The organism is Dechloromonas hankyongensis, assembly GCF_022012295.1.
Taxonomy (GTDB): Bacteria; Pseudomonadota; Gammaproteobacteria; order Burkholderiales; family Rhodocyclaceae; genus Azonexus; species Azonexus hankyongensis.
The window spans coordinates 616,744-732,086 of the sequence record NZ_JAKLTN010000001.1 but is presented as its reverse complement, the minus strand read 5'-3'; the positions used below and the strand labels follow the sequence as shown (position 1 = coordinate 732,086).

The following is a 115,343-nucleotide window of genomic DNA, read 5'->3' as shown; positions in this document are numbered from 1 at the left end:
GTCGGCTGGACATACTTCGAAACGGATGAAATCTGGACACTCGCCAGATCATCCAGGCTCAGCTCGATCGGACTGACATGCTGCCCGAAAGCAAGGCTGGAAAAAAGCAAAAGCCCCAGCCCAAGCTGATCGGCTGACACGCAGCGCGACAGCATAGATTTCTTATGCACTTAGTCCTTAGTGGCCACAAAGCAAGACGGGGAATTGCGCATCTGACCACCGGCGGTGCCTTTGGCCCGACATCTGCCGGGCAAGCCATACATTCTTTTGCCGACGCCCGACGATGTACGCAGATTTACCTCATGGGCCAAACGGCCTGTTCATCGTTTAATTTGGTCATCATTGAGCATACAGGCACATGCATAATTCATGAATACCTGAATACCGGTAGCGCAATCGGGACAAAGGAGACCGGAATCCCGCATCCGGCCTATCCTCCACAAAAGAGCGCGAAGCGTCCAGCGGCTTGCCATTTCGCAATTCGGCTTTTTTCTTCCTGAACAACAAGGCCGCCTTCCCCGGCAAGACCCGATAGACCCAAAAAAAAGGGAGCCCGAAGGCTCCCGAAAGGAACGAGACGACGGTTGCTGTTCTCCGTAGTCTCACCCGCAGAGTCGATCAGTGCGCGTGCGCACCGGCGGCGCCGAGACCGGTCTGGGCGCGGATGTACTGCTCCTCGTAGGCTTCGGCTTCCTTGGCGGCACGGGCGCTCTTGTCGGTGACCGAACCGAGCCAGGTGACGACGAAGGCCAGGGTCATCGAAATGATGGCCGGATGGTCGTACGGGAAGACGGCCTGGGCGTTGCCCAGCACCTTGACCCAGACGGCCGGCGACAGGATGACCAGGCCGACGGCTGAAACCAGGCCGGCGATGCCGCCCAGCAGCGCGCCGCGGGTGGTCAGCCCCTTCCAGTACATGGACAGGATGAGCACCGGGAAATTGACCGAGGCGGCGACGCCGAAGGTCAATGCCACCAGGAAGGCGATGTTCTGGTCCTTGAACAGGATGCCCAGCGCGATGGCGGTAAGGCCGATGCCGACCGAGGCGATCTTGGTGACCTTCATTTCCTGCTCGCTGGTCGCTTCGCCCTTCTTGATGACGCGGGCGTAGAGGTCGTGGGCGATGGCCGAAGCACCGGCCAGGGCCAGGCCGGACACGACGGCGAGGATGGTGGCGAAGGCGACGGCCGACAGGAAGCCGAGGAAGATGTCGCCGCCAACCGCCTTGGCCAGGTGCATGACCGGCATGTTGCCACCACCGATCAGCTTGCCGCCGACCTGGCCGCCTTCGAAGAAGGCCGGGTTCTGGCCAACGATGACGATGGCCGAGATGCCGAGGATGATCACCACCAGGAAGAAGAAGCCGATGAAGCCGGTGGCGTAGAACACCGACTTGCGGGCTTCCTTGGCGTTGGGCACGGTGAAGAAGCGCATCATGATGTGCGGCAGGCCGGCCGTGCCGAAGAGCAGCGCGAAGGACAGCGACACGGCGGAGATCGGATCGGCCATCAACGAACCCGGGGCCATGATCTTGATGCCGGTCTTGTGCGCGGCGATCGCCTGACCGAACAGGTTGTCGAAGGAGAAGCCGAACTGGCTGAAGGCGAGCAGCATCAACACGGTGCCGCCGCCGAGCAGCAGGCAGGCCTTGATGATCTGCACCCAGGTGGTGGCGACCATGCCACCGAAGGTGACATAGACCATCATCAGGATGCCGACGCAGACCACGGCCATGTTGTACTCCAGGCCGAACAGCAGCTGGATCAGCTGGCCGGCACCGACCATCTGCACGATCAGGTAGAAGCAGACGACGGTCAGCGAACCGAAGGCGGCAAAGGTCCGGATGCGGCTCTGGTCGAGGCGGTAGGACGCGATGTCGGCGAAGGTGAACTTGCCGAGGTTGCGCAGGCGCTCCGCCATCAGGAACAGGATGATCGGCCAGCCGATGAAGAAACTCACCGTGTAGATGAAGCCGTCGAAGCCCTTGGCGTAGACCAGCGAGGTCAGGCCGAGCAGCGTGGCGGCCGACATGTAGTCGCCGGCGATGGCCAGGCCGTTCTGGAAGCCGGTGATGCCGCCACCGGCGGTGTAGAAATCGGCCGTCGACTTGGTGCGGGCGGCGGCCCACTTGGTGATGCCGAGGGTGGCCAGCACGAAGACCATGAACATGGCGATGGCACTGACGTTGATCGGCTGCTTCTGGACGCCTTCAATGGCGCCCGGCGCGGCGATGGCGAGGCCGGCGACCAGCAGGCCGGCGCTCAGGGCGAGCAGGGAGCGCTTCATTTGCGTGCCTCCTGCAGGATCTGCTGGTTCAGGTCGTCGAATTCGCCGTTGGCACGACGGATGTAGATGCCGGTCAGCAGCCAGCCGCCGACGACCAGCACGGCAGCAACCGGCCAGCCGACAGTCATCACACCGCCTTCGGCCAGCGGCTGGGCGAGCAGGGACGGATGGAAAGCGGTAATCATCATGAAGGCGTAGTACGGCACCAGCACGACGAGCGACAGGATGATGGCGAAGCGGGTGCGCTTGCCGACCATCTCGGCGAATTTCGGATTGCTCCGGATCTTCGCGTGAATATTTTGTTGAGACATGAATCCTCCTCGAAACTCCGATGAATGGAAAGGAATGCTGCTTGCTGTTCTCTTGGTTTTATTGGTTTTGACGGGACGCCCCGGCCAGACCGGAAGCGCCCTGTCGGGTCCTACATGTTTGGATAGTTCGGCCCACCGCCACCTTCCGGCACCGTCCACGTGATGTTCTGGGTCGGGTCCTTGATGTCGCAGGTCTTGCAGTGCAGGCAGTTCTGGCCGTTGATCTGCAGCCGTGGCTGGCCTTCGTCCTCGCCGAGGATTTCGTACACCCCGGCCGGGCAATAACGCGTTTCCGGCGCGCCGTACCTGGCGTAGTTGATGCTGATGGCGACGCTTTCGTCCTTCAGGCGCAGGTGCGTCTGCTGGTTTTCCTCGTGGTTGGTCGCCGACAGGAAAACGGAGGACAGGCGGTCGAAGGTCAGCTTGCCGTCCGGCTTCGGATAGTCGATTTTCGGATGGCTGTTCTTGTCGCCCAACTGCGTGTGGTCGTCGTGGTGACGCAGGGTCCACGGCGCCTTGCCGCCGAACACGTAGGTGTCGATGGCGCCGTAGGCCAGCGCGCCCCACAGGCCCCACTTGAAAGCCGGGCGGATGTTGCGCACCTTGTACAGCTCGGCCCACAGCCAGCTCTGCTTGATCTGCTCGCCGTATGCCGTGACCTCGGCCCCGGCGTTGTCCTTGAACAGGTGCTCGAACACCGCCTTGGCGGCGACGATGCCGGACTCCATGGCCATGTGCGTGCCCTTGATCTTCGGCACGTTGAGGAAGCCGGCGGTGTCGCCGACCAGCAGGCCGCCCGGGAAATGCAGCTTGGGCACCGACTGGTAGCCACCTTCGGACAGGGCGCGGGCACCGTAGGAGATGCGGCGGGCGCCTTCGAAGGTGCCGCGGATAGCCGGGTGCGTCTTGTAGCGCTGGAATTCCTCGTAGGGCGACAGCCACGGGTTCTTGTAGTCGAGGCCGACCACCATGCCGACCGCCACCAGGTTGTTCTCCAGGTGGTAGAGGAAGGAGCCGCCGTAGGTGTCGGATTGCAGCGGCCAGCCGACGGTATGCACGATCAGCCCCGGCTGGTGCTTGGCCGGATCGATTTCCCACAGCTCCTTGATGCCGATGCCGTAGGTTTGCGGATCGACACCGTCGCGCAAGTTGAATTTGGCCCACAGTTCCTTGGTCAGCGAACCGCGGCAGCCTTCGGCAAAGATGGTCTGGCGGGCGTGCAGTTCCATACCCGGCTGGAAGTTATGGCCGGGCTGGCCGTCCTTGCCGATGCCGAGGTCGCCGGTGGCGACGCCCTTGACCGAGCCGTCCTCGTGGTAGAGCACTTCGGCGGCGGCAAAGCCGGGGTAGATCTCGACGCCCAGGCCCTCGGCCTGCTCGCCCAGCCAGCGGCAGAAGTTGCCCAAGCTGATGATGTAGTTGCCGTGGTTGGCCATTTGCGGCGGCGTCGGCAGTTTATGAGCGCCCGCTTCGGTCAGGAACAGCAGCTTGTCTTCGCCGGCCGGCGTGTTGAGCGGCGCACCGCGTTCCCGCCAGTCGGGGATCAATTCCTGCAGGGCATGCGGCTCCAGCACGGCACCGGACAGGATATGGGCGCCGATTTCCGAGCCCTTCTCCAGCAGGCAGACCGAGACTTCCTTGCCGGCCTGCGCGGCCAGCTGCTTGAGCCGGATCGCCACCGACAGCCCGGACGGGCCGCCGCCGACGATCACGACGTCGTATTCCATTGCATCGCGATCAGTACGCATGTTGTCTCCTTTGTCGCCGTTGCGTCATCCCCGCGCCGGCGGGGATGACGATTGCCGGGCGTTTTTCTTAGAACAGTTTTTCTTCCAGACCCAACGCCGACGCGGCACCGCCGGTCACTTCCGCGGCATAGGCGGCGGCGAACGGCAGCTGGTGGGCGGCGAAGAAATCGGCCGTCGCCAGCTTGGCGGTGTAATAGACGTCGTCGCTGCCGTCGGCCAGGCGCTGGGCAGCGACCGCGGCGGACTTGGCCATCAGCCAGCCGCCGACGACGATGCCGGTCAACTTCAGGAAGGGCACCGACCCGGCATGCACGGCCTGCGGATCGGCTTCGTAAGTGGCGAGAATCCAGTCGGCCGCCTTGGTCAGCGCGGCGATGCCGCTCTTCAGGTTGCCGGCGATACCGGCCAGCGCGGCCTGGCCTTCCAGCGACTGGGCGGTAGCCGCCATCTCGGCGAGCAGTGCCTTCATCGCAGCGCCCGGCACCTTTTCGCGGGCCAGCTTGCGGCCGACCAGGTCGTTGGCCTGGATCGCCGTCGTGCCTTCGTAGATGGTCGTGATGCGCGAATCGCGGTAGTACTGCGCGGCGCCGGTTTCCTCGACGAAGCCGACGCCGCCGAAGACCTGCAGCGCGGTGGACGACAGTTCGACGCCCTGCTCCGTGCTCCAGCCCTTGACCACCGGCGTCAGCAGGTCGATGCGGGCCTGCGCGGCGGCATCGCCGGCGTGCGCCTTGTCGATCTGGGCGGCGGCGTAATAGGCCAGGGTGCGCATGGCTTCGGTGCGCGACTTGACGTCCATCAGCAGGCGGCGGACATCCGGATGGTGCAGGATGGTCTTCTTGTCGCTGCCGGTGTCGCCGACGATCTTACCCTGCACGCGTTCGCGGGCGTACCACAGGGCGTGCTGGTAGGCGCGCTCGGCGATGCCGACGCCTTCCAGGCCGACATTGACGCGGGCGTGGTTCATCATCGTGAACATGTAGCCGACGCCCTTGTTCTCTTCGCCGATCAGGTAGCCGATGGCGCCTTCCTTCTCGCCGTAGGACATGACCGCCGTCGGGCTGCCGTGGATACCGAGCTTGTGCTCGATGGAGGCGCAGATCAGATCGTTGCGGGCGCCGAGCGAACCGTCGTCATTGACCAGGAACTTGGGCACCAGGAACAGCGAGATGCCCTTCAGTCCCGGCGGGGCATCCGGCAGGCGGGCCAGCACGAGGTGGACGATGTTCTCGGCGCAGTCGTTCTCGCCCCAGGTGATGAAGATCTTGGTGCCGGTCACCAGATAGGTTCCGTCGCCGACCGCCTTGGCCTTGGTGCTGATCGCGGCGAGATCGGAGCCGGCGTTCGGCTCGGTCAGGTTCATGGTGCCGGTCCACGTGCCTTCGACCATCTTCGGCAGGTATTTCTGCTTCAGTTCGTCGGAGGCGTGGTGGGCGATAGCTTCGATGGCGCCGCCGGTCAGCATCGGGCACAGCGCGAAAGCCATGTTGGCCGACTTCCACATTTCATTGACCGCCATGGTGACGGCAGCGGGCAGGCCCTGGCCGCCGAATTCCGGCGAGAAGGGCATGGCGTTCCAGCCGGTTTCGCAGAACAGCTTGTAGGCGTCCTTGAAGCCCGGCGCAGTGGTCACCACGCCGTCCTTGCACACCGAACCGGTGGTGTCGCCGCCCCGGTTGATCGGGTCGAGCACGCCAGTGGCGAACTTGGACGCTTCGTCGAGGATGGATTCGACCAGTTCGACGGAGCATTCCTCGTTACCCGGCAGGGCACAGATTTCTTCGAGGCCGGCGATTTCGTTCAGGATGAAGGTCATGTCGCGCAGCGGGGCGATGTAGGTACTCATGGGGATTCCTTGTCAGAAAAAAAGGCGCCCGCACCGAAGTTCAGGTGCGAGCACGCAAGGGAAACTACTCAATGGCCAGCGTCGATTGGGCGTGCTGGCGCAACACGTATTTCTGAATCTTGCCGGTCGAGGTCTTGGGCAGGGCACCGAAGACGACCTGCTTGGGCACCTTGAAGCGGGCCAGATGACCGCGGCAGTGCTCGACGATGTCGGCCTCGCTGCAGGTGGCGCCGTCCTTCAGTTCGATGAAGGCGGCCGGCACCTCGCCCCACTTCTCGTCGGGTTTGGCGACGACGGCAGCGGCGATGACTGCCGGGTGGCGGTAGAGCACGTCCTCGACTTCCAGCGACGAAATGTTCTCGCCGCCGGAAATGATCACGTCCTTGGAGCGATCCTTGATCTTGACGTAGCCGTCGCTATGGACGACCGCCAGGTCGCCGGTATGGAACCAGCCGCCGGCGAAGGATTCCTCGGTGGCCTTGGCGTTCTTCAGGTAGCCCTTCATGACCAGGTTGCCGCGGAACATGATCTCGCCCATCGTCTCGCCGTCCCAGGGCACAGGTTCCATGGAGACCGGATCGAGCACAGCGATCGCGTCCTGCATGTGGTAGCGCACGCCTTGGCGGCCGTTGCGGGCAGCCTGCAGGTCGATCGGCAGCTTGTCCCATTCCGGCTGCTTGGCGCAGACGGAAGCCGGGCCGTAGGTCTCGGTCAGGCCGTACACATGGGTGATGTTGAAGCCCATGCGCTGGGCGCCCTCAATGATCGCGGCCGGCGGTGCAGCGCCGGCGATCAGGCCGTTGACCGTGTGGGCGATGCCGGCGCGCAGTGTTTCCGGGGCGTTGATCAGCATGCCGTACACGATGGGCGCGCCGCACATGTGGGTCACCGTGTGTTCCTTGATCAGGCCGAAAATGATGGCCGGATCGACCTTGCGCAGGCAGACGCTGGTCCCGGCATTGGCCGCCAGGGTCCAGGGGAAGCACCAGCCGTTGCAATGGAACATCGGCAGGGTCCACAGATAGACCGCATGCGGTGGCATGCCCCAGGAAATGATGTTGGAGGCCGAGTTCAGGTAGGCGCCGCGGTGATGGTAGACCACACCCTTCGGGTTGCCGGTGGTGCCCGAGGTGTAGTTCAGGGCGATGGCGTCCCACTCGTCGGCCGGCAGCTGCCAGGCGAAATCGGGCGAGCCTTCGTTCAGGAAGGCCTCGTAGTCCTTCTCGCCCAGCTTTTCACCCTCGGTGTAGTCCGGGTCGAGGCTGTCGATGACCAGCGGCTTGGGGCCGTCGAGCAGCTCCAGCGCCGCCTTGACGACCTTGGAGAACTCGAGGTCGGTGATCAGCACCTTGGCTTCGCCGTGGGCCAGCATGAAGGCGATGGCTTCGGCGTCGAGGCGGGTGTTCAGGGTATTGAGCACGGCACCGGCCATCGGCACGCCGAAGTGGCATTCGAACATGGCGGCGGTGTTGGGCAGCATCACGGCGACCGTGTCGCCCTTGCCGATGCCCCTGCCCTGCAGCGCCGAGGCCAGCTGGCGGGAGCGCTCGTAACTTTCCTTCCAGGTATATTGGCGGGCGCCCTGGATGACGGAAACGCGTTTGGGATAAACGAAAGCCGACCGTTCGATGAAGGTCAGCGGGGACAGCGCGACATAATTGGCCGGATTCCGGTCCAGCCCTACGGTATACGGGTTAACCACCTTGAATCTCCTCACATTTGCTTGCCGAGTGTGCTGTTCTCGTGATGCAAGTTATTGCCGATTCAGGCATCCATCCGTGCTGCTTGCCCATCACCGTGCTTTGGTTTTTCAGGAGAATGGCAAAACACTCTTGCGCAACTATTGGCAGAATGTAACGAATCGTTACACCCCGGAATCGCCCCCACCGCCTGCACTAGAATCGCCCGATGTCCGCTGAAAACCCGTCCGCCGATCCCGCCCAGCGCTATGCCATGCTGCAGGCCGGACTCGACCTGCTCGACCAGGGCATCACCGTGTTCGACGGCAATTTGCGGCTGGTCGCCTGGAACCGGACCTTCCTGCAATTGCTGGAATTTCCGGACGAACTGGCCTACGTCGGCGCTCCCTTCGCGAGCTTCATCCGCCACAACGCCGAGCGCGGCGAATACGGGCCGGGCGACCGCGAAACGCAGATCGCCGAACGGGTCGCCGCGGCCCGCAATTTTTCGCCGCACGTCACCGAGCGCCAGCGCCCGAACGGCCGGGTCCTGCAGTTGCGCGGCGAGCCGCTGCCGAACCGGGGCTTCGTCACGCTCTATAGCGACGTCACCGAGCAGCGCTACATCGAACACCTGACCGAGCACCAGAACATCCAGCTCGACGAGCGGGTGCGCCGGCGCACCGCCCAGCTGGAAAACGCCAACGCCAACCTGCGCGTGGCCAATGAGGAAAACGAGCGCATCGCCGCCGCGCTGGGGCGCAGCGAAGCCCGCGTGCGCCTGATCAACGACACCATTCCCATCCTGATCGGCTACGTCGACCAGAACGAGGTCTACCAGTACGCCAACAAGGGTTACTCGGACTGGTACGGCCATCCGGAAGGCGGCGTCACCGGCCGCACCGTGCCCGACGTGGTCGGCCCGGTGGTGTACGGCCAGGTCAGGGAGTCGGTGCGGCGCGCCCTGTCCGGCCAGCAGGTCACCTACGAGTACCAGATGCAGCGCCAGGGGCAGACGGTTTTTGCGCAGAGCACGCTGGTCCCGGAAATCAGCACCGCCGGCGAGACGCTAGGCTTCTTCGTCTTCTCGCACGACATCACCGCCCAGAAACGCATGCAGGCCGCCCTCGTCCAGGCCCAGAAAATGGAAGCCATCGGCCAGCTGACCGGCGGCCTGGCCCACGACTTCAACAACCTGCTCACGGTCATCATCGGCAACCTGGCCGCCCTGCAGGATCACCGCCCGGACGACGCCGGGGTCAACGAATTCGTCGAACCGGCGCTGCAGTCGGCGCGCCGCGGCGTGCAGCTGATCAAGCGCCTGCTCACCTTCTCGCGCCAGCAGCCGCTGGAACCGCAGGCGGTCGATATCGGCCAGCTGATCGCCAGCCTGGCCAAGCTGGTCCGCCGCTCGCTGCCCGAATCGATCGCCGTGTCCACCGACCTGAGCGCCGCCGCGGTGCACGCCCTGGTCGACCCCGGCCAGCTGGAAAGCGCCCTGCTCAATTTCGCACTGAATTCGCGCGACGCCATGCCGAACGGCGGCCGCCTGCACATCGCGGCGCGCGCCGTCGAATTGACTACCAACGCCGCGAGCTTCGACGTACCGCCCGGCCATTACGTACTGATCGAGGTCGCCGACAACGGCTGCGGCATGGACGCCGCCACGCTGGCCCGCGCCTGCGAGCCGCTGTTCACCACCAAGCGCCTCGGCCTGGGCAGCGGCCTCGGCCTGGCCATGGCCTACGGCTTCGCCAAGCAGTCCGGCGGCGGCATCGCCATCCACAGCCAGCCCGGCCAGGGCACCACGGTGCTGCTGGTGGTGCCGCTGACCACGCCGGAACCGGATATCGAGCCGCCCGGCGACGAGGCCGGCCTGCCGCAGGGCGGCGAACTGGTGCTGCTCGTCGAGGACGAGCCGAACGTCCGCCGCGTCGTCCGCCAGCAGTTGATCGACCTCGGCTATCCGGTCATCGAAGCCGAAAACAGCAGCCAGGCGATGGAGATGATCGAGCAGGTCATCGATATCGCCATCGTGGTCAGCGACATCATCATGCCTGGCGGCCTCAACGGCCGGCAGCTGGCCGAATCCATACTGAGCCGCCGGCCGGACATGCGCATCGTGCTGATGAGCGGCTACACCGACGAAACCGACAGTGGCGATGCTGGCGACACCGGCGGCGCCAGCGACCTGCCGGTGCTGGCCAAACCCTTCGTCCGCCAGGACCTGGCCCGCGCCCTGCTCCGCGCCACCCGAGAAAAACCATGAAAGACAACGAAACCGCCAAGCTGATCGCCATCGTCGAGGACGACCCGGACGTCGCCAAGATCATCGAGCAGGTGCTCGGCGACTTCGGCTTCCGTACCGTCTGGTGCCGCAGCGCCGGCGACCTGCTGCGCCGCCTGCGCACCCTCGCCCCCGATCTGTGCATCATCGACCTCGGCCTGCCCGACATGGACGGCATCGAGGCCATGCAGCGGGTCCGGGCGCAATCGGCCTGCGGCATCCTGATCCTGACCGGGCGCGCCCATGTCAGCGACCGGGTCATGGGCCTCGAGCTGGGCGCCGACGACTACATGCTGAAGCCCTTCGAACCGCGCGAACTGGTCGCCCGCGTGCGCAGCATCGTCCGCCGCCGCGAAAGCGTCGAGACGAGCGGCCACCAGATGGCCGAATTCGGGGGCTGGCGCTTCAACCTGAGCAACAACCGGCTGCTCGCCCCGAACGGCGAGGAACATGCGCTGAGCACGGCGGAATCGGAATTGCTCAAGGTTTTCGTCAACAACCCGAACCGCATCCTGCAGCGCGAGAAGCTGATGGGCAGCCGCGACCTGGCGCCGACCGACCGCGCCATCGACGTCCGCATCTCGCGCCTGCGCCGCAAGCTGGAACCCGATGCGCAAAGCCCGGCTTTCATCAAGACGGTGTACGGCGCCGGCTACCTGTTCCTGGCCGCCGTAACCTGGTCCGGCGAGGCCGGCTGAACCGGTCCGTCGGGAGCCGGCCTGTTAAAAACACCGGCGAAAAGTTATTATTTTAGTAATAGTGTTGATTCTGCGTCGCAGCGGTAGCGCCGCGATATCGTTCGGCGGAATCAACCGCCGACGGCTGGGGGAAACGGTTTCTCAATGCGCGACAACGGTGCGGTAACCGGTCATGAGATCGAACTTCGGGATGAGCAGATCATCATCTCGCGTACCGACGAGCAGGGGCGGATCGTCTTTGCCAATCAGGATTTCATCGACATCAGCGGCTTTACCGAAGATGAACTGATCGGCCAGCCGCAGAACATCCTGCGTCACCCGGACATGCCGGCCGAGGTATTCGCCGACCTGTGGCGCGACATCAAGGCCGGCCGGCCGTGGATAGGCCTGATCAAGAACCGCTGCAAGAACGGCGATTTCTACTGGGTGGAGGCCCACGTCTCGCCGTTCCGCAGCGGCAAGAAGCGCTCCGGCTACCTGTCCATGCGGCGCAAGCCGAGCCGCGAACAGATCACCGCGGCGGAGAGCGCCTATGCCATGCTCCGCGAACCGGCGCAGGCCAGCCATCTGTTCGTCCAGCACGGCAAAGTCCGCCGCCGCCGGCCGTGGACCGCGCTGTATGGCGCTTTCGAGAGCCGCTCGCTGGGCACCAAGCTGGTCACGGCGTCGCTGCTCGCCGCCATCCTGATCCTCGGCATCGCCAGCTATTTCCTGGCCGGCCACGTCACCCGCGTCCTCGACGACAACGCCCGCCAGCAACTCACCCACGACGTCAGCCTGCTGCGCGCCGCCGTATCGTCCCGCATCGAGAGCGCCAATATCGAGACGGTCGAGTACGCCAAGATCCTGTCCGATCGCGTGTACGAAACCCTGGGCGGCCGGGACAAGGTAAGCCGCCGCAGCTTCGAGGCCATGCTCGAACAGACCGGCAATCCCGCCAATCGGAAAATCGACGGGGTGCTGCGCGACCTGCGCGGGGTCGGCACCATTTTCCTGCTCACGCCGCAGGGCTTCGAACGGCGCATGAGCACAGCGCTCGACGAAAACGGCAAGTCGCCCATCGGCAGCTATCTCGAGGCCGGGCATCCGGCCCATCTGCCGCTGGTCAAGGGCGAGACCTACACCGGCCCGGCGCGCGTCTTCGGCCGGCAATACGTCACCCGCTACACGCCCATCGTCGACCGCGACGGCGAAGTCATCGGCGCCAGCGTCATCGGCATTGACATCAGCGAACAGCTCAAGCCGCTGAAGACGCAGATCCGTTCCATGCAGGTCGGTAACAGCGGCTACTACTACATCGTCGACGGCACGTCGGACGAGCATTACGGCGACCTTATCCTCCATCCGTACAAGGAAGGGCAGAGCGTCAGCCGCTTCCAGTTGGGCAGCGGCGAGAACCTGGTCAACGAAATGCTGAAACAGCGGCGTGGCGAGATCAGCTACCTGTGGAAAAACGAGGAGGCCGGCGACAAGGTTGCGCGCAAGAAGATGGTCATTTTCGAGGTCCTCGACAATCCGCGATGGATCGTCGCCGGCGGCACCACGGTCGAGGAATTCACCGCCCTCGCCCAGCGCATCGTATGGCTGGTCGTCGCCGGCGGCCTGATCATGGCCAGCGTCATTTTCCTCACCATCGTCCTGCTCCTGCGCAAACTGGTGCTCGAGCCGCTCAATACGCAGGTCCTGCCGACCTTCCAGGCCATTTCATCCGGCCGTTTCAATACACCGCTCAATATCCGCGGCAGCGACGAGATCGCCCAGGTCGTCCAGGGCCTGGAAACCCTGCGCAACCGGCTCGCCTTCGACAACGGCCGCGAACGCGCCCTCGCCCGCATGCGCGCCCAGGCCCAGCAGGAGGCCGAAGCACTGGCCCAGGCGCGGGCCGACTTCCTGGCCAACATGAGCCACGAGATCCGGACGCCGCTGAACGGCGTGATCGGCCTTTCCTACCTGCTGCTGCAAAGCCCGCTCAGCCCGCGCGAAATGGAATACGTGCGGCGCATCGAAGGCGCCGGCAAGCTGCTGCTGGCCATCGTCAACGACGTGCTTGACTTCTCGAAGATTGACGCCGGCGGCATGCAACTCGAAGACGCCGGCTTCCATCTCGACGATGTCCTCGACAACCTGTCGAGCCTGCTGCGCACCCGCGTCCAGGAAAAGAAGCTCGTCCTCGAGTACGTCGTTTCGCCCAATGTGCCGCAAGGCCTGCGCGGCGACGCCTTGCGCCTGTCGCAGGTGCTGATCAACCTGATCAGCAATGCCATCAAGTTCACCGCCAACGGCAGCATCACACTGTACGCCGACTGCAACGAGCGGCACGACAAGCGCGCCAACCTGTCCTTCCGCATCCAGGATACGGGAATCGGCATGTCGCCCGAGCAGCGGGCCAGCCTGTTCCAGCCCTTCACCCAGGCCGACACGTCGGTCACCCGCAAATTCGGCGGTACCGGGCTCGGCCTGGTCATCACCAAGCGGCTGATCGAAATGATGGGCGGCTCCATCCACGTCGACAGCACGCCGCAGATCGGCTCGACCTTCATCTTCAACGTGTGGCTCGGCATCGACGACGACGCGCCGGCGGCGCCGCCGCCGAGCACCGACTATCGGGTGCTGGTGGTCGACGACAACAAGCTGGCCCGCACGGTCCTCGCGCGCCTGCTGCAAAAGCACGGGTGCACGGTCGAGACCGACGATTCGGGCAACGCCGCGCTGGCTCGCCTGGACCGCGATACGCAGCCCTTCGATTGCATCATGGTCGATCTCAACATGCCCGGCATGGACGGCCTGGCCCTGGCCGAAATCCTGCGCGCCCGGCTGGGCCGGACGACCCGCCTGGTCATGATCACCGCCGACAACCCGCATTCGGCCAGGCTGCGCGGCACCCTCGGCGATTTCGACGAGGTCGCCGAAAAGCCGGTCACCGCGGCCGGCATCGGCGAAATGCTGGCCCGCCTGCGCGGTCTGCCGAGCACCGGCAGCCCCGCCCTGGCGCCGGTCGCCGCCGCCCCGCTGGCCGGGGCGCGCATTCTGGTCGCCGAGGACGTGCCGACCAACCAGCTGATCATCCGCGACCTGCTCGAATCGCTGGGCGCCACCGTCTTGCTTGCCGACAACGGCGAGGTCGCCCTGCGCGAACTGGAGCGCTCGGGGATGGAAATCGACCTCATCCTGATGGACATCCAGATGCCGGAAATGGACGGACTGGAGGCGACGCGGCGCATCCGGACCGGTTCCTTCCGGTGCGACATTCCCATCGTTGCGCTGACCGCCCATGCCCTGGAAAACGAGCGCCAGCGCGCTTCCGAAGCCGGCATGAACGACTTCCTGACCAAGCCGATCGACCCCGAACGCCTGGTCGACATGATACGCCGCCACACCGCGCCGACTGCCGGGCCAGCGACGCCGGCGGCCCAGGAACCAGCCGCCCCGCCGACCTTTGCCGGGCTACCCGGGATAGACGGGGCCGACGGCCTGCGCCGCATGATGAACAAGACCGCCCTCTACGAGAAGGTGCTGCGCGACTTCGGCATACGTTTTGCCGGCGAAGCCGGGCGCATCCGCCACGCCGTGCTGGCCGGCGACCGCGAAACGGCCAGCCGCCTGGCGCACAGCCTGAAAGGTACGGGCGGGACCATAGGCGCCAAACAACTGGCCGCCCTCGCCCTCGAACTCGAACAGGCGATCAAGGGCGACAGCGCCGAGCTGGAGGTCAAGCTGGCCGCCGTCGCGGCGGAGCTGGAACAGGTGCTGGCCGGTATCCAGGCTGCCTTTCCGCCATCCTGAACGCCGAGGCCGTCCGGCGTCGGGCTGAAAATGAAAAAGGCCGGATGAACCGGCCTTTTTAGCACCCGATCGTGATGCTCACTCGTCTTCGTCGTGCAGCTGGAACCTGCTCGCCATCTGCTGCTGGACGTTGGGCGGCACGGCGGAATAGCGGGCGAATTCGATGGTGTAGCTGCCCTGCCCGCCGGTCAGCGACTTCAGGCGCGACTGGTAGTCGTTCAGTTCGGCCAGCGGCACTTCGCCGGAAATCGCCGCCATGCCGTGACCGCGCCCGTCGGTGCCAGTGATGTGGCCGCGCCGGCCGGACAGGTCGCCGGTCAAGTCGCCGATTGCCCCTTCGGGTACGGTGATCTCGATATTGACGATGGGCTCGAGCACGATGGGCCGGGCGTTGCGGATGGCCTCGATCACCGCCTTGCGGCCGGCGATGGTGAAGGCGACCTCCTTGCCGTCGACGGCGTGCGTCTTGCCGTCGAAGACGGTGACCTTGACGTCCTCGACTTCGTAACCGGCGACCACGCCGCCTTCCAGGCCCTGACGTACGCCTTTTTCCACCGCCGCCATGAAGACGCCGGGAATGACCCCGCCCTTGACCGCATCGACGAACTCGAAGCCTTCACCGCGCTCCCGGGGCTCGATCCGCAGATGCACCTCGCCGAACTGCCCGGCGCCGCCCGACTGCTTCTTGTGGCGATACATCGCCTCGGCGTGGGCGGTGATCGTCTCGCGGTAGGGAATGCGCGGCGGCTTGGTGTCGACTTCCAGCTTGTACTGGCCGGCCATCTTGGCCAGCTTGGACTTCAGGTGGATTTCGCCGAGGCCGCGGATAACCGTTTCATTGCTGGTCGGGTGGCGCTCGACCTGGAAAGTCGGGTCTTCCATGGCCAGCTTGCCGAGGATGTCGAACAGGCGTTGCTCGTCGCCCTTCTTGCGGGTCTCGACAGCCAGGCCGGCCATCGGCTTGGGAAATTCGAGCGGGACGAGGTGGATGTGGTCCTCGTCGTGCGAATCGTGCAGCACGCTGTCGAATTCGATTTCCTCGACCTTGGCGATGGCACCGATGTCGCCCGGCAGCAGTTCATCGACTTCGACCGTATCCTTGCCCTGCAACTGGTAGAGGTGGGCGACCTTGATCGGCCGCTTGCCGTCGCCGACGAACAATTGCATGTCCTTCTTCACCGTGCCCTGATGGACGCGGAAGATGCCGATCTTGCCCATGTAGGGGTCGGCCACCACCTTGAAGACGTGGGCCAACACATGCTTGCCAGCATCCGGCACGGCGTGGAAAGCTTCGCTTGCCCCGCCCGGCTCGCCCTTGTAGAACGGCGGCGAATTGCCTTCGGCCGGGTTCGGCGCCAGCGAGGCCAGCACATGCAGCAGTTCCCGGATGCCGGCCCCGGTCTTCGCCGAGGTGAACAGGATGGGGATCAGGTGGCCTTCGCGCAGCGCCTTCTCGAACGGCGCATGCAGCGCCGCCGCGCTCGGGTCGGCACCGTCCTCGAGATACTGGGCGAGCAGGTCCTCGTCTTCCTCGACGATCTGGTCGATCAGGGCACGATGGGCGGCGGCCACCGATTCGAAATCGGCATCGCCGGCATCGTGTTCGAGCACTTCGACGACCTCGGCCGCGTGGCGCGCCGGCAGGTCGAGCAGCATGCACTGCTTGCCGAAGCGTTCGCGAATGTCGGCGACCAGTCCGGGCAGGTCGAGGTTATCGACGTCGATCTTGTTGATGACGATCATCCGGCACAGCTTGCGCTCGGCGGCATGGCGCATCATGCGTTCGGTCATCAGCTCGACGCCGGTCTGGGCGTTGATGACGACCAGCGCGGTATCGACCCCGGCCAGCGCGGCGATGGCCTGCCCGGCAAAGTCGGGATAGCCCGGGGTATCGATCAGATGGACATGGGTACCTTCGTGGCCGAAATTGACCACTGCCGAGTTCAGGGAGTGTCCGGCTTCCTTTTCCTGCGGGTCGGAATCGCCCACGGTATTGCCCTTGTCGACGCTGCCCTTGGCATTGATGGCGCCGGTAGCGAAGAGCAGGGCTTCGGTCAGGCTGGTCTTCCCGGCGGCGCCATGGCCGACCAGGGCAACGGAACGGAGGGTTTCGCTTGTGTATCTGGACATCTTGCTCTCCCTGTACGAATGAAAATCAGCGGTTTTTGGCAGCCTCTATCATCTCGGCCGCCAGTTTTTCGGCGAAATGCGGTCCCAGCCCGAGGATCAGGCCGGTCGCCACCGCCACCAGGGCCACACCTGCAATTAGCTGGATCGCCGCACGGCGGAATTCCGGACCGCGGCTCAGCGCGAACCACACCGGGCCGATCACCGGCAGCAGCAGGACCGGCAAGCCGGTCTTCAAACCGAAACTGAAGGCGGCCGGAACGGTGCCGATATAGCCGGCGAGCAGCAGCACGCCGCCGGCGGCCAGCGACAGAGTCGAGGCCACCGCGAAGGCCATGAAGCCCCAGTCCATTATTTCTTCACCTTCTGCGGCCGCGACCAGCCCGGCAGCGTCATCTGGCGGGCGCGCGACACGGTCAGCGCGTCGGGCGGCGCATCCTTGGTCAGTGTCGTCCCGGCTCCCAGCGTCGCCCCGCGGCCGACGCGCACCGGTGCCACCAGCTGGGTGTCGGAACCGATGAAGACGTCGTCCTCGATCACCGTCAGGTGCTTGTTGGCGCCGTCGTAGTTGCAGGTGATGGTGCCGGCCCCGACATTGACCCGTTCCCCAATCTCGGCGTCGCCGATGTAGGCCAGGTGGTTGGCCTTCGACTGGGCGGCGATCTTGCTCTTCTTGACCTCGACGAAGTTGCCGATATGTACTTCGCGACCCAGTTCGGTCCCCGGGCGCAGGCGGGCATAGGGGCCGAGCACGCCGTCCGGGCCGATCACCGCATCCTCGAAGTGGCAGAAGGCCGCAATGCGCGTGCCGGCGCCGACCTTGACGTTCTTCAGCACGCAGTACGGGCCGACCTCGACGGCATCGGCCAGTTCGACCAGGCCTTCGAAGACGCAGCCGACGTCGATGGCGACATCGCGACCATGGGTCAGCTGGCCGCGGATGTCGATGCGCGCCGGATCGGCCAGGCGCACGCCGGCGACCAGCAGCTGGTCAGCCAGATTGCGCTGGTGCTGGCGCTCCAGTTCGGCCAGCTGCACCTTGCTGTTTACGCCGAGCACTTCCCATTCGCCTTCCGGCTGGGCGGTGCGCACTGGCATGCCCTCGGCCACGGCCAGCGCGACGATGTCGGTCAGGTAGTACTCACCCTGGGCATTGTCGTTCTTCAGACGACCCAGCCAGTCGGCCAGGCGCGCTGTCGGGATGGCCATGATGCCGGTATTGACCTCGCGGATCGCCTTCTGCTCGGCCGTGGCATCCTTTTCCTCGACGATGCTGACCATGCGGCCCGCCGCATCGCGCACGATGCGGCCGTAGCCGGTCGGGTTGGCGAGATCGACGGTGAGCACCGACAGCCCGTCCTTGCCGGCCTGCAGCAGGCGCTTGAGGGTCGCCACGGTGGTCAGCGGCACATCGCCGTAGAGAACCAGGGTCTGCGCGGCGCTGTCCAGTTCCGGAATGGCCTGGGCGACGGCATGGCCGGTGCCCAGCTGCTGCGCCTGCTCGGCCCAGGCCAGGTCGTCGGCAGCCAGCGTGGCGCGGACGACGTCGCCGCCGTGGCCATAGACGACGATCAGTTTTTCCGGCGCCAGCTGGCGGGCGGTATCGATGACATGCTGGGCCAGCGGCTTGCCGGCGATCGGGTGCAGCACCTTGGGCAGGTTGGAATGCATGCGCTTGCCTTGGCCGGCAGCGAGGATGACGATGTTCATGTTTCGTTTCAGGTTAAGGGCCGACCGGGGTCAGCGGTTTCATGCGATCTTTTTCTGTTCCTGACCACCGATGATCTCGGCCAGCACGGCCTTGCCGCGTGCCGACACGATCCAGTGCAGGACATTCTTCTCGTTGATCCGGGTTTCGATGACGCCCAGTGTCTTCATCACGGTCAGGCGCTGGCTGACCAGTTCGCGCGCTAGGCCGGTGCTGTCGCAGATGGCGGCCAGATTGCCATAAACGAAACTCTCTTCGGACAGGGCGCGCAGGATTTCGACATCGTTGTAGGACAGCACTTCGCGCGGGTCGGGTTCGCTGGCCTTCGGCGCCTCGACTTCGGCCTTGGCCGGCGCCGGCATGACCGGCTCGTCGCGCTTTTGCTGCTTGAGATGGCCGACATCACGCCGCACCTGGTCGATCTGCCCCATCAGGCGCTGGACCATGTTCTCGAACAGGCGGCGCGAGGCGACGACGTAGAGCAGGCAGAAACCGGCGAAGACGTAATAGTCGATGGGCTTGGTGCGCGCCCCTTCGAGCAGGGTGCTGGAAATCATGTTGAGGAACATCGGCACGGTCAGCGCGGCGACCACGCCGAATACCGGGTACTTGATCCATTCATGGCGGGCCGTCTCGCCCTGGCGGTCGGCCAGGAAGTGGTTGGCCACTCCGCCCAGCATGCCCATGATGATCATGATGCCTAGGACGAGCAGCATGTGCCCGTCGAGCGCTCCGTTCGGAGCCGTTACCTGCAGGGCAGGTTGCAGTTCAGCCGACATATGTCCCCCCTTTAATTGTTCGCCATTTTCACATGATTGCGGCAAGCAGGGAAAGGCGACGGAGAAGGCTAGGCGGCGATGCCGCGCCGGCGGTCGTGCATGCGTTCGGCGAGCAGGCTTACCTCGCCCTTCTCGTTCTGCTGTTCGAGACGTACGGCAAAGCCCCACAGATAGGCCAGATGCTCGAGGACACGCTCGTAATCTGGCGCCAGGTCGCGCCGGCGATGCATGAAATGGCGCAGGGTCAGCGAGCGGTCGCCGCGCAGGTCGACATTCCACACCTGGATGTCGGGATCGTGCGTGCCCAGGTTGTATTGCTCCGACAGCTTGAGACGCAAGGCGCGGTAGCCCGGATCGTCGTGAATGGCGCTGACTTCCAGCTTTTCGCGCTCGTCGTCGTCGAGCACGGCGAAGAAGCGGAATTCGCGCATCAGGCGGGGCGACAGGTACTGGGCGATGAAACTCTCGTCCTTGAAATTGCGCATCGCGAAGTCGAAGGTTTCCCGCCAGTCGGAGCCGGCGATTTCCGGGAACCAGGCGCGATCCTCGTCGTCCGGCGCTTCGCAGATGCGGCGCAGGTCCTGCCACATGGTGAAGCCGAGGGCGTAGGGGTTGATGCCGGAATACCAGTTGCTGTTGTAAGGCGGCTGCATCACGACATTGGTGTGCGACTGCAGGAACTCGAACATGAAGCCGTCGGTCAGCCGCCCCTCGTCGTACAGCGTATTGAGCAGGGTATGGTGCCAGTACGTGGCCCACCCTTCGTTCATGACCTGCGTCTGGCGCTGCGGATAGAAATACTGGCCGATCTTGCGCACGATGCGGATCACTTCGCGCTGCCATGGCTCGAGCAAGGGCGCGTGCTTCTCGATGAAATAGAGCAGGTTTTCCTCCGGCTCCTCCGGAAAGCGCAGCTCTTCGCCACTGTGCTCGGCTTCCTTGTGATGCGGCAGGGTCCGCCACAACTCGTTCACCTGCGACTGCAAATAGGCTTCGCGCTCCCGCTGGCGCTCCTTCTCCTTTTGCAGCGACAAGGGCGGCGAACGCTTGTAACGGTCGACGCCGAGGCTGGATATCGCGTGGCAGGCGTCGATCAGCTGTTCCACGGCATCGACGCCATGGCGCTCCTCGCACTCACTGATGTAATTGCGGGCGAAAACCAGATAGTCGATGATGGCATCGGCACTGGTCCACTGCTTGAACAGGTGGTTGCCCTTGAAGAAGGAGTTGTGTCCGTAGCCGGCATGGGCAATGACCAGGGCCTGCATGGCCATGGTGTTCTCTTCCATCAGGTAGGCAATGCACGGGTCGGAATTGATCACGATCTCGTAGGCCAGCCCCATATGGCCGCGCTTGTAGCGGTTCTCAGTTTCCAGGAAGTGCTTGCCGAAAGACCAGTGATGATAATAGACCGGCATGCCGATGGCGGCGTAGGCGTCCATCATCTGCTCGGCCGTGATGATTTCGAGCTGGTGGCGGTAGCAGTCCAGGCCGTAGGCGCGGGCGACCCGGCCGATCTCGGCATCGGCTCGGTCGAGTTCCTCGAAGGTCCAGTCCGAACCTTCGGCGATTTTGCGGGGGCGTTTTCGGGTCATGCCAGTTTCTTCCTGAACAGTTCCCGGAATACCGGGTAGATGTCGCTGGCCGCCGCGATGCGCTGCTGGGCGAAAACCCCGGCATGGGCGGTGGCGAGCTGCTCGTATTCGCGCCACAGGTTCTGCGGCTCGGCTTCGGTGATCTCCACATAGGCAAAATACTGGACGACGGGCAGGATGGACTCGGACAGAAACTCGCGACAGACCGGCGAATCGGAATCCCAGTTGTCGCCGTCCGAGGCCTGGGCGCCATAGATGTTCCACATGCTGCTCGAGTATCGGGCCTGGATGATTTCGTACATCAGCTTGAGCGCCGACGAGACGATGGTGCCGCCAGTCTCGCGCGAGTGGAAGAAGGTGTCCTCGTCGACCTCCTCGGCAATGGTGTGATGGCGAATGAACACCACCTCGATGTGCTCGTAGTTGCGGTTGAGGAACAGGTAGAGCAGCATGAAGAAGCGCTTGGCCATCTGCTTGGTGGCCTCGTCCATCGAGCCGGAAACGTCCATCAGGCAGAACATCACGGCCTGCGTCGACGGCTGCGGGATGCGTACCCGGTTGGAGTAGCGCAGGTCGAACGGGTCGATGAACGGGATGGCTTCCTGCTTGGCGCGCAGGACGGCGATTTCGTGGCGCAGACGGGCCACTTCGTCGGGGTCGGGACTGGCTTCGTCAAGCAGCGATTCGAGTTCGTTCTGCAATTCGCGCAGACGCCGGCGGTACGGCCCGCCAATCGCCATGCGCCGGCCGGCAGCACTACGCATGCTGCGCACCAGGTTGATGTTGGTCGGCACCCCGCTCTGCGTGTAGCCGGCCCGTACCCGCTTGTATTCGTCGATCCGCGCCAACTGGCGCTTGATCAGGTTGGGCAGGGCCAGTTCCTCGAAAAAGATATCGAGGAATTCGTCACGAGTCAGGGTGAAGACGAAATCGTCCAGCCCTTCGCCTTCGTTGCTCGCCTTGCCCTTGCCTTGCCCGCCGCCTCCGTCTTGTGGCCGGTCCATCTGGTCGCCCTGGGAAAAGCGGTCGTTGCCGGGATGGACGATCTCGCGCCGGCCACCGCGCCCCTGCCGGAAATGCGGTTCGCCGATGTCCTTGCCCGGAATGCCGATCTTTTCGCCACTCTCGAGGTCGCGAATGCCGCGCTTGGCGATGGCGTCGGCCACCGCCTTGCGGATCTGCCCCTTGAAACGGCGTATGAAGCGGCTGCGATTGATCGAACTCTTGTTTCTGCTGTCCTGCCGACGATCGACGATGCGTACGGTCATGACGCCTCCCGTTGTTCGCTACCCGCAGGCTGGCGGCGCCCGGAAACCGGGCGCCCCGACCCCTAGCTATTTTTCCTGACGCGCAGGTACCACTCGCAAAGCAGCCGCACCTGCTTTTCCGTGTAGCCCTTGTCGCTCATGCGGTCGACGAAGTCCTGATGCTTCTTCTGCTCGTCGGCACTGGCCTTGGTGTTGAAGGAAATGACCGGCAACAGATCTTCGGTATTCGAGAACATGCGCTTCTCGATGACCGCCCGCAGCTTCTCGTAACTGGTCCACGCCGGGTTCTTGCCGTCGTTCTTGGCCCGGGCGCGCAAGACGAAATTGACCACCTCGTTGCGGAAGTCCTTCGGATTGCTGATACCGGCCGGCTTCTCGACCTTTTCCAGCTCGTCGTTGAGCGCCGCGCGATCGAGCATTTCGCCGGTGTTCGGATCGCGGAACTCCTGATCCTGGATCCAGAAATCGGCGTAGGTGACGTAGCGGTCGAAAATGTTCTGGCCGTATTCGGAATAGCTCTCCAGATAGGCGGTCTGGATTTCCTTGCCGATGAATTCGGCGTAGCGCGGACTGAGGTATTCCTTCAGGAAGCGCAGATAACGTTCCTCGACTTCCGGCGGGAACTGCTCCTGCTCGACCTGCTGTTCGAGCACGTACATCAGGTGCACCGGGTTGGCGGCAATTTCGCGGTGATCGAAATTGAAGACCTTGGACAGGATCTTGAAGGCAAAGCGGGTGGATAGCCCGGTCATGCCCTCGTCTACCCCGGCGAAATCACGGTACTCCTGATAGCTCTTGGCCTTCAGGTCGGTGTCCTTGAGATTCTCGCCGTCATAGACGCGCATCTTGCTGAACAGGCTGGAGTTTTCCGGCTCCTTGAGGCGCGACAGCACCGAGAACTGGGCCATCATGCGCAACGTGTCCGGCGCGCAGGGCGCCGCCGCCAGCGAGGAATTGGCCAGCAGCTTCTCGTAGATGTGGATTTCGTCGGTTACGCGCAGCGAGTACGGCACCTTGACGATGTAGATGCGGTCGAGGAAGGCCTCGTTGTTGCGGTTGTTCTTGAAGGCCTGCCATTCCGCCTCGTTGGAGTGGGCAAGGATCAGGCCGTCGAAGGGAATGGCCCCGAAACCTTCGGTACCCTTGTAGTTCTGTTCCTGGGTCGCCGTCAGCAAGGGGTGCAGGACCTTGATCGGCGCCTTGAACATTTCGACGAATTCGAGGATGCCGCGGTTGGCCAGGCACAGGCCGCCGGAGTAGGAGTAGGCATCCGGATCGTTCTGCGAATAGGTTTCCAGCTTGCGGATGTCGATCTTGCCGACCAGCGAGGAAATGTCCTGGTTGTTCTCGTCGCCCGGCTCGGTCTTGGCCACGGCGATCTGCGACAGCACCGATGGGCACAGGCGGACGACGCGGAAGCGGGTGATGTCGCCGCCAAATTCCTGCAGGCGCTTCACCGCCCACGGACTCATGATGCCACCCAGGTAGCGCCGGGGGATGCCGTAATCCTGCTCGAGGATGGGGCCGTCTTCATCGATGTTGAACAGGGCGAGCGGCGATTCGTGCACCGGCGACCCCTTGATCGCATAGAAGGGCACCTTCTCGATCAGCGCCTTCAGCCGTTCGGCCAGCGAGGACTTGCCGCCACCGACCGGACCAAGCAGGTAGAGGATCTGCTTCTTTTCCTCCAGTCCCTGCGCGGCATGGCGGAAGTAGGAAACGATGTGCTCGATGACCTCCTCCATGCCGTAGAACTCGCGGAAGGCGGGATAGAGCTTGAGCATTTTGTTGGCAAAGATACGCGACAGGCGAGGATCGAGGCGGGTATCGACCAGTTCCGGCTCGCCGATCGCCATCAGCATGCGCTCGGCAACGCTGGCATAGGCACTGGGATCGCTGCGGCACAAATCCAGATATTCCTGGATCGATAGTTCCTCTTCCTGGGCCGCTTCATAGCGACTCTGGTAACGCGTGAAGATCGTCATGGCTACCTCCGCTGAGTGGGTGGTCGGTACGGCTGTCGGTGGTTTCTATCTTCCTGTTCGAATAACGTCTGCGGCCGGAAAACGTTGGCTGCCAAGCAACAGGAACGATACACCTGAGCCCTGTTTTTTTGTTTGTCTATTCGACTGGCGGCAGCCGGTCGAGTTCGAAAAATGACAGATTTTCCGACCAACGGTGAAAACAAAGGCCCTGCCGGCTTTCGCACGGCAGGGCCTCGGTGTGGCGCGGCAGTCGGTCGTTTAGCGCGGCAGGGTGGTCGAACCCATCAATGCGGCATCGACCTCGCGGGCGGCCTGGCGACCTTCGCGGATCGCCCAGACAACCAGCGATTGGCCGCGACGCACGTCGCCGGCGGCATAGACGCCTTCGACATTGGTCTTGTAGCAGCCTTCGCCGTCGGTCGTCGCCTTGGCATTCTGGCGTGCATCCTTCTCGACGCCGAAGGCTTCGAGCAGGCTGCCGACCGGATTGGTGAAGCCCATGGCCAGGAAGGCGGCATCGCACGGCAGTTCAAATTCCGAACCGGCGACTTCGACCATCTTGCCACCCTGCCACTCGACGCGCACGGCCTTCAGTGCCTGGACGTTGCCCTTGCCGTCATCGACGAAGGACTTGGTAGCCACCGCGAATTCGCGGACGGTTTCACCTTCCTTGTGCGACGACGAGGTGCGCATCTTGAGCGGCCAATACGGCCAGACCAGCGGCTTGTCTTCCTGCTCCGGCGGGGCCGGCATCAGTTCGAACTGGGTCACCGACGCGGCGCCGTGGCGGTAGCTGGTGCCGACGCAGTCGGAACCGGTATCGCCGCCGCCGATCACGATGACGTGCTTGCCCTTGACGTTGATCGGGTTCTTGGTGCCCTGCTGGACTTCCTTGTTCTGCGGAATCAGGAATTCGAGGGCGGCGTAGATGCCCTTGAATTCGCGGCCCGGCACCGGCAGTTCGCGTGGCACTTCCGAACCGGCAGCGAGGATCACGGCGTCGAAATCCTTCTTCAGCTGGTCGGCGGAGACGGTTTCGGTGGCATCGTTGTTGATGCCGGCCGGGATGTTCTTGTCGCCGACGATGACCTTGGTCTTGAAGGTGACGCCTTCGGCCTGCATCTGCGAAACGCGGCGGTCAATGACCGACTTGTTCAGCTTGAAGTCCGGGATGCCGAAGCCAAGCAGGCCGCCGATACGGCTGCTCTTCTCGAACACGGTCACGTCGTGACCGACGCGCGCCAACTGCTGGGCAGCGGCCATGCCGGCCGGCCCGGAGCCGACGACGGCAATCTTCTTGCCCGTCTTGACGGCGGCCGGCTGTGGCGCGACCCAGCCCATTTCCCAGCCCTTGTCGATGATGAAATGCTCGATCGACTTGATGCCCACCGGCGCTGCGTTGATGCCGAGCGTACAGGCGGCTTCGCAGGGGGCCGGGCAGATGCGGCCGGTGAAGTCCGGGAAGTTGTTGGTCGAATGCAGCACGTCCAGGGCCTGCTTCCAGTTGCCGCGGAACACCAGGTCATTCCAGTCCGGAATGATGTTGTTCACCGGGCAGCCGTTGTTGCAGAACGGAATGCCGCAGTCCATGCAGCGTGCGCCCTGGGTCTTGGCAGCGTCGTCAGACAGGGTCTGGACGAACTCCTTGTAGTGCGTCAGGCGCTTTTCGACCGGTTCGTAGGCCTCTTCGAGGCGTTCGAACTCCATGAATCCAGTCGGCTTCCCCATTATGCGGCCTCCTTCTGTGCAGCAGCGGCCATCTCGGTGAGCGCCCGCTTGTATTCGTGCGGATAGACTTTGACGAACTTCTCGCGATAGGCATCCCAGTTGGCCAGGATGGCCTTGGCGGTCTTGCTGCCGGTGTACTCGGCGTGACGGGTCACCAGCTCCTTGAGCTGGGTTTCGTCGGCCTGACCAAGATGCAGCGGCTCGCCAGCGGCGTGACGGTTGGCCGGCAGCACCTTTTCCAGGGCGACCTGGGCCAAATTGCAGCGGCTCTTGAAGCTGCCATCTTCGTCCAGCACATAGGCGATGCCGCCCGACATGCCGGCCGCGAAGTTGCGACCTGTCATGCCCAGAACGACGACCGTACCGCCAGTCATGTATTCGCAACCGTGGTCACCCACGCCTTCGACCACCGCGGTACCGCCGGAGTTACGAACGCAGAAGCGCTCGCCGCCGACGCCGGCGAAGAAGGCATCACCTTCGGTCGCGCCGTACATGACGGTGTTGCCGACGATGATGTTCTGTTGCGTGTCGCCGCGGAAATCGGCATTCGGCTTGATGATGATGCGTCCGCCCGACAGACCCTTGCCGACGTAGTCGTTACCTTCGCCGGTCAGTTCCAGCGTCACGCCACGCGCCAGGAAGGCACCGAAGGCCTGGCCGGCGGTGCCGGTCAGCTTGATGTGGATGGTGTCGTCCGGCAGGCCGGCATTGCCATAACGCTTGGCCACTTCGCCCGACAGCATGGTGCCGCAGGTGCGGTTGACGTTGATGATGGTCGTCTCGATCTGGACCTTCTGGCCCTTTTCGAGGGCCGGCTTGGCCTGTTCGATCAGCTTGTGGTCGAGCGCCTTCTCGAGGCCGTGATCCTGGCCTTCGGTGTGGTAGCGCGGCACGTCGGCCGGCACGTTCGGCTGATAGAAGACCTTGGTGAAATCCAGGCCCTTGGCCTTCCAATGCTCGATACCGGCACGCATGTCGAGCAGGTCAGCACGACCGACCAAATCGTCGAACTTGCGGATGCCGAGCTGGGCCATGATTTCGCGGGCTTCTTCGGCGACGAAGAAGAAGAAATTCACGACGTGTTCCGGCTGGCCGGAGAAGCGCTGACGGAGCACCGGATCCTGGGTGGCGACGCCAACCGGGCAGGTGTTCAGGTGGCACTTGCGCATCATGATGCAGCCTTCGACGACCAGCGGTGCCGTGGCGAAGCCGAATTCGTCGGCGCCGAGCAGTGCACCGATGACGACGTCGCGACCGGTCTTCATCTGGCCATCGACCTGAACGCGGATACGCGAACGCAGGCGGTTAAGGACCAGGGTCTGCTGGGTTTCGGACAAGCCGAGTTCCCACGGCGTACCGGCGTGCTTGATGGAGGACTGCGGCGAAGCGCCCGTACCGCCATCGAAGCCGGCGATCACGACGTGATCGGCCTTGGCCTTGGCGACACCGGCGGCAACCGTGCCGACACCGACTTCCGACACCAGCTTGACCGAGATCGACGCCTTGGAGTTGGCGTTCTTCAGGTCATGAATGAGTTGGGCCAGATCCTCGATGGAGTAGATGTCGTGGTGCGGCGGCGGCGAAATCAGGCCGACGCCCGGTACGGAGTGCCGCAGGAAGCCGATGTACTCGGACACCTTGTGACCCGGCAACTGGCCGCCTTCACCCGGCTTGGCGCCTTGCGCCATCTTGATCTGGATCTGGTCGGCATTGACCAGATACTCGGTGGTCACGCCGAAGCGGCCGGAAGCGACCTGCTTGATGGCGGAACGCAGCGAATCGCCTTCCTTGAACACGTAGTCGCGTTCGATGCGCGAGGCACCGACCACTTCCGACAGCTTCTGGCCGGCCTTGAGCGGCTGGAAGCGCTTGGCGTCTTCGCCGCCTTCACCGGTGTTCGACTTGCCGCCGATACGGTTCATGGCGATGGCCAGCGTGGTGTGCGCCTCGGTCGAGATCGAGCCGAGCGACATGGCGCCGGTGGCGAAACGCTTAACGATTTCCTTGGCCGGTTCGACTTCGTCGAGCGGGATCGGCGCGCCTTGCGGCTTGAGTTCGAACAGGCCGCGCAGGGTCAGGTGACGCTTGGTCTGATCGTTGATCAGCTTGGCGTATTCCTTGTAGGTCTCGTACTTGCCGGAGCGGGTCGAGTGCTGCAGCTTGGCGATGGAGTCCGGGGTCCAGACGTGTTCCTCGCCGCGGACGCGATAGGCGTATTCGCCGCCGGCATCGAGCATGTTGGCGAGCACCGGGTCAGCCGAGAAGGCTTCGGTGTGCAGGCGAATGGCTTCCTCGGCCACCTCGAAGACACCGATACCCTCGATGTTGGACGGGGTGCCGGTGAAGTACTTCTCGACGAAGTCCTTCTGCAGGCCGATGGCTTCAAAAATCTGGGCGCCGGTGTAGGACATGTAGGTCGAGATGCCCATCTTGGACATGACCTTGTTCAAGCCCTTGCCGATGGCCTTGATGAAGTTCTTGGCGTACTTCTCGGCCTTTTCGGCATCGCCCTTGGCCAGGGAATCGATGGTTTCCAGCGCGAGGTACGGATGTACCGCTTCGGCACCGAAACCGCCGAGCAGCGCGAAGTGATGCGTTTCGCGAGCCGAACCGGTTTCCACGACGAGACCGGCACTGGTACGCAGGCCCTTCTTGACCAGGTGCTGGTGGATGGTCGACGTCGCCAGCAAGGCGGGAATGGCGACCTGCTCGGCGCTGACCTGGCGATCGGAGACGATCAGGATGTTGGCACCGGAACGCACGGCATCTTCGGCATCGGCGGCCAGCGAAGCCAGACGCGCTTCGATGCCGTCCTTGCCCCAGGCGACCGGATAGCAGATATCCAGTTCGAAGGAGCGGAACTTGCCGGAGGTGTACTTCTCGATATTGCGCAGCTTTTCCATGTCGGCAAAGGACAGGACCGGCTGCGACACTTCGAGACGGATCGGCGGGTTGATGTCGTTGGTGTTGAGCAGGTTCGGCTTGGGACCGATGAAGGACACCAGCGACATGACCAGTTCTTCGCGGATCGGGTCGATCGGCGGGTTGGTCACTTGGGCGAACAACTGCTTGAAGTAGGCGTACAGCGTCTTGTTCTTGGCCGACAGGACCGGCAATGCGGAGTCGGTACCCATCGAACCGGTCGCTTCTTCGCCGTTCTGGACCATCGGCTCGAGGATGACCTTGACGTCTTCCTGGGTGTAGCCGAAAGCCTGCTGGCGATCGAGCAGCGAGGCGGACGAGGCGGCGCACTTTTCGTCGGCGGCCGGCACTTCGTCGAGCTTGATGCGGATCTTCTCGATCCACTCGCGGTAGGGCTTGGCGTTGGCCAAGGAGTTCTTCAATTCCTGGTCGTCGATGATGCGGCCCTGTTCCATGTCGATCAGGAACATCTTGCCCGGCTGCAGACGCCACTTCTTGACGATCTTCTTGTCCGGAATCGGCAGCACACCGGATTCGGAAGCCATGACCACGAGGTCGTCATCGGTAACCAGATAGCGTGCCGGACGCAGGCCGTTACGGTCCAGCGTGGCGCCGATCTGGCGGCCGTCGGTGAAGGCCACGGCGGCGGGGCCGTCCCACGGCTCCATCATGGCGGCATGGTATTCGTAGAAAGCGCGACGGTTCTCGTCCATCGTCGTGTGCTTTTCCCAGGCTTCCGGGATCATCAGCATGACGGCCTGGGCCAGCGAGTAGCCGCCGCCCATGACGAGCAGTTCGAGCGCGTTGTCGAAGGATGCAGAGTCCGACTGACCGGGGTAATGCAGCGGCCAGACCTTCTTGAGGTCGTCGCCGAGGATGGGCGAGGAAATCGCCTGTTCGCGGGCCTTGAACCAGTTCACGTTGCCGCGCACGGTGTTGATTTCACCGTTGTGGGCGATGTAGCGGAACGGGTGGGCCAGATCCCAGGTCGGGAAGGTGTTGGTCGAGAAACGCTGGTGCACCAGGGCCAGGGCGGTGACGGTGCGCTTGTCCTGCAGGTCGAGGTAATACACGCCAACCTGATCGGCCAGCAGCAGACCCTTGTAGTTCACGGTACGGGCCGAGAACGACGGGACGTAGAATTCCTGGCCGTGCTTCAGCTTCAACGACTTGATGGCGTTGGCGGCGCGGCGGCGGATGATGTAGAGCTTGCGCTCGAGGGCATCGGTGACGAAAACGTCCGGACCGCGGCCGACGAAAATCTGGCGGATCACCGGCTCCTTGGCCTTGACCGTCGGCGACATCGGCATGTCGGCATTGACCGGCACATCGCGCCAGCCGAGGATGATCTGGCCTTCGGCCAGCACGGAACGCTCGATTTCCTCGATGCAGGCGTGGCGCGAAGCAGCCTCCTGCGGCAGGAAAACCATGCCGACGCCGTACTCGCCATTGGGCGGCAGCTCGACGCCCTGCTTGGCCATTTCCTCGCGATAGAACTGATCCGGAATCTGGATCAGGATACCGGCACCGTCACCCTGCAGCGGGTCGGCGCCGACGGCGCCGCGGTGGTCGATATTTTTGAGGATCAACAAACCCTGCTCGACGATATTGTGGCTCTTCTGGCCTTTGACATGGGCGACAAAGCCTACGCCGCAAGCGTCGTGCTCGTTGGCGGGGTCGTACAAACCCTGCCGATCAGGTACTGCCGGTTCCATCACACGCATTCCTTCAAAGTACTTGGCCCTCCTGCATCAGGGCCAATGATGAAAAAAGCCGAACGTCATGTTTGACGCTTCGGCCTGTACGAAAATTTGAGGCAACCATTAAATATACTGGAAAACCCCTATCGAATCAAGATGCTGCAATGCACCAAACCCGGACGTTCGTGCTCAGTTTCTCCCCGCCGCGGTGCATCGGATTTCGACCGCCGCAGCGATCTGTTCCTTGGATGCGGCGTCGGAAACCACAGCCTTGCCGATTCCTTGCAGCAGCACCAAACGCAGCTTGCCGTCCTGTACCTTCTTGTCATGGCTCATCAATTCGAGATAACGATCAACGCCAAGGGCCGGGCTTATGACCGGCAAACCGGCTCGCACGAATATCCGCTCTATCCGCGCCACCGTTGGCGCCTCGATCCAACCTAAAGCACAGGACAATTCGGCAGCAATTAGCGTGCCGGCGGCCACCGCTTCGCCATGCAGCCATTCGCCATAACCCATGCCGGTTTCGATAGCATGGCCGAAGGTATGTCCCAGATTCAGCAAAGCCCGCTCGCCGCTTTCGCGCTCGTCGGCGGCAACCACTTCCGCCTTGTTGGCACAGGAACGTTGCACCGCATAGACCAAGGCCGACTGATCGCGCGCCAGCAGCTTGTCCAGATTGACCTCCAGCCAATCGAAAAATTCCGGATCGCGTATCAGACCGTACTTGATCACTTCGGCCAGACCGGCCTTAAGCTCGCGATCCGGCAGCGTATCGAGGGTCAAAATATCGGCCAGCACCAGCTTGGGCTGATAAAACGCCCCGATCATGTTTTTGCCCATGGGATGATTGATCGCCGTCTTGCCCCCTACCGATGAATCAACCTGGGAGAGCAAGGTGGTCGGCACCTGGATAAAAGGCATGCCGCGCTGATAACAGGCCGCGGCAAATCCGCCCATGTCGCCAATGACACCACCACCCAAGGCGATTAGTATCGTGCTGCGCTCGCAGCGCTCGGCCAGCAGGCCGTCAAAAATCAGATTGAGCGTTTCCCAGGTCTTGAATTTCTCGCCATCCGGCAAGATAACCGGCAAGACTTCAATGCCACCGCTGGCCAGCGTAGCGCACAGGCGCTCCAGATACAGCGGCGCTACCGTCTCATTGGAAACCACCACCACTTTCTTCTGCTTGATGTGCGGCAGAAGCAATTCAGGCCGGGACAGCAGGCCGGAACCGATGTGAATCGGATAGGAGCGCTCGTCGAGAGCGACATTGAGCGTTTCGATCAAGCTTTGCATAAACGGTTGAATTCTCTCAATAGATGCTGAACGATACCGGCCGCCACCAGGTGCGAGCCATCGACCACGATATGGGCCGCCTCTCGGTACAGAGGATCCCGTATCGCGTGAAGTTCCTCGAGTTTAGCCAACGGATCTTCCACATGCAGCAACGGGCGATTCCGATCGTGGCGCGTCCTCTCGTACAACAGCCGCGGCGGGACGTTCAGATAGACAACCCATCCCGTCTCGTTCAAGCGGCGTCGATTTTCCGGATTGATGACGACGCCCCCCCCTGTTGCCAGTACTAGGCCCCCCCCTCCAGTTAGGTCATGGATGGTCTGCGCCTCGCGCCGACGGAAGCCGTCCTCACCCTCTATTTCAAAGATGGTAGGAATCGGAACCCCAGTTCGTTCGACGATTTCATGGTCGGAATCCAAGAATGGCCGGCCTAAACGCTTGGCCAGCATACGCCCGACAGTCGTCTTGCCAGCCCCCATCAGGCCAACCAAGTAGATATTTCGATGTTGTTCCACGCCGGAATTTTAGCCGAGTCTTGAAGGGACACAAAAAAGGCCGGCATCTGCCGGCCTTTTTGGACAAATCACATTGGCATCAATCGAAACGCGTCTTATCAGATATAACCCGTGGAGTGATAAATACCAGCAACTCACGCCGACTGCCAGTATCGTTCTTATACTTGAACAGCCAGCCAAGGAACGGGATATCTCCCAGAAGCGGCACTTTTTCTACGGTGTCCTGCGTGTTTGTAATAAACACACCACCAATCACCACCGTTCCACCATTTTCGACAACCACGTTAGTTTCGACGATAGAACTCTTAATTGGCGGATTACCCAGAACAGCCCTTGTCCAATCCGGCTCCTCTTTCTTCACAACCAAGGCCATGCGCACCGTCCCCTCCGGAGTAATCTGCGGCGTCGCTTCCAGAGAAAGTTTGGCGGGTTTGAAGCTCACAGTCTGGGTAATTGCAGTCCCAGAGGTCTGAGTTGTCACATACGGCACCTCAGTACCATCCTCGATTTTTGCCTTAACGTTGTTGGCTGTAATAACCCGCGGACTAGAAATGATCTTACCGATGCCGTCTGACTCAAGAGCGGCAATTTCGAGGTTCAGAAACTTGGTAAGGCTCGAATTGAACAACGACAACGCCAATGTACCCCCTGTAGAAGTGTATGAAGGCAGATTGACCCCAATAGTCTGAGGGGTTGTTTGTGTCGGATTTGTTACCGTAGGAGTTGTTGTTCCTGGTGTGATCCTACCGCCGGTAACGTTCCAACCACTACCACCAAGCATACTTTGCTTCTGGTTCAAGAAATTCAGTTTTGCACCAATACTCCGGTTAAAGCTATCACTCGCCTCCACCACCCGAGCTTCAATTAGTACTTGGCGTGCTCCAATATCAATCGCGCTGATAAAAGAACGAATCTCATCAAGCTTGGAAGCAATATCGTTTATAAAAATGATATTGGATTGCGGGTCTGCAACAGCACTACCGCGCTTGCTCAAAATACGTTGTGTCGCTCCAGGTGCACCTCCCGCCACCACACCAGCCAAGAGTCGGGCCACATCTGCAGCTTTCTGATAATTCAACTGAAATTGCTCAAGTTTAAGCGGCTCAAGTTCGCTAATCTGCTGCTTTGATTCAAATTCCAATTTTTCACGTGTCGCAATCTCGTCTCGTGGGGCAATCATGATGATGTTGCCCTTCTTTCGCATATCGAGACCCTTTTGCTGGAAAATGATATCAATGACCTGATCAGCAGGGACATCTTTCAAGACAAGCGTCGTAGTTCCCGAAACAGTTTCGCTAATCACGGCATTCAAACCGAGTTCCTCAGCCATCAAGCGCAACAAGGCACGTACATCGCCGTTTTGGTAATTAATACTGACTCGCGGCCCCTGGTATCCGATCTTCGCCCCCTGCACGAGTTTATTGGGATCCTCGATAATTCGCTTAACCTCAACGATAAACTGGTTGTCGCTCTGATAGGCGTTGTGCTCCCACAGGCCCTTGGGCGAAATTACCATGCGCACATTGTCACCGTTTGCTTTGGTTTCCACCGTTGTTACGGGAGTAGCAAAATCGGTAACGTCCAGCTTCCGGCGAAGTCGGTCCGGGACCGAGGTTTTCATGAAGTCGACAACCAAATTCGGTCCTTGCTGGCGGATATCAATACCCGTTCCGGAGTCACTTAAATCAACAATGACGCGACCCTCACCATCCTTGCCACGGCGAAACATTACATCGCTGACCGAATGCTTTGCTCCTATCAAGCTCTCCTCCGCAAAACGAGTAGAACGGGCGGCACCCGAATCTGCGACTCGCTCAACTGGCGTCAGTGTCACGTAGAGGGATTTACCCTCAAGCCGTGTCTTGTAGTTGAGGCTTTTAGCGAGGTTCAACACCACACGCGTGCGGTCACCAACCTGGACCACATTCATGCTCCGCAAGTCGCCTTGGTTAAAGACTTGGCTATTTTTTCCTAAGCCATTGCCGGTCAACTGAAAATCCAAGGCAATTTTGGCTGGATTTGCCACACTAAACCCTGGCGGAGGAGCCGAAAGAGGTTCCTTCATGTCTATGCGCAGCGCAATCTCGTTGCCCTGCTGCGCCACATTGACAGCCTCGATCGTGTTTGACGGCTGCACCTCCGCACGAGCAGGCGGGAATAAAGCAAGACACACCACAAAAGCGGCCACTGCTTGTTTGATGAATTTCATTTCTTGCTTCCCTCCTTGCTCTGCAGATAGAGCGAACTCTTGCGTTCACTCCAGTCACCAGCAGAATCCTGTATCAATTCCCGCAATTGCACTTCGGTATCTGAAATCTGGGTCACCATACCGAAATCAAGACCCATGTAGTCGCCAACCTTGACCTGCTTGACCTTGTCTTCAACCTGGATGACAGCCATCGGCCGTTTGTTGACATTCATGTAGCCGATCATCTTGAGTGACTCTATCGGATATTTCTCGAGCATGCTGTTTCGGATCTCCCGGGCCTCAAAATCAGGCTGGAACGCCCCGCCCTTGCCGGCAAGCTGTTTATATCGAGATTCCGGTTCTATTTTGCTCGGCTTGAAGGGATCCAGCATCCCATCCATGTCATAGGGAACCGGCTCATACGGCTTGACATCCGGCAGTTTTGGCACGTTACCCCGCATATCCTTGGTATTCTCGGCCATCCACTGTTTCATGTCTTCGTGCTCTCCGCCGGCGCAAGCTCCCAAAGCGCCGCAGAGGGCAATGAGCAATAGTCGTTTCACTTCTTCGCTCCTTGCGCTGCCTTCTTCTGCTTAGCAACCTCCTCTTCATCCAGATAACGGAAGGTTTTGGTTGTCGCATCGAGGGACAATTGTCCTCCGTCTCGTATTGGGGCAATGGAAATATTATTCAGCGTGACGATGCGAGGTAGCTTGGCAATATCGGCTGCAAATGCGCCGAAATCGTGATAACCGCCATTGATTTTCACGGTAATCGGCAACTCGGCATAGAAGTCCTTGATTTGCTCCTGGCCGGGCTTGAACAATTCGAACTGCAGCCCCCGACCCAAACCGGCTTGGTTAATCTCGATCAGAAGTGCCTCGATTTCGGACTTATCGGGCAACTGCTTTAACAGTGCTCCAAACGAACGATCAATTTCCGCCAATTGTTGAACGTAGAGATCCAGATTGACTGCTTGGCGCTTCTTGTCGAGGTATTGCTGCTTTAAGGTCTGCTCTTCCTGTCCCTTTGTTTCCAACTCGGCAAATTGATCGTTCCAGACAAACCACCAGCCAGCCGCCACGATGACGGCGAACAACCCGACCAAGATGACAATCTTGGGGATCAAGGGCCATGAACCTGGATCATTCGGGTTCATGAAGCGGAAATCATCCGCAATAGACCGGAGGTCTATCTTCGGTAAGGAGATGGACGGTGCTTTCACTTTTTCCCCTTTTCGTCTTCAGGCTTGATTCGGGTAAGCACAAAGTTCATACCGAACTCATAGACCCGGCGCCCATTGGCGACAACCGCCTTGCTTTCCAGCAGTTGCGGTTGCTCCATCCACGGCGAAGCATCTAGATTCCGCATCAAGGCCGAAATCCGTGCGTTCGACTGGGCATGGCCAACGATATTGACCTTCAGACCATCCTGTTTGACGGATTTCAGATAGATACCCTCGGGAACCTGTTTGACCAGTTCGCTCAACAGATAGACCGTCTCGCCACGGTCACGCTGCAGATTCTCGATGACCTGCTTTCGCGCCAGAAGTGCCTGGGTCTGCTCTTTAAGACGCTTGATCTGATCAAGCTGTTTGTCCAGAACGGCAATTTCCTTTTTAAGGAACTCGTTCGAACCGTCCTGATTGCTGATCGCATTGCCAATCAGCGTGTAGCCGGCAAAAACGATTAGTGCCGCAAGCACAAATACCAAGCCGGTCAGCACGAAAAACTGCTCACGCCGCGCCTTCTTGGCCTCTTCACGATGGGGGAGGAGGTTGATGCGAATCATGATGGATCGAACCTCCGCAACGCCAGACCGCACGCCACCATCAGCGAGGAAGCATCGGCCAGCAGGCTTTTCGCCCGTACGCGGTCAGACAGCACCATATTGGCAAACGGATTGGCGATCAGGGTATTGACCTGCGTTCGCGTCGCCACCACCTCGTCGATTCCGGGGATCACGGCGCAACCACCGGCGAGAACGATATGGTCGACTTGGTTGTACTGGGTCGAAGTGAAGAAGAACTGAAGCGCCCGGGACACTTCCAGCGCTAGGTTCTCCATGAACGGATTCAGCAACTCGATTTCGTAGCCCTCGGGCAGATTTCCCGCACGCTTGGCGGCTTCTGCATCTTCGATGCTCATACCGTAATGGCGGGAGATATCCTGGGTCAGCTGGCCGCCACCGAAAGCCTGTTCGCGGGCATAAACCTGTTGACCGTTGCGCAGCACGGTCAGATTCATCACATTGGCGCCGGCGTCGATCAGCGCCACGACCTGATTCTTGCCGGCTTCCGGCAACTGGCGCTCGATCAGTTCGAAAGCCGCCAGCGTCGCGAAAGATTCGACATCGACGACCGTCGCCTTCAAGCCAGCCGCATCGGCTACCGCAACGCGGTCTTCGACGCGCTCCTTCTTCGACGCGGCAATCAGCACCTCGAGTTCGTCCGGTACTGCCGGGGCAGGCCCGATCACCTGATAGTCCAGATTGACTTCGTCGATGGCGAACGGAATGTACTGGTTCGCCTCGGTTTCAACCTGAGCCTCAAGCTCATCGTCGCGCAAACCGGCCGGCACGATGATTTTTTTCGTAATGACCGCAGACCCGGGCAAGGCCATGGCGACATTGCGGGTCGACGTACCCATGCGCTTCCAGGCACGCTTGACACAATCAACGACACCATCCAGGTTCGCGATATTGCCATCGGACACCGCATCTTTGGGCAACACCTCTATGGTGTAGCGCTCAACGCGATAGCCGTCTTTCCCGTTAGCAGTCAACTCGACCATCTTGACGGCGGACGAACTGATGTCCAGGCCGAATAGGGAGTGCGCCTTAGGATTTAACAACGCCGAGATATCGAAGCCCACCAGACCCCCAAAAAGTCCTTACGGATTACGAAGTTACAAAAACAACCAATAATTCACTTCAGATGCTAGCAACAAGCTATAGGCATGTAAAGCATTTTCACGGCCGGAAAATGGCCCAGCGTATAATCGGCGCCACGCCATTTTTACCCCTGAATACTGTGCCTCCGATACCGTCCACGCTACGCCTAATCCTGTACCCTGTCATATTCCTGCTTGGACTGGTCGCCATTGGTATAGCGATGGTGTTGATCGTACTGGTACTGACCTATCCGAACCTGCCGTCCCTTGAGGTACTGACCGACTACCGCCCGAAGATACCGCTGCGCGTGTATACCGCGGATGGATTTCTGATCGGTGAATATGGCGAGGAACGCAGGGCCGTCGTGGCCATTCAGGACGTCCCACCCATCATGAAGAATGCCATCCTGGCCGCCGAGGACGATCGCTTCTACCAGCATGGCGGTATCGACTACACGGGCATTCTGCGCGCCGCCGGCGCCAACCTGATCGGTGGAGGCAAACGCCAGGGGGCGTCGACCATTACCCAGCAGGTTGCCCGCAACTTCTTCCTGACCGGCGAAAAGACCTACACCCGCAAGCTGTACGAGGCCCTGCTGTCGTTCAAGATAGAAAGCAACCTGAGCAAGGACCAGATTTTCGAGCTGTATATCAACCAGATATTCCTCGGTCAGCGCGCCTACGGATTCGCCGCGGCGGCGCAAATCTACTTCGGCAAACCGCTCAAGGACATCTCCATTGCCGAAGCCGCGATGCTGGCTGGCCTGCCCAAGGCCCCGTCGGCCTACAACCCCATCGTCAACCCGACCCGCGCCAAGATCCGCCAGCAATATGTGCTGCGCCGCATGCACGAACTGGGCTACATCTCCGCCACCCAGCATGCCGCCGCCCTCAAGGAACCGCTGGTCGTCAAGCGCGAGCTGGCCGGCTATGCGGTCCACGCTGAATACGTCGCCGAAATGGCCCGCCAGATCACGGCCGAGCGCTTCCCCGAGGAAATCTATTCGCGCGGCATGAAGGTTTACACCACGATCATCAAGGCCGAACAGGAGGCTGCCTACAACAGCCTGCGCAAGGGCGTCATGGACTATGACCGGCGGCATGGCTACCGTGGCGCCGAATCCTATCTCGACATGAGCGACATCAAGTCCGACCAGGATGAATCCATCGACGAGGCCCTGCAGGACATCGCCGACACCGGCGACCTGATCCCGGCCCTGGTCCTCGCCGCCGATGCCAAGCAGATCCGCGCCTACCGCAAGGGGGGCGAAATCGTCACCCTGACTGGCGACGCCACCAAGTTCGCCGCCAAGATGCTCGACGACAAGGCGCCCCCCAACAAGCGCCTGAAACGCGGCGCCGTCATCCGCCTGCAAAAGGATGACAAGGGCAGCTGGCAGATCAGCCAACTGCCGGAAGTCGAGTCGGCCTTCGTCGCCATCTCGCCGCAGGACGGTGCGATCCGCGCCCTGGTCGGCGGTTTCGACTTCAATCGTAACAAGTTCAACCACGTCACCCAGGCCTGGCGTCAGCCGGGTTCCAGCTTCAAGCCCTTCATCTACTCCGCCTCGCTGGAGAAGGGCTACAGCCCGAACAGCGTGATCGCCGATGAACCGATCGTCATTCCGGCTAGTCAGACCGGCGCCCAGGCGTGGGAGCCGCACAACTACGACGGCAAGTACGAAGGCCCGATGAAGATGCGCACGGCGCTCGCCAAATCCAAGAACATGGTGTCGATCCGCATCCTGCAGGCCATCGGCACCAACTACGCCCAGGATTACGCGACGCGCTTCGGTTTCGATGCCGCCAAGCACCCGCCCTACCTGACCATGGCCCTGGGCGCCGGGTCGGTCACCCCGTGGCAGATGGTGAGCGGCTATTCGGTGTTCGCCAATGGCGGCTACAAGGTGAATCCCTTCGTCGTCCGCGAAATTCGCGACGAGCGCGACCAGGTCGTGGCCCGCTCGGCCGAAATCGAGGCCGGCAACGAAGCCATCCGCGCCATCGACCCGCGCAACGCCTTCATGATGGACACCATGCTGCGCGACGTCACCATCTACGGTACCGCCGCCAAGGCCTCGGCCATCCTGAAACGCCATGATCTGGCCGGCAAGACGGGCACCACCAACGAATACGTCGATGCCTGGTTCTGCGGTTACCAGATGACCGTCGCCGGCTGCGCGTGGATCGGTTTCGACCAACCGAAGAAGCTGGGCGACAAAGAAACCGGCGGCGTCGCGGCGCTACCGATCTGGATCGGCTACATGAACCGCGCCCTGAAGGATGTGCCGATGCAATTGCCGCAGGCGCCGGAAGGCCTGGTCGCTGTTGGCGAAGGACGCGAACGGACGTATATCTACGCCGAGAACTTCAAGGAACGTCCGCCGGAGGAAGAGGCCGGCGATGCGGCTCCGTTGCCCAAGCCCGACCTCAGCACGCCGCCCAGCGACTGATCAGCGCAGATCGACCGACTCGCCGGCCTGCTGGCTGGCGAGCTGCGACAGCTTGTCGAGCAACTCGGCGTTGTCCCGCGTGTCACGCCAAACCGAGCCATCCCACCGGAAATGGAAGCCGCCGGCCCGGGCGGCAACCCAGATTTCCTGGTTCACGCCGTGTCGATTGACGATGATCTTGCTGTCGTCGGCAAATTCGATTTCCAGCACGCCGCCCGCCCCCAATTCGAAATCCAGGTCGGCGCCGCTCGCCTCGAGCCCCGCTTCTATCCTGGCGAGGGTCGTCTCGGCCAGGCGGTTGAAATCCTTGTCATCCATGGTGTGCTAACATCCCGCTCTTCGCTGACAGCGCCCCGAACATGTCCAGAATCGCTGCCCTACTGATCATTCTTGGCCTTGCCGCCTGCGGCATGCGAGGCCAGCTCGAAAGGCCGTCCGGCCCGCCGTCGGAGCCGCTGCTCGGCAGCGACAAAGCGCCTGCCAAGGATGTTAGCACGACCACTCACCCCAAGGCCCAATGACCCACTTTGCCCTGAAAAACGGCGTCCTACACGCCGAATCCGTTGCCCTGCCGACCCTTGCCGAACAGTTCGGCACGCCGGCCTATGTCTATTCCCGTGCCGCGCTGACCGAGTCGCTGCGCGAATTCAAGGATGTCCTCGGCGGCCACCCGGCCGGTAGCGGCGCCCTCGTCTGCTACGCGGTCAAGGCCAATTCCAACCTGGCCATCCTCAACCTGTTCGCCCGCCTGGGCGCCGGCTTCGACATCGTGTCGGGCGGCGAACTGCAGCGCGTGCTGGCCGCCGGCGCCGATCCGCAGAAGGTGGTCTTCTCGGGCGTCGGCAAGACCGCGGCCGAAATGAAACTGGCCCTCGACGCCGGCATCTTCTGCTTCAACATCGAATCCATACCGGAACTGGAGCGCCTCAACGAAGTCGCCGGCCAGTGCGGCAAGGCGGCGCCGATCAGCCTGCGCGTCAATCCGAACGTCGACCCGAAGACCCACCCGTACATCTCGACCGGCCTGAAGGAAGCCAAGTTCGGCGTCGCCTACGACGATGCCCTGCCGCTCTACCGGCGCGCCGCCGCCCTGCCCCACATCCAGATCGCCGGCATCGACTGCCACATCGGCTCGCAACTGCTCGATCCGTCGCCCTTCGTCGAGGCGCTCGACCGCATCCTGGCCCTGATCGACCAACTGGCCAGCGACGGCATCCGCATTCACCATCTGGACCTCGGCGGCGGCCTCGGCATCAAGTACAAGGCCGACCAGGTACAACCGACCGTCGCCTCCTACCTGACCCCGCTGCTCGACAAGCTGCAGGACCGGGGCCTGCAGGTCGTGCTCGAACCGGGCCGCCGCCTGGTCGGCAATGCCGGCCTGCTGCTGACCCGCATCGAATACCTGAAGGAAGGCGAAGGCAAGAATTTCGCCGTCATCGATGCCGCCATGAACGACCTGATGCGCCCGGCGCTGTACGAAGCCTGGCATGACATCAATCCAGTGGTGCCAAGCGCCGGCACCGCACGCGACTACGACGTGGTCGGTCCGGTATGCGAAACCGGTGACTTCCTTGGCCAGGCCCGCCCGCTCTGCGTGCAGCCGGGCGACCTGCTGGCGGTGATGTCGGCCGGTGCCTACGGCATGGCCATGGCGTCGAACTACAACACTCGGCCGCGCGCCGTCGAAATCATGGTTGATGGCGATCAGGTTCACGTCATTCGCCAGCGCGAAACGGTCGCCCAACTCTACGCCGGCGAGCAGGTCCTGCCGGCTTGAACGGCATCCGCATCGACAAGTGGCTGTGGGCCGCGCGCTTCTTCAAGACGCGCAGCTTGGCCACCGATGCGGTAGGCGGCGGCAAGGTGAAGCTGAACGGGGTGCCGACCAAGCCGTCGCGTGACGTCAAGATCGGCGACAAGCTGGATGTCTTCAATGGCGAGACCCGCTGGCAGGTCGTCGTCCGCGCCCTTTCCGAAAAACGCGGCCCGGCCAGCGAAGCCCGCCTGCTCTACGAAGAAACCCCGGATAGCATCACAGCCCGCGAAGCCGAACAGTTGCGGCGCAAATTCGAGGTCGAGCCGGCCGCCGACATCCACGGCCGGCCGACCAAGCGCGACCGTCGCCAGATGGATCGTTTCGGCCGCTAGGCCGGTTACAGCACCAGCGCCAGGGCCAGCGGTAGGAAAATCAGCGCGGCCAGATTGCCGATCAGCACGATGGAGGCGACGCGTTGCGGCTCCTGCTTGTAGCGCTCGGCGAACAGAAAGTTAAGCACGGCCGGCGGGAAGGCGCCAAAGACTAACAGCATGGCGGCGTTGCGCCCCTCGATGCCGAGCAGGGCGATGACGCCGTAGGCGATGGCCATGCCGGCCAGCGGCCGCAACAAGGCGCTGCCGACCGCCACTTTCCATTCGCTGAACGACACATCGGTCATCCGCACGCCGAGCGAAAAGAGCAGCAGTGGAACGGAAACATCGCCCAGCATCTTGATCGCCGTGATGGCCGGCGACCATATCTGGATTTTGAGCAGGGCGACCGCCAGGCCCGTGATCGCGGCAAAAACCACCGGGACGCGCCACAGGGTCAGCAAGCGGGCATGCGGATCGAGCAGGCGGGCGCCGAAGGTGAAATGCAGGGTGTTCTCGACCATGAACATGATCACCGCCGCCGGCAGGGCCTGCTCGCCCCAAGCCAGCACGGCAAGCGGCAAGCCGATATTGCCGGAGTTGTTGAACATCATCGGCGGCACCAGCGTTTTGGCCTCCATCCCGAGCAGGCGGGCGATCGGCCAGGCGAGCAGGCCGCAGGTCAGCAACACCAGCAAGGCGCCCAGCGCGAGCGGAGCATAGGCCTGCACGTCGAAGGACTTGCCGGCCATGGCGGCGAACACCACGGCCGGGACGAAAACGTCCATGTTGATGCGGTTGGCGACGGCCATTTCCGGCTTGTGCTTGCGACCGTAGAAATAACCGGCAGCAACGATCGCGAAAATCGGAAAAAGGATCGCCACCAGGCGAAAGCTCAGGCTTTGGTCGTCCAACGGGTTCTTTCAGGAAGGGAAAGCAAATCCGAACTGTGCTCGGGGCAAACGGCCGGAACCATAGGGAATAACCCGCGGCCCGGCCGTCTCCGGCTACAGCACGTAGCGCGACAGATCCTCGTCGGCGGCGACTTCGCCCAGCTTTTCATTGACGTAGGCCGCATCGACGGCGACCTTGTCGAGCCCGACCTTGCCGGCTTCGAAGGAAACTTCCTCGAGCAACTTTTCCATCACCGTATGCAGGCGGCGGGCGCCGATGTTCTCGGTCTTCTCGTTCACCTGAAAGGCGATTTCGGCCATGCGGCGGATACCGTCGTCGGCGAATTCGATGGCCACCCCTTCGGTTTCCAGCAAGGCCTGGTACTGCTTGGTCAGGCAGGCGTCGGTCTGGGTCAGGATGCGCTCGAAATCGGCTACCGACAGCGAATCCAGTTCGACGCGGATGGGGAAGCGGCCCTGCAGTTCGGGAATCAGGTCCGACGGCTTGGACAGGTGGAAGGCGCCGGAGGCGATGAACAGGATGTGGTCGGTGCGGATCATGCCGTACTTGGTCGACACCGTCGTGCCTTCGACCAGCGGCAGCAGGTCGCGCTGCACGCCCTGGCGCGACACATCGGCGCCTTGCGTATCGGAGCGGCCGGTCACCTTGTCGATTTCGTCGAGGAAGACGATGCCGTTCTGCTCGACGGCCTTGACCGCCTCCAGCTTGACGTCCTCGTCATTGACCAGTTTGGCGGCCTCCTCGTCGGTGAGCAGCTTGAGGGCTTCCTTGATTTTCAGCTTGCGCGACTTTTTCTTGCCGCCGCCCATGTTCTGGAACATGCCCTGGATCTGCTGGGTCAGTTCCTCCATGCCCGGCGGCGCGAAAATCTCGGCCTGCATGTTGGGCGCGGCGACCTCGATGTCGATTTCCTTGTCGTCCAGTTCGCCCTCACGCAGCTTTTTGCGGAATTTCTGGCGGGTCGTGTTATCCGTGGCCGACGCATCGGCATTCTCGGCGAAGAAACCGGGGCTGCGCGCCGGCGGCAGCAGCACGTCGAGGATGCGTTCCTCGGCGGCGTCCTCAGCGCGAGCGCGCATGCCCTTGATCGCCCGTTCGCGTCCCGACTTGATGGCCATCTCGACCAGGTCGCGGATGATGGTTTCGACATCGCGCCCGACGTAGCCGACCTCGGTGAATTTCGTCGCCTCGACCTTGATGAAGGGCGCATTGGCCAGGCGGGCCAGGCGGCGGGCGATTTCGGTCTTGCCGACACCGGTCGGGCCGATCATCAGGATGTTCTTGGGCGTGATCTCCTGGCGCAGCGGATCGGCGACCTGCGAACGCCGCCAGCGGTTGCGCAGGGCGATGGCGACGGCCTTCTTGGCGGCATTCTGGCCGACGATGTGCTTGTCGAGTTCGGAGACGATCTCCTTCGGCGTCATGGTCGTCATTCCAGCGTCTCCAGCGTGAAGTTGCGGTTGGTGTAGATGCACAGGTCGCCGGCGATCTCGAGCGACTTGATCACGATGTCGAGCGGCGGCAGGTCGGTATTCTCCAGCAAGGCGCGTGCCGCACTCTGCGCATAGGCACCGCCCGAACCGATGGCGACGATGCCCTGCTCCGGCTCCAGCACGTCGCCGTTGCCGGTGATGACCAGCGAGGACTCGCGGTCGGCGACCGACAGCATGGCTTCCAGGCGGCGTAACGCGCGGTCAGAACGCCAGTCCTTGGCCAGTTCGACGGCCGAGCGGACCAGGTTGCCCTGGTGCTTTTCCAGCTTGGCCTCGAAGCGCTCGAACAGCGTGAAGGCGTCGGCCGTGCCGCCGGCGAAACCGGCCAGGATGCGGCCCTGGTACAGGCGACGGACCTTCTTGGCCGTCGCCTTGATGACGATGTTGCCCAAGGTGACCTGGCCGTCGCCGCCCATGGCGACGACGTTGCCCCGGCGCACCGACAGGATGGTCGTGCCGTGATATTGCTCCATGATTCTTCCTGACTTAAGACTTGGGAACGATGATGCGCGCCTGCTTGTTGAGGCCGACGACGGCCATCAGCTCGGCAACGAGATGGTTCGGACTGCGGATGACGACATCCCGGCCGGCCGCCTTGATCGGTGTCAGACGATTGACCAGCTGACCGGCCGAAATGAAGTCCAGACGGGTCACCCGCGAAAAATCGAGGACGGGCTGCGCCTGGCTTTCGATGATCTGCGGCAGATCCTCGAAACGGCAGGCTTTCAGTTCGCCGACCAGGTAATGCGCATCGTCGCGCGCCCCGTTGGCGACGGCCGCCGCCTTGCTGCCCGACGCTTGCATCACTTCCCAGGAGGGCGGGGAAAGCTCGAAGGTGATGGCGTAATCGACCGCCCGTTCCTCGAAACGCTCCTGGGTCGCGTGGCGTTGCAGCAACTCCAGCAACAGGCGCCAGGCCGGCTCGTGTGCGGCCTCGCCGGCGACCAGACGATCATTCAGCCGGTCCATGAAAGCTTCGGCGCCGACCAGGGTCAGCGCCAGACGCTGCTTGCGGGCGCGGACGAGCAGATCGGCCAGTTGGGCCGCCACGTCGTCGTCGCAACCGATCAGTTTGGCGCAATCGACACTGATCTCGGCCTTCTGGCCGACCAGGCGGGCCAATTCGACAACCGGCAGGTCGCTTTCGCTGGTCAGCACGCCCTGCAGGAATATCTTGCTGCCGCCCGGCCCGCCAGCCACTGCGGGGACAGCCGGGACCTCCTGGCACCAGGTCGGGGGCGATGTTTCGCAGGCTTCGGCATACTCGACGCCCAGCTTCTCGAACCCTGCCCGATCGCCGCTGATCTGCAACAGGTCGAACAGGAGCATCCAGAAGCGCTTGCCTTCGACGCCGTGATAGGAGCGGACAAAGGTTTCGAGCAGTGAGCGGGCGGCACCGTCCTGCCCGTTGGCATAGAGCACGACGACCTGCTCGACGCAGGACTGCAAGGGGTCGACGTCCTGCTCGACGTCGATGCCCATCACGCTGGAATTGGTGAAGTGGGTATCGAAATCGTCGATGCTGAAATCGTCGTCGGCAACCGGCGCCACCGGCTTGGCCGCGGGCGTGGGTTCGGCCGGACGCTTCGGCTGCGTGGCAACCGGCGCCGGCTGCACCGGTTTGCCCGGCGTGAATTCGAGATCGGGCAAGGCCTCTGGCAGCGGCTTCGCCGATTCTTCGGGCTCGGCCTCGACCGGCTTGGCTTCCGGCGGCGGAGCTACCGGACGTGGCCGCGCAGCAGGCCGCTCGGGCATCTTGTTAGGCTGCTTCTTGAAAAACGAAAAAACCATGACCACTCCGCATGCAGGAATTGAGTTTTAGCATGTCGCCCGCGTTCACGCAACGACCAGCCCAAGCGCCACCAGCATCATGGCCAGGATGGGCCCGAAGGGCTGGTCGAGCCAAAGCGCCACGGCAAATGCCGCGAGATAGGCGGCAAGGCCAATAAGTAAGGAAGACAGCAAGCCGCCCCGCCAGTTCTTCGCCCGGCGGAAAGCCAGCCAGGGCGGGATGAAGACCAGCGCGAAAGCCCCCATCACACCAAGGCTCATCGTCGCCAGGGCCAGGGCCAGCGCGGCCAGCAGGTCGAAACCGATCTGCGTCGGCCAGGCGCGCAAGCCGCGGATGCGGAAGAAATCCGGATAGGTATGGGCGAGCAGGAGATGGCGCGACAACAGGCGCAGCAGGCCGAGCGCCAGAGGTACGCTGAGCGCCACCAGCCACAACTCTTCGCGGCCGGCGAAATAGAGCTGCCCGTCGAACAGGGCGTGCCCGAGACGCTCGGCCTGTGGCTGGTTGGCCGCCAGCAACACCGCCACCGACCAGCCGCCGAGGAGCAGCAAGGCGTAGGCCGCGCCGCCGGTCAGTCGGGCCGCGAACAGGCGTTTGCCGGCACCTGCCAGGGCTGCCGCCGCAATGCCGCCTGCCGCCGGCGGCAGGCCGCCGACCAGGGCGACCAGCGCCCCGGCGGCAGCCACGTGCGAATAGGCCAGCGCGGCCAGCCATTCGTCGCGCAGGCGCAGGTAGCAGCCGAGCAAGGGCAGCAGGATGGCCAGTCCGAGGCCGGTCAGGAAGGGAATCAGGAACAGTTCAGTCGACATCGTGCGCCTCCATCGCCACCACCCGGTCGCAAGCGGCAGCGACAAAAGCCGAATCGTGGCTGACCACAACGATGCCGCAACCTTCCCGTGCCCGTTCGTGCAGATGCGCCGTCAGGTGGCGCACCCCGGCGGCATCGAGGTTGTTGGTCGGCTCGTCGAGCAGGACCAGGTCGGCCGGCGCGTGCAGCACCGCCCACAGCGCCAGATAGTGGCGCTGGCCACCGGACAGGCGGTCCAGTCGCCAATCGACGCGGTCGGCCAGCCAGGGCGGCAGGCCGGCCGGGCTGGCGCCTGTCATGGCCAGCAGATCGCGGCCGGACAGCGGCAGGCCGTCCACCGGCGGCACGTCCTGGGTCTGCAGCGCGAGCCGGAGGCCCGGCTGCAGTTCGAGAGAGCCGGAAAACACCGCGGCCCGCCCGGCGAAAGCGGCCAGCAAGGTGCTTTTGCCGACGCCGTTCGGGCCGGTCAGGCCGACGATTTCGCCGGCGGCCAGCGCAAAATCGATAGCCGGCGTTGCCGGCTGCATCCAGCCGGCGACCAAGGCCGCTGCGCGCAGCATCTCAGCGCCCCGCCTTGAGCAGGCGCTGGACCGTGTCGTCGAACAGCCCGAACAAATCCTTCGCTTCCGGCGTGCCGCCCACCGTGTAGGGCAGCAGGACGGCCGGGATGCCGGCCTTGCCGGCGATCCACAGGCTAGGCCCATCCTGCTGGTAGGCGGCGCGCAGCACCATCCGGGCCGGCGTGGTCTGCTGGCGCGCCAGCAGGCCGGTCAGTTGGCCGCTGGTCGGCTCGATAGCCGGTTTCGGCTCGAGTGCGCCGACCTCCTTCAGGCCCAGCCAGTTGGACAGGTAGACGAAGGACTGGTGGTGGACAAGGACCGCCATGCCTTTCAGCGGCGCCGCCTCCTTTTCCCAACGCGCCATGGCAGCCTGCCACTTGCCGGCGAAAGCCGTGTAGCCGGCCTGGTAGGCCGCGGCGTTGGCGGCATCAAGTTCGGCCATCCGCGCTGCCAGCTTTTCACCGACCTTCAGCACATTACGCGGATCAAGGTGGGTATGCGGGTTGCCGGCGGCATGCACGTCGCCATGGGCACGATCGACCACGGCCGGCACGTCCAGCCGATTGACCAAGGCCGCCGCCTCGAAATAGCCGGGCCGCCCGGGCTGGATGGCCGGATTGCCCGAGTCGCGCAGGACCAGCGGCAGCCAACCGATTTCCAGGTCAGCGCCAGCGGCCACGACGAGATTGGCCTGCCGCGCCTGCGCCAGCAAGGACGGCTTGGCCTCGATGCGGTGCGGGTCCTGGAAGGCGGTGGTCGCGGTGTAGAGCTTGACCTTGTCGCCGCCGATCTCCTTGGCCAGCGCCCCCCATTCGGGCACCGTGGCGAAGACCTTCAGATCGGCTTGGGCGGCCACTCCATTCAGCACGAGAAAAATACCGATCACGAAACGTTTCATGTCGCCCCCTAGAACTTGTGGGCGCCGTGGGCGCCCAAGCTCATCACGTATTGCAACGTGAGCTGGTTATCGGTGATGCCGAGCATCGACTTGTCCTGCGCCAACTGCAGACGGACGCGCGAGAACTCGCTCCAGCTGTAGTCGACCATCGCGCTCGCCTTCTTCGGCCGATAGTCGGCCAGCGCCAGGTTGGCAGCATTGATGCCGAAATCGCGCTGCCCGCTGTCGAGCTGCTCGTAACGCAGGCCAGCTCGCCAGTTTGGGATGAATTGATAGACGCCCTGGGCGTACCAGCCGGACTGGCGGGTGCGATAGCCGCTGTTCACACCGCCGGAGCATGCCCCCGGGCTGGAAGCATCGGCGTCGTCGCACAGCAGGTGGCCTTGCTCGCGGCGATTGAAATACTCGGCCTGGAACTTGAAATTCCGGTATTGCGGATTGCCGTTCGGCGCCCATTTCCAGACGAAGTCCGCCAGCCACGTCGCCGAGTCGCCGGTGAATTTGCCCAGCGCCTCGACGCCGCCGATATCGTCGAAATGCCCTTCGCGCTCCTTGGCCTTGGTTTTCAGGTAAGACACACCGGCCCGCCAGTTGTTGGACATGCCGACATCGCCGCCGACATGGGCGAAAGCAGACGCCGCCCCACTGCCGTTCCGGTTGCGGTCCGTGCCGGGGAAGGCGGCGCCACGTCCAGCTTCGGCACCGAATTCGATGAAGGTATCGGTCGGCGCCAGCCATTTGAACTGCACGCCATCCTGCACGTAGCTGCCTTCGTCGCCGAACATCGCCCGATACATCAGCGGGGCGTCGGCGAAGTCCCACATGTGCGGATGCTGCTCGTTCAGGTAGCCGATACCGGAGCGAAAACGCCCGCCCTTCAGGCCGATGCCGCCGCCCAGGCCGAGCGACTGGAACCACGCCTCCTCGACCTCGGCCGAGCCGTCGACCATGGCGACGATGGCCTGGCCGCGCCAGTACGGGTCGACGTTAGCCGCCAGGACCAGTTCGGTATGGTCCACCGAGAAGCCGCGCTTGCTGATGCCGGGAATGGACCCGTCGCCATGATCGTGGCCGCCGGCCGGATAAAAGCCGGTGATGCCGCGCTCCGCCACATCCTTCATGTTCTTGTACTGCCCCTGCAGGATCAGCGACACCTCGGGGTTGAAGCTGCTGGCGCTCGCGGCAGCCGGCTGGATAGCCTCGACCACCACCGGGGCGGACGGGCTGCTCCCGCGCGACTCGGCCTGGGCCAGTTTCTGCTCCAGCGCAGCGATGCGCTGTTCGTAGGATTTCTTCATCTCGTCGATCTGGACGCGAATGGCGGCCAGATCGGCGTTCTCAGCAGCCTGGGCCGCGCCGGCGACAGCCAGCAGGGCGACCATGGCAATATTTTTCTGCATGGAATACTCCTGAAAATACATGACGGCAGACTGCGCACAGAGCAGCAGTCCTTGGAAATGGAAACAGGACCGGGAAACCGGCCTTTTTTCAGGAGTTGGGTGGGCCGCGCTGGCTGGCGACGGGGGCCGGAAAGCTTTCCCGGGCATACGAGGAAAGCACTTCCGGCAGCAGTTGGCTGGCAACCACCGGCGGCAGGGCCGCCACGGAAGGCAGCGCCATGCCCAGATCGTGCGCGGTCAGGCAGAGCAGGCAGGCGTGCGTCGGCAGCGCCTCGTCGTTGCCCGCCGCATGCTCGACGGCATGCGCCCCCGCCAGCAACTGGGCGAAGACGAGAGCGGCAACGAGAAGGAAATGGCGCAGCGGATTCACGGATGCAGTTTAATCGACCTGAACGAGCAAGCCTTTGAGGTATTCGCCTTCCGGGAAGTTCAACGCCACCGGGTGATCGGCCGTACCCGACAGCCGGCGGACGATACGGGCATCGCGCCCGGCATCCAGCGCAGCGCCGGCAACGATCTTCTGGAACAGTTCCAGCCCGATACCGCCCGAGCACGAGTAGGTCATCAGCAGGCCGCCCGGCTTGAGCAGGCGGAAGCCGAGCAGGTTAATGTCCTTGTAGGCACGCGCCGCGCGGTCGGCGTGGGCGGCCGACGGAGCGAACTTGGGCGGGTCGAGGACGATCAGGTCGAAAGTCCGCCCGGCCTTGCGGAAATCGCGCAGGGCCTGAAAGACGTCGGCCTCCAGCCATTCAGCACGCTCCGCCGGCAACTGCGGATTGAGCGCCAGGTTGGCGCGGGCCTGGGCCAATGCCGGCCCCGACGAGTCGATGGACAGCACGTGCGCAGCGCCGCCGGCCAGCGCCTGCAGCGAAAAGCCGCCGGTGTAGCAGAAGCAGTTCAGGATGTCCTTGCCGGCCGCCACGCTGCGCAGCCAGGCGCGGTTGTCGCGCTGGTCGAGATAGAAACCGGTCTTGTGGCCGCCGACGACATCGACTGCCAGCTGGACGCCGTTTTCATCGATGCTCAGACCGCCAGCCGGCGCCTCGCCATGCAGCCAGCCGGTCGTCGGCTCCAACCCTTCCAGGCCGCGCACATCGGAATCGGAGCGCTCATAGATGCGGGCGCAGCCGGTCGCCTTGACCAGCCCGGCAACAATGGCCTTGCGCCACTTGTCGGCACCGGCCGAAGTCAGCTGCACGACGACCGTGTCGCCGTACTGGTCGGCGACGATGCCCGGCAGGCCATCGGACTCGGCATGGATCAGGCGCAGGCCCTGCTGGCCCTTCAGCTCGGGCAAGGCCTGACGGCGTGCCACAGCAGCCGCGATACGACGCTTGAAGAAGGCATCATCGACCGACTCTTCCGGATCGAAAGTCCAGAAACGCGCCCGGATCTGCGAGCTGGGGCTGTAGGCAGCGCGCCCCAACGGCCGCAGATTGTCAGCCAGCACCTCGACGGTGTCACCCGCGCGGGCGCGGCCTTCAAGCCGCCCGACCGATCCGGCAAACAACCAGGGATGATGCTGTTTGAACGCCGAACGTTCCTTACCCGGCAGAAGAATCAATTGCGCCATGTTTTCCCGACCTCAAAAGCAAGAAGCCCCGGTTACCTTGCAGCAACCGGGGCCCGATAAAACCTTTTAACGCTTAGGCGCCCAGGGCCTTGCGGTTACGCTGATGACATTCGGCAGCGTACATGGTCTTGAACATGGTCTTGCCATCGCCCTTGAACAGGCGCTTGGTGGACTTGGAAACACAGCGGCGTTCCAGGGAAGAACGGCGGTTACGGTTGATGGCCATGAAAACTCCTTGAATCCGGCGATTTTTCGAAACCGTCAATCATAGAGGTTGGTAGCAAAATCGTCAACGGAGCCTTGATTTTTGGCACTTTTCCGGGATTACTTCGCCTTGGCCCGCGGATGCGCCGCGTCGTAAACCTTGGCCAGATGCTGGAAGTCGAGGTGCGTATAGACCTGGGTCGACGCGATGCTGGCGTGGCCGAGCATTTCCTGCACCGCGCGCAGGTCGCCGGAGGATTGCAGGACATGCGAGGCGAAGGAATGGCGCAGCATGTGCGGATGGACATGGGTAGGCAAGCCGAGCTGGATGGCGCGCCGCGCCAGGCGGGACTCGACCATGCGCGGACTGATGCGAGCACCGCGCGCGCCGACGAACAGCGCCTTTTCATCCGGCCGGGCCAGCTCGGGACGCAGGGCAGCCCAGGCGGCAAGCGCCTCGCGCGCCTTGCTGCCGACCGGCACCAGGCGCAGCTTGCTGCGCTTGCCGAGGACGCGGATTTCGCCGTCGTTCATTACGCTATCCAGCACATCACAATCGAGGGCGACCAGTTCGGCCAGGCGCAGACCGGAAGAGTAAAACAGCTCGAACATGGCCAGATCGCGGGTCGACTGGACCGGATCGTCATCCTCTACCGGCTCAAGCAGGCGGGCCGTTTCGTCAACCGATAAGGCCTTGGGCAGCAGGCGAGGCGATTTGGGCGGCCGGATGCCGTCGCAGGGATTGGCTTTGAGCATGCCGCGCTCGCCCAGCCAGCGAAAAAAGCCGCGCCAGGCGGACAGCAAACGGGCTAGCGAACGGCCGGCGAGACCTTGGCCGTGTAACTGGGCAACGAAGCGACGGACATGATAGACCTGCAGATCGGCCAGCGGCATTTCGCCGGCGGCCGTCAGCAGTTTTTTCAGATCGCGGCAGTAATTGGCAACCGTATGCGGCGACATGCGCCGCTGATCCGTCAATTCAGCCAGATAGTCGGCCAACCGCGGATCAACCGCCGCCGCGGAGGTCACAACACGCTCTTGGTCACCCGGGCCAGCGCGGCGGAAACCATCTCGCCCAGGCGTTCGAGATAGAGGGTGCCCATGTCGGCGTAGAAACGCTGCGCGTCCTCGCTGCCCAGCGCAATCATGCCGATGGTGCCGCCACCGTTGCGCAGCGCGATCAGCGCCTGCGAACGGATGTGCGAGGCATGCTCGCCGAACCACGACGCCGTGCCAAAGCCGGCGGTCGAACCGCAGTACGGGCGGGCCAGGGTTTCGGCGAAGACTTGCAGTTCCTCGCTGACCGCCGCGAATTCCGGCAGATCCTCGATGCCTTCCGGCTTGTCCCACAGGCGCAGGGCGACATGCGGCACGGAAAAATCGTCGCGCAGGTGGAAATTGAGCAGATGAATGACAGCCTGGAAGGTTTCGGCCGCCACCAAGGCTACGGCAAGGCGATGCACTTTCTCGCTGATTGCATCGTTTTCCTCGCCGAAGGCGATTAGTTCCGCTAGCTTGCTTTCGGTCGTCCGGTTCTTTTCGCGCAGGGTCAGCATCTGGCGCTCAGCCAGCGACACGGCACGGCCACCATGCGGATGCGGCACGAAAATCTGCGCCATCAGGTCGGCGTATTGCTCGAAAAAGCTCGGGTTGTTCTTCAGGTAGTCCGCGATTTCCTCGGGGAACATGGCGCTCATAATTCAATTTCTCCAGAAAATACGGTAACTGCCGGGCCGGTCATCAGGACCGGTCGGCCTGGGCCGCCCCAGGCGATGCTCAGGTCGCCGCCGCGTGTCGTCACGCGTACCGGCGAGTCGAGCAGGCCACGGCGGATGCCGGCCACTGCGGCGGCGCAGGCGCCAGTGCCGCAGGCCATGGTCTCGCCCGAACCGCGCTCATAGACACGCAGCTTGATGGAATGGCGGTCGATGATCTGCATGAAGCCGGCGTTGACCCGCTGCGGGAAACGCTCGTGTCTCTCGATCAAGGGCCCATGCTCGCCCACCGGATGCGTATCGACGCTATCGACAACCTGCACGGCATGCGGGTTACCCATAGACACGACGCTGGTCTCCAAGGTTTCGTCGGCGACGTCGAGCAAGTGGATGATCACGTCTTCGTCGGCCATGAAGGGAATTTCGGCCGGTAGGAAACGCGGCTCGCCCATGTCTACGGTGACATTGCCGTCGGCTTCGAGGCGCGGTTCTATGGTCCCGCGCAGGGTTTCGACGCGGATCTGCCGCTTGTCGGTTAGGCCTTGGTCATGGACGAAGCGCACGAAACAGCGCGCGCCGTTGCCGCACTGCTCGACCTCGCCGCCATCGGCGTTGAAGATGCGGTAGCGGAAATCGATGCCGGGCTGCCCGGCTTTTTCGACCAGCAGGATCTGGTCGCAGCCGACCCCGAAGTGACGGTCGGCCAGATAGACCAGTTGTTCCGGGCTCAGGGAAACCTGCTGGCGGACACCGTCCAGAACAACGAAATCGTTGCCCAGACCATGCATCTTGGAGAATTTGAGTTTCACGTGCCGCTCCGCTAAATGATCCGGAAAATCATAGCAGACACAGCACGTTGCCCAAAGTTCTTAAAGTTTCTTCTCCATCACGTAATCGTCCATCACGTAGCCGTGGCCGATGTCGTCGACGGTCGATTCGCGGACGGCGAAGCCGTACTTCTTGTACGAATTGATGGCATTCACGTTGCGCTTGTTCACCTGCAGGATCACGCAGGGATAGCCTTCGCGCTTCGCCCGTTCGGCGACGTTGGCGATCAACTGGCCGCCGACGCCATGCCGTTGCACGTCGGGGTGGATGTAGAGCTTGTCGAGCTTGAATTCGCCCTTGTAGATTTCGCTGAAGGCGAAGCCGATGCGCCGGCCGTCGACGAAGGCCTGGTCCAGCCATTTGTGCAGATCTTCCAGGTCGTCGTACAGGCGCTCGTGGCCGTAGCGCTGCTCGAGCATGAAGTCGATCTGCTCCTGGGTGATGATGCCGGGGTAGGTCGCCTGCCAGATCTCGCGGGCCAGCGCGGCGATCGCCGGCACCTCGGGCGGCGTTACGGAACGGATTTCTACATTCAGCTTGTTGTTCATTTGTAAAACCTCTGTTCTCCGGGTGGCCGGGTCTTGAAGCGCTTGTGCAACCAGAAGTACTGCTCCGGCATGCGCAGCACCTGGCTTTCGATAAACTGGTTCATGAGTGCGGTATCGGCCTCGACGCTGGCGCCGGGGAAATTTTCCCAAGGCGGCATGACTTCGATGTCGTAGCCATCGGGAGACTGACGGCAAATCACCGGCACGACGCGGGCGCCGGTCAAGCGCACCAGGCGCGACAGCGCCGGAATGGTCGCCGCCTGAACGCCGAAGAAGGGCACGAATATCGACTCCTTCGGCCCGAAATCCATGTCCGGCAGGTAATAGAAGGGGTGGCCATCCTTCATGGCCCTGACGATCTTGCGCATCCCGTCCTGCCGCGACAGCAGTACCGCCTCGTTGAAACGCATCCGCCCATCATAAAGCAGCTTGTTCAGTACCGGATTTTTCTGCATGGAAAACACGCTGCAGCCGACGACGTGCATCGACACAACGGTTCCCCCGGCATCGAGGCCAACGAAGTGCGGCGTCAACATGATGACTGGGCGCCCCGCCGGATCGGTCAGATGCTCGACGCCATGAATCCGGATGATGCGCTGCAGCCGCTCCTTCGAAGCCCACCAGCCTAGCGTCCGGTCGAGCACGGCCTGGGCGAAGGCGACGAAATGCCGGCGAGCGATGTCTTCGCGCTCGGCTTCGGTTTTATCCGGGAAACACAGACGCAGGTTGGTCAGCGCCACCTTGCGCCGCTCGCGCCCGACGGCGTAGAGCAAGCGCCCCAAGCCCCCGCCCAGCGCCCGGAGGAGCGGCAAGGGCAGCCAGTGCAACAGCCACAGGAAACCAACGAGGATATAGGTCAGAAATATTTTCAAGAATCACTCCGCCGGCGGCGCTTCGGCGCCGCCCGGTCGTTTGTAGCGGTTGTAGCCCCACAGGTACTGGGCCGGGCACTGGCGGATCAAGGCTTCGATCTCGTGGTTGATCTGCTGCGCCCGCTCGACGGTTGTCCCCGACAAGCGAGTGGTCGGTTGCGAGAAATGGATGCGGAAGCCGCGCCCGCCAGGCAGGCGCTCGCCCCAGGTAAGCAGCGAAACGGCATCGGTTTCGGTCAGGCGGGCGGCCAACGTCATGGTGTAGGCGTAGCGGCCGAAGAATTTCAGCCAGACGCCTTCGCCGGTCTTCGGTGCCTGGTCGGGCAGCATGCCCACCATTTGCCCTTTCTTCAGCGCCTTGATCAGCGCGCGCACCCCCGACAGGTCGGCCGGCGCCAGGTGCAGGTGCTCGCGCTTGCGGCCCATCAGGATCAGTTCCTGGGCCGATGCCGACTTCGGGGCCCGATAGAGGACGGTAATGTCACCAAATGAGGACAGGTACTGGGCGGTAATCTCGAAGCAACCGAGGTGCGGCGTCAGGAAAACGATGCCCTTGCCGGCCGAACGTGCCGCCTCGACCAGTTCCCCGCCGACCACTTCGGCGACTAGCGGCACCGCCTCGTCGAGTGGACGCATCCAGATGCGCGACAGCTCGACCATCTGCTTGCCGGTTTCGGCGGCGACAGCACCGCGAATCGAGGGATCAATGCCGGCCTGCGCCAGGTTTTCCTGCAAATGCTGACGATAGGTCGGCGACAGCCAGTAGATCAGCCGTCCCAGCATCCCGCCAAGGGCATGCAACACACACAGGGGGAGCAGGGAAAGAAGGCGAAAAAGAAAAACCATGAGGCCCCGGGGGTTGAATCCCCGTGAGAAAAGGTTACTATTATCCGATCGCCGAGTTAAAGAGACAACTTGCGGGGCGATTCACAAATTCTGCTAAAGCGTCGCCTGCTCGTGGTCCAAAGCCGGTAACGCCGGATCAAAAGGACCACTGGAGCATACATGAGCGACTACCTCTTCACCTCGGAATCTGTCGGCGAAGGCCATCCCGACAAGGTTGCCGATCAGATTTCCGACGCCATCCTCGACGCCATCCTGTCCCAGGACAAGCATTCCCGCGTCGCCGCCGAAACCCTGTGCAACACCGGCCTGGTCGTCCTGGCCGGTGAAATCACCACCAGCGCCAACGTCGACTACATCCAGGTCGCCCGCGACACCATCAAGCGCATCGGCTACGACAACACCGAATACGGCATCGACTACAAGGGTTGTGCCGTGCTCGTCGCCTACGACAAGCAGAGCCCGGATATCGCCCAGGGCGTCAACGCCGCCTACGACGACAACCTCGGCCAGGGCGCCGGCGACCAGGGCCTGATGTTCGGCTACGCCTGCGACGAAACCCCGTCGCTGATGCCGTTGCCGATCTACCTGTCGCACCGCATGGTCGAACGCCAGGCCATGCTGCGCAAGGACGGCCGCCTGCCGTGGGCCCGCCCGGACGCCAAGTCGCAGGTCACCATCCGCTACGTCGACGGCAAGCCGCACTCGATCGACACCGTCGTGCTGTCCACCCAGCATTCGCCGGACATCAGCCTGGAAGACCTGCGCGAAGCGACCATCGAACAGATCATCAAGCCGGTGCTGCCGAAGGAACTGATCAAGGGCGACATCAAGTATCTGGTCAACCCGACCGGCCGCTTCGTCGTCGGCGGCCCGCAGGGCGACTGCGGCCTTACCGGCCGCAAGATTATCGTCGACACCTACGGCGGGGCCGCCCCACACGGCGGCGGAGCCTTCTCCGGCAAGGACCCGTCCAAGGTCGACCGTTCCGCCGCCTACGCCACCCGCTACGTTGCCAAGAACATCGTCGCCGCCGGCCTCGCCTCACGCTGCCTGGTGCAGGTTTCCTACGCCATCGGCGTCGCCGAGCCGACCTCGATCATGGTCGAGACCTATGGCACCGGCAAGGTCAGCAACGAAACCCTGACCGCCCTGGTCCGCAAGCACTTCGACCTGCGTCCGAAGGGCATCGTCAATATGTTGGATCTGCTGCGCCCGATCTATCAGAAGACCGCCGCCTACGGCCACTTCGGCCGCGACGAGCCGGAATTCACCTGGGAAGCAACCGACCGCGCCATGCTGCTTAAGTCCGACGCCGGCCTGTAGCAGGCGAACAGCGCCGCTGTGCGCTAACCACGGTTCAATAACCATGGTATTGCGCCATAATGAAAAGGAGCCTTCGCGGCTCCTTTTTTATTAAAATTGATAAATATGCTTAAAAAAATATCCGTCGAACACCTCAGGCTTGGCATGCATCTGCAGGCCTTCTGTGGCCCCTGGCTGGACCACCCGTTCTGGCGGACAAAATTCGTCCTGACCGATTCTCAGGATCTCACTCTGATTTTGGAAAGCCCGATCAAGGAGGTGTGGATCGACACTATGCGGGGACTGGATGTCGATCTGCCATCTGAGCCCGGCTCACCCCCTGTCGTCGAGGTCGACAGCATTCCACCGGAACCGCCTGTCGTGCAGGAAAAGGCTTCTTTCGACGACGAAATAAAACGGGCGTCGAAAATCGTCGCCAAAGGCAAGGAAGCGGTCGTCTCGATGTTCAAGGAGGCGCGTATGGGCAAGGCCATCGAAGCCGAGGCCGCCTTACCGCTGGTCGAAGAAATTTCGAATTCAATCATGCGTAATCCCGGCGCCCTGATCAGCCTGGCCCGCCTGAAGACGGCCGACGATTACACCTTCATGCACTCGGTCGCGGTTTGCGCCCTGATGATCGCCCTGGCCCGCCAGCTTGACCTTGACGAGCAACAGGTGCGCGACGCCGGCATGGCCGGGCTGTTGCACGACCTGGGCAAGGCTACGATCCCGCTGGAAGTGCTCAACAAGCCAGGCAAGCTGACCGACGAGGAATTTGCTCTGATCAAGACCCACCCGGCAGAAGGCCACAATCTGTTGCTCGAGGGGCGTGGTATTTCCGAGATGGCGCTGGACGTCTGTCTGCATCATCACGAAAAGGTCGATGGCAGCGGCTACCCGAAAGGAATCACAGGCGACACCATGAGCCTGTACGCCAAGATGGGCGCGGTTTGCGACGTTTACGATGCCATTACATCAAACCGTCCGTACAAGGCGGGCTGGTGTCCGGCCGAATCGATCAAGCGGATGGCCGAATGGAAGGGGCACTTCGATCCTGCCATTTTCCAGGCTTTCGTCAAAAGCCTGGGCATCTATCCCGTCGGGTCCTTGGTCCGTCTGGAGTCCGGCAAACTGGGAGTCGTCACCGAACAAGGCGAGCAATCTCTGCTCAAGCCCAAGATCAAGGTTTTTTTCTCGACCAAATCGCAAGCCTATATCCGTCCTGAAGCTATTGATTTGGCACGCAGCCGGGAAAAAATCGTCGGCCGGGAAGATGCAGCCAAGTGGGGCATCAAGGATATCGACAGCTACTGGGCCGGCGACAAGGTTTGAAAACGCGTTTATAATCCGTAGCCTACCGAGGGGCGCTGCAGGAGCACGGTGATCGATACCGCTCCCAGGCTCGGTTTAAAACGGCGCTCACTGATCAACCCTGCCGGGCGCAGGGGGCCGCCGGTGAGCAACAACGCCGTTATTCCCCTCCCCGTCACAGTTACTTAGGAGCTTACTGTGGCCGAATTCAAAGACTACGTCATCGCCGACATCAACCTTGCCGACTGGGGTCGCAAGGAAATCAACATTGCCGAAGGCGAAATGCCGGGCCTGATGGCCATTCGCGAGGAATTCGCGAAGACCCAGCCGCTCAAGGGCGCACGCATCACCGGTTCGCTGCACATGACCATCCAGACCGCCGTGCTGATCGAGACGCTGACCGCCCTCGGCGCCGAAGTCCGCTGGGCCTCGTGCAACATCTTCTCGACCCAGGACCACGCCGCCGCCGCCATCGCCGCGCAGAACATCCCGGTCTTCGCCGTCAAGGGCGAAACCCTGGTCGATTACTGGGATTACACCCACCGCATCTTCGAATGGGCCGACGGCGGCTATTCGAACATGATCCTCGACGACGGCGGCGACGCCACCCTGCTGCTGCACCTCGGCGCCCGTGCCGAGAAGGACATCTCGGTGCTCGCCAAGCCGGGTTCCGAGGAAGAAACCATCCTCTTCGCCGCCATCAAGGCCAAGCTGGCCGCCGATCCGACCTGGTATTCCGTCCGCCTGGCCCAGATCAAGGGCGTCACCGAGGAAACCACCACCGGCGTGCATCGCCTGTACCAGATGCACCAGCGCGGCGAACTGAAGTTCCCGGGCATCAACGTCAATGACTCGGTCACCAAGTCCAAGTTCGACAACCTGTACGGTTGCCGCGAATCGCTGGTCGACGGCATCAAGCGCGCCACCGACGTGATGATCGCCGGCAAGATCGCCGTCATCGCCGGCTATGGCGACGTCGGCAAGGGTTCGGCCCAGGCCATGCGCGCCCTGTCGGCCCAGGTATGGGTTACCGAAATCGACCCGATCTGCGCCCTGCAAGCCGCCATGGAAGGCTATCGCGTCGTGACCATGGAATACGCCGCCGACAAGGCCGACATCTTTGTCACCACCACCGGCAACTTCCACGTCATCACCCATGACCACATGGTCAAGATGAAGAACAACGCCATCGTCTGCAACATCGGCCACTTCGACAACGAAATCGACGTTGCGTCGATCGAGAAGTACCAGTGGGAAGAAATCAAGCCACAGGTCGATCACGTCATCTTCCCGGACGGCAAGCGCATCATCCTGCTCGCCAAGGGCCGCCTGGTGAACCTCGGTTGCGGTACCGGCCATCCGTCGTACGTGATGTCCTCGTCCTTCGCCAACCAGACCATCGCCCAGATCGAACTGTGGAGCGAAGCGGTCAAGGGTTCCAACAAGTACCCGGTCGGCGTTTACACCCTGCCCAAGCACCTCGATGAAAAGGTCGCCCGCCTGCAGCTGAAGACGCTGAATGCCCAACTGTCCGAGCTGACCGACGAGCAGGCTGCCTACATCAGCGTGCCGAAGGAAGGCCCGTACAAGGCCGACCACTACCGCTACTAAGCAACCGCCATGCTGAACCTGCTCGCTGTCTGGATCGTCAATGCGCTGGCCCTGCTGGCGCTGCCCTATGTCGTGCCGACCATCCAGATAGCCGGGTTCGGCACGGCCCTACTGGTCGCCGTCGTCCTCGGCCTGATCAACACGCTGCTCAAGCCGCTGTTGATCCTGCTCACGCTGCCGGTGACCTTGCTAACGCTGGGGCTGTTCATCTTCGTCATCAACGCCCTGCTCTTCATGCTGGCCGGCAATCTCGTTGAAGGCTTTCACGTCGGCGACTTCTGGTCGGCGCTGTTCGGCTCGATCGGCTACAGCCTGATCTCCTGGCTGCTCAGCGCCATCCTGCTGCGCAAGAACTGATTCTCCGCAATGAGCATGAACTCCTTCCACGCCCGGCAGAAAAAACCGCCGGCACCGCGCCAACCCAGTCAGGAACGACCGGCCGGGATGTCGCGGGCGGATGCCCTGCTCGTCGCCCAGCAACTCGCTCCATCGCGCACGGCAGCTCAGTCGTTGATCAAGGACGGGCGCGTCAGCTGGGAAGGCGGGCGGATCACCAAACCGGCCATGGAGCTGCCGGACGGCACGCCCTTGGTCGTTGCTGCTGATCCCGATGGCCATTTCGTGTCGCGAGGCGGCCAGAAACTGGCCGGTGCGCTGGCACAGACCGGGATTGCCGTCGGCGGCAAGCTCTGCCTCGACGTCGGCCAATCGACCGGCGGTTTCACCGATTGCCTGCTGCAAAACGGCGCCCGCCATGTCGTCGGTGTCGATGTCGGCCACGATCAGTTGAACGCCCGCCTGCGGGCCGATCCGGCCGTCACCGCCATCGAAGGCATCAATTGCCGCGCCCTGAACGCCGCGGATATCGGCCAAGCCTTCCCGGAAAGCGGCTTTGACCTGATCGTCGGCGACGTTTCCTTCATTTCGATGACCCTGATCCTGCCCCAACTGCCGGCCATGCTCGCCGCACACGGCGACATGCTGCTGCTGGTCAAGCCGCAGTTCGAAGTCGGTCCCGCCAATATCGGCAAGGGTGGCATCGTCCGCGACACCACGCTGTACGTCGATGTCGAGCGCAAGCTGCGCGACTGCGCCCGCGTCCTCGGCTTGACCGTCCGCGCCTGGCTGGACAGCCCGATTACCGGCGGTGATGGCAACCGCGAATTCTTCATCTGGTTGAACAAATGAAAACAGAAATCTCCATCGAGTTTTTCCCGCCGCAGACGCCGGAAGGTGTCGACAAGCTGCGCACCGTCCGCACCAAGCTGGCCGAACTGAATCCGAGCTTCTTTTCGGTTACCTTCGGCGCCGGCGGCTCGACTCGCGAGCGGACCTTCTCGGTCGTCAAGGAAATCGCCGCCGAAGGCTATGCTGCCGCCCCGCACCTCTCCTGCATCGGCTCGACGCGGGCCAGCATCCGCGACATCCTGGCCGATTACAAGGCGGCCGGCATCCGCCGCATCGTCGCCCTGCGCGGCGACCTGCCTTCGGGCATGGCCGAGACCGGGGAATTTCGCTACGCCAACGAGCTGGTCGAATTCATCCGCACCGAAACCGGTGACCATTTCAGCCTCGAAGTCGCCGCCTACCCGGAATGGCACCCGCAGGCGCGCAGCCCGAAGGATGACCTCGATGCCTTCGCACGCAAGGTCAAGGCCGGCGCCAATTCGGCCATCACCCAGTACTTCTTCAATGCCGACTCCTACTTCAGCTTCGTCGACGAAGCCCAGGCGCTCGGCGTCGATGTGCCCATTGTCCCCGGCATCATGCCCATCGTCGGTTTCACCAAGCTGGCCCGTTTCTCCGATGCCTGTGGCGCCGAAATCCCGCGCTGGATGCGTAAGAAATTCGAGAGCTATGGCGACGATGCCGACTCAATCCGCGCCTTCGGTCTCGATATCGTTACCGAGTTGTGCGAACGCCTGCTCAAGGGCGGCGCCCCCGGCCTGCACTTCTATTCGATGAATCAGTCGGCCCTGACTACGGAGATTTGCCGCCGCCTTGGCTGATTCCCGGCCAACGGACGAAACAAAGCCCGCGACAGAAATCGCGGGCTTTTTCTTGTCAGCCGGAATCAGGCAGACTGCGTGACGATCACACTTTGCGCCGGCATCGGCGCCGGGAACCCGGCTTCGCCCAGCGCCTCGCGCATCAGCTTGTTGGTATCGAAATAAACCTGCCAGTAGTGATCGTTGTGGCAGTAGGGGCGCACCGCGAGGACCGGCCCGACCAGCGTGAAATCGAGAATTTCGACATCGACAGCCGGCTCTTTCAGCACATTGGGAATGCCGGCAATTTTCTCGCGCAACAAGGCAATCGCCGCCTGATGATCGGCCGCCCCGGCCAGCTGGCATTTCAGATCCACCCGGCGGAACGGGTTGTGGGTGAAGTTCTGGATGTTGTCGCTGAAAATCTTGTTGTTGCCGACCACGGTCGATACGTTGTCTGGCGTATTGATCGCCGTCGCAAACAGGCCGATTTCGGTCACCGTCCCGGTGACGCCGGCCACGGTGACGAAATCGCCGACCTTGAAGGGGCGCAGCACGATCAGGAAGGCACCGGCCGCGAAATTGGCCAGCAGGCCGGCCCAGGCTGCCCCGATGGCGATACCGGCACCGGCGATCAGGGCGGCAAAGGTGGTCGTCTGGATGCCGAAATAGCCGAGAATGCCGATGACTAGCAAGACGTTCAAAGTCACGGTCACGATCGAACCGACATAGCGCAACACCGTCGGGTCGACTTTCTGCTTTTCCAGCGCGGCACGGACCATGCCGACGGCGACGCCGATCAGCCAGCGGCCGATCACCCAGAAGACGATGGCGGCGAGTATCTTGACGCCGACATCGGTAGCCGTTGCAACGATCAGATCCTGGTAACGGGAAATATCCTGTTCAGTCATTTCTGCTCTCCTTCAACGGTGAAAAATGCCGCGGATGGGCACCATAAATTCTAGTTCGGCGCCCTCAAAAAAATATGTCAGCCCACATATCTTCACAAAAGTCCGCTTTTCCGTTGACGCACCATGGGGTGCTCTATATAATTCGCGCTCCCTAGGCGGGTCGGTAGCTCAGTCGGTAGAGCAGCGGACTTTTAATCCGTTGGTCGCGAGTTCGAATCTCGCCCGACCCACCAGTCGAAAAGGGAAATTCTGGGGCGTTAGCTCAGTTGGTAGAGCAGCGGACTCTTAATCCGTAGGTCCACAGTTCGAATCTGTGACGCCCCACCAGAATTAAAGCTCTAAGCCTCGGCCTGGTGCCGAGGCTTTTTGCTTCAGCAGTACCCGATTCGTCTTGGCGAATCGACCACCGGACGCGGGGTGGAGCAGTTGGCAGCTCGTCGGGCTCATAACCCGAAGGTCGCAGGTTCAAGTCCTGCCCCCGCAACCACAGCATTCCAGCAAAAAGGCCAGTCGCTCGACTGGCCTTTTTCTTTGTGGCTGGCGACGCCGCTTACTTGCGGCCGAATTTCTCGGCCAACTGGTTCAGCTTTTCCTGCTTGCGCTGCTCGGCCTTGGCTTCGGCTTCGGCGGCCTTGCGCTGCTCGGCCTGCTTTTTGAAGCGTTCGCGCAACTGCTCGTTGGCATGCTGGCGATTCTCGTCGGTCACTTCACCGGCCGGCGTGCCGTCCAGATTCAGCCGCACGGTGCCCTTTTCCATTTCCTTCAGGTAACGCGTCGAAATGGTGTGGCTGCGCATGGCCAGACGCAGGGACTTCTTGCTGACTTCGGGCAACTGGGCGAAGACCTGCTTGTCGATGCCAATGGCCAGCGGGCTGAAATTGCGGAAGACGTCGAAGCGGTTTTGCAGGTCCTTGAGCAGGGCGCGGGCATCGACGGGCTTGTCGGTAGTGATTTCTGTAGTCATGATGAAACGGGAACGAGTCGAGGCGCGAAGGTTAGCACGAAGGCACGCATTTTCAGCCTCGAATCGGCATTCAGACGCCGTTTTTACGGAACCAAGCCAGCATTTTTTTCCAGCCGTCCTCGGCTTCTTCCTTGCGGTAGCTGGGCCGGTAATCGGCATGGAAAGCATGCGGGGCGTTGTCATAGACATGGATTTCCGAAGCCTGGGCCGCAGCGCTTCCCTGCTTCAGCGCCTTTTCCATGGCATCTATGGTTTCCAACGGAATCCCGGCATCAAGGCCGCCATAGAGTCCGAGTACCGGCGCCTTCAGTTGGCCGGCCAGCTCAATCGGCTGCCTGGGGGTGATCTCGCTGGCCGCGCCCACCAGGCGGCCATACCAGGCCACTCCGGCTTTGACGCCAGGATTGTGCGCCGCGTAGAGCCAGGCGATGCGGCCGCCCCAGCAGAATCCGGTAATGGCCAGACGGCTGGTGTCCGCCCCCTTGCCGGCGGCCCACGCCACACAGGCATCGAGATCGGCCAGCACCTGGGCGTCCGGCGTCTTGCTCGTGATCTTGGCCTGGATTTCCGGAATGCTGGCGATCTGGCGCGGATCGCCCTGGCGGGCGAACAATTCCGGTGCGATGGCGCAGTAACCCAGCTTGGCCAAGCGCCGGCAGACGTCACGGATGTATTCGTGAGCGCCGAAAATTTCGGAGACCACCAGGACCACCGACGGCTTGGTCGCCCCGGCCGGAACGGCCCGGTAGGTCACCATGTCGCCATCCTTGGCCGGCACCTTGACTTCGCCGGCGACGAGGCCGGCATCGTCGGTCTTGATCGCCGTCTGCGCCAGCGCCGACTGAGTAGCGACCGCAAAGCCGGCCCCCAGCGAGGTCACGATGAAACTTCTGCGGTCGAAGGATTGCGCCGGTACAAGACTATCGAACTCGGGTTCAATTTTCATGCTTGCTCTCCTAGGGAAGTATTACATCAGGACGATGTCGTATTGCTCGGGGGAATAGCTGGGTTCGGATTGCAGGGACACGGGCTTGCCGATGAAGTCGGAGAGCATGGCCAGCGCCTGCGATTCCTCGTCGAGGAACAGATCGACGACGTCCGGCCCGGCCAGGATACGGTATTCGCGAGCATTGAACTGCCGAGCCTCGCGCAGCAGTTCGCGCAGGATTTCGTAGGCCACGGTGCGCGCCGTCTTCACCTCGCCGCGGCCGCCGCAGGTCGGACAGGACATGCACAGGACGTGGGCCAGCGATTCGCGCGTCCGCTTGCGGGTCATCTCGACCAGGCCGAGCGCGGTGAAGCCGTTGACCGTCAGCCGGGTGTGGTCGCGCGCCAGCGCCTTGTTGAACTCGTCGAGCACGGCTTTCTTGTGCTCCTCGTTTTCCATGTCGATGAAATCGACAATGATGATGCCGCCCAGATTGCGCAAACGGAGCTGGCGGGCGATGGTCACCGCCGCCTCGAGATTGGTCTTGAAGATGGTGTCGTCGAAATTGCGCACGCCGACAAAGCCGCCGGTATTGACGTCGATGGTGGTCATCGCCTCGGTCTGGTCGATGATCAGGTAGCCGCCGGATTTCAGGTCGACGCGGCGAGCCAGCGCCTTCTGGATTTCCTCCTCGACGCCGTGCAGGTCAAACAGCGGGCGCTGGCCGGTGTAGTGCTCGAGCAGCGACAGCACGGCCGGCGTGTATTCCTCGGCGAAGATAGTCAGTTTCTGGAAATTCTCCCGCGAGTCGATGACGATGCGCGTGGTTTCCGGATTGACGAAATCGCGCAGCACGCGCTGCCCGAGCGACAGCTCCTGGTAGAGCAGGGTCGGCGGAGCGGAAATGCGCGCCTTGTCGCGGATGTCGGCCCACGTCTTCTTGAGATAGGCGATGTCGGTGGCGAATTCTTCCTCGCTGGCGTTTTCGGCCATGGTGCGCACGATGAAGCCGCCCTTTTCATCCGGCGGCATCAGCTTGGTCAGGCGTTCGCGCAGCGCCTCACGCTCGGCCTCGGACTCGATGCGCTGCGAGATGCCGATATGCTTTTCCTGCGGCAGGTAGACCAGCATGCGGCCGGCGATGGAAATCTGGGTCGACAGGCGCGCCCCCTTGGTGCCGATCGGATCCTTGACCACCTGCACGACGATGCTCTGCCCTTCGGCCAGGACGCGCTCGATCGGCCGCTCGGTCGCCGTTTCGCGCGGCTGCCAGATATCGGCGACATGCAGGAAGGCGGTGCGCTCCAGACCGATCTCGACGAATGCCGACTGCATGCCCGGCAGAATCCGGCAGACGCGGCCGAGATAGACGTTGCCGACCAGGCCGCGACTGGCCGTGCGTTCAATATGCAATTCCTGCACAACTCCTTGTTGCATAACGGCAACACGGGTTTCCTGCGGCGTGAAATTGATCAGGATTTCTTCGGTCATACGCTCTACAATTCGCGGTTTTTTCTGGATTCTACTATGCGCAAGGCGCCCGAACTTCTCGCTCCGGCCGGCTCGCTCGACATGATGCGCACGGCCTTCGATTTTGGCGCCGATGCGATCTATGCCGGCCAGCCGCGCTACAGCCTGCGCGTGCGCAACAACGAATTCGGCACCCTGGAAAAACTGGGCGACGGCATTGCCGAGGCACATGCCCGCGGCAAGCAGTTTTTCGTCGTCAGCAACATCTTCCCGCACAACGCCAAGCTGACCACCTACCTCGCCGACATGGCACCGGTCATCGCCCTTAAGCCGGACGCCCTGATCATGTCCGACCCCGGCCTGATCGACATGGTACGCGAGGCCTGGCCGGAGCAGGCGATCCATCTGTCGGTGCAGTCGAACACGGTCAACTGGGCAGCCGTCCGTTTCTGGAAGAAGTTGGGCCTGACCCGCATCATCCTGTCGCGCGAACTGTCGCTCGACGAAGTGGCCGAAATCCGCCAGCAATGCCCGGACATCGAGCTCGAAGTCTTCGTCCATGGCGCCCTGTGTATCGCCTATTCCGGCCGCTGCCTGCTCTCCGGCTACTTCAACCACCGCGACCCCAACCAGGGCACCTGCACCAACTCCTGCCGCTGGGACTACAAGGTGCATGCACCGGCCGAACAGGCGGTGCAGTTCCAGGATCGCGACGCGGAAATCCTGCTCGAGGAAAAGCAGCGCCCGGGCGAGCTGATGCCGATCGAGGAAGACGAGCACGGCACCTACATCATGAATTCGAAGGATCTGCGCGCCATCGAGCATGTGCATCGCCTGGCCGAGATGGGCATCGATTCGCTGAAAATCGAAGGCCGCACCAAGAGTCCCTACTACGTCGCCCGCACCTGCCAGGCCTATCGCCGGGCCATCGACGACGCGGTGGCCGGCCGCCCCTTCGACGCCAGCCTGCTCGGCGAACTGGAAAACCTGGCCAACCGCGGCTACACCGACGGCTTCTACCAGCGCCACCATGACGCCGACTACCAGAACTACCTGCGCGGCCATTCGGAATCGGACCGCAGCCAGTATGTCGGCGATGCCGTCGCCTTCGACGCAGCACGCGGCCTGATGGAAATCGCCGTCAAGAACCGCTTTGCGCTGGGCGACGAAGTGGAGTGTGTCAATCCCGCCGGCAACTACCGCTGGCGCCTGACCCGCATGGAAAACGCCGACGGCCAACCGGTTGCCGTCGCCCCCGGCAGCGGCCATCGCGTCTGGGTCGATTTGCCGGCCTTGTACACCAATTCCTTCGTCGCGCGTTTTGTGTAACAAAAACCATACAAATCAATGCGGCATCCACTTTGTGCACCGCAGCAAGCCAGTGTAAAATTAACGTCATGAGCCCGAACGCCAACCGCATGCCCTTGATCGACGCCCTGAAGGCGGTCGCGGCATTGCTCGTCCTGATGAACCATTTCTCGTCCTACGGCCCGCTGGCCGAGGCGGCGCGCGACTATTTCCCGGGCGTTTTCAACTGGTTCTTCGAATACGGACGCATGGCCGTGCAAGTCTTCCTGGTCATCGCCGGCTTCCTGGCGGCACGCGGCCTGTCGGCCGACGGCCAGGCGCTGGGCGCGTCGCCGCTGCCGCTGCTGTGGAAACGCTACCTGCGGCTGGCCGTGCCCTACCTTGCCGCCATCGGCCTGGCCATCATCGCCGCCGCCATTGCCGACCAATGGATGGAAGACGACGCCATCCCGGCACGCGCCACCTTCCTGCAGTGGCTGGCCCACGCCACGCTGCTCCATGGCCTGCTCGGATTCGACGCCCTGTCGGCCGGCGTCTGGTACATCGCCATCGATTTCCAGCTGTTCGCGCTGATGGCCCTGCTCCTCTGGTCCGGCCGCATCCGCATCGTCGCCCCGGCGCTGGTCCTGGCCGTCGCCACCGCCTCGCTGTTCTGGTTCAACCGCGATGCCAGCTGGGACAACTGGGCCATCTATTTCTTCGGTTCCTACGGCCTGGGCGCCGCCGCCTGGTGGGCTTCCGGCCGCAAGCAGATGTCGGCCTGGCTGGGGGTCATCCTGACCGTCGCCATCGCCGCGCTGGTCATCGATTTCCGCCTGCGCATCGCCCTGGCCCTGGGCGTCGCCCTGCTCCTCGGTTTCGGCCGCCGTTCCGGCCTGCTCGCGCAGTGGCCGAACTTCCGCCCGCTCGCCTTCCTCGGCCAGATTTCGTACTCGGTCTTCCTGGTGCACTTCCCGATCCTGCTGCTGGCCAACACCCTGTACGCGCAGACCGACTACGATTCCTCGCTGTCGACCCTGGTCTGCCTCGGCCTGTCCGTGGTCGCCAGCCTTGCCGCCGCGACGCTGTTCTACCGCTGGATCGAAAGCCCGGAAGCCAGCCGGCGCATTACCGCCACCTGTGGCTGGCTGTTCGCCAATACGCTGGCGGTGGCCCGCAAGGTGCCGCTCATCGGCACCCTGCTCCCGAACCGGACCTGATCGGCCGAATCAGTCGGCCAACTCCGGCCGCCCGCGGAAGAACTCCAGCGCTTCCGGATTGGCCAGCGCCTCGACGTTCTTCACCGGCTGCGCCTGCACGACATTGCGCACGGCCAGTTCGACGATCTTGCCCGACTTGGTACGCGGAATGTCTTGCACCTGCACGACCTTGGCCGGGACGTGGCGCGGCGTGGTGTTGTCGCGGATCTGCTTCTTGATGCGCTCGGTCAGCGACGCATCGAGGATATGCCCCTCCTGCAGCCGGACAAACAGCACCACCCGTACGTCGTCATTCTTGCCCGGCGGCCAAGCCTGCCCGATGACCAGCGATTCGAGGATTTCCGGCAGCTGCTCGACCTGGCGATAGATTTCCGCCGTACCGATGCGCACGCCGCCCGGATTCAGTGTGGCGTCCGAGCGGCCGTAGATGATCATGCCGTCGTGCACGGTCAGTTCCGAGAAGTCGCCGTGGCACCAGATGTTGTCAAAACGCTCGAAATAGGCGGCGTGGTACTTGGCGCCGTCTGGATCGTTCCAGAAGCCGACCGGCATGACCGGAAAAGGCTTGGTGCACACCAGTTCGCCTTTTTTCGAGCGCACCGGATTGCCGTCGTCGTTAAACACATCGACCGCCATACCCAGGCCGCGGCACTGGATTTCGCCGCGATAGACCGGCAGCACCGGGCTGCCGAGCACGAAGCAGGAGATGATGTCGGTGCCGCCGGAAATCGAGGCGAGCAGAATGTCCTGCTTGATTTCGCGATAGACCCAGTCGAAGCCTTCCGGAGACAGCGGGCTGCCGGTCGAGAACATGGCGCGCAGGGCGCCGAGATCGTGGGTCTTGCCCGGCGTCAGGCCCATCTTGGCGGCGGCGTCAATGAACTTGGCCGAGGTGCCGAAATGGGTCATCTTCTCGGCCTGCGCTAGATCGAACAACACCTTGCCGCCATCGGCAAAGGGCGAGCCGTCGTAGAGCAGCAGCGTCGCCCCGCAGGCCAGGCCGGAGACCAACCAGTTCCACATCATCCAGCCGCAGGTGGTGAAGTAGAACAGCCGGTCGCCCGGACGCACGTCGCTGTGCAGCTGGTGCTCCTTGAGGTGCTGCAGCAGGGCGCCGCCGTGGCAATGGACGATGCACTTGGGCACGCCGGTGGTGCCGCTGGAGAACATGATGAACAGCGGATGGTCGAAGGCAACGCGGCGGATGACGACCTCAGCGGCAGCGTCCGCCGGTGGCAGGTCGTTCCAGTTCACGGCCCCGGCGATGCCGGCTAGCGCCGGCCGCGGGTTCAGGTAGGGGACGACCACCGTCTTCAACAGCGACGGCATGCGGGCGACGACTTCGGCATTCTTGGCTAGGCAATCGACCGGCTTGCCGTTGTACCAGTAGCCGTCGACGCAGATCAGCACCTTGGGTTCGATCTGGCCGAAGCGGTCGAACACGCCCTGCACGCCGAAATCCGGCGACGCCGAGGACCAGATGGCGCCGAGCGCGGTGGCGGCAAGCATGGCGATCAGCGTCTCGGGCAGGTTGGGCAGGTAGCCGGCAACGCGGTCGCCCTCGCCGACGCCGGCGGCGATCAGGAATTGCTGGAAACGGGCGACTTCGGCATAGAGCTCGGCCCGGCTCATCCTCCGCTTGACCTTGTCCTCGCCCCAGAAAACCAGCGCCTCGCCGGCATCGCGATTCTGCAGCAGGTTTTCGGCGTAATTCAGGCGCGCCTCCGGAAACCAGCGGGCACCCGGCATCTTGTCGCCATCGACCAGCACCGTGCGTCCCTTGTCGCCCACCGCCCCGCAGAAATCCCACAGCGTGGACCAGAAAGCCTCCGGCTGATCGACCGACCATTGCCACAGATCGGCATAGCGGCCATGCCCGGTCGCCTGCATGAAGACCGCCATGCGGGTATCGCCGACGATATGGGGATTGGGTTTCCAGAGCGGCTGCGCTTCGCTGGCGTAGGTCATCTTGTCTCCTTGGTGTTGTCGATTTTGCATGACAGGATAGCAGGTTAACGTTAACGTCAACTGTCGCCTAGCGGACAAACCCTACGGGGCGGCCGCAGTAATCTGTCAGTCAAAATACCACTCAAAGGAGAACCCCATGTCCCCAGTCGTCCTCAGCGAAATCATCGGCAAGGTAGGCCTGATCCGCATCAACCGGCCGGAAGCGATGAACGCCCTGAACAACGATGTCGTCGACGGCATCGGCGCTGCCATCGACGCCTTCGAAGCCGACGAAGCCATCGGCTGCATCGTCATCACCGGCAATGAAAAAGCCTTCGCCGCCGGCGCCGATATCGGCTTCATGAAGGATTTCGATTACCTGCACGCCTACAAGACCGATTTCATCACCCGCAACTGGGAACGCATCAAAACTGCCAGGAAGCCGGTGATCGCCGCGGTGGCCGGCTTCGCCTTGGGCGGTGGCTGTGAAATGGCCATGATGTGCGACATGATCTATGCCGCCGACACTGCCAAGTTCGGCCAGCCCGAAATCAAGCTTGGCACCCTGCCCGGGGCCGGCGGCACCCAGCGCCTGCCGCGTGCCGTCGGCAAGGCCAAGGCCATGGACCTGTGCCTGACGGCACGGATGATGGATGCGGTCGAAGCCGAGAAATCAGGCCTCGTCGCCCGCGTCATCCCGGCCGATCAACTGCTCGACGAAACCCTGAAGGCGGCGCAGACCATTGCCGGCTTCTCGCTGCCGGTGGTCATGATGATCAAGGAATCGGTCAATCGCGCTTTCGAATCCAGTTTGAACGAAGGCCTGTTGTTCGAGCGCCGCGTTTTCCATGCCGCTTTCGCCGTCGCGGACCAGAAGGAAGGCATGGCCGCCTTCGTCGAGAAGCGCAAGCCGGCTTTCAAGAATCGCTGACTTGCATCTCTTCGTCGACATTTCCGGTCACGGCTTCGGGCATCTGGCGATCAGCGCGCCGGTGCTCAATGCCCTTGCCGCAATTAAGCCGAAACTGCGCCTGACGCTGCGCAGCAGCCTGCCCGAGGCCAAGCTGCGCCAGCGCATCCAGGAGCCGTTCGAGCTGATCCGCGGCAGCAGCGATTTCGGCTATGTGATGATCGACGCCACGCGCATCGACCGGGAGGCCAGCGCGACGGCCTATCGCGCCGCCCATGCCGACTGGGCGACGCGGGTGGCCGGGGAAGCCGCATTCCTGTCCGCACTGCGGCCCGACCTGATCCTGACCAATGTCAGCTATCTGCCGCTGGCCGGCGCGGCGCAGGCAGGCATCCCCGCCCTCAGCCTGTGCTCGCTGAACTGGGCCGACCTCTTCACCCATTATTTCGCCGCCGAGGACTGGGCCGCCCCCATCCACGCCCAGATGCTGGCCGCCTATCGTTCGGCGCAGCGTTTCCTGCGCGTCACGCCGGGCATGCCTATGGATAGTCTCGGCAACATCGAGGTGATCGGTCCGATTGCCGCCCTCGGGCAAAAACATGATCTCGGGCTGGGCAGCGACAAGGCCGTGCTGGTCGCCATGGGCGGCATCGCCCACCATCTGCCGGTCGACCGCTGGCCACGGCTGCCCGGCATCCGCTGGCTGATCGCCGCCGACTGGCAATGCCGCCATCCCGATGCGCTCGCCTGCGAATCCTTCGGTCTGAGTTTCACCGACCTGCTATGCTCGGTCGATGCCGTGATCACCAAGCCGGGTTACGGCACCTTCACCGAAGCGGCATGCAACGGCACGCCGGTGCTCTTCCAGCGTCGCGCCGACTGGCCGGAACAGGACTGCCTGATCGCCTGGCTGGAACAACACGCCCGCTGCGCTGAAATCGGCGAGGCCGACTTGCTGGGCGGCAAACTATCTGAAGCGCTGGATGCCCTGTGGGCATCGCCTGCCCGGCCGCTGCCACACGCCGATGGCGCCCTGCAGGCCGCTGAACTGATCAGAGCGGCCGGAAACCGAGCTTCTTGAGCAGTTCACCGGTTTCGCAGACCGGCAGGCCCATCACGCCGGTGTAGCTGCCGGACAGGTGCTCGACGAACATTCCGGCCCGCCCCTGAATACCATAGGCGCCGGCCTTGTCCATCGGTTCGCCACTCATCACGTAATGGCGGATTTCCTCTTCATCGAGCGGGCGAAAGCGGACTTCGCTGGTCGACAGCAGATATTCGGTATGCCCGAGGTGGTTAATCGCGACGCCGGTCAGCACCCGATGCGTCTGCCCGGACAGGCGCTGCAGGATGTGGGCGGCATCGGCCATGTTCACCGGCTTGCCGATGATCTCGCCCTGAAACTCGAGCGTGGTGTCGGCGGCGAGTACCGGACGCAGCGGCAAGCGGCGTTCCTGGACGATTTTCAGGCCATGGACGGCCTTGGCGCGTGCCACCCGTTCGACATAGGCCACCGGGTCTTCGTGGGGAAACGGCGTTTCGTCGGTTTCGCTATCGGCCCGCACGCCGTCCCGAAACAGCACGGTGTCGAAATCGATGCCGATCCGGCTGAGGAGTTCGCGGCGGCGGGGGCTGCGTGAAGCAAGGTAGAGGCGCATCATCCCTCCCGGTGATACGGATGGTTCTTCAGTACGCTGACAGCCCGATAGAGCTGTTCGCACAACAACAGGCGGGCCATGCCGTGCGGCAGGGTCAGGCTGGACAGGCGCAGCCGGTCGTCGGCCTGCGCCTTGAATTCTTCATCGAGGCCGTCGGCACCGCCGATCAGCAGCGCGATGTCGCGCCCGTCCTGTATCCACACTTCCAGGCGCTTGGCCAGTTTCAGGGTGGTCAGGTCGTCGCCCTTCTCGTCGAGCACGACGATACGGCAACTGCCGGGCATTGCTTCGCGCAGGCGCGACTTTTCGGCGGCCAGCAGTTGTTCGCGCGTTTTCGAGCCGCGCGGTTCGGGCTTGATTTCAGCGACGCTGGCCGGCAGTTCGCGCGGCATGCGCTTGAGATACTCGGCGCAGCCAGCGCTGACCCAATCGGGTTGGCGATGGCCGACGGCGAGAATGGCCAGCTTCATTCGCCGGCAGCCTGCTCCGCTTGCTGCTTGCGGCGCTGGGCCGGGGTGACTTGCCACAGCTCTTCCAGGTTGTAGTACTGGCGGACCATGGGTTGCATGACATGGACGACGACATCGCCGATGTCGACCAGCACCCATTCGCCGGCATCCTCGCCTTCGACCGAGACGATTTCGCCGCCGGCCTCGCGCACCTTGTCCTGAACGTTGCGGGCCAGCGCCTTGACCTGGCGGTTGGAGTCGCCGCTGGCGATGACCAGGCGATCGAACAGCGAGGTCAGCTTGGTGGTGTTGATCACTTCAATGTCCTTGCCCTTGATGTCTTCGAGGGCGTTGACGACGATTTTTTGCAGCTTGCGGATGTCCATCAGGCGTTTCTGTAGAGAGAATGAATTTGAATATAGTCGAGAACGTCGTCCGGCAGCAAATAGCGGGCGGACAAATCATTGGCCAGCAACTTGCGGACCTGGGTCGCCGAAATGGCCAGTTGGGTCATCGCAAAAGTGACGATGGCGCCGGCCGGCCCGGCTTGCAGGGCCGAGGCATCGGCCTGGCGGCGGGCATTGAATTCGTCGGCCAGTTCAAGCGGCAGGCTGGCCGTTTCGACAGGAAAACCGGGGCGGTGCGAGACGGCGACATGGGCCAGCGCGAAGATGTCGCGCCAGCGATGCCAGCCGGGCAGCCCGGCAAAGGCATCGGCGCCGACCAGCAGGACCAGTTGCTGCCGGTCGCCCAGTTCGCGGCGCAGGCGTTCCAGCGTATGCACCGTGTAACTCGGCGCGCTCGCCTCGACTTCGCTGGCATCGACCGAAAAGCGCGGATTGCCGGCTGTCGCCCGGTGCACCATGGCGAGGCGCTGCGCGGCAGTGACCTGCGGCGCCTCGCGATGCGGCGGCTGCCCGGCCGGAATCCAGCGCACGCCGCCGAGTCCCAGATGGGCGATGGCCTCTTCGGCCAGACGCAGATGGCCGTAGTGCACGGGATCGAAGGTGCCGCCGAACAGGCCGAGAGGTTCAGACAATTTCGGAAATGCCGAAGATGTCGCGATAGCTGGCGTAGAAGCTGGCGAAAATGGTCGGCGCGACCACCAGGACCATGGGTATGGTGACGATGGCCGTCACCAGATTGGCGGCACCGGGCATGATCAGGAGCAGGATGCCGAGCAGCACGCCGGGCAGGATGCCGGCGACGATGATCAGGCCCAGGCCATAGGTCAGGAAAGGCCGCCAGTTCATCCAGCAGGCCATGAAACTGAAGAACAGCGAGCGGCCGACCGAGAGCCGATGCCAGGAAGCGAGAACCGGCGCGAACCACCAGGCCATGAGGACCGGGGTCATCAACAGCATGACGAAAAGCGCCGAGAGCAGGAAATCGGCATCCTCGACCATCGCCCGCTCGGCGCGGTTGCTGGCCAGCATGAAGCGCAGCAGGTCGCCGCCGTCGACCAGCGTCGACATGGCGAGGACCCCCAGCGTGCAGCCCAGGTAAAGCCCGCCCAGGATCACCAGCGTCCGGCCATTCTCCTTCAGGCTGCCATACAAGGTCTGCAGGCCGATCGGCTGGCCGCGTTCGAGATTGCGCGCCGCCTGCATCAAGCCGACCGACAGGCCGGGAATGGCCAGCGAGGCGACCAGCACGCCGATATACGGCACGATGTTCAGGAACAGCACGGTAAACCAGTAGGCGACGACCAGCATGCCAAGCATGATGGGATTGCGCCGGAAAATGGCGAAACCGCCCATGACCCATTGCCAGCCGGCCGCCGATGGCAGTGTTTGCGCCCTCACCGTCAGCTCCCCATGAAAATGTCGCGGTACGACGCGTAGACCGCGCCGGAAAAGACCGGCAACAGCAGCAGCAGGCCCATACCCACCGGCAACATGGCGAAAAACAGCGCGACAAGCAGGAAAACGCCGAAGATGCACATCGGCAGCCAGTTCTTGGCCCCGGCGGCGAAGCTGGCCTTCATCGCATCGAGCGGCTTCATGTCGTGGAAAAAGACCAGGGCCGGGGCATACCAAGTGGCCATGATGACCGGTATCGACAGGACGAGCACGAGCAGGCCGGCCAGCATGACGCCGCCCAGTGCGATGCCGAAACCCGCCACCTTGCCGGTGATCCCGCCACCGAGTACGCCGCCGCTGACCAGCAGGAAGGCCATGAAGGCGATACCGAAGACGCCGGCAGCAAAGAAGACGCCGACCATGACCAGTTGCCCGGCCTGATGGCGGAAGCCGGCGAACAGATCGGCGATTTCCGGTTCCTCGTTGTCGCTGATGTGGCGGCACACCCGGAACATGCCGGCGCCGAACAGCGGCACCAGCAGGTGGGCGGCGATCTGCCCGAACAACGGCACGATGGAAATGGCCATCAGGATGACCAGCAACAAAACGGTGGTGCCGATCCAGATGCCCGGATTGACCAGGAACATGGCCCAGCCCTGGCGCAGCCAGTCGAAGCAGGCGCCGGGATCGACTTCGCGGCTTTCGCCGGTAAAGCGCGCCGGCGCCATCGGAAATGCAGGAGTTTCGTTCATGCGCGGATGCTAACGGGGGAGCGCGGTCGGGGCAAGGCGAAAACGTGTCAGAAGATGCCGAAAATCATCGGGATTCTTGATCGTTACCACTTCGCCCTGGCGCGGGCGGTGCCGTACCTCCAGGCGCAGCAGCCAGAAGCGCAGCGCAGCGGCACGCCGCATGGCCGGCCACGCCTGCCGTTCGGCCTCGACCAGCGTGCGAACACTTGAATAGCCGGCGACCAGGGCAGCCAGCGCCGCGTCGTCGGCGCACCAGTCGTTGGCGACCACCGCCAGGTCGAACAGCCAGGCGTCTTCGCCGGCAAAATAGAAATCGAGCACGCCGCTCAGTTGTCCGTGGCTATCCCACAGCACGTTGTCGCGGAAGAGGTCGGCATGGATGACCCCGCGCGGCAGGCCGGTCCAGTCCTGCGTCGCCTGGAAGGCCAGTTCGTCGGCAAGCAGGGCGGCCTCGTCCGCGCTGACCTGCGGCAACAGGCTCGCTCCGACTTGCTGGCGCCAGGCGGCGCCGCAGGGATTGGGCAACGCCTCGGGCATGCCGGCAGCGGCCTGATGCAGACGGGCGAGCAGCGCGCCGACGATACGGCAATGGCCGGCCGTCACGTCGTCCAGCGCCGCGCCGGGCAGACAGCTGAGCAGGGCGGCCGGTTTGCCGGCCAGCGGCCGCCAGCGGCGACCCTCGCCGTCAGCCAGCGGTTGCGGACACGGCAGGCCACCGTGGGCCAGCCGGTCCTGCAAAGCGAGGTAGAAATCGAGGGCGGCCGGTTCCAGGTTTTCGAACAGCGTGAGGACGAAACGACCGCTCGCCGTCGTCACGAAATAATTGGAGTTCTGCATGCCGGCCGCGATGCCGGCATGGTCGATCAATTCGCCCAGACCGAGAGGCTGGAGCCAGACAGCGAGTTCATCCCGCCCGACGGGGGTATAGACGGACAACGCTTACCAGCTATGAATGACCCACATCGGCGGCTTGGTCAGATGCTGGTCGGGGCCGACATCGACGAGGATGCCGTCGCCCTGGCGGTCGACCAGATAGTACGGCTTGCCGACGGCCGGGGTGACCTTGACCATGTACAGCTTGCCGCGGATACGGAATTCCTCGCGGGTTTCCGTTTCCCGCTTGACGATGGTGACCTGCGGCTCGAGCGCTTCGTCGAACGCTTCCATACCCGGCGGCGGGGGCGGCACGGCCGGCAGCGGCTGCAGATCGCCCCTCTGCGCCCAGGCAGGCAGTGCGGCAAGCAGCAGGATGGGGAAAAGACGGCGCATGATGGAATCCTTGATTTTGATACCCCGATTTTACAGGTTGAGCAGCATCTCGTGTTCGTTTGGCAATGGCCCAAAGGGACGGGCTTCGTAGTGCTTGAAGATGGCTTCGACGACCTTTTCCGGTTCATCGATGATCTGGATCAGGTTCATGTCTTCGGCATCGACCATGCCTTCGCTGACCAGCCGGTCCTTGAACCAGTCGATCATGCCGCCCCAGAATTCCGAGCAGACCAGGATGAGCGGAATCTTGCGCGCCTTGCCGGTCTGGATCAGGGTCAGCGCCTCCATCAGCTCGTCCAGGGTACCGAAGCCGCCGGGCATCACGACATAGGCGCTGGCGAAGCGGACGAACATGTATTTGCGGGCGAAGAAGTGGCGGAAGGTCTGCGAGATGTCCTGGTAGGGATTGTTGGCCTGCTCGTGCGGCAACTGGATGTTGAGGCCGACCGACGGCGACTTGCCGAAGAAGGCGCCCTTGTTGGCCGCTTCCATGATGCCCGGACCGCCGCCGGAAATGACCGAGAACCCGGAATCGGACAGCAGCCGTGCCAATTGCTCGGTCAGCGTGTAGTACTTCGACTCGGGGCGCACACGGGCCGAACCGAACAGGGTCACGGCCGGCCGGATCGCGGCCAGACGTTCGGTCGCCTCGACGAACTCTGACATAATGCCGAAAATCCGCCACGACTCGCGGGCCGTCGTATTTTTCAACAGGGCCTCGGTCTCCACACCCATCACCAGCTTGTCATTTTCCGTCACTTCGTATGCCTCTCTTGTTGTTGGTGGACGGTTCGTCCTATCTCTATCGCGCTTTCCACGCCCTGCCCGACCTGCGCAACAAGGCCGGCGAGCCGACCGGCGCCATCTACGGCGTTTTGAACATGCTACGTCGTCTGGAAAGCGACTACAAGGCTGACTACAAGGCCGTCGTCTTCGACCCCAAGGGCAAGACCTTCCGCGACGACTGGTATCCCGAGTACAAGGCGCACCGGCCGCCCATGCCGGACGACCTGCGTGCCCAGATCGAACCCATCCACGCCGCCATCAAGGCCGCCGGCTGGCCGGTGCTGACGGTCGACGGCGTCGAGGCTGACGACGTGATCGGTACGCTGGCCACCCAGGCCGCCGCGGCCGGCATCGAGACGCTGATTTCGACCGGCGACAAGGATCTGACCCAGCTGGTCGGGCCCAAGGTCCGCTGGTACAACACGATGAGCAACGAGCTGCTCGACGCCGCTGGTGTCGAGACCAAATTCGGCGTGCCGCCCGAGCGCATCGTCGATTACCTGGCCCTGGTCGGCGACACCGTGGACGGCGTGCCCGGCGTCGCCAAATGCGGCCCGAAGACCGCAGTCAAATGGCTGGGCCAGTACGGCAATCTCGACAATCTGGTGGCCAACGCCGCTGAGGTGTCGGGTGTCGTCGGCCAGAACCTGCGCGACCATCTCGGCTTCCTGCCACTGGGCAAGAAGCTGGTGACGGTGGTCTGCGACCTGCCCGACCTACCGCCCCCCACCGGCCTGACGGCGACGCCGCCGGACACCGAGACGCTGCGCTCGCTGTACACCCGCTACCAGTTCCGCACCTGGCTAGCCGAAATCGACGGTCCGGAAGCCGCCGCTGGCGTGCCGGCGCAGACGGTCGGCGTGGCAGAAGCGCCACCGCCCGCCGAAAAAATCGCCGTCAGCTATGAAACGGTACTCGCCTGGCCGCAGTTCGATGCCTGGCTGGCCAAGGTCCAAGCCGCCGAGCTGACTGCGCTGGATACCGAAACGACCAGTCTCGATTCCTTCGCCGCACGCATCGTCGGCATCTCGTTGTCGGTAAAGCCCGGCGAAGCCTGCTACATCCCACTCGCCCACACCGCCCCCGGCGTTGCTGACCAACTGCCGCGCGACGAAGTATTGGCCAAATTGAAGCCGTGGCTGGAAGTGGCCGACCGCAAGAAGGTGCTGCAGAACGCCAAGTACGACCAGCACGTCTTCGCCAACCACGGCGTTGCGCTGGCCGGCATCGCACACGACACCATGTTGCAGAGCTACGTCATCGAGTCGGACAAAGGCCATGACCTCGGCCAGCTGTGCACCCGCCACCTCGGGTTGGAGACCATCGCCTACGAGGACCTGTGCGGCAAGGGCGCCAAGCAGATCGGCTTCGACCAGGTCGATATCGAACGCGCCGCCATCTACTCGGCCGAAGACGCCGACGTCACCTTGCGCGTCCATAACGTGCTGCATCCGCGATTCGCCGGCGAACCGGGCCTGTCGCGCATCTATCACGACATTGAGATGCCGGCCCGGCAGGTGATCTGGCAGATCGAACGCAACGGCATCCTGGTCGACGCCGACGTGCTGTCGAAACAGAGCCACGAAATGGGCCAGAAGATCATGGCGCTGGAAACCCAGGCCTACGAACTGGCCGGTCAGCCCTTCAACCTCGCCTCGCCCAAGCAACTGGGCGACATCCTGTTCACCAAGCTCGGCCTACCGGTCAAGAAGAAGACCGCTTCTGGCGGCCCATCCACCGACGAGGAAGTGCTGACCGAACTGGCCCTCGACTACCCGCTGCCCAAGCTGCTGCTCGAGCACCGCAGCCTATCCAAGCTGAAAGGCACCTACACCGACAAGCTGCCGCGCATGATCAATGCGCAGACCGGCCGCGTGCATACCAATTTCGCCCAGGCCGCCGTGGTCACCGGCCGGCTGGCGTCGAGCGACCCCAACCTGCAGAACATCCCGGTACGTAGCGAGGAAGGCCGGAAAATCCGCACTGCCTTCATCGCCCCGCAAGGCAGCAGCATCGTATCGGCCGACTATTCGCAGATCGAACTGCGCATCATGGCCCACCTGTCGGGCGATGACCGCCTGCGCGACGCCTTTGCGCACGGCGAGGACGTACACCGGGCGACGGCCGCCGAAATCTTCGGCGTCACGCCGCTCGAAGTCGGCCCCGACCAGCGCCGTGTCGCCAAGAGCATCAACTTCGGCCTGATCTACGGCATGAGCGCCTTCGGCCTCGCCCGCCAGCTCGGCTTGGAGCGCAGCGCGGCACAGACCTATATCGACCGCTACTTCGCCCGCTACCCCGGCGTCGCCCAGTACATGGAAGAAGCCCGCCAGACGGCGCGCGACAAGGGCTACGTCGAAACTGCCTTCGGCCGCCGCCTGTGGTTCCCGGAAATCCGCTCCAGCCAGGCTATGCGCCGCCAGGCCGCCGAGCGCGCCGCGATCAACGCCCCGATGCAAGGCACCGCCGCCGACCTGATCAAGCTGGCCATGGTCGCCGTACAGGACTGGCTGGAAAAATCAGCGCTGCGCTCGAAGCTGGTCCTGCAGGTGCACGACGAACTGCTGCTCGAAGTGCCGGATAGCGAACTGATCGACGTCCGCACCCACCTGCCGCGCCTGATGGGCCAAGTCGCCGAACTGGCCGTGCCGCTGGTCGTCGAGGTCGGCGTCGGGCCGAACTGGGAAGCGGCGCATTAGCCTTTTGCAAGCAAGGTGCGGCAAGCAGCTAGCGCCTCCTCCGGCGACACATCCTTGACGTGGTGAGACTCCGGTTGGATCACGACTTGCGGCACACCCCAGGGGTGCCAGCGGGTCGCATTTGAATCGCCGAACAGGCAAACGATCGGCTTGCCAAGACCCGCCGCAACGTGCATCGCGCCACCATCGGCACAAACCATCAAGTCAACCAGCGACAATCCTGCCACAAGTTCAGTGAGGCTATGCGTCGGGACAGGAATGATGCGCTGGTCGTGATGCAATTCAGCCATCAGTTCGGCCAATTTCTCGTCGTCCCCCGGATGGGCCGGATCGGTGCAGCTACCCGGCGCCCAAAAGACCAACACTTGCTTGGCTAGGTCTTCCGCAAGCAAGCCGCGAATCGTGGCAGCAAATGCCTCCACCGACCAGCGCTGCTTGGGCCGCCTGGCCGAGATATGCACTGCTACCCTGGCTACCTGACCTGCCTCAATCCCGAGGTCCGAGCAGAGTTTCCGAACCACACCGGTATCTGCCGTAACCTTGGGAGATCCCGCCACCGGCAATACTTCTTCGCGACCTGCAAGTTCTCGGAGCATCGACATGCAACGCTCTACCTCATGGCCTCGCTCCGCCGGCTTGAAAGGAACGATTCGACGTGCCCCAACCATTTTTGCGTAGCGCTCCCCGCCTGGCGACGCAATAATCGCCACATCAATGCCCGTCAATCGCAGACGCCACATCAGCCTTGCCGTTTCCATCCAGATCGCCAGCTTGCTCTCGCCCGGCTCTCGATGTTTGGCCTTGCGATAAGCAAACACCTCGTTCACATCGGGATTGCCGTGCATCACGGCGACGTTGTATTGATTGACCAGAACACCGATCCAGGCGTCAGGCATTATCTGGCGCAGGGCAGCTAGCATGGGCGTGGTGCACACCAGATCACCGATGTTGTCGCGACGAATGACCAGGATTTTCATTAACTCTCTCCGGCATCAGCGGATTGTTCGGTCAGACTCAGTCCCACCAGGATGCCGACCAAGGCACAGGCCATATTAGCCAGCCCGCCAACCCAGAAGCCATTGGCTACGTTACTCAACAGGTAGGCGAGCAGCGTGGTCAGGATTACCACCCGCAGGCGCTGATGCTCGACGGGGCCACGGCCAAGACCTTTGAGCCCCTGCCAGAATACGGCCAACCAGAAGGCCAGCACCAGCAACAGGCCGGGAATACCGATCTCGAAGGCCACCTGCAGGAAATAATTGTGCGGATTGACCTTGCCGTAGCTGGCGTGCGTCTCTTCGCCGAGATAATAGGCCGCCTTGCCGGGATCGTTTGCCTTCCAGCGTTCGGCATAGCCCCCCTCGTTGATCGCCCAGGCCAGCTTCTTCCACCCATAGCCATAGCCAAGTAGCGGCCGGGCTGCGATCACTTCAACGACGCCGGACCACACGTCGAAACGCATACTCAAGCCCTGATTGGTAACATAAGTATCGGACTGGGCCAGCGAGCGGTATTTTTCCAGATAACCAAGGTTGCTTTGTGTGGCAAACCATCCAGCGCCAATGGAAATTACCAGCAAGGCTATGGAGAGCGCCTTCCAAGCGCGCGACAAAGCAAAAAATAGAATGACTGAAATGGCAACGACCAGCAATGGACTGCGCGAACCGTACAAAACGGTCAACCCTACGGCCAGCGCAACCAATACAAAAAGCATGGCGCGTTGCCAGATATTGGATACGCAAGAAACCGCAAAAGCAATGACTAGTGGCAGGCAAAACCCTGCCATTATCGCGTACCCTCCCCAAAATGATCGGTGGGAACGCGGAATCTCTCCCTCACTAAGAGAGTGATCCATTAGGTAGGACCCAACCTCAATGCTGGAAAGTAGGCTAAATACAGCAAATCCAGCGACGATAGCCCACAAGGCAACTCTGGCCTGCGCAGAATTTCTCACCAACACGCAACCAACTAACAGCAACTCGACCTGCAATAGTAAATCCCGAGATAGCGCATGAAGGCTATCCATAACATAAGCGCCGATCAGCGATACAATAAAACTCCAGACAACGATGGCCAATGCAAAACCTAAAACCGTATTTCGCTGAGCCATGCGATAACGTATTTCGGGGCGCATGCCAAGTGGAACAGCCAGCAAAACCAAGCCAAACATTAAAAGGTACTTCACCGCAATGAACTTTTCGAATGGCTGAATAAATAACAGAACGAGCCAAAACAGAAAAGCCAATTGCCTATCTACTTCTGACGATACCCAATCCCTAAACTTCAATCTACAGATATTCATAATCAATCCGAGATCGGCATAGCTTTATTAAATATAGGCAGATGATTGTAAATCGATATTATCTTTTCAACTGCACTATCATAAGTATAATTATTCCGAACATGAGCGCCACCAGCAATTGCTATTGACTCCCGAACATCCTGATTATCCAAATAATATCTTAATCCTGATTTAAAACCCTGAAGATCGCTCTCATCAAAAACACCTACATGGCATCCAGGCTTAAGATAGTTATCCATTTCCCTCGATTCGTCGGTAAAGAGAAAAGCTCCACTTGCTGGGACCTCAAATACTCGCATATTCATCCCACTTCTTCCCTTACCAACGCCTGCCCCCCAGTTGGTCACATTCAGTACAATTCGAGATTCGTTATATAACTTATTGAGCGGCTCCCCGTCTATCCACTGCCCCTTGATAGCCCTTAGCACCTTAGCGTTACGGATATTGTTCCTACGCCATTTGCGGCCATATACCGCAACATTTGGCGTCACCTCCAAAACCGCATCAATGAATTTTTGTCTATGAGGAGACCAATTCCCGACAAAACAAACATCATAGCGCTTGTCTAATCCAATTATTTTATGAAAACGATTTGGATTAACCATGTGGCTTAGATAGCTTACATTGCAGTGGCCGCTTGCCTTGGCCTGTTGCACGGAAGATTCGGCCAAAAAGAAATACCAGTCAAATAGGTTTATTTCCCCTAAGGCTTCTTGCGTCCGTTCTTCTTTCTCCACCCACCAACCAAACAGCCGATTCGCTTGATTAAGCGCATCGTTATTGAATGCAATTCCTCTAACCACGAAGACAAGATCGGGATTGAAGGAAGAAATCTTCTCTTTCAACGCCGTGCTCCGATAATTTTTATGGGCAAGTGGATGATCGGAGAAAACGGTTTTATTTTTTGGCAAAATCCGAAGATTATGCAACTGCTTATTTAAGCGTCGTATTATCCATCGATCAAACCATGTATTTTTGTCCGCCAAAACATAGTCAACATCAATATTGCGCTTCGCAAATGCCTCCGACAGATCTGCAATAATAGGCGGATTAGACGAATAAGCAATGAGTACTTTTTTCAAACTATTCATGATCAACTTTAACTATTTCAGCCTGTGTTTTTAAAATACGAAGCACCTCGTCAACTAACCTCTCGATAGGTGCGTGGGCAATGCATGCCCGCGTACCAAAACGGCAAGCGTAAGGTGCGTCAAATGCATGTGAACACGGCGCGCAAGGCTCAGTACTGTGGATAACAATCGCACGTTTGCCAATTGGTCGCTGATCCGCAGCATCAGCCGGCCCCATAAAGTCAACAACTGGCACACCCAGTGCATCAGCTAGGTAGGTAGCCCCAGAATCGACACCGACAAAGCAGTCAAGAGCTTTTAGAAGAATGGGCAATTCATCGAGTGGCCATTGGCCAGTCGTATCGACAACTCGGTCGTACTGCAGATAAGTGCTCAATGTATCTGCAGTAGCCCGATCAGCTTCCGTGCCAATTAGCACCAGGATTGATTCCGTTCGTTTGATAATCTGGCTGGCAAATGCCTCAATTTGTGACGGATCCAGAGCCTTCATCCGATTGCCGGCTCCCAGACCAAAGCCAACGAGCGGACGGCTTTTGTCCGTGGGCAACTTGTCCAGCCGGGCCATACCATTTGGTACTCCACGCGCTTCGTTGGGAAGTGCCAGCAAAGCAGCATCAACGTTAACGCCGAGCCCAACCAAGGCCCGTAAAGCCGTTTCGCGAAAAAGCTGCCCAACTCGATGGGGCTCACCATGAGTCAGAAAGGGCCAAGCCAAGCGAACGCTACCTCGCCGACGGTCTGCCAGCACCGACACCCGTTTGGGCACGCCCACCCAAAATGGAACAAGCAGATTAGTGAGGTTTGGGCTAAGAATTAAAACCCCGTCGTAACCTTCGGCCAGTTGTTTTAGCAGCCAGCGTTTGCCATTCCACCCTTTGAAGCCGTGCTTAGGCAAAGTCACGATACGGTCAATGGTATCCAGTTGCTTGGCCAACGGAATATTGACAGGATGCAATAAAGCAACGATCTCCATTCCCGGATGGCGAATGCGCAAGGCTCGAAAAACCGGCGTCGTCGCAATGAAATCACCAATCTTGGCAGTCTGGATGACCAAAACACGATTGGTTGGACGTCGCCTTCGAGCAGCAATGCACCACAATATTGGTGCAGCCAGCCAAGTCAGCACTAAATAAATCAAGCCATTGCCTCAGCAAAAACCATTGCCACCCCACTGATATAGGCTTCAATTGAGAATTTGGCCACAACGCGGCGGAATCCTGCTTCCCCCAAATGCTGCCGCAGAGCAGCATCTGAATTCATTAACGATACGTAGTTAACCAGCGCGTCAATATCCCCATGTGGGTACAAGAAGCCAGTTTCTCCATGCTGGACGACCTCGTTGGGACCTACAACATCTGCACTGACTATTGGAACCTTGCATAGCATTGCTTCAATTAAAACCCTACCGAACCCCTCTTGCCTGGAAGCAAATAAAAAAATATCAAAATGCTGCATCCATTCCAGCGGGTTTTGGCTAAATCCTACAAAAATCACGGATGAATCGATCGAATTTTCCTTGGCAATTTGTACAAGGCGATTGAGTTCCGGCCCCTCCCCCAGCACAATCAAACGGCAGGGTATACCAAGTTCATGGTTGAGTTTTGCCAAGCATAAGATCAAATGATCTACACATTTGCGAGCCACCAAGGAGCCAACAGTTCCAAGAATTAGTTCCTGGCCATTCCTGTCAAAACAAGCCTTTTCTGGAATGGGTGTCGACAAATCAATGCCGTTATGAACAACAATTATTTTCTCGGGAGAAACTCCCTGCATACATAGTGAGTTAGCCAAACCATGAGAATTGCAGATGACCTTGGTGGCGATCCTATTAACGACCGAAATCTCGTATCGCTCCAACGAAACATCAATTCGAGCATGCTGAACCACTGGAATTCCCGATAATTCAGCAGCCAAATACCCCTCCATATTAGATGATGGCTGGTTATTCATATAGAGCATGTCATAGCCGCCCTCCCTGAGTAAAGAATGCAGAAGGGCAGTCCGCGGTTTGATCCGCCACAACATTTCAATTGTGAAAACCCCCCGCTTCTTGAGACGGCCGGACCACAACAGCAACCCGCGGACCAACTCCTTGGCCAGCTTGGCCCACAGCGGTTGCTTGCGTATCGGCAATAGAAGTAGCGGAATACCGATATGAGCCAGTTCATCGGACAGCAGACGGCCGCCCTTGCCCTTTGTGTAGTCCTTGTAGAAACAGCAGGTCACATCGAACCGCGTGCGGTCGATGCGCTTTAGCAACTCAAACATGCTGTTGGTGCCGCCACCCCATTCGTTGCCAGTGTCGAGCAGCAGAATGCGTTTCGGAGAGCTCATGCCGCCCCCCGGCTCAGGATGGCATCGACGGCGGCCACCACCTCATCGACCGTGATATTGTCCATGCATATCGGCTCGGCGTAGGGACAGTTCTTCGAATAGCAGGGATCGCAGGTCCGCCACTTGCGGATGATGACATGCTTGTCGACGTCGTAGCCGGGACCAGAGCGAGCCGGATCAGACACTGCAAACAGCGCGACAGCTGACGTACCCACCGTCACCGCCAGATGCATCGGTCCGGTATCCCCGGTGACCAACAGACTGGAACGGCGCAACAGGTCGGGCAAGGCAATCAGCGGCAATTGCCCGGCCGAAGCCCAAGCCCGCGCCCCCCCGGCGAACGGAACGGCCGCCTCGATGCCGGCCGCCACTTCCTGGCACAGGGCTGCTTCGGCTGGCGAACCGGTGACCACGAAGCGCAGTTCCGGGCGCGCCTTAACCATGGATATGGCCGCCGCGATGAAGCGCGAACGCGGCCAGCGCCGGCTCATGGTCGAAGCGCCCGGCTGAAAGGCGACGATGGTCGCCTTCTGCCAGCCGCGCTCGGCCAGCGCCGCATCCACCGCCGCCTTGCCAGCGGCATGGGCAGGCACGGTCATGCGCCGCTCGAATTCGCCCACCGCTCCAGCCAGTTTCGCCACCGCCAAGCGCTGGTCGATGCCATGACCGAGATCGTCCCAGCCGAGCACCGGTTCGCGATTACTGAGCAGGAAATTCCAGCGGTTGTTGTTGGGTAGCTTGAAGATGTGGCGGGCGTCAGACAGGTAGGCCAGCGGCGTCGCCTGCGGCTCATTGCCGTGAAGGATGACGGCGAGGTCAAAGCCCTTGAGCTGTCGGGCGGCCCGGCGGAAACCGCGCCATTTGCCGTCGTAGGGGATCAGCTCATCGACCTCGGCCAAGCCGGTGAATAGTTGCTGCAGCGAGGGATGGACGAGCAGAGTGATGTGGGCCTGCGGATAGGTCTGGCGCAACGCGCGCAGAGCCGGCGTGGACAGCAGCGTATCGCCGAGCGCAGTGCAGGAAATTGCCAGGATGCGGCGGATGGCCGGCGTGCCGAGTTCCTGGGCTGGACGCGCCCTCCGGTCGAGCATTCGCTTTAGGTATAGCCATTGGTAGAGAATTGATTCACGCAAGCGCAAGCGCATCAAAATCCTTTCTTGCCTGACTTCAGGCCCAGGTACAGCGCCGACAGCAGCGGCCGGCCGTAAAGGCCCATCCGTCCGCAGAACCAGTTGGCTGGCTTATCCTTGACGACCAGGCGAGGAATGCGAACCGGGTCGGTGTCGCGGCGCGCGACGCCCGGTGCGGTGGTGTACAGGTGGGTGAAGCCGGCAGCCTGCGCCACGCGCTGGTAGGCGGCGTCGTAATAGCCCTGCGGCCAGCACAGGTGCGGGCTGGCCTCGCCGAGGCGGGCGGCCAGCGTGGCGCGCGAAGCAGCCAGGTCGTCGGCCAGCGCCTGGTCGCGTTCTCCCTGATCGGCGATCTGGCGATCCCAGCGGGTGTGGCTGTGGGTGTGCGAGTGGAAATCGAAAGTGCCGGCGGCACGCATGGCTTCGACTTCCGACCAGCGCAGGAAGGCGGTGTCGAGCTTACCGTCGGCGGCCGCAGCCATCGCCTGGCCGTGGGTCGGCACATCGGGCACGCCGGGCTGGCCGGCATGCGGGCGAACCTCGCCCTCGCCCATCCAGCCGGTGATCAGGAACAGCGTGGCCCGCTGGCCGAATTCCTTGAGTACCGGGTGGGCATAGACCCAGTTGTCGAGATAGCCGTCGTCGAAAGTGACGAGCACGCTTTTCTTCGGCATCACACCGTCCGTCAGCGCCTGGGCGAACTCATCGGTGGACAGGGTTTTCCAGCCGTTGTCGGCCAGCCACTGCATGTGCGCCCGGAAATTGTCCGGCGAGCAGGTCACCAGCCCGGGTTTCGGGCTGATGTGGTGATACATCAGCACGGGCAGCGGCTGCCCGAGGCTCATTGCTCCTCCAGCAGGCGCTCGTACAAGGCTTCCATGCCCTGCGCCATGACTTCGCGGGCAAACTTGCGGTGCACGAATTCGATGGCGTTCGCACCCATCGACTGGCGCAGCACCGGGTCGGCCAGCAGGCGGACGAGCGGCTCGACCAGCGCCTGGCCGTCATGGGCCGGCACGAGATAGCCGGTCTTGCCTTCGAGAATCACTTCCGGCACGCCGTCGACATGCGTCGCCACTGCCGGCAGTCCCATCGCGCCGGCCTCGATGAAGGCGGTGCCGAGCGCTTCCTGATGGGTCGGCAGGACGAAGACGTCGAGCGAGGCGAGGACGTTGGTCACGTCGCGGCGCAGGCCGAGCAGGTGGATGCGCCCTTCCAGCCCGTCGACCGCGATGCGCGCCTTCAGGTTGTCGGTCTGCGGGCCGTCGCCGGCGAAGACGAAATGGGCGTTCGGGAAGCGCGCCAGCACTTCCGGCGCCGCATCGAGGATTTCGGCGTGGCCCTTCTTGGCGCGCAGGATGGCGACCGTACCGACCAGCAGGGCATCGGCCGGCAGGCCCAGTTCCTCGCGCAGGTTGCCCTGTACGGCGGCGCGGTCGTAGCGCGAGAAATCGACGCCGGTCGGGATGGTGGTGATGCCATCGCGCGGCACGCCGGCCTCGACCAGGTAATTCTCGACATACTTGCTGACCGTCACGACATGGTCGGGCAGCACGCTGTAGGTGAATTTCGACGTGATGGGCAGCGCCAGGTGGCGGGTACGGACGATGGCCGGGCGATTGAACAGCGTGCGTGCCGCCATGCCGGCCAGCTGGGTGTCGCGGCCGCTGTGCGTATTGACGACGTCGGCGTTGAAGCGCTTGATGACCGAGCGCAGGCGGATGATCGCCGGCAGGTCGATGGCGCCGCGCATATCGACGACGAAGGTCTCGAAACCGGCTTCCTTGGCCCGTTCGAGAATGCGCGCCCCGGGCCGGCCGACGACGGCCAGCGTATGCCCCCGGTCGCGCATGGTGACCAGTTCGTTCATCGTCCGGTTTTCCTGGCCGCCCCAGCCCTTGGACGACTCGGTGTGCAGGATGCGCATCAGACGGCGACCTCTTCCGCCTTCTGCATGCGGTACAGGCGGGCGTACAGACCGTCGTGGGCGAGCAGTTCGGCGTGTGAGCCCTCTTCCTGCTTGTGGCCGTGGGCCAGCGCGATGATGCGGTCGGCACGTTCGATGGTCGACAGGCGGTGGGCGATGACCAGCGTGCTGCGCCCCTTCATCAGCTCGTCGAGGGCGGCCTGCACGTGGCGCTCGGATTCGGTATCGAGGGCCGAGGTCGCTTCGTCGAGAATCAGGATGGGTGCGTTCTTCAGAATGGCGCGGGCGATGGCCAGGCGTTGGCGCTGGCCGCCGGACAGCTTGACGCCGTTCTCGCCGATCATGGTGTCCAGGCCATCGGGCAGGGCTTCGATGAATTCCAGCGCATGCGCCGCCTTTGCCGCAGCGCGGATTTCGTCGAGCGTCGCATCGCGCTTGCCGCCGTAGGCGATGTTGGCGCCGATGGTGTCGTTGAACAACACCACATCCTGGCTGACCAGCGCGATATTGTCGCGCAGGCTATTGAGGCGGATGTTGGGCAGGGCATGGCCGTCGACGCGGATTTCGCCGGCATCGAGCGCATAGAAGCGCGGCAGCAGGTTGGCCGCCGTCGTCTTGCCGCTGCCCGACGGGCCGACCAGCGCGACGCACTCGCCGGGGCGCAGGGTCAGCGACATGCCGTCGAGGGCAGGCCGTTCGGCGCCGGGATAGGTGAAGGTGACCTTGTCGAACTCGACCAGACCTTGGGCGCGGCCGAGGTCTTCCTGGCCGCTGTCCGGCTCGGCATCCTCGTCGATCAGGGAGAAGACGCTTTCCGCTGCCGCCAGGCCGCGCTGGATCGGCGCATTGACGTCGGTGACGCGCTTCAGCGGCGCCATCAGCATCAGCATGGCAGTGACGAAGGAAACGAAGCTGCCAACCGTAGTCTGGTCGCTCGATGCCTGCTTGAGGGCGACGCCCATGATGATGGCGACGCCGGAGGCGGCGAAGAACTGGACCAGCGGGCTCTGCGCTGCCGAGGCCATGGTCGCCCGCATGGCCAGCCGGCGCTGCTCGCGCACCGACTGGTAGAAGCGGTCTTCCTCGTAGGCCTGGCCGCCGAAAATCTTGACCACCTTGTGGCCCTCGATGGCTTCCTGCAGCACCTGCGTGATCTTGCCCATCGACTCCTGCTGGCCGCGCGCCACGCTGCGCAGGCGCTTGCTGAAAACGCGCACGACGACGGCGATGAAGGGGACGACGCTCAGCGTGATCAGGGTCAGTTGCCAGTTCAGCCAGAGCAGCCAGACGAGCAGGCCGACGATGGACAGCGAGTCCTTGATCAGCGAGGTCAGCGCATTGGTCGCCGCGCCGGCGACGCCGGTCACGTCGTAGGCGATGCGCGACATCAGGCGGCCGGACAGGTTGTCGCTGTAGTAGCGGGTCGGCAGGCGGACCATGCGGGCGAACATGGCCTGGCGCAATTCGGCCACCACGTTGCTCGACACCCAGCTCATCAGGTAGTCACCGAGAAAACCGAAAATGGCGCGGACGAGGAAGATGCCCATGATGGCCAGCGGGTAGAACAGCCAGTCCCACGGGCCGTTGGCCTTGGAAAAACCGTCGTCGAGCAGCGATTTCATGATCGCCGGAAAGACCGGCTCCGCCAGCGAGGCCAGCCCCATGCACGCCAGCGCGGCGAGGAAGGCCTTCCAGTACGGGCGGACATAGGCCAGCAGCCGGAGGTAGAGCTCACGGCTGGTCATGTCATCAGACATGCAAATCCTTGAAGCGAAAAGTAGAACCGGTGATTATACCTTGGCCGCGTCAGCGGCCCAGCGCACGGTAAAGGGTCAGCAAGCGGTCGGCCATCGCCGGCAGGGTCAGCGGTTCGGCCACGGCGCGCGCCGCCGTCCGGGCCTCGGCATTGCCGGCCAGTCCAGCCAGATCGTCGAGGCGCTGGGCCAGGCCGTCGATATCAACGGCATCGACCACCCAGCCATTGTCGCCGGAACGTACCCATTCCTGCGCCCCGCAGGTCGTCGAGGTAACTACCGGCAGGCCGCAGGCCAGGGCTTCCAGCGCGGCATTGGGGCACGGATCGTAGAGCGTCGGCAGCACGAAGCCGTCAGCCGCGCCGTACCACGGGCGGACATCCTTGAGCGGCCCGGTGAACAGCACGCGCCGGCTCAGCCCGAGCAGTTCGGACAACTTCCGCATGGCTTTCAGCTTGCGGTCGGCCCCAACGATGACGATGCGTGCATCGGTGCGCTGCATGCGTGCCGCGGCGCGCAGCAACTGCGGCACGCCCTTGCGCTCGAAGCCGCTGCCGACGAAGAGCAGCAGCGGTGCCTCGTCGGGAATGCCGTTGGCGGCGCGCAGCGATTTGCGAAATTCAGCAGCCAGCCCGGGATGAAACACCTCGGTATCGACGCCGTTGTAGATTACCTGCAGCTTGTCGTGGGCGACGCCGTAGTAGCGCGCTACTTCGTCGGCCACCATCTGCGAGTTGCAGATCACGGCGCGCAGGGCCGGGTGCGCAAACATCGCCTTTTCCGCGCCCAGCACGTAGCGGTGATACGGCGACCAGCGCTGGGTCGCCCGTTGCAGCGGGCCGAGGATGCGCGCCCGATGATCAAGCCAGGCGGCATGCACGCCGTCGCCAGCGCGGAAGATCATGCAGCCGGCAATGCGCTCGTGCGACTGGGTGATGTCGAAACCGCCCTGGGTCATCTCGGCCTGCGCCGCCGCGGCAAAACTGCGGTCGCGCGCCGCCCGTCCGCCAAGCAACCGGGAATAGGCCGGATCGCAGGTGATCTGCCGGAAACCCTCACGCGGTGCGCCATCCCAGCTCCGGGTAATGAGCGTCACCTCGGCCCCGTCGCCGGCCAGGGCGCCGAGCGCGCGTTCGACAAAACGCTCGGCACCGCCGAACGGGTTGTAACGCTGGCGAACGATGGCGATCTTCACGCGCCGAGCAGTTCCTGTGCCGCCGTCATCACCTCGTCGACGGCAATCGAGGTCAGGCAGTCGCTGACCTTGCCGCCGCCGCAACCGTCGTGGCCGCACGGCCGGCAGGGGTGAACGGTGCTGGCGATAACGCGGCTCGGCACGCCCCACGGCCCCCACTGCTTGTCGCCGGAGGGGCCGAACAGCGCCACGGTCGGCGTGCCGACGGCCGCCGCGATATGCATGGGTGCCGAATCGACGCCGATGAACAGTTTTGCCGCCTGGGTCAGCGCCGCCAGTTCCTTCAGCGACAACTGGCCGGACAGGCTGAAGGCCGGCTTGGCCAGCCGCGCCTGGATGGCTTCCAGCATGTTCTTTTCGTCCTGGCTCGGCGCGGCTGTCAGCACCACGGCGTGACCGGCCGCCTGCAAGCGTTCGACCAGCACCGCCATGCGCTCGACCGGCCAGCACTTGAAGAACCAGCGCGAGGGCGGATGGACATGGATGAAATCCTTGCCGCGCAGGCCGAATCCGGCCAGATGCGCCGCCACCACCGCTTCGGCTGCCGGCCCCGGAACCAGCGTCAGCTTCCGTTCATCCGGCCCCGGCTGGATGCCGAGCCGGCGCAGCGAATCGAGGTTGGTCTCCGCCATGTGGCGCTGCGGATTATGGATGGTCTGCAGGTGCGTGAAGCTCTGTTTCCAGCGCTTGCTGCGCCCCTTTACCACCGGCCCGACCGCCCAGCGCGGCTTGAGCAGCCGGCACAGCCAGGCGCCGCGCCAATGCTCGGTGAGGTGGATGATCAGGTCGTAACCGCGCGCCTTGAGGGCGTTGTAGAGCGCCAGTTCGGCCTTGAGCTGGCCCATCGCCCCCAACTGCTTCCACTTGCGGTCGATGGTATGCACCTGCGCGATGGCCGGATGCAGCGTCACCATCCCGGCGGTATCGGCATAGACCAGCGCGTCGATCTCGGCCTGCGGCGCATGCGCCTTGAGCACCGAGAAGACCGGCGAGCTGACCAGCACATCGCCGTGATGGCGCAGCTTGATGACCAGCACGCGGCGGATTTCGCCGACCGGAATCGCGTCGCGCAGGGGGGTGAAATTTTCCATGCCCGGCATTCTACCGGGGGACATCGACCCGCGTGCAGGAGCCGTAGGCAAAGTTCAGTTCGGTCCACCGCTCCGGCGGCAGCCCCTGCCAATGCGCCAGCAGGGTGCGGATCACCCCGGCATGGGTAACGATCACCGCTTCGGGGACGTCAAGCGACGCCACGAAATCCAGCGCCCGCCGCTGCAGTTGGCGCGGCGACTCGCCCCCCGGTGGCGCATAGCCGGCGATATCGGCCGCCCAGGCATCCAACTCGACGCGCGGAATATCGTTCCAGCGCCGCGCTTCCCAGGCGCCGAAATTCATCTCGGCTAGGCGGTTGTCGATGACGGGTTGAGGATGCAAGAGCTCGGCCAAGTCGCGACAACGCCGTAAGGGGCTGCTCCATAGCGGCAACCCGGCAGGCAGCTCAGCCAACAGCATGGCGGCCGCCGAAGCAGTGTCTTCCGCCGGGCAATCGTGCCGGCCGTAGCAGATGCCGGCTTCGATCAAGGGCTTGGGGTGGCGGATCAGATGGAGGCGCACTACAGCTCTATATTGCGAGGAGCCCTGCTTCCACAAGTTCTGCCTCAATTTCTACTATCGACTCCGCAATTGAGTCTTTAAACTGAATTCTGCTCACGCCATCAAGATCAGAGTGAATTTTTGTTCCTTCTTTAAACAAAATACAAACGCGCTCACGCCCTAAACGTCCATAAAACCAGCCAAGTTCAAAAATCACATTTGGCCTCGCTTGGCTATAGCCACTTTCGTCTTTTTGGATTTGGTCATCGGGAGTTATCAAGACAAAGGCAAACGACGCTCTTTGAGCCTCCCCCTCAAATTTTTCAATTATTGTTCGCCCCTTCCCTGGCTGACCCGACAGAACAATGGGCTCCAGCCCCCATCTATCTCTTAGCAATTCTTTGGTTCGCAGCAAGTTCAGTTCGTCGTGTCCATGTACGATGAATACCGCATTGCTACTTCTCTGCTGCTGAGGCTCTTCGATGGCAGCAAGCCCCTTCACAGGCATCGGCCTCTCCAACACTTCGTCAGGATGGTTCTTCAGTTCATCCAATAATGCATCCAAGAAACCAAGGTACATTTTGGCTTCGTCAACAGCATTTCCAACCGGGTCCCCCATCCTGAACGAGCCCTTCCGCTTATTTTTCAGTTTTTCGCCTTCCAATTGATTTACTTGTAGCGAAATCTTGTTGGATGCCCGTTCCTTCCACCTACGAATTCTTTCGAATCCCGACTGGTAATCGCCTGTATTTCTTGTCTCGTTTGCAATTTTTATTAGCTGCTGAGAAAGATCAGTAACTAGTGCAATAGCTTCGTCTTGTTTGATCACAACATCACCTTTGAAGATTGATCACGCGTCCGCAGCTTCACACATTTGCAGTTCAGTAATGCAGGCACAAATAATTCTGGATTTGAAACTTCCGATGCGCGACCGTTTTCGATAAGTAGCACGCAATGTTAACCGCATGATCAAATGTGGAGCTGTTAAGCAGTTGGCCTTTATGGAGTGCGATCAAAGTAACTAGCGAAACAAAGATCCGTCCGCCACCAATAAAATTATGCCAAATTTATTACCACACCCAGGTAAAACCCAATCTCCGCCACCTGCTGCACTGCCCCCAGACAATCCCCGGTATAGCCCCCCAGCCAACGTCGGAATTTCCCGGCCAGCCACAGCGTCGCCATGGCAGCCAACGCCACCCCGACCAGCGCTTTCCACCATGGCAACAACACCAGCGGGGCTGCGGCGAAACATAGCGCTACCAGCAGATTGCCGCCTGACATACGCGTCGCCAGCGGCCTAGCCTTGCTTGAAGCATCCTCGCGGACGTAATCCATGCTCGCCAGCAGCGTAGTGGCACAGAAGCGGGAAACGGCGTGGCCGGCAAGCAAGGCCCAGGGCACCAGTGCTGGGGCGAGCGACGACAGCAGCACGAACTTGCCGAGCAGCGCCAGCACCATGGCGATGACGCCGTAGCTGCCGACGCGGGAGTCTTTCATGATGTCGAGGATGCGCTGTTTGTCCCAGCCACCGCCGAGGCCGTCGGCGGTATCCGACAGGCCGTCCTCGTGGAAGCCGCCGGTAGCGTAGAGAGTCGCCGCCATCGACAGCAGCACGGCCACTGGTTGCGGCCAGACATGCAGGGCCAGCCAGTAGACCAGCGCGCCGATGCCGCCGACCACCAGGCCGACGGCCGGGAAATAGCGCGCCGAATGGTTCAGCGCGTCGGCCGAATGGCCGACCCAGCCGGGGACTGGCAGCCGCGTAAAGAAGCGGATGGCGCCGAAGAAATATTCGAGTTCGCGACGGATCATTTTGAAAATTCCGGATTTCCGCCTCCCGCAGGAGCCCTAACGGGAGGCGGAAACGCGGGACTATTCCTTGTCCGACACGCCGGCCGACTCGAAACTGGCCATTTCGTTAAGGAAATTCACCGCCGCCTGGACCAGCGGGTAGGCCAGCGCGGCACCGGTGCCTTCACCGAGGCGCAGGCCGAGGTCGAGCAGCGGTTCGGCGCCCATGGCGAGCAGTTGCGTGCGGTGGCCGGCTTCGGCCGAGCGGTGGCAGAAGACGCAGTAGTCGAGCAGGGCCGGGGCCAGGCAGGAGGCGACCAGGGCGGCGGAACCGACGATGAAACCGTCGATGAGCAGCACCATCTTCGCTTCGGCAGCAGCCAGCATGGCGCCGACCATGGTGGCGATCTCGAAGCCGCCGAATTCGGCCAGCACGGTGAACGGATCGTTGTCGCCGCCGCCATTGCGGTAGCGGACCAGCGCCGTTTCGAGCAGATCCTGCTTGCGGGCAAGACCGGCGTCGTCCAGCCCGGTGCCGCGCCCGACGCATTCGGCCAGCGGCAGGCCGGTCAGGCAGTGGGTGAGCAGCGAGGCGGACGCCGTGTTGCCGATGCCCATTTCGCCGAAGCCGACGACATTGCAGCCAGCGGCGGCCAGCCCACGGACGATGCCGGCGCCCTGCTCGATGGCCTGGGCGCACTGGGCGGCGGTCATCGCCGGCTGCTCGATGTAGTTGGCGGTGCCGGGAGCGATCTTTAGGTCGATCAGCCCGTCGCGCTGGCCACCAAAATCGTGCGCCACGCCGGCATCGACCACCGACAGGCCGAAGCCGTTCTGGCGAGCGAAGACGTTGATCGCCGCGCCGCCGGCCAGGAAATTTTCGACCATCTGCCAGGTCACGTCCTGCGGGTAGGCCGACACGCCTGCCTTGGCAGCACCGTGGTCGCCGGCGAAGACCAGCATTTGCGGATTGTTCAGGCTGGGGGTCAGCGTCTGCTGGATCAGGCCGATCTTGCGCGCGGTCTTTTCGAGCAGGCCGAGCGCGCCGAGCGGTTTGGTCTTGCGGTCGATCTTGTGCTGCAGGGCAGTTTCGATGTCCCGGTTGGGGACCTTAATTTCAAACGAATGCATCCGATTCTCCAAAAGCAAAAGGGCTTCGCGGCGACGTTTTTCCGAACGCTGCCGCGAAGCCCTGTCCACAGGCTTCAATTTTCAAGAAACGCCAACAACATGGAGCGAAGCGGTCCTGGCCAGGCGTGCCGCCGAAGACAGTACAAGGCGTACGGCAAGGCGGCACAACGACGCCAGGATCATTTTGTTGGCGCTTTCTGTTTCGACACGTCTTCTGGCTTTCGGATCGTCCATACCGCTGCGCCTTCCCGCCGGGTCTGTTTCCCCATGGCAGTGACATCTTGCAGCGGCCGTCCCCGATTACAGCGGCGGGCCCGCCCCGGAATTGAGTTCAACTCGCACCGGGTTCCGTATTGTCGAAGCGGCGATTATACCGGTTGCCGCCATGGCGGCCTTCACCCAAAATGCCGGCCATGAAAGAACTGATCCTCGGCGGCGCCCGTTCGGGCAAAAGCCAGCTTGCCGAACAACACGCCCAAGAATCTGGCCTCAAGGTCATCTACGTCGCCACCGCCCAGGCGCTGGACAGCGAGATGGCCCGCCGTGTCGCCCATCATCGCGAACGGCGGCCGGCCGCATGGGGCTGCGTCGAGGAAACCCTGCACCTGCCGCAGCGCCTGCGCGAACTGGCGGCGCCGGACACCTGCCTGCTGGTCGATTGCCTGACCCTGTGGCTGTCCAACCTGCTCTTCGCCGGCCAGGCCGCCACCCAGGCCGACGCCGGGGCTTCCATCGACTGCCCGCTGTTCCGCGAACAGACCGCGGCCCTGATCGAAGCCCTGCCGCAATTGCCGGGCCGCATCATCCTGGTTTCCAACGAAGTGGGCTGGGGCATCGTGCCCATGCACCCGGTATCGCGCCTGTTCACCGATGAGCAGGGCCGTCTGAACCAGCGCGTCGCCGCCGTTTGCGAGCGGGTGACGCTGGTCGCCGCCGGACTACCGCTCATCCTGAAAGCGCCCCCCACTTCCGCCTGAAGCCTCAAACAGCGGTATCCTTCCCGCCAAGACACATCAGATGTCATTGGAGGGACACCTAAATGCACACCTTGCTGGATGTTCTGGCTTCCGGCGTCCACGACGCCAAGAACCAACTGTTCGTCGCCGAGTCGCTGATCGCCGCCGCCGAGGCCAAGCACGGCATCGAGCTGGGCGAAGCCCGCTATGCCATCGAAACGGCAGGCCACCGCCTGTCGCGCACCCTGGCTGCCTACAGCGTGCTGCGCGACAGTGCCACGCCGGCGGTCACCCCGGTCATCGTCGGCGACCTGTGCGACGAGGCGCTACTCGATCAAAAAAAACACCTGGCCCGGACCGGTATCGCCCTGACCGCCACCTGCACCGTTGTCGACGAATGGCTGCTCGACCGCGACCTGGTCACCGACATGCTCAACAACGCCATCCAGAACGCCGGCCGCCATGCCCGGGGCAAGGTGCATCTCGATGCCCGCCTCGACGAGGGCTGGCTGCTGATCAGCGTCGAAGACGACGGAGAAGGTTTCGCCACCCTGCCCCCCAGCTTCGGCACCGGACTGATGGTCGCCCAGCGCCTGGCCGCACTGCATTCTCGCCGGGGACGGCAAGGCCAGCTCACCCTGAACAACGGCGCCGGCCTCGGTGGCGCTCGTTTCGAATTGCGGCTGCCGTAATGAGCGACTACTCCAAAAAGCGCTTCCTGGTCATCGACGACCAGCCGATGGCACGCGAAGCACTGCGCACCGTCGCCCAGACCATAGGCGCCTTCGCCGTCGAATTCGCCTCCAATTACCAGGACGCCATCTACCGCATCCGCAACAACACGCCGGACATCATCCTGTGCGACTACGTCCTCGGCGATGGCCGGTCCGGCCAGCAACTGCTCGAGGAACTGCGCCGTTTCAACCTGTTGGCCGACGAAATGATCTTCATGATGGTCACCGGCGAACAATCCTACGAACAGGTCGTGTCGGCCGTCGAACTGGTCCCCGACGACTACATCATCAAGCCCTTCTCGCCGGACAAGCTGCTCCTGCGGCTGGACCGCATCATGGCCAAGAAGGAGTTCTTCCGGGAGTATTACCAGGAGAAGCGCAGGCAGGAGTTCGCCAACGCCCTGGCCATCCTCGAACAGCACCGCGCCAGCGAAGCCGGCCGCCCCTACCGTTTCGAGATTTGTCGCCAGCAGGCCGAGGTGATGCTGATCAGCGGCGACGCCGAAGGGGCCGAGGCGGCCTATCGCGACATCCTCGAAAACTACGAATTCCCCTGGGCCCGGGCCGGCGTTGCCCGCTCCCTGCATCGCCAGAACCGCCTCGATGAGGCGCGCGAGGAAATCGACCGCGTCGTTGCCAGCACTCCTACCTTCTTCGAAGCCTCCGACCTCAAGGCCAATATCTGCATGGCGCAGGGCGAGCATGGCGAAGCGCAACAGATACTCGACGAAGTCGCCAAGAAGACGCCGCGCAATTACCTGCGCAAGCGGCAACTGGCCGAAGCGGCAACGTTGAATGGCGACACCGAAACAGCCCGGGCGGTGATGAGCGACATCGTCGCCAACGACACCATGCCCGGCGCGGTGACCCCCGAGGACCGCCTGGCCCTGGCGCGCAGCCAGATCGACGCCAGGGACCTGATCTCGGCCGAGAAAACGCTGATCGGCCTCAAGGAATCGGACGTGCAGAATCTGGCTCTGGACGAGCAAGCCAGCTACGCCGCCCTGCTGGCGGTCAGTTCGCCGGGGCGCGGCAAGCCGCGCTTTGTCGGCTTGCGGCCGGCCCTGATGTCGGCCCACCTGGGCGCCAACAGCCGCCTCGACATCCTGCGCAGTGCCCTGTCCCTCGGCGACCACGAACTTGCCGACACCCAGGCCAAGGCCTTGCTCGTCGGTGAGGAAGCCAAAAAAAGCTTCGGCGCGATGCGCAAGCACTACGCCCTGCACGGCCGGGAGCAGGATTTCCGCAATATCCAGAAACAGGTTGCGCTCAAGCGTATCCATCACGACGAAACACCCCGGGCGGACGCCTAGACCGCCCCCGCATACAGCGGAGCACGCCGCTCCGGCGGGTCGATAGCAGCCCAGGCCGGGATCGCTCGCGCCGCGAACGGCGCGGGCGACGATCCCCGTCCTCTCTGGTTTCTCAGGGTTTCCAGCACGGCCGGCACATCCGATCGGGCAACCGGGCGCCGCCGCCACCTCCTACAAAATGTCGTTGTCAAATTCCTACAACATACTAGGATGATCCAATGAGTTGACCGCACACGGTCACCGGGATACCCAACGAGGAGACATGACATGAGCGCAGTCATCAAGGGCCATCTCATCTGCGACGACAAGGCAGCCCCGCTCGGCGACTGCCGGGTCGAAGCGCCTTACCGCGTCAAGGATCGTCTCATGAAGCCCAGCCTGGAGAAGCTGGACGAGCAACCCGTCGCCCCCGCTCGCCCCGGCCAGCTTTCGGCGCGCACCGATGCCAAGGGCCATTTCGTGATCCCGCTCCCCCTCAAGGTGAACTTCGCCGAGAGCAGCCTGAACTTCTCGGTCTTCAGCCCGTCCGGCGCGCTGATCGGGCAGGCCGATTTTCCCATCGAAGCGCTGGCCAAGGAGATCGCCATTCGCGTCAAGAGCGGACGGCTGGCCGCCGTCGGCCCGGAGAATACAAGCCCCATCGAGCCGACCGAGCGGCGCGTGCGCGGCCGGGTCGTGGATCGCGCCGGAAAGGGGATGGTGAGCGCCATCCAGGTCATCCTCGTCGGCGTAGTCGACGACGCCAGGCAGAGCGAAATCCCGCAACTCGTCACCCGCGCCGATGCGACGGGCACCTTCGGCGGCATGGTCCCCATCCGCACCTTCGCCTCGGCCTACGCCCTGGTCGATGGCCTGGGCCAACACATCCCGCTGGTGCTGGAGAACGGCCACATTCCCGCCGACATGATCCTGCTCATCGACCTGCCGGCCGAGGCCACCCGGGAAGGCGGCGACTGCGGATGCGGCGGCCAGGAAACGCCGCGCACCCCGACGCAAGGCGACATCGAGAATTCGCCGGGCACCTACTCGACCGACCTGGGCACCGGCGGCTGCGTCAATTTCAACGTGCCCAACCGGGCCATCGAGGAATTCAGCTTCTACACCGTGGTCCGCACCACCGAACCGGGCATCGTCGGCTTCAGCCAGGACGACGGTTTCGCCCGGCCGGCCGCCGGCTCAAGCGCCCTGCTGGCGTCGCTGGAAGCGGATGTGGCCGCTACAGCAGCCGCCGTGGCCGCCGCTATGGCCGACGCCGCGCGTATCGCTTCTAACGCCGGCCAGGGCGGCACCGAGTGGCAACTGCGGCGGGATGTGATCATGACGCTGGAGACCCAGCGCGGTTATATCGAAAACCTGATCGAGGAAAACATCGGCAAGCCGGAAGCCAACGTCAAGGCCAATCTGGCCGCCGAAATCATCAAGCTGGGCAATACCAGCCCGGTGGCGCAAGCCATTGTCGACATGCTGTCCGGGCCGGTTTCAGGCACCAAGGCGATCACCAATGTCTGGCAGAACAGGACGAATGCCCAAACCCTGTACACCGACTGCTGGAATCTCGCCCGCTCCCTGCTCACCCTGGCCAGCCGTTCCGGCGACGACAATGCAGCCGCCATCGCGGCGGCCAACGCCCGCGTCACCGCGGCCCGCAATGCCGCTGCGGCAGCCGCCGCCGCACTGGCCGCCCGCCGCGAGGAACTGGCCCGCGAGCAAGCCCTGCAGGCCGCCCGCGACGCCCAGAAAACCGGCGGCCGCGCCCGGCTGTCGGCCAGCAACCCCGTCGATTGGGACGAAACCCCGCATTTCTACCAGGCCGCCGAAATCGCCCATGGCCACCTGCTGCACTTCAAGCAGGTCTGGTACTCCGACGGCTATTCGCTCGGCGACCTGCTCTACAGCGTGCCGCTGGCGCCGGGCCAGAAGCGCCTGATCTCGATCATCGACTGGGAACGGCGCGAGGAAGCCTCGCAGGACGAAAACACCCGCGTTAGCGAGGACCTGTCGACCTCGCTCGGCCGCGACCGGGATCTTAGCGAGGTGGTCAAGGGCGCCATCACCGAATCGTCGCGCGGCGGCTCGCGCAGCACCACGGCCGGGGTGGGCGTCGGCACCGGTGCGGCCGGCAACGGCTCCTATCAGGGCTTCAATTTCGGCGCGCTGCTCGGTATTTCCGGCGGCTACGGCGAAGCCAACAGCAGCGCATGGCAGGACTCGGCCCGCAATGCCAGCGCCGATTCGCTGCAGCGCCTGCGCGACCGCACCATGCAGTCCGCCTCGGCGGTGCGCAGCCAGCGGGCGACCGTGGTGCGGGCCGTCCGCCAGGGCGAGGCGGTGCGCGCCACCACCGAGGTCATCGCCAACCACAACCATTGCCACGCGATGACCGTGCAGTATTTCGAAGTCCTGCGCCACCTCAAGCTGACGCAGGAACTGGTCAATGTGCAGGAATGCCTGTTCGTGCCGCTGCCGATGACCACCTTCGACCTGGCCAAGACGCTGCGCTGGCGCAACGAATTGGCGACCTACCTGAAGCGCACGACCTTGAATCCGGCCTTCGATGCCGCCCGCCGCGTGCAGACCAACTGGTCGGACGTCGATTACCCGAACCAGCAATACGCCGACGAGCGCATCGATTCGATTTCCGGCGAATTCCTGCTCACCGTCATCGTGCCGCCGCCGCCCTTCCCGGAACGCCCGCGGCCGCGCCCGGAAGACACGCTGGAACAGACCGCCAAGGCGGTCAATGAAGCGACCAACCCGACCACCGGCGTGCTCGGCATCCTGCTCGCCGTCGCCACTGGCGGCGCGTCGCTGGTCACCGGCCTGGCCACCAATGCGGCGATCAACGCTACGAGCGCGGCCAGCAAGGGCGCCCGTGCCCTGGCCGAGGACTATTACGCCGAACTCGACCCGCAGCGCCGCTACGACCGCTTCAATCAGGAAGTGGTGCCCGGTGTGGTCGAATCCTTCGTCAATCTGCTCAGCCTGGAGATCAAGGTCCGCGGGCAATCTCCGGTGCGCATCGACGGCGCCGACTTCACGCTGGTCTCCTCCTACCAGCCGGGCATTCCGCTGGCCGTCGCGCTGCGCGCCAATCTGGACGGCCGCTTCAAGCGTTCCGACATCGAACAGATCGTCCTCAAATCCACCGTTCCCCTGCCCCCCTCCTTCCGGGCCATCGTCAATTCGGCGCGCCTGAGCTACCGCACCCCGCGCTTCGAACACCGGCTGGTCGATGATCCGCGGGTCAACGACGATCTCGAATCGCCGGTCGCCACCGCGGTGTTCACCAACGTCTTCGACCTGCGCATCGAAGCAGTCAATGTCGGCCAGCAGCGCGGCGTCACGCTGTATGCGCCGCTCGACCAGTGGGAGCAGCTCAATCCGCGCAACGAGGACCGCCGGCTGACCGCCGAACTGGTCGCCCACCTGAACGACAATTTCGAGTACTACCACCATGCCATCTGGTGGACGATGGACCCCAACCGGCGCTACATGCTGCTCGACGGCTACTACGCCCCGAACAGCGACAACCGCAGCGTCGCCTCGGTGGTCGAGAACCGCCTGATCGGCATTGTCGGCAATTCGCTGATCCTGCCGGTCGCTTCCGGTGTCCGTCTTGATCCGCGCTTCCGGCCGAACAAGGATGGCAACTGGATCGACCTGCTCGGCTTCTACCAGCCGCCCATTCCGCTCCCCGCCACCCGCATCAGCCTGCCGACCAAGGGCGTCTTTGCCGAGGCCGTGATGGGCAACTGCAACTCCTGCGAGGAAATCGACGAATCGCGCTTCTGGCGCTGGGAACAATCGCCCATCGACGAACCGCCCGCTATCAACGCCCTGTCCACCGACAGCCGGCGCTCGGACACCGGCTCGCTGCAGGCCAAGGACATGCCGGCGCCGCTGGTCGCCATCCAGACCACCCCGACCGCCCCCGATGCCGGCGGCGTCAAGGTGGTGCTCGATGCGCTGGGCAAGAGCGTGTTCACCGACATCACCGGCCTTGAAGGCACGCAGAAGAACGCGGCGGCGGCCTACCAGCAGGCCCTCGACTCCGCCTACAAGTTCGGCAAGGAGGCTTCGACACTGGCCCAGCAGGCGGCCATGCTCAATTCGCTGGACAAGAGCATGAGCGCCATCGACAAGGCGGAAGCCGGCGGCAAGATTGACGCTGACAAGGCCAAGCAGTTGCGGACGACGGCGCTGGAGCAGATCGTCGGGACCAAGGCGGAGGATGCCAAAGCCCCGGCCAACGTGAAGAAACGCCTCGATGTCATTTCCGATGCCATCAAGAGCGACGCCATCACTTCCACCGACGGCCGCGCCCACAGCAATGCCGTGCTCAAGAACCTGGCCGGTGAAAGCCCGGCCAGCGAGAGCGATACCGCCATCAGCAACGCCATCAAGAAGGCCTCGCCGGAAAACGCCTCGCTGCTCAAGGCGCAGACACCGGATGGCGCCTCCATCGAACTGGTGCAGGCCAAGGGCGGCCAGAAGGCGCCGTCCATCATCTACGGCAGCCCGGCCAATAACCTGGTCGACGGGATCGACGCATCGGTCGGCGACATCGGCTGGGAAACGGTGGCCGAGTCCGGCATCCGCTTCGCCTTCATCCGCGCCGCCTTTGGGGCGAACAAGGTGGCCAAGGGCAATCAGTTCCGGGCCTGGTTCATGGACAACTGGCGCAGCATGCGCGACACCGGCTTGATTCGCGGCGCCTACCAGTTCTTCCGCCCGTCGGAAGATGCCGGCGAGCAGGCCGAGGAATTCATGAACCTGGTCGGCCCGTTGCGTCCCGGCGACCTGCCGCCGGTGCTCGACCTGGAAATCGACCCCTACGATCCGACTTACATCGCCGACCATACCAAGATCATCGGGCCGCATACGATGGCTTCGTACCTGACCGCCGTCGAGGTCTGGCTGAACCTGATCGAGCAGCACTACAAGGTCAGGCCGATTATCTACACCAGCAAAAAGTTCTGGGCTGACGCCACGAACGACGACGCCCGTTTCATCGACTATCCGCTGTGGGTCTGTTCCGTCAATCTCGACAAGAGCCGCCCGACCGCGCCCAATTTCCCGGCGCCGTGGGGCGACTGGGACTTCTGGCAATACGCCATCGACGTACCGAGCAACGATGACCTGGTTCCCGGGGTGAAGGGCACGACGGATCTGAACCTGTTCAACGGCGACGATCTGGCGCTGGCGCGATTCGCCCGTTTCACCGTCATCGGCCCGGACAGCAAGACGATAGACGGCGGAACCGCCTAGGCCCGGTCCTCGCTCAGACGGGGCAGTCGGGCCAGGCGGCGCGCAGCTTGGCCCAATCGAGGGCCGCCTCGACCGAATCGGCGAGGCGGTCGAGATCGGCCTCGCGCCGGGCGGCGAAGTCGACCTGTGCGCTTTCCGTCATCCCGGCCCAGGCCAGCAGGGCGGTGAGCGCGTCCGGATGGTCGAACAGGCCGTGGCAATAGGTGCCGAACACCTGGCCGTCGGCTGAAATGGCGCCATCCGCCCGGCCGTCGGCCAGTTCGACCGCCGCCGCGGCGAGACCGTCGCCGCGCGTCACGCCGAGGTGGATTTCGTAACCGGTCATGGCCGGCCGCCCGGGCAATGCCAAGTGACCGCTGACATTGCGCAGCTGCTTCTCGGTTTCGAGGGTGGTCTCGACAGCGAGCGCCGCCAGGCCGGGCGTGCTGCCCGGCTGGCCCTCAAGGCCGAGCGGATCGTGGATCATGTTGCCCAGCATCTGGTAGCCGCCGCACAGGCCGATCACCTTGCCGCCATAGCGCAGGTGTTTGCGGATCGCCTGCTCCCAGCCCTGGCTGCGCAGCCAGTCGATGTCGGCACGCACCGCCTTGGAACCGGGCAGCACGATCAGGTCAGCGGCCGGCGGCGTCTCGCCCGGCCCGATCCAGCGGAAATCGACTTCCGGATGCAGGCGCAGCGGGTCGAGATCATTGTGATTGGAGGTGCGCGGATAGGCGGGGGCGACGACCTTCAGCTTCGCCTCGCGCTTGTCGCCGATGGCCGCCGTGGCGATGGCATCCTCGGCGTCGAGCATCAGGCCGTGCAGGTAGGGCAGGACGCCGAGGACCGGCTTGCCGGTACGTTCTTCCAGCCAGGTCAGGCCGGATTCGAGCAGGCCGATGTCGCCGCGGAAACGGTTGATGACGAAGCCGACCACCCGCTTCTGTTCGGAGGGCGACAGCAGGTCCAGCGTGCCGACCAGATGGGCGAAGACGCCCCCCCGGTCGATGTCGGCGACGATGATGACCGGGCAGTCGACCGCTTCGGCGAAGCCCATGTTGGCGATATCGCGGGCGCGCAGGTTGATCTCGGCCGGCGACCCGGCGCCCTCGACCAGCACGCAGTCGTAGGCCGCGGTCAGCCGCGCCCACGAGTCGAGCACCGCCCCCATCGCCCGCGGCTTGTACTCGTGATACGCCTTGGCATCGAGATCGACCGCCACCTTGCCATGGATGACCACCTGCGCCTTCTTGTCGGTCGTCGGCTTGAGCAGCACCGGATTGAAATCGGTATGCGGCTCGACGCCGCAGGCCAGTGCCTGCAAGGCCTGCGCCCGGCCGATCTCGCCGCCATCGACGGTGACCGCCGAATTGAGGGCCATGTTCTGCGGCTTGAACGGCGCCACGCGCACGCCGCGGCGCTTCAGGATGCGACACAGTGCGGCGACCAGGGTCGATTTTCCGGCGTCGGAGGTGGTCCCCTGGACCATCAGGGCGTGACAGGACATGGTTGGGCGGCAGAAGGAAAAACGCGAATTATCCCGGATAACGGCCATTTCCGAATGCTGTGTAGCGTCCAACCGAAACAGCCCCCCTTTCCCGAGCATTATCTGTAATGAATTGAAACAGCTGTTCGATTTCCCCACAGTTTTGCTCAACACTTAGGCGCCAAATCCGGCTTTTATGCATTGCACGTTATTTGCTACGGGTCCCGATTCAATATCAATAAGATACGGAGACAACATGATGGCAGATGACTGGTTGCATAAAGCACTCGACATCAAGGCGCCGTGGCAGATCAGCCACGTCGTCGAAGATGCCGGCTCGCGTCGCGTCGACCTCTGGGTTTCGCTCCCGCAGCCGCGCTCGGGCTGGTTCTTCAGCCAGCGGCCGAGCGCGCCGGACCCCAAGCACCCGGCCTGGCGCCACCTCAACGTCGGCGGCTTCAGTTGCTACGTCCATGCCAATCCCGTCGAAACCGGACGCCATCAGGAACTGCCCTGGCTCGGCGACACCAACCAGCCGTTCACGCGGGCGCTGGCCAAGCAGGTCGGCGCCTACTTCAAGGCCGGACTGAACATGCAGGCCATCTGTCCGCTGCTCGACATTTCCGCCGCCGACCTGTGGAAATTCAAGCACGACCTCGACCAGGGCCATGCCTACCTGACCCCCATGCCGACACCGGGCGCCGGCACCAGCACCGTCCCGGCCGCCGACCACCCGGTCTGGCAGGCGCTGCTCGACGGCTCCAACCATCTCGACATCCGCGTTCTCAGCCTCAAGCTGCTGCTCACCAAGCTGCGCGACCAGGTCCAGCGCATCTCCGACAGCGAGGTCCGGCTGATGAAGGCCCACGAACTGCAGCGCTACTTCGTTCGCCATGCTCACCTGCTCGAGCACGAACTGGCGCAACTCAACGAAATCTGACGGAGACCCCATGACCCGACAAAACGGCCTGTTTTCCATCGCCGAAGCCGCCGAGCTGATCACTGCCGGCCATTTCATGACCGTGGCCGGCGACGAAACGGCGCTCCGCCAACTGCCGCCCGGACACTGGCTGGGCGGCACCATCCCCTATTTCATGTCGGCGGCCGGCGGCGTCACCGCCCGCGACCAGGTCTATGTGCACCTGATCGACTGCTTCGCCACCCCGCCCCGCCTGTCGCTGCGCAGCGCCGACCAATTGCCCGACCTGTGCCGCAACGCGCCGGAAAACGGCTACAGCCTGATCATCATCCCGGCCTTCGGGGAGTGCCACCGCAGCTTTGCCGAGAACGCCCCGAACTACGAGGACATGTACATGAAACCGCTGGCCGGCTGGATCGCCGGCGTCCATCTCGACGAACTGGGCAGCCGCAAGCCGCTGGTCGTGCTCGGCGAAAACGGCGAATTCGCCGAAGACAAGGTGGCGGTGATCGACGTCGAACTGCCGGCCGGGCGTTATGCGCAGGTCGATATCGTCAATCCCTTCCGTCCCGGCCAGCTGCCCGCCATCCGCTTCGCCGACGCCGGCTTTGCCGCCGGCGCCTGTGAAATCGACGGCCAGCCGGGCAATCTGGCCGAGTTCCTGGTCGCCAACCGGGTCGATACCCGCCTGCCGCTGGTCGCCGACTACTGCGGCGCCCTGGTCAATGTCAGCATCCGCAGCATCGACCGCGAACGCGGCACGGTGGAGTTCTACGCGCCGGTCTTCCCCGGCCTCGACTACCGCATCGCCGAACCGCTCGCCGATTACGTCAGCGCCTTCCAGAACGCCCTGCCACCGCCCACCACGCAGCCGGATTTCGCCTGCAACTGCGTGCTCAACTACCTGTACGCCGAACTGCACGGCAAGCAGGCCGGCCACATCGGTGGGCCGATGACCTTCGGCGAAATCGGCTATCAGCTGCTCAACCAGACCATGGCCTGTCTGAGCGTCAGCCCCTAAGCGGCTTTCCCGCGGTTCGCACGGACCGCGGAGCGGCCTGCCGCCACGACGGCGCTTGCCTCGCCAAGCGCCGTCGCTTAGCATCGCCCCCTCAATGTCTTTCGGTGCCGCTATGCCTGTGGCGGAGAATCGGGAAGGCGGTGCAATTCCGCCACGTGCCCAACGCTGTGAGGAGGACGTTCGCTGCACATTGCCACTGGCCCCGGCCGGGAAGGCGCAGCAACGGTTGAATCCGAGTCAGAAGACCGGCCGGAAGACGAAACAGGGCTGTTTGGACAGGCAGCCATCGTTTTTCCACAAGGGGAATTTATGGAAAACCAGATCGACCACGCCTTTTCGGATGCCGAACGCGCCGCCGTCTACCGCACCATCTTCAACCGCCGCGACGTGCGCGGCCAGTTCCTCCCCGACCCGGTGCCCGACGAAGTGCTCGCCCGCGTCATGCTGGCCGCCCACCATGCGCCGTCGGTCGGCTTCATGCAGCCGTGGAACTTCCTGGTCGTCCGCTCGCCCGAGGTCAAGCAGCGGGTGCGCGACGTGTTCGCCAAAGCCCACGCCGAGGCCGCATTGATGTTCCCGGAAGGCAAGCGGGAAACCTACAGCCAGCTCAAGCTCGAAGGCATCGTCGAGTCGCCGATCAACCTGTGCATCACCTGCGACCGCGAACGTACCGGTCCGGTGGTCGTCGGCCGTACCCACATCAAGACGATGGACCTCTACTCCAGCGTCTGCGCCGTGCAGAACCTGTGGCTGGCGGCCCGCGCCGAAGGCCTGGGCGTCGGCTGGGTGAGCATCTTCAACCAGCCCGAACTGCAGGCAGCGCTCGGCATGCCGGCCGACATCGTGCCTATCGCCTATCTGTGCATCGGCTACGTCAGCCATTTCCACGAAAAACCCGAACTGGAGAAAGCCGGCTGGTTGCCCCGCCTGCCCATCGCCGACCTGCTCTACTACGACCAGTGGGGCCAGGCCGACGCCGAGCAGAAGGAATCGCTGACCGGCGCACTCGCCACCATGCAGGACGACATCCAGCAACGGGGCATCTTCCCGAAATGATGCCGGAGGGCGCGCTCGCCATGCCGGCTGCCACCCTGGCCGCCGTGCTGCTCGACCGCCTGCTCGGCGAGCCGCGCCGTTTCCATCCGCTGGTCGGCTTCGGCCGCCTGGCCGCCGCCGTCGAACAACGCCTGAACCAGCGCCGGCTGCCGGCCGGCCTGTTCGCCTGGGCCCTGGTCGTGCTGCCCTTCGTGGCCCTGGCTTTCTATCTGCGCTCTTTTGCGCCCTTCGTCGTCGACGTCGTGCTGCTCTACTTCGCCCTCGGTGCGCAGAGCCTGTACGAGCACGCCGAGGCCATCGCCCAACCCTTGCAGGAAGGGCGCCTCGACGAAGCCCGGCAACGCGTCGGGTGGATCGTTTCGCGCGACACCTCGGCCCTCGATGAATCCGGCGTCGCCAAGGCCGGCATGGAATCGGTGCTCGAAAACGGCAACGACGCCATTTTCGGCACCCTGTTCTGGTTCGCCCTGCTCGGCGGCCCCGGCGCCCTGCTCTTCCGGCTGGCCAATACGCTGGACGCCATGTGGGGTTACCGCACTGAACGCTACAACCTGTTCGGCCGCCCGGCCGCCCGCGTCGACGATGCGCTGAACTGGCTGCCCGCCCGCCTCACCGCCCTGACCTACGCCCTGCTCGGCCACACCCGCCAGGCGCTGACCTGCTGGCGCACCCAGGCGCCCGGCTGGGAAAGCCCGAACGCCGGCCCGGTCATGGCCTCCGGTGCCGGCAGCCTGGGCGTGCAGCTCGGCGGCGCCGCGATCTACCATGGCGAGGAAGAGATACGCCCCCCGCTCGGCACCGGCCCTGCCCCGGCTGCCGCCGATCTCGGCCGTGCCATCCGCCTGATCCGGCGCAGCCTGTGGCTGTGGCTGGCCGCTTTTTTCGTGATTGGATTCCTGCATGCTTGAACATGGCGGCCGGCTGCGCGAAGCCGCAGCGCACTACGACATTCCGCTGCTCGACTGGCTCGACCTGTCCACCGGCATCAACCCCGAAGCCTGGCCGGTACCGGCCTTGCCTGCCGCCGCCTGGCAGCGCCTGCCGGAACACGGTGACGGACTGGAGGCCGCTGCCGCCGGCTATTACGGCAACGCCAACCTGCTGCCGGTGGCCGGCTCGCAGGCCGCCATTCAGTGGCTGCCTGCGCTGCTGCCCAAGGCCGTCGTCGCCTGCATCGCCCCCCTCTACGCCGAACATCCGCAGGCCTGGCAACATGCCGGCCACAAGCTTCGCTTCCTGCAGAACGCCACCCTGCCGCGTGCCCTGACCGCGGCGACGCCCTACGTGCTGCTGTGCAATCCGAACAATCCAACCGCCGACCGCCACCCGCACGACGTGGTCGTCGATGCCGCCCAGCAGTTGAAGAAGCGCGGCGGCTGGTTGATTGTCGACGAGGCTTTCGTCGATGCCACGCCGGAGCTGAGCCTGACGCCGCTGGCCGGCACTGACGAGGCGCCGAACCTGATCGTCTTCCGCTCGCTCGGCAAATTCTTTGGTCTGGCCGGCGCCCGGGTCGGCTTCGTCTTCGCGGCGCCCGACCTGCTCAACCGGATGAGCGAGGCGATGGGACCGTGGACCATCAGCGGCCCGGCCCGCGAAGTCGCCCGTCAGGCGCTACTCGATACCACTTGGCAAGCGGCAACCCGGCCCCGCCTGCAGGCCGCCGGGCAACGCCTGCACGCCTTACTCGCCCCGCTCGGCGAAGTCAAATCGACCGCCCTGTTCGCCACCCTGACCTCGCCGCACGCCGCCGAACTGCACGACTACCTGGCGCGCCGCGCCATCCTGACCCGGCGCTTCGACCAGCAAGCCCTGCTCCGCTTCGGCCTGCCCGGCGACGAAGCCTGCTGGCTGCGCCTGACCGGCGCCCTGAACGAATGGAAACCCGCATGAAGATTCGCCAGCTCACGGCCCTCGCTGCTGCCCTCGCGGTCGCCGGCTTCGCCCACGCCGACCTCGTCGTCAAGGACGACACCGGCCAGGAAGTCCGCCTCAAGGGTCCGGCTCAGCGCATCGTCGCCCTCGCCCCGCATATTGCCGAAAGCGTCTATGCCGCCGGCGCCGGCGACAAGCTGGTCGGCACGGTCGATTACAGCGACTATCCGCCGGCGGCGAAAAAGCTGCCCCGCGTCGGCGGCTATTCGCGCGTCGATCTCGAAGCCGTCGCCGCCCTCCGGCCCGACCTCGTGCTGGCCTGGGAAAGCGGCAACAACATGCCGCAGATCAACAAGCTGAAGGGGCTCGGCCTGACCGTCTACGTGTCACAGCCGAACAAGATGGAAAACGTCGCCGACCAGCTCGAACGCCTCGGCGAGCTGGCCGGCACCGAAGCCGTCGCCAAACCGGCGGCCGAGCGTTTCCGCCAGAAACTGGAAAGCCTGCGCAAGGCCAATGCCGCCAAGCCCAAGGTGCGCGTCTTCTACCAGATCTGGAAAACGCCGCTGATGACTGTCGGCGGTCCGCAGATCATTAGCGACGCCATCAAGCTGTGCGGAGGCGACAACGTCTTCGGCCACCTCGGCAAGATGGCGCCGACGGTCAGCGTCGAAGCCGTGCTCGAAGCCGACCCCGAAGCCATCGTCGCCACCGGCATGGGCGATTCGAAACCGGAATGGCTGCACGACTGGGATAAATGGACCAAGCTGACCGCCGTCAAGCGCGACAACCTGTTCCACATCAACCCCGACATCATGCAGCGGCACACGCCGCGCATCCTCGACGGCGCCGAGAAACTTTGCGCCCACCTCGATGTCGCAAGAAGCCATCGTCCCGCCAAGTAAAAAGCCATGCCCCGTCTGCCCCAGCGCATCGTCTGCCTGACCACCGAAACCGTCGAAGTCCTCTATGCCCTCGGCGAACAGGAGCGCATCGTCGGCATTTCCGGCTATACCGTCCGGCCGCCCGAGGCGCGTAAGGAAAAACCCAAGGTCTTCGCCTTCACCAGCGGTGATATCGAGAAGATTCTTGCTACGCAGCCGGATCTGGTTCTCACTTTTTCCGACCTGCAAAGCGATATCTCGCGCGACCTGATCAAGGCCGGCGTGCCCGTCTATGCCTTCAATACGCGCAGCGTCGAGGACATACTGGGCATGATCGAGACCGTCGGCCGCCTGGTCGGCGCCGAAGCCAGAGCGCAGGCCATCGTCGCCGGACTGGAAGCCGAAATCGCCAGGACCCGCGCCATCGCCGCCGAACGCCTGGCCCGCACCGGCAGGAAGCCGCGCGTCTATTTCGAGGAATGGGACGAGCCGCTGATCAGCAGCATCCGCTGGGCTTCGGAACTGATCGAAATGGCCGGCGGCGAAGACGTCTTCGCCGAGCGCGCCCGCTCGCCGTTGGCCAAGGATCGCCGACCGACCGCCGAGGAGGTCATTGCCACCGCCCCGGACATTATCATCGGCTCGTGGTGCGGCAAGCATTTCCGTCCCGAGCGCGTCGCCGCCCGGCCGGGCTGGGCAAATGTCCCCGCCGTGCGCCACGGCCGGCTGCACGAAATCAAGTCGGCCGTCATCCTGACCCCCGGCCCGGTGGCGATCAGCGAAGGCCTGCCGGCATTGCTCGACATTTTTGATCTGTGAAAAAGCCGGGCCGGCGGCAAAGCCTATAATCGGCGGCCTCTCCTGAGGAAATTGACCATGAAGATGATCGTCCCGCTGTTTGCCCTGGCCCTCGCCACCCTGACTACCCCGGGCGTCGCCGCCGACGAGGGTAGCGCCGCCGTCGCCGAACTCGGCCAGCTGAACGGCATCGCCCTCGCCTGCAAGCAGCCCGCCCTGGTCAGCCGCGCCCGCAATGCGGTGGTCACCACCGCCCCGAAGACGCGCGACATCGGCGAGGTCTTCGAGAACGCCACCAACGCCGCCTATCTCGAACAGGGCAAGAGCCAGGCCACCTGCCCCGACGGCGCGACCCTGGCCAACCGCATGGCGGCGACCGAAAAACGCCTGCAGGCCGCTTTCCCCAAGCCATGATCCGCCTCGGTGCCGTCCTCCTCGCCCTGCTCCTGGGGGGGCCGGCCATCGCCCAATCCACGCCCACCCAGGAATTGCTGCGCGGCAAGAACGCCGCCATCAACCCGCGCTACCTGCTGCAGGACCCGAACGGCCGGGCGCTGACCAACGAGGACTTTCGCGGCCGCTTCCAGCTGATCGCCTTCGGCTACACCTATTGCCCGGACGTCTGCCCGACCACCCTGGTCGAGATGGCCGAAATCCTGAAAACCCTGGGCGACCGGGCGGCGCAGGTCCAGGCCATTTTCATCACGGTCGACCCGGAGCGCGACACGGCGGCGGTCCTCAAGACCTACACCGAATTCTTCGACCCCCGCATTCTCGGCCTGACCGGTTCGCCGGCCCTGGTGCGGCGAACCGCCGACAATTTCAAAATCCGCTATGCCAAGGTCCGGGAACCGGACAACCCGCCCGATCGTTACGCCGTTGATCACTCTGCCGGCATGATCCTGCTCGGAGCACACGGCGAGTTCCTGAAGAAATTCGCCTTTGCCACGCCAGCCGCGGAAATTGCGGCGCATATCGACACACTGTTAAATAGTCGCTGATCGGCTGCAATCGATCATTGCTTTGGCATACCCGTCGTGCGATATTGCGCTCGTGCGCAAGCTGACGACATTCGCCCTGTTTTTTCTGCTTTCCCTTGTCACGCCGGCATGGGGAGGCGGACTGGCGCTCATCCTCAGCGAAAGCGGCGGCGCCTATGGG

At 62.9% G+C, this 115,343-nt stretch carries 101 protein-coding genes, 3 tRNA genes and 3 riboswitches (2 of these 107 only partly in view); of the genes, 34 read left to right on the top strand and 70 right to left on the bottom strand.

Going from position 1 to position 115,343, the window contains the following annotated elements:
• The 6 genes from LZ012_RS03495 to LZ012_RS03470 all read right to left on the bottom strand — a co-directional run.
• Positions 1-155, bottom strand: partial view of a TonB-dependent receptor plug domain-containing protein gene (locus tag LZ012_RS03495; protein WP_275707591.1) — the 5' end (the start) only. 1,858 nt of this gene lie to the left of the window's left edge; the window shows 155 of its 2,013 coding nt (coding positions 1-155); it begins with the start codon at positions 153-155; its stop codon lies beyond the left edge, outside the window.
• A gap of 463 nt (positions 156-618) precedes the next feature.
• Complete coding sequence (locus LZ012_RS03490) at positions 619-2,286, bottom strand: cation acetate symporter (protein ID WP_275707589.1); 1,668 nt, start codon at positions 2,284-2,286, stop codon at positions 619-621.
• A complete protein-coding gene (locus LZ012_RS03485; protein ID WP_275707587.1) occupies positions 2,283-2,597 on the bottom strand; it encodes a DUF485 domain-containing protein in 315 nt (104 codons plus the stop codon). Before LZ012_RS03485 ends, LZ012_RS03490 begins: the two co-directional genes overlap by 4 nt.
• A gap of 110 nt (positions 2,598-2,707) precedes the next feature.
• Entirely contained in the window at positions 2,708-4,345 is a 1,638-nt protein-coding gene (locus tag LZ012_RS03480; protein WP_275707585.1) for an electron transfer flavoprotein-ubiquinone oxidoreductase, read from the bottom strand.
• 67 nt (positions 4,346-4,412) lie between these two features.
• A complete protein-coding gene (locus LZ012_RS03475) occupies positions 4,413-6,191 on the bottom strand; it encodes an acyl-CoA dehydrogenase C-terminal domain-containing protein (RefSeq protein ID WP_275707583.1) in 1,779 nt (592 codons plus the stop codon).
• Positions 6,192-6,255: 64 nt separating this feature from the next.
• A complete protein-coding gene (locus LZ012_RS03470) occupies positions 6,256-7,893 on the bottom strand; it encodes an acyl-CoA synthetase (protein WP_275707581.1) in 1,638 nt (545 codons plus the stop codon).
• 206 nt (positions 7,894-8,099) lie between these two features.
• Between LZ012_RS03470 and LZ012_RS03465 the strand changes: the two genes are divergently transcribed.
• The 3 genes from LZ012_RS03465 (at position 8,100) to LZ012_RS03455 (ending at position 14,638) form a co-directional block, all read left to right on the top strand.
• Complete coding sequence (locus LZ012_RS03465; RefSeq protein WP_275707578.1) at positions 8,100-10,139, top strand: PAS-domain containing protein; 2,040 nt, start codon at positions 8,100-8,102, stop codon at positions 10,137-10,139.
• On the top strand, positions 10,136-10,855 hold the full coding sequence (locus LZ012_RS03460) for a response regulator transcription factor (RefSeq protein ID WP_275707576.1): 720 nt from the start codon (positions 10,136-10,138) through the stop codon (positions 10,853-10,855). Before LZ012_RS03465 ends, LZ012_RS03460 begins: the two co-directional genes overlap by 4 nt.
• Before the next feature lie 144 nt (positions 10,856-10,999).
• Positions 11,000-14,638 (top strand): Cache 3/Cache 2 fusion domain-containing protein, encoded by a 3,639-nt coding sequence (locus LZ012_RS03455; RefSeq protein ID WP_275707574.1) that lies wholly within the window; start codon positions 11,000-11,002, stop codon positions 14,636-14,638.
• Positions 14,639-14,716: 78 nt separating this feature from the next.
• On the opposite strand, the gene fusA is transcribed toward LZ012_RS03455, so the two are convergent.
• The 16 genes from fusA to LZ012_RS03375 all read right to left on the bottom strand — a co-directional run bounded on the left by fusA (position 14,717) and on the right by LZ012_RS03375 (position 37,325).
• The gene (fusA, locus tag LZ012_RS03450; RefSeq protein ID WP_275707572.1) at positions 14,717-16,768 is read right to left on the bottom strand and encodes an elongation factor G; all 2,052 of its coding nucleotides are present in this window, start codon (positions 16,766-16,768) and stop codon (positions 14,717-14,719) included.
• Positions 16,769-16,793: 25 nt separating this feature from the next.
• Positions 16,794-17,117 (bottom strand): hypothetical protein, encoded by a 324-nt coding sequence (locus tag LZ012_RS03445; RefSeq protein ID WP_275707570.1) that lies wholly within the window; start codon positions 17,115-17,117, stop codon positions 16,794-16,796.
• On the bottom strand, positions 17,117-18,475 hold the full coding sequence (gene glmU, locus LZ012_RS03440) for a bifunctional UDP-N-acetylglucosamine diphosphorylase/glucosamine-1-phosphate N-acetyltransferase GlmU (protein WP_275707567.1): 1,359 nt from the start codon (positions 18,473-18,475) through the stop codon (positions 17,117-17,119). Before glmU ends, LZ012_RS03445 begins: the two co-directional genes overlap by 1 nt.
• 39 nt (positions 18,476-18,514) lie before the next feature.
• Positions 18,515-19,252, bottom strand: coding sequence for a YEATS-associated helix-containing protein (locus LZ012_RS03435; RefSeq protein ID WP_275707565.1), 738 nt, complete (start codon positions 19,250-19,252; stop codon positions 18,515-18,517).
• A gap of 68 nt (positions 19,253-19,320) precedes the next feature.
• Positions 19,321-20,847, bottom strand: coding sequence for a SpoVR family protein (locus LZ012_RS03430; RefSeq protein ID WP_275707562.1), 1,527 nt, complete (start codon positions 20,845-20,847; stop codon positions 19,321-19,323).
• Positions 20,844-22,115 carry a YeaH/YhbH family protein gene (locus LZ012_RS03425; protein WP_275707560.1) on the bottom strand — a complete coding sequence of 424 codons (1,272 nt, stop codon included), beginning with the start codon at positions 22,113-22,115 and terminating at the stop codon, positions 20,844-20,846. Before LZ012_RS03425 ends, LZ012_RS03430 begins: the two co-directional genes overlap by 4 nt.
• A 62-nt stretch (positions 22,116-22,177) precedes the next feature.
• Complete coding sequence (locus LZ012_RS03420) at positions 22,178-24,100, bottom strand: PrkA family serine protein kinase (protein WP_275707558.1); 1,923 nt, start codon at positions 24,098-24,100, stop codon at positions 22,178-22,180.
• Between the two features lie 258 nt (positions 24,101-24,358).
• On the bottom strand, positions 24,359-25,828 hold the full coding sequence (locus tag LZ012_RS03415; RefSeq protein ID WP_275707556.1) for a glutamate synthase subunit beta: 1,470 nt from the start codon (positions 25,826-25,828) through the stop codon (positions 24,359-24,361).
• Positions 25,828-30,465, bottom strand: a complete 4,638-nt coding sequence (gltB, locus tag LZ012_RS03410) for a glutamate synthase large subunit (protein WP_275707554.1) — start codon at positions 30,463-30,465, stop codon at positions 25,828-25,830. Before gltB ends, LZ012_RS03415 begins: the two co-directional genes overlap by 1 nt.
• 174 nt (positions 30,466-30,639) lie before the next feature.
• A complete protein-coding gene (aroB, locus tag LZ012_RS03405; protein WP_275709623.1) occupies positions 30,640-31,737 on the bottom strand; it encodes a 3-dehydroquinate synthase in 1,098 nt (365 codons plus the stop codon).
• On the bottom strand, positions 31,737-32,228 hold the full coding sequence (locus tag LZ012_RS03400) for a shikimate kinase (RefSeq protein WP_275709621.1): 492 nt from the start codon (positions 32,226-32,228) through the stop codon (positions 31,737-31,739). Before LZ012_RS03400 ends, aroB begins: the two co-directional genes overlap by 1 nt.
• A 115-nt stretch (positions 32,229-32,343) precedes the next feature.
• Complete coding sequence (locus LZ012_RS03395; protein WP_275707552.1) at positions 32,344-34,473, bottom strand: type IV pilus secretin PilQ; 2,130 nt, start codon at positions 34,471-34,473, stop codon at positions 32,344-32,346.
• Positions 34,470-35,015: a pilus assembly protein PilP gene (locus LZ012_RS03390; protein ID WP_275707550.1), complete on the bottom strand. Its 546-nt coding sequence runs from the start codon at positions 35,013-35,015 to the stop codon at positions 34,470-34,472. Before LZ012_RS03390 ends, LZ012_RS03395 begins: the two co-directional genes overlap by 4 nt.
• Positions 35,012-35,677, bottom strand: coding sequence for a type IV pilus inner membrane component PilO (locus LZ012_RS03385; RefSeq protein WP_275707548.1), 666 nt, complete (start codon positions 35,675-35,677; stop codon positions 35,012-35,014). Before LZ012_RS03385 ends, LZ012_RS03390 begins: the two co-directional genes overlap by 4 nt.
• Positions 35,674-36,243, bottom strand: coding sequence for a PilN domain-containing protein (locus LZ012_RS03380; protein WP_275707546.1), 570 nt, complete (start codon positions 36,241-36,243; stop codon positions 35,674-35,676). The genes LZ012_RS03385 and LZ012_RS03380 overlap by 4 nt, the downstream gene beginning before the upstream one ends.
• Positions 36,240-37,325 (bottom strand): pilus assembly protein PilM, encoded by a 1,086-nt coding sequence (locus LZ012_RS03375; protein ID WP_275707544.1) that lies wholly within the window; start codon positions 37,323-37,325, stop codon positions 36,240-36,242. The genes LZ012_RS03380 and LZ012_RS03375 overlap by 4 nt, the downstream gene beginning before the upstream one ends.
• A gap of 239 nt (positions 37,326-37,564) precedes the next feature.
• Between LZ012_RS03375 and LZ012_RS03370 the strand changes: the two genes are divergently transcribed.
• Positions 37,565-39,796, top strand: coding sequence for a penicillin-binding protein 1A (locus tag LZ012_RS03370; protein ID WP_275707542.1), 2,232 nt, complete (start codon positions 37,565-37,567; stop codon positions 39,794-39,796).
• Here the strand turns inward: LZ012_RS03370 and cyaY are convergent, their stop codons facing one another.
• On the bottom strand, positions 39,797-40,114 hold the full coding sequence (gene cyaY / locus LZ012_RS03365; protein ID WP_275707540.1) for an iron donor protein CyaY: 318 nt from the start codon (positions 40,112-40,114) through the stop codon (positions 39,797-39,799).
• Positions 40,115-40,313: 199 nt separating this feature from the next.
• Here cyaY and lysA point away from each other — a divergent pair, with 199 nt between their 5' ends.
• Positions 40,314-41,576: a diaminopimelate decarboxylase gene (gene lysA, locus LZ012_RS03360; RefSeq protein ID WP_275707538.1), complete on the top strand. Its 1,263-nt coding sequence runs from the start codon at positions 40,314-40,316 to the stop codon at positions 41,574-41,576.
• Positions 41,577-41,581: 5 nt separating this feature from the next.
• Complete coding sequence (locus LZ012_RS03355; RefSeq protein WP_275709619.1) at positions 41,582-41,947, top strand: RNA-binding S4 domain-containing protein; 366 nt, start codon at positions 41,582-41,584, stop codon at positions 41,945-41,947.
• 5 nt (positions 41,948-41,952) lie between these two features.
• Here the strand turns inward: LZ012_RS03355 and LZ012_RS03350 are convergent, their stop codons facing one another.
• The 17 genes from LZ012_RS03350 to LZ012_RS03270 form a co-directional block, all read right to left on the bottom strand.
• Complete coding sequence (locus tag LZ012_RS03350) at positions 41,953-42,840, bottom strand: AEC family transporter (RefSeq protein WP_275707535.1); 888 nt, start codon at positions 42,838-42,840, stop codon at positions 41,953-41,955.
• 93 nt (positions 42,841-42,933) lie between these two features.
• Positions 42,934-44,274, bottom strand: coding sequence for an ATP-dependent protease ATPase subunit HslU (hslU, locus tag LZ012_RS03345; protein WP_275707533.1), 1,341 nt, complete (start codon positions 44,272-44,274; stop codon positions 42,934-42,936).
• Positions 44,271-44,807 carry an ATP-dependent protease subunit HslV gene (hslV, locus tag LZ012_RS03340; RefSeq protein ID WP_275707531.1) on the bottom strand — a complete coding sequence of 179 codons (537 nt, stop codon included), beginning with the start codon at positions 44,805-44,807 and terminating at the stop codon, positions 44,271-44,273. The genes hslU and hslV overlap by 4 nt, the downstream gene beginning before the upstream one ends.
• A 13-nt stretch (positions 44,808-44,820) precedes the next feature.
• Positions 44,821-46,125 (bottom strand): STAS domain-containing protein, encoded by a 1,305-nt coding sequence (locus LZ012_RS03335; RefSeq protein ID WP_275707529.1) that lies wholly within the window; start codon positions 46,123-46,125, stop codon positions 44,821-44,823.
• A 45-nt stretch (positions 46,126-46,170) separates the two neighbouring features.
• Positions 46,171-46,935 carry a metal ABC transporter permease gene (locus LZ012_RS03330; protein WP_275707527.1) on the bottom strand — a complete coding sequence of 255 codons (765 nt, stop codon included), beginning with the start codon at positions 46,933-46,935 and terminating at the stop codon, positions 46,171-46,173.
• Positions 46,925-47,494, bottom strand: coding sequence for an ATP-binding cassette domain-containing protein (locus LZ012_RS03325; protein WP_275707525.1), 570 nt, complete (start codon positions 47,492-47,494; stop codon positions 46,925-46,927). Before LZ012_RS03325 ends, LZ012_RS03330 begins: the two co-directional genes overlap by 11 nt.
• Position 47,495: 1 nt before the next feature.
• Positions 47,496-48,392, bottom strand: a complete 897-nt coding sequence (locus LZ012_RS03320) for a metal ABC transporter substrate-binding protein (RefSeq protein ID WP_275707523.1) — start codon at positions 48,390-48,392, stop codon at positions 47,496-47,498.
• 8 nt (positions 48,393-48,400) lie between these two features.
• The gene (locus tag LZ012_RS03315; protein ID WP_275707521.1) at positions 48,401-49,792 is read right to left on the bottom strand and encodes a TonB-dependent receptor; all 1,392 of its coding nucleotides are present in this window, start codon (positions 49,790-49,792) and stop codon (positions 48,401-48,403) included.
• Positions 49,793-49,880: 88 nt separating this feature from the next.
• Positions 49,881-50,162 carry a hypothetical protein gene (locus LZ012_RS03310; RefSeq protein WP_275707519.1) on the bottom strand — a complete coding sequence of 94 codons (282 nt, stop codon included), beginning with the start codon at positions 50,160-50,162 and terminating at the stop codon, positions 49,881-49,883.
• 9 nt (positions 50,163-50,171) lie between these two features.
• A complete protein-coding gene (locus LZ012_RS03305; RefSeq protein ID WP_275707517.1) occupies positions 50,172-51,365 on the bottom strand; it encodes a class I SAM-dependent rRNA methyltransferase in 1,194 nt (397 codons plus the stop codon).
• Between the two features lie 73 nt (positions 51,366-51,438).
• Positions 51,439-51,591, bottom strand: coding sequence for a hypothetical protein (locus tag LZ012_RS03300; RefSeq protein ID WP_157274975.1), 153 nt, complete (start codon positions 51,589-51,591; stop codon positions 51,439-51,441).
• 98 nt (positions 51,592-51,689) lie between these two features.
• On the bottom strand, positions 51,690-52,598 hold the full coding sequence (xerC, locus tag LZ012_RS03295; protein ID WP_275707516.1) for a tyrosine recombinase XerC: 909 nt from the start codon (positions 52,596-52,598) through the stop codon (positions 51,690-51,692).
• Positions 52,595-53,266 (bottom strand): DUF484 family protein, encoded by a 672-nt coding sequence (locus LZ012_RS03290; protein WP_275707514.1) that lies wholly within the window; start codon positions 53,264-53,266, stop codon positions 52,595-52,597. Before LZ012_RS03290 ends, xerC begins: the two co-directional genes overlap by 4 nt.
• Positions 53,263-54,093: a diaminopimelate epimerase gene (dapF, locus tag LZ012_RS03285; protein WP_275707512.1), complete on the bottom strand. Its 831-nt coding sequence runs from the start codon at positions 54,091-54,093 to the stop codon at positions 53,263-53,265. Before dapF ends, LZ012_RS03290 begins: the two co-directional genes overlap by 4 nt.
• A gap of 60 nt (positions 54,094-54,153) precedes the next feature.
• The gene (locus LZ012_RS03280) at positions 54,154-54,660 is read right to left on the bottom strand and encodes a GNAT family N-acetyltransferase (RefSeq protein WP_275707510.1); all 507 of its coding nucleotides are present in this window, start codon (positions 54,658-54,660) and stop codon (positions 54,154-54,156) included.
• Positions 54,657-55,532, bottom strand: coding sequence for a lysophospholipid acyltransferase family protein (locus LZ012_RS03275; protein WP_275707508.1), 876 nt, complete (start codon positions 55,530-55,532; stop codon positions 54,657-54,659). The genes LZ012_RS03280 and LZ012_RS03275 overlap by 4 nt, the downstream gene beginning before the upstream one ends.
• A gap of 3 nt (positions 55,533-55,535) precedes the next feature.
• On the bottom strand, positions 55,536-56,378 hold the full coding sequence (locus tag LZ012_RS03270; RefSeq protein WP_275707506.1) for a lysophospholipid acyltransferase family protein: 843 nt from the start codon (positions 56,376-56,378) through the stop codon (positions 55,536-55,538).
• Between the two features lie 159 nt (positions 56,379-56,537).
• Here LZ012_RS03270 and metK point away from each other — a divergent pair, with 159 nt between their 5' ends.
• From metK to metF, 6 genes are all read left to right on the top strand, one after another.
• Positions 56,538-57,701 (top strand): methionine adenosyltransferase, encoded by a 1,164-nt coding sequence (gene metK, locus LZ012_RS03265; RefSeq protein ID WP_275707504.1) that lies wholly within the window; start codon positions 56,538-56,540, stop codon positions 57,699-57,701.
• Positions 57,702-57,845: 144 nt separating this feature from the next.
• Positions 57,846-59,012, top strand: coding sequence for an HD-GYP domain-containing protein (locus LZ012_RS03260; RefSeq protein ID WP_420839467.1), 1,167 nt, complete (start codon positions 57,846-57,848; stop codon positions 59,010-59,012).
• Between the two features lie 21 nt (positions 59,013-59,033).
• Positions 59,034-59,108, top strand: a riboswitch (S-adenosyl-L-homocysteine riboswitch).
• Between the two features lie 81 nt (positions 59,109-59,189).
• Positions 59,190-60,602, top strand: a complete 1,413-nt coding sequence (gene ahcY, locus LZ012_RS03255) for an adenosylhomocysteinase (protein WP_275707500.1) — start codon at positions 59,190-59,192, stop codon at positions 60,600-60,602.
• A 9-nt stretch (positions 60,603-60,611) separates the two neighbouring features.
• Positions 60,612-60,959, top strand: a complete 348-nt coding sequence (locus LZ012_RS03250) for a phage holin family protein (RefSeq protein WP_275707498.1) — start codon at positions 60,612-60,614, stop codon at positions 60,957-60,959.
• Positions 60,960-60,968: 9 nt separating this feature from the next.
• Positions 60,969-61,790, top strand: coding sequence for a TlyA family RNA methyltransferase (locus LZ012_RS03245; RefSeq protein WP_275707496.1), 822 nt, complete (start codon positions 60,969-60,971; stop codon positions 61,788-61,790).
• A complete protein-coding gene (metF, locus tag LZ012_RS03240) occupies positions 61,787-62,611 on the top strand; it encodes a methylenetetrahydrofolate reductase [NAD(P)H] (protein ID WP_275707494.1) in 825 nt (274 codons plus the stop codon). The genes LZ012_RS03245 and metF overlap by 4 nt, the downstream gene beginning before the upstream one ends.
• A 65-nt stretch (positions 62,612-62,676) precedes the next feature.
• On the opposite strand, the gene LZ012_RS03235 is transcribed toward metF, so the two are convergent.
• Positions 62,677-63,501, bottom strand: coding sequence for a mechanosensitive ion channel family protein (locus LZ012_RS03235; RefSeq protein ID WP_275707492.1), 825 nt, complete (start codon positions 63,499-63,501; stop codon positions 62,677-62,679).
• A 157-nt stretch (positions 63,502-63,658) separates the two neighbouring features.
• On the opposite strand from LZ012_RS03235, the gene LZ012_RS03230 reads away from it, so the two are divergent.
• From LZ012_RS03230 to LZ012_RS03220, 3 genes are all read left to right on the top strand, one after another.
• Positions 63,659-63,734: transfer RNA gene (locus LZ012_RS03230), tRNA-Lys, on the top strand.
• A gap of 18 nt (positions 63,735-63,752) precedes the next feature.
• Positions 63,753-63,828, top strand: a tRNA-Lys gene (locus tag LZ012_RS03225).
• Between the two features lie 84 nt (positions 63,829-63,912).
• Positions 63,913-63,988 (top strand) — tRNA-Met (locus LZ012_RS03220).
• Between the two features lie 63 nt (positions 63,989-64,051).
• Here the strand turns inward: LZ012_RS03220 and LZ012_RS03215 are convergent.
• The 3 genes from LZ012_RS03215 to rng all read right to left on the bottom strand — a co-directional run bounded on the left by LZ012_RS03215 (position 64,052) and on the right by rng (position 66,884).
• Positions 64,052-64,465 (bottom strand): ProQ/FINO family protein, encoded by a 414-nt coding sequence (locus LZ012_RS03215; protein WP_275707490.1) that lies wholly within the window; start codon positions 64,463-64,465, stop codon positions 64,052-64,054.
• 70 nt (positions 64,466-64,535) lie between these two features.
• Positions 64,536-65,411, bottom strand: a complete 876-nt coding sequence (locus tag LZ012_RS03210; RefSeq protein ID WP_275707488.1) for a dienelactone hydrolase family protein — start codon at positions 65,409-65,411, stop codon at positions 64,536-64,538.
• A 21-nt stretch (positions 65,412-65,432) separates the two neighbouring features.
• A complete protein-coding gene (gene rng / locus LZ012_RS03205; RefSeq protein ID WP_275707486.1) occupies positions 65,433-66,884 on the bottom strand; it encodes a ribonuclease G in 1,452 nt (483 codons plus the stop codon).
• 36 nt (positions 66,885-66,920) lie between these two features.
• On the opposite strand from rng, the gene trhP reads away from it, so the two are divergent.
• Together trhP and LZ012_RS03195 are read left to right on the top strand one after the other, a co-directional pair.
• Positions 66,921-68,192 carry a prephenate-dependent tRNA uridine(34) hydroxylase TrhP gene (gene trhP / locus LZ012_RS03200; RefSeq protein ID WP_275707484.1) on the top strand — a complete coding sequence of 424 codons (1,272 nt, stop codon included), beginning with the start codon at positions 66,921-66,923 and terminating at the stop codon, positions 68,190-68,192.
• A 68-nt stretch (positions 68,193-68,260) separates the two neighbouring features.
• Positions 68,261-69,370, top strand: coding sequence for an acyltransferase family protein (locus LZ012_RS03195; RefSeq protein WP_275707482.1), 1,110 nt, complete (start codon positions 68,261-68,263; stop codon positions 69,368-69,370).
• A 9-nt stretch (positions 69,371-69,379) separates the two neighbouring features.
• Here LZ012_RS03195 and LZ012_RS03190 read toward each other — a convergent pair whose 3' ends face one another.
• Positions 69,380-71,338, bottom strand: a complete 1,959-nt coding sequence (locus LZ012_RS03190) for an acetoacetate--CoA ligase (RefSeq protein ID WP_275707480.1) — start codon at positions 71,336-71,338, stop codon at positions 69,380-69,382.
• A 136-nt stretch (positions 71,339-71,474) separates the two neighbouring features.
• Here LZ012_RS03190 and LZ012_RS03185 point away from each other — a divergent pair, with 136 nt between their 5' ends.
• A complete protein-coding gene (locus tag LZ012_RS03185) occupies positions 71,475-72,248 on the top strand; it encodes an enoyl-CoA hydratase (protein ID WP_275707478.1) in 774 nt (257 codons plus the stop codon).
• A gap of 1 nt (position 72,249) precedes the next feature.
• Entirely contained in the window at positions 72,250-73,308 is a 1,059-nt protein-coding gene (locus tag LZ012_RS03180; protein ID WP_275707476.1) for a glycosyltransferase family 28 protein, read from the top strand.
• Here the strand turns inward: LZ012_RS03180 and LZ012_RS03175 are convergent.
• Genes LZ012_RS03175 through LZ012_RS03135 form a run of 9 tightly spaced genes read right to left on the bottom strand, consistent with a single transcriptional unit; the run spans position 73,280 to position 78,916 of the window.
• On the bottom strand, positions 73,280-73,885 hold the full coding sequence (locus tag LZ012_RS03175) for a Maf family protein (RefSeq protein ID WP_275707474.1): 606 nt from the start codon (positions 73,883-73,885) through the stop codon (positions 73,280-73,282). The two genes, LZ012_RS03180 and LZ012_RS03175, sit on opposite strands and share 29 nt — an antisense overlap.
• Complete coding sequence (gene rlmH, locus LZ012_RS03170) at positions 73,885-74,355, bottom strand: 23S rRNA (pseudouridine(1915)-N(3))-methyltransferase RlmH (RefSeq protein ID WP_275707472.1); 471 nt, start codon at positions 74,353-74,355, stop codon at positions 73,885-73,887. Before rlmH ends, LZ012_RS03175 begins: the two co-directional genes overlap by 1 nt.
• On the bottom strand, positions 74,352-74,720 hold the full coding sequence (gene rsfS / locus LZ012_RS03165; protein ID WP_275707470.1) for a ribosome silencing factor: 369 nt from the start codon (positions 74,718-74,720) through the stop codon (positions 74,352-74,354). Before rsfS ends, rlmH begins: the two co-directional genes overlap by 4 nt.
• Positions 74,720-75,373 carry a nicotinate-nucleotide adenylyltransferase gene (gene nadD / locus LZ012_RS03160; protein ID WP_275707468.1) on the bottom strand — a complete coding sequence of 218 codons (654 nt, stop codon included), beginning with the start codon at positions 75,371-75,373 and terminating at the stop codon, positions 74,720-74,722. The genes rsfS and nadD overlap by 1 nt, the downstream gene beginning before the upstream one ends.
• Entirely contained in the window at positions 75,366-76,139 is a 774-nt protein-coding gene (locus LZ012_RS03155; RefSeq protein ID WP_275707466.1) for a BPSS1780 family membrane protein, read from the bottom strand. Before LZ012_RS03155 ends, nadD begins: the two co-directional genes overlap by 8 nt.
• Positions 76,140-76,141: 2 nt before the next feature.
• Positions 76,142-76,888, bottom strand: a complete 747-nt coding sequence (locus tag LZ012_RS03150; protein WP_275707464.1) for a BPSS1780 family membrane protein — start codon at positions 76,886-76,888, stop codon at positions 76,142-76,144.
• A 9-nt stretch (positions 76,889-76,897) separates the two neighbouring features.
• Positions 76,898-77,824, bottom strand: a complete 927-nt coding sequence (locus LZ012_RS03145) for a homoserine kinase (RefSeq protein ID WP_275707462.1) — start codon at positions 77,822-77,824, stop codon at positions 76,898-76,900.
• A 3-nt stretch (positions 77,825-77,827) separates the two neighbouring features.
• Positions 77,828-78,157 (bottom strand): DUF2782 domain-containing protein, encoded by a 330-nt coding sequence (locus LZ012_RS03140; protein ID WP_275707460.1) that lies wholly within the window; start codon positions 78,155-78,157, stop codon positions 77,828-77,830.
• Positions 78,158-78,187: 30 nt separating this feature from the next.
• A complete protein-coding gene (locus tag LZ012_RS03135; protein ID WP_420839466.1) occupies positions 78,188-78,916 on the bottom strand; it encodes an LOG family protein in 729 nt (242 codons plus the stop codon).
• 5 nt (positions 78,917-78,921) lie between these two features.
• Here LZ012_RS03135 and polA point away from each other — a divergent pair, with 5 nt between their 5' ends.
• Positions 78,922-81,642 (top strand): DNA polymerase I, encoded by a 2,721-nt coding sequence (gene polA, locus LZ012_RS03130; protein ID WP_275707458.1) that lies wholly within the window; start codon positions 78,922-78,924, stop codon positions 81,640-81,642.
• Here the strand turns inward: polA and LZ012_RS03125 are convergent.
• From LZ012_RS03125 to cobT, 15 genes are all read right to left on the bottom strand, one after another.
• Positions 81,639-82,619 (bottom strand): glycosyltransferase family 9 protein, encoded by a 981-nt coding sequence (locus tag LZ012_RS03125; RefSeq protein ID WP_275707456.1) that lies wholly within the window; start codon positions 82,617-82,619, stop codon positions 81,639-81,641. The two genes, polA and LZ012_RS03125, sit on opposite strands and share 4 nt — an antisense overlap.
• The gene (locus tag LZ012_RS03120) at positions 82,619-83,887 is read right to left on the bottom strand and encodes an O-antigen ligase family protein (protein ID WP_275707454.1); all 1,269 of its coding nucleotides are present in this window, start codon (positions 83,885-83,887) and stop codon (positions 82,619-82,621) included. The genes LZ012_RS03125 and LZ012_RS03120 overlap by 1 nt, the downstream gene beginning before the upstream one ends.
• A gap of 59 nt (positions 83,888-83,946) precedes the next feature.
• Positions 83,947-85,035: a CgeB family protein gene (locus tag LZ012_RS03115; RefSeq protein WP_275707452.1), complete on the bottom strand. Its 1,089-nt coding sequence runs from the start codon at positions 85,033-85,035 to the stop codon at positions 83,947-83,949.
• Positions 85,028-86,173 (bottom strand): glycosyltransferase family 9 protein, encoded by a 1,146-nt coding sequence (locus tag LZ012_RS03110; RefSeq protein ID WP_275707450.1) that lies wholly within the window; start codon positions 86,171-86,173, stop codon positions 85,028-85,030. Before LZ012_RS03110 ends, LZ012_RS03115 begins: the two co-directional genes overlap by 8 nt.
• Positions 86,170-87,369, bottom strand: a complete 1,200-nt coding sequence (locus tag LZ012_RS03105) for a glycosyltransferase (protein WP_275707448.1) — start codon at positions 87,367-87,369, stop codon at positions 86,170-86,172. Before LZ012_RS03105 ends, LZ012_RS03110 begins: the two co-directional genes overlap by 4 nt.
• The gene (locus LZ012_RS03100; RefSeq protein WP_275707446.1) at positions 87,366-88,460 is read right to left on the bottom strand and encodes a glycosyltransferase family 9 protein; all 1,095 of its coding nucleotides are present in this window, start codon (positions 88,458-88,460) and stop codon (positions 87,366-87,368) included. Before LZ012_RS03100 ends, LZ012_RS03105 begins: the two co-directional genes overlap by 4 nt.
• Positions 88,461-88,513: 53 nt before the next feature.
• The gene (locus LZ012_RS03095) at positions 88,514-89,344 is read right to left on the bottom strand and encodes a polysaccharide deacetylase family protein (protein WP_275707444.1); all 831 of its coding nucleotides are present in this window, start codon (positions 89,342-89,344) and stop codon (positions 88,514-88,516) included.
• On the bottom strand, positions 89,341-90,426 hold the full coding sequence (locus LZ012_RS03090; protein WP_275707442.1) for a glycosyltransferase: 1,086 nt from the start codon (positions 90,424-90,426) through the stop codon (positions 89,341-89,343). Before LZ012_RS03090 ends, LZ012_RS03095 begins: the two co-directional genes overlap by 4 nt.
• Entirely contained in the window at positions 90,426-92,183 is a 1,758-nt protein-coding gene (gene msbA / locus LZ012_RS03085; protein WP_275707440.1) for a lipid A export permease/ATP-binding protein MsbA, read from the bottom strand. Before msbA ends, LZ012_RS03090 begins: the two co-directional genes overlap by 1 nt.
• A 49-nt stretch (positions 92,184-92,232) precedes the next feature.
• Positions 92,233-93,375 carry a glycosyltransferase family 4 protein gene (locus LZ012_RS03080; RefSeq protein ID WP_275707438.1) on the bottom strand — a complete coding sequence of 381 codons (1,143 nt, stop codon included), beginning with the start codon at positions 93,373-93,375 and terminating at the stop codon, positions 92,233-92,235.
• Positions 93,372-94,466, bottom strand: coding sequence for a putative lipopolysaccharide heptosyltransferase III (gene rfaQ / locus LZ012_RS03075; RefSeq protein ID WP_275707436.1), 1,095 nt, complete (start codon positions 94,464-94,466; stop codon positions 93,372-93,374). Before rfaQ ends, LZ012_RS03080 begins: the two co-directional genes overlap by 4 nt.
• Before the next feature lie 10 nt (positions 94,467-94,476).
• Entirely contained in the window at positions 94,477-94,989 is a 513-nt protein-coding gene (gene cobC / locus LZ012_RS03070; protein WP_275707434.1) for an alpha-ribazole phosphatase family protein, read from the bottom strand.
• 7 nt (positions 94,990-94,996) lie between these two features.
• On the bottom strand, positions 94,997-95,797 hold the full coding sequence (locus tag LZ012_RS03065) for a nucleotide-binding protein (protein WP_275707432.1): 801 nt from the start codon (positions 95,795-95,797) through the stop codon (positions 94,997-94,999).
• A gap of 227 nt (positions 95,798-96,024) precedes the next feature.
• Complete coding sequence (locus LZ012_RS03060) at positions 96,025-96,783, bottom strand: adenosylcobinamide-GDP ribazoletransferase (protein ID WP_275707430.1); 759 nt, start codon at positions 96,781-96,783, stop codon at positions 96,025-96,027.
• 60 nt (positions 96,784-96,843) lie between these two features.
• Positions 96,844-97,893 carry a nicotinate-nucleotide--dimethylbenzimidazole phosphoribosyltransferase gene (gene cobT / locus LZ012_RS03055; RefSeq protein ID WP_275707428.1) on the bottom strand — a complete coding sequence of 350 codons (1,050 nt, stop codon included), beginning with the start codon at positions 97,891-97,893 and terminating at the stop codon, positions 96,844-96,846.
• 187 nt (positions 97,894-98,080) lie between these two features.
• A riboswitch (cobalamin riboswitch) is annotated at positions 98,081-98,311 on the bottom strand.
• On the opposite strand from cobT, the gene cobU reads away from it, so the two are divergent.
• From cobU to LZ012_RS03035, 4 genes are all read left to right on the top strand, one after another.
• Positions 98,298-98,870: a bifunctional adenosylcobinamide kinase/adenosylcobinamide-phosphate guanylyltransferase gene (gene cobU, locus LZ012_RS03050; protein ID WP_275707426.1), complete on the top strand. Its 573-nt coding sequence runs from the start codon at positions 98,298-98,300 to the stop codon at positions 98,868-98,870. Its footprint overlaps the riboswitch before it by 14 nt.
• Before the next feature lie 62 nt (positions 98,871-98,932).
• Positions 98,933-99,541, top strand: coding sequence for a sensor histidine kinase (locus LZ012_RS03045; RefSeq protein WP_275707424.1), 609 nt, complete (start codon positions 98,933-98,935; stop codon positions 99,539-99,541).
• Positions 99,541-100,896: a tetratricopeptide repeat-containing response regulator gene (locus tag LZ012_RS03040; protein WP_275707421.1), complete on the top strand. Its 1,356-nt coding sequence runs from the start codon at positions 99,541-99,543 to the stop codon at positions 100,894-100,896. The genes LZ012_RS03045 and LZ012_RS03040 overlap by 1 nt, the downstream gene beginning before the upstream one ends.
• 267 nt (positions 100,897-101,163) lie before the next feature.
• Positions 101,164-106,164, top strand: coding sequence for a glycoside hydrolase family 25 protein (locus LZ012_RS03035; protein ID WP_275707419.1), 5,001 nt, complete (start codon positions 101,164-101,166; stop codon positions 106,162-106,164).
• Positions 106,165-106,177: 13 nt separating this feature from the next.
• Here LZ012_RS03035 and LZ012_RS03030 read toward each other — a convergent pair whose 3' ends face one another.
• Positions 106,178-107,650, bottom strand: a complete 1,473-nt coding sequence (locus tag LZ012_RS03030) for a cobyric acid synthase (RefSeq protein WP_275707417.1) — start codon at positions 107,648-107,650, stop codon at positions 106,178-106,180.
• 235 nt (positions 107,651-107,885) lie between these two features.
• On the opposite strand from LZ012_RS03030, the gene LZ012_RS03025 reads away from it, so the two are divergent.
• The 10 genes from LZ012_RS03025 to LZ012_RS02980 all read left to right on the top strand — a co-directional run.
• Positions 107,886-108,569 (top strand): hypothetical protein, encoded by a 684-nt coding sequence (locus LZ012_RS03025; RefSeq protein WP_275707415.1) that lies wholly within the window; start codon positions 107,886-107,888, stop codon positions 108,567-108,569.
• Between the two features lie 10 nt (positions 108,570-108,579).
• Complete coding sequence (locus tag LZ012_RS03020; RefSeq protein WP_275707413.1) at positions 108,580-109,569, top strand: DUF6976 family protein; 990 nt, start codon at positions 108,580-108,582, stop codon at positions 109,567-109,569.
• Positions 109,570-109,654: 85 nt separating this feature from the next.
• A riboswitch (cobalamin riboswitch) is annotated at positions 109,655-109,837 on the top strand.
• 41 nt (positions 109,838-109,878) lie between these two features.
• On the top strand, positions 109,879-110,625 hold the full coding sequence (gene bluB, locus LZ012_RS03015; protein WP_275707411.1) for a 5,6-dimethylbenzimidazole synthase: 747 nt from the start codon (positions 109,879-109,881) through the stop codon (positions 110,623-110,625).
• 20 nt (positions 110,626-110,645) lie between these two features.
• A complete protein-coding gene (cbiB, locus tag LZ012_RS03010; RefSeq protein WP_338033136.1) occupies positions 110,646-111,533 on the top strand; it encodes an adenosylcobinamide-phosphate synthase CbiB in 888 nt (295 codons plus the stop codon).
• Positions 111,526-112,518, top strand: coding sequence for a threonine-phosphate decarboxylase CobD (gene cobD, locus LZ012_RS03005; protein ID WP_275707409.1), 993 nt, complete (start codon positions 111,526-111,528; stop codon positions 112,516-112,518). Before cbiB ends, cobD begins: the two co-directional genes overlap by 8 nt.
• A complete protein-coding gene (locus LZ012_RS03000) occupies positions 112,515-113,405 on the top strand; it encodes a cobalamin-binding protein (RefSeq protein WP_275707407.1) in 891 nt (296 codons plus the stop codon). The genes cobD and LZ012_RS03000 overlap by 4 nt, the downstream gene beginning before the upstream one ends.
• Before the next feature lie 6 nt (positions 113,406-113,411).
• Positions 113,412-114,203 (top strand): cobalamin-binding protein, encoded by a 792-nt coding sequence (locus LZ012_RS02995; RefSeq protein WP_275707405.1) that lies wholly within the window; start codon positions 113,412-113,414, stop codon positions 114,201-114,203.
• 57 nt (positions 114,204-114,260) lie between these two features.
• Positions 114,261-114,596, top strand: coding sequence for a hypothetical protein (locus tag LZ012_RS02990; RefSeq protein ID WP_275707403.1), 336 nt, complete (start codon positions 114,261-114,263; stop codon positions 114,594-114,596).
• The gene (locus tag LZ012_RS02985; RefSeq protein ID WP_275707401.1) at positions 114,593-115,183 is read left to right on the top strand and encodes an SCO family protein; all 591 of its coding nucleotides are present in this window, start codon (positions 114,593-114,595) and stop codon (positions 115,181-115,183) included. The genes LZ012_RS02990 and LZ012_RS02985 overlap by 4 nt, the downstream gene beginning before the upstream one ends.
• A gap of 52 nt (positions 115,184-115,235) precedes the next feature.
• Positions 115,236-115,343, top strand: partial view of an ABC transporter substrate-binding protein gene (locus LZ012_RS02980; protein ID WP_275707399.1) — the start only. Its footprint extends 795 nt past the window's final position; the window shows 108 of its 903 coding nt (coding positions 1-108); the start codon lies at positions 115,236-115,238; the stop codon falls past the right edge of the window.

Bases quoted from the DNA above. Each gene is read 5' to 3' on its own strand.
- LZ012_RS03445 (WP_275707570.1), bottom strand. From the start codon at position 17,117: ATGGACTGGGGCTTCATGGCCTTCGCGGTGGCCTCGACTCTGTCGCTG.
- LZ012_RS03100 (WP_275707446.1), bottom strand. From the start codon at position 88,460: ATGCTCGACCGGAGGGCGCGTCCAGCCCAGGAACTCGGCACGCCGGCC.
- LZ012_RS03490 (WP_275707589.1), bottom strand. From the start codon at position 2,286: ATGAAGCGCTCCCTGCTCGCCCTGAGCGCCGGCCTGCTGGTCGCCGGC.
- LZ012_RS03150 (WP_275707464.1), bottom strand. From the start codon at position 76,888: ATGAACGAAACTCCTGCATTTCCGATGGCGCCGGCGCGCTTTACCGGC.
- LZ012_RS02990 (WP_275707403.1), top strand. From the start codon at position 114,261: ATGAAGATGATCGTCCCGCTGTTTGCCCTGGCCCTCGCCACCCTGACT.
- LZ012_RS03095 (WP_275707444.1), bottom strand. From the start codon at position 89,344: ATGAGCCTCGGGCAGCCGCTGCCCGTGCTGATGTATCACCACATCAGC.
- metF (WP_275707494.1), top strand. From the start codon at position 61,787: ATGAAAACAGAAATCTCCATCGAGTTTTTCCCGCCGCAGACGCCGGAA.
- LZ012_RS03305 (WP_275707517.1), bottom strand. From the start codon at position 51,365: ATGGCGCAATTGATTCTTCTGCCGGGTAAGGAACGTTCGGCGTTCAAA.
- LZ012_RS03030 (WP_275707417.1), bottom strand. From the start codon at position 107,650: ATGTCCTGTCACGCCCTGATGGTCCAGGGGACCACCTCCGACGCCGGA.
- LZ012_RS03280 (WP_275707510.1), bottom strand. From the start codon at position 54,660: ATGAACAACAAGCTGAATGTAGAAATCCGTTCCGTAACGCCGCCCGAG.
- hslV (WP_275707531.1), bottom strand. From the start codon at position 44,807: ATGGAGCAATATCACGGCACGACCATCCTGTCGGTGCGCCGGGGCAAC.
- LZ012_RS03195 (WP_275707482.1), top strand. From the start codon at position 68,261: ATGAGCCCGAACGCCAACCGCATGCCCTTGATCGACGCCCTGAAGGCG.
- fusA (WP_275707572.1), bottom strand. From the start codon at position 16,768: ATGTCCAGATACACAAGCGAAACCCTCCGTTCCGTTGCCCTGGTCGGC.
- LZ012_RS03455 (WP_275707574.1), top strand. From the start codon at position 11,000: ATGCGCGACAACGGTGCGGTAACCGGTCATGAGATCGAACTTCGGGAT.
- LZ012_RS03040 (WP_275707421.1), top strand. From the start codon at position 99,541: ATGAGCGACTACTCCAAAAAGCGCTTCCTGGTCATCGACGACCAGCCG.
- LZ012_RS03025 (WP_275707415.1), top strand. From the start codon at position 107,886: ATGATGGCAGATGACTGGTTGCATAAAGCACTCGACATCAAGGCGCCG.
- LZ012_RS03090 (WP_275707442.1), bottom strand. From the start codon at position 90,426: ATGCGCATCCTGCACACCGAGTCGTCCAAGGGCTGGGGCGGCCAGGAA.
- LZ012_RS03425 (WP_275707560.1), bottom strand. From the start codon at position 22,115: ATGACCGTACGCATCGTCGATCGTCGGCAGGACAGCAGAAACAAGAGT.
- LZ012_RS03140 (WP_275707460.1), bottom strand. From the start codon at position 78,157: ATGCGCCGTCTTTTCCCCATCCTGCTGCTTGCCGCACTGCCTGCCTGG.
- rng (WP_275707486.1), bottom strand. From the start codon at position 66,884: ATGACCGAAGAAATCCTGATCAATTTCACGCCGCAGGAAACCCGTGTT.
- LZ012_RS03235 (WP_275707492.1), bottom strand. From the start codon at position 63,501: ATGACTGAACAGGATATTTCCCGTTACCAGGATCTGATCGTTGCAACG.
- cyaY (WP_275707540.1), bottom strand. From the start codon at position 40,114: ATGGATGACAAGGATTTCAACCGCCTGGCCGAGACGACCCTCGCCAGG.
- LZ012_RS03060 (WP_275707430.1), bottom strand. From the start codon at position 96,783: ATGATCCGTCGCGAACTCGAATATTTCTTCGGCGCCATCCGCTTCTTT.
- LZ012_RS03465 (WP_275707578.1), top strand. From the start codon at position 8,100: ATGTCCGCTGAAAACCCGTCCGCCGATCCCGCCCAGCGCTATGCCATG.
- LZ012_RS02985 (WP_275707401.1), top strand. From the start codon at position 114,593: ATGATCCGCCTCGGTGCCGTCCTCCTCGCCCTGCTCCTGGGGGGGCCG.
- LZ012_RS03475 (WP_275707583.1), bottom strand. From the start codon at position 6,191: ATGAGTACCTACATCGCCCCGCTGCGCGACATGACCTTCATCCTGAAC.
- msbA (WP_275707440.1), bottom strand. From the start codon at position 92,183: ATGTCTGATGACATGACCAGCCGTGAGCTCTACCTCCGGCTGCTGGCC.
- LZ012_RS03315 (WP_275707521.1), bottom strand. From the start codon at position 49,792: ATGCAGAAAAATATTGCCATGGTCGCCCTGCTGGCTGTCGCCGGCGCG.
- LZ012_RS03215 (WP_275707490.1), bottom strand. From the start codon at position 64,465: ATGACTACAGAAATCACTACCGACAAGCCCGTCGATGCCCGCGCCCTG.
- gltB (WP_275707554.1), bottom strand. From the start codon at position 30,465: ATGGAACCGGCAGTACCTGATCGGCAGGGTTTGTACGACCCCGCCAAC.
- LZ012_RS03125 (WP_275707456.1), bottom strand. From the start codon at position 82,619: ATGAAAATCCTGGTCATTCGTCGCGACAACATCGGTGATCTGGTGTGC.
- LZ012_RS03460 (WP_275707576.1), top strand. From the start codon at position 10,136: ATGAAAGACAACGAAACCGCCAAGCTGATCGCCATCGTCGAGGACGAC.
- LZ012_RS03430 (WP_275707562.1), bottom strand. From the start codon at position 20,847: ATGACCCGAAAACGCCCCCGCAAAATCGCCGAAGGTTCGGACTGGACC.
- LZ012_RS03420 (WP_275707558.1), bottom strand. From the start codon at position 24,100: ATGACGATCTTCACGCGTTACCAGAGTCGCTATGAAGCGGCCCAGGAA.
- LZ012_RS03035 (WP_275707419.1), top strand. From the start codon at position 101,164: ATGAGCGCAGTCATCAAGGGCCATCTCATCTGCGACGACAAGGCAGCC.
- LZ012_RS03105 (WP_275707448.1), bottom strand. From the start codon at position 87,369: ATGAGCTCTCCGAAACGCATTCTGCTGCTCGACACTGGCAACGAATGG.
- LZ012_RS03415 (WP_275707556.1), bottom strand. From the start codon at position 25,828: ATGGGGAAGCCGACTGGATTCATGGAGTTCGAACGCCTCGAAGAGGCC.
- LZ012_RS03485 (WP_275707587.1), bottom strand. From the start codon at position 2,597: ATGTCTCAACAAAATATTCACGCGAAGATCCGGAGCAATCCGAAATTC.
- LZ012_RS03190 (WP_275707480.1), bottom strand. From the start codon at position 71,338: ATGACCTACGCCAGCGAAGCGCAGCCGCTCTGGAAACCCAATCCCCAT.
- LZ012_RS03320 (WP_275707523.1), bottom strand. From the start codon at position 48,392: ATGAAACGTTTCGTGATCGGTATTTTTCTCGTGCTGAATGGAGTGGCC.
- cbiB (WP_338033136.1), top strand. From the start codon at position 110,646: ATGCCGGCTGCCACCCTGGCCGCCGTGCTGCTCGACCGCCTGCTCGGC.
- glmU (WP_275707567.1), bottom strand. From the start codon at position 18,475: ATGAACATCGTCATCCTCGCTGCCGGCCAAGGCAAGCGCATGCATTCC.
- LZ012_RS03115 (WP_275707452.1), bottom strand. From the start codon at position 85,035: ATGAATAGTTTGAAAAAAGTACTCATTGCTTATTCGTCTAATCCGCCT.
- LZ012_RS03370 (WP_275707542.1), top strand. From the start codon at position 37,565: ATGGTGTTGATCGTACTGGTACTGACCTATCCGAACCTGCCGTCCCTT.
- cobT (WP_275707428.1), bottom strand. From the start codon at position 97,893: ATGCATTCGTTTGAAATTAAGGTCCCCAACCGGGACATCGAAACTGCC.
- LZ012_RS03400 (WP_275709621.1), bottom strand. From the start codon at position 32,228: ATGGGGGCTGGCAAGACGACTGTCGGGCGTATGCTGGCCAAGCGTTTA.
- polA (WP_275707458.1), top strand. From the start codon at position 78,922: ATGCCTCTCTTGTTGTTGGTGGACGGTTCGTCCTATCTCTATCGCGCT.
- LZ012_RS03270 (WP_275707506.1), bottom strand. From the start codon at position 56,378: ATGGTTTTTCTTTTTCGCCTTCTTTCCCTGCTCCCCCTGTGTGTGTTG.
- LZ012_RS03045 (WP_275707424.1), top strand. From the start codon at position 98,933: ATGCACACCTTGCTGGATGTTCTGGCTTCCGGCGTCCACGACGCCAAG.
- LZ012_RS03325 (WP_275707525.1), bottom strand. From the start codon at position 47,494: ATGCTGCGCGCAGCGGCCTTGGTCGCCGGCTGGATGCAGCCGGCAACG.
- LZ012_RS03000 (WP_275707407.1), top strand. From the start codon at position 112,515: ATGAAGATTCGCCAGCTCACGGCCCTCGCTGCTGCCCTCGCGGTCGCC.
- LZ012_RS03480 (WP_275707585.1), bottom strand. From the start codon at position 4,345: ATGCGTACTGATCGCGATGCAATGGAATACGACGTCGTGATCGTCGGC.
- LZ012_RS03175 (WP_275707474.1), bottom strand. From the start codon at position 73,885: ATGCGCCTCTACCTTGCTTCACGCAGCCCCCGCCGCCGCGAACTCCTC.
- rfaQ (WP_275707436.1), bottom strand. From the start codon at position 94,466: ATGGAAAATTTCACCCCCCTGCGCGACGCGATTCCGGTCGGCGAAATC.
- rlmH (WP_275707472.1), bottom strand. From the start codon at position 74,355: ATGAAGCTGGCCATTCTCGCCGTCGGCCATCGCCAACCCGATTGGGTC.
- LZ012_RS03245 (WP_275707496.1), top strand. From the start codon at position 60,969: ATGAGCATGAACTCCTTCCACGCCCGGCAGAAAAAACCGCCGGCACCG.
- lysA (WP_275707538.1), top strand. From the start codon at position 40,314: ATGACCCACTTTGCCCTGAAAAACGGCGTCCTACACGCCGAATCCGTT.
- LZ012_RS03335 (WP_275707529.1), bottom strand. From the start codon at position 46,125: ATGGTTTTTTCGTTTTTCAAGAAGCAGCCTAACAAGATGCCCGAGCGG.
- LZ012_RS03020 (WP_275707413.1), top strand. From the start codon at position 108,580: ATGACCCGACAAAACGGCCTGTTTTCCATCGCCGAAGCCGCCGAGCTG.
- rsfS (WP_275707470.1), bottom strand. From the start codon at position 74,720: ATGGACATCCGCAAGCTGCAAAAAATCGTCGTCAACGCCCTCGAAGAC.
- LZ012_RS03330 (WP_275707527.1), bottom strand. From the start codon at position 46,935: ATGTCGACTGAACTGTTCCTGATTCCCTTCCTGACCGGCCTCGGACTG.
- hslU (WP_275707533.1), bottom strand. From the start codon at position 44,274: ATGACGACCATGACGCCGAAGGAGATCGTCTCCGAACTCGACAAGCAC.
- LZ012_RS03435 (WP_275707565.1), bottom strand. From the start codon at position 19,252: ATGTCGGCTGAACTGCAACCTGCCCTGCAGGTAACGGCTCCGAACGGA.
- LZ012_RS02995 (WP_275707405.1), top strand. From the start codon at position 113,412: ATGCCCCGTCTGCCCCAGCGCATCGTCTGCCTGACCACCGAAACCGTC.
- LZ012_RS03250 (WP_275707498.1), top strand. From the start codon at position 60,612: ATGCTGAACCTGCTCGCTGTCTGGATCGTCAATGCGCTGGCCCTGCTG.
- LZ012_RS03380 (WP_275707546.1), bottom strand. From the start codon at position 36,243: ATGATTCGCATCAACCTCCTCCCCCATCGTGAAGAGGCCAAGAAGGCG.
- cobU (WP_275707426.1), top strand. From the start codon at position 98,298: ATGCCGGCCATGAAAGAACTGATCCTCGGCGGCGCCCGTTCGGGCAAA.
- metK (WP_275707504.1), top strand. From the start codon at position 56,538: ATGAGCGACTACCTCTTCACCTCGGAATCTGTCGGCGAAGGCCATCCC.
- LZ012_RS03210 (WP_275707488.1), bottom strand. From the start codon at position 65,411: ATGAAAATTGAACCCGAGTTCGATAGTCTTGTACCGGCGCAATCCTTC.
- bluB (WP_275707411.1), top strand. From the start codon at position 109,879: ATGGAAAACCAGATCGACCACGCCTTTTCGGATGCCGAACGCGCCGCC.
- cobD (WP_275707409.1), top strand. From the start codon at position 111,526: ATGCTTGAACATGGCGGCCGGCTGCGCGAAGCCGCAGCGCACTACGAC.
- LZ012_RS03395 (WP_275707552.1), bottom strand. From the start codon at position 34,473: ATGAAATTCATCAAACAAGCAGTGGCCGCTTTTGTGGTGTGTCTTGCT.
- trhP (WP_275707484.1), top strand. From the start codon at position 66,921: ATGCGCAAGGCGCCCGAACTTCTCGCTCCGGCCGGCTCGCTCGACATG.
- LZ012_RS03185 (WP_275707478.1), top strand. From the start codon at position 71,475: ATGTCCCCAGTCGTCCTCAGCGAAATCATCGGCAAGGTAGGCCTGATC.
- LZ012_RS03300 (WP_157274975.1), bottom strand. From the start codon at position 51,591: ATGGCCATCAACCGTAACCGCCGTTCTTCCCTGGAACGCCGCTGTGTT.
- LZ012_RS03260 (WP_420839467.1), top strand. From the start codon at position 57,846: ATGCATCTGCAGGCCTTCTGTGGCCCCTGGCTGGACCACCCGTTCTGG.
- LZ012_RS03290 (WP_275707514.1), bottom strand. From the start codon at position 53,266: ATGAGCGCCATGTTCCCCGAGGAAATCGCGGACTACCTGAAGAACAAC.